We start from the raw sequence: 112,440 nt of genomic DNA, 5'->3' as shown, positions 1-112,440 counted from the left end.
CGGGCCGGCATCCACCTCAACCGGCTCAACAACGAGTTCGAGGACTTCCTCTTCGGCCGGATCGATCTGCTGTACGGGAAGGACGGGAAGAAGGGGCCCGACGGCGCCTACACCTCCGTCGAGCCCGCGGAGGACGCCGTACGCCCCGACAACACCGCCGAGATCGGCGAGACGCTTCACATCGGGCGGATCGGAGTTCTCGACTCCGACTACGCGCCGCTCGTCATCGACTGGCGGGCGCCCGCCGCCGCGCCCTTCTACCGGTCCACCCCCGTCGACCCCGGCCGGGTCGTGCGCCGCCGCGTCATCCGCTCCAAGGGCCGTCAGGTCCTGGGTGTGGAGGACGACCTCATGCGTCCCGAGCTCCGCGCGACCCTCGACGGGCGCGAGCTGGCCGTCATCGGCGACGGCGCCCTGATGGCCGCTCTGGGCCAGGCCCGCAGCCACACCATGCGGGACATCGTCTCCTCCATCCAGGCGGAGCAGGACCTCGTCATCCGGGCGCCCGCCGCCTCCGTGACGTACGTCGAGGGCGGGCCGGGTACGGGGAAGACGGCGGTCGCCCTGCACCGGGCGGCGTACCTGCTCTACCAGGACCGGCGGCGGTACGCGGGCGGCATCCTGATCGTCTCCCCGACCCCGCTCCTCGTCTCGTACACGGAGGGCGTCCTGCCCTCCCTCGGCGAGGAGGGGCAGGTGGCCATCCGCGCGGTCGGTTCGCTCGTCGACGGGGCTGAAGCCACCGCCTACGACGAACCCGCCGTCGCCCGCGTCAAGGGCTCCTCCCGCATGGTCCATGTGCTGCGGAAGGCCGCCCGGGGTGCCCTGGAGACGCCCGCCCCCAGGAACAGCCAGCCCGAGCTGGGGGAGGAGGAGACCCCCGCGCCCACCGGCACCCCGACCCGGCTCCGCGTCGTGGCCTTCGGGCGGCGCCTGGAACTGGAGGCCGACGAGCTGCGGCGCATCCGGCACAACGTCCTCGGCGGCACCGCCCCCGTCAACCTGCTGCGCCCCCGCGCCCGCCGGCTTCTCCTCGACGCGCTGTACGCCAAGTCCGGCGCGGTCGGCCGGCACAGCGACCCCGAGCTCGCCGCCGAGCTGCGTTCCTCCTTCGACGAGGACGTGTCCACGGAGGACGCGTTCCTCGGGTTCCTCGACGCCTGGTGGCCCGAGCTCACGCCCCGCCAGGTCCTCGACGCGATGGCCGACGAGCGGCGGCTCGGCCGCTGGGCCCGCCGGATCCTCAACCCGGGCGAGGTACGGCGGCTCGCGCGTTCGCTGCGCCGCCGGGAGCTGTCCGTCCACGACGTGGCCCTCCTGGACGAGCTGCACACCCTGCTCGGCGCCCCGGCCCGGCCCCGCAAGAGGCGCGAGTACGACCCGCTGGACCAGCTCACGGGCCTGGAGGAGCTGATGCCCGTACGGGAGGAGACCCAGCGGGAGCGGGCCGAGCGGCTCGCGGCGGAGCGCACCGAGTACGCGCACGTGATCGTCGACGAGGCCCAGGACCTGACGCCGATGCAGTGGCGGATGGTCGGGCGGCGCGGCCGGCACGCCACCTGGACGGTCGTCGGCGACCCGGCGCAGTCCTCCTGGTCGGACCCGGACGAGGCCGCCGAGGCCCGGGACGAGGCCCTCGGCTCCCGGCCGCGGCGCCGCTTCGAGCTCACGGTCAACTACCGGAACCCGGCGGAGATCGCCGAGCTCGCCGCGAAGGTCCTCGCCCTCGCCATGCCGGGCAAGGAGTCGCCGCGCGCGGTCCGCTCGACGGGTGTCGAGCCCCGCTTCGTACCGGTACCGGAGAAGGGCGATCTGGCCGAAACTGTTCGGTCCGAGGCGGAGCGGCTGCTCGGCGAGGTGGACGGCACGGTCGGCGTCGTCGTCGCCATGAACCGGCGCGCGGAGGCCGCCCGCTGGCTCGCCGGGCTCGGCGACCGGGTGGTGGCGCTGGGCTCCCTGGAGGCGAAGGGACTGGAGTACGACGCCACGGTGGTCGTCTCGCCCGCGGAGATCGCGGACGAGTCCCCGGCCGGCCTGCGGGTGCTGTACGTGGCGCTGACCCGGTCCACGCAGGCCCTGACGGTGCTCTCGGGCGACCGGGACATGCCGGACGAGGCGGGGGTCCCGGACCTGCTGCGGGACTGAAGCCGCGGGGCGCAAGATGGCGATTTCAGGTCAACCTGTGGCGCTGGAATCACCAACCAGGGTGGTTTGTTAGCCTTGTCGTGGCACCGGCTCGATCCAAGCCCCCGGGCCCAACCTTCGTCCCTTTGAGGGACCACTTGCCGCGAGGCGAGCATGGCGGGTCGGTGCCACTTAGATGTATGTACGAAGTTGAGGCCCCTGTCACCTCCGGTGACGGGGGCCTCTTCTGTTTCTCCGGCACTTCTCGTATGGTGGAAACTACTTTCCGAAAACAAAATGACCGCATTACCTGCTACCGGCAGGTAGGTGCGACCATCGGAGGGCGCCGCCAGGCAACCAGCCGGGGCGGCGTAGCAACGAAGCTCAGGGAAAGCAGAGGAACTCGGCCATGGCAACGGCGCCCAGCGTCTCGTACTCGATGACGGTCCGGCTGGAGGTTCCCGCGAGCGGAACCGCGGTCTCCCAGCTCACCACGGCGGTGGAGTCCCACGGCGGATCCGTCACCGGCCTCGACGTGACCGCCTCCGGCCACGAGAAGCTCCGCATCGACGTCACCATCGCCGCGACCTCCACCGCGCACGCCGACGAGATCGTCGAGCAGCTGCGCACCATCGAGGGCGTCGTCCTCGGCAAGGTCTCGGACCGTACGTTCCTGATGCACCTCGGCGGCAAGATCGAGATGGCGTCGAAGCACCCCATCCGCAACCGTGACGACCTCTCCATGATCTACACCCCGGGCGTCGCCCGCGTGTGCATGGCGATCGCCGAGAACCCCGAGGACGCGCGCCGCCTCACCATCAAGCGCAACTCCGTCGCGGTCGTCACCGACGGCTCCGCCGTCCTCGGCCTCGGCAACATCGGCCCGATGGCCTCGCTGCCCGTCATGGAGGGCAAGGCCGCCCTCTTCAAGCGCTTCGCCGGCATCGACGCCTGGCCGATCTGCCTCGACACCCAGGACACCGACGAGATCGTCGCGATCGTCAAGGCGATCGCCCCCGGCTTCGCGGGCATCAACCTGGAGGACATCTCCGCGCCCCGCTGCTTCGAGATCGAGGCCCGGCTGCGCGAGGCCCTCGACATCCCCGTCTTCCACGACGACCAGCACGGCACCGCCATCGTCGTCCTCGCCGCCCTCACCAACGCCCTGCGCGTGGTGGGCAAGGGCATCGGCGACGTACGGGTCGTCATGTCCGGTGCCGGCGCGGCCGGTACGGCCATCCTGAAGCTGCTGATCGCGGCGGGCGTCAAGCACGCCGTCGTCGCCGACATCCACGGCGTCGTGCACGCGGGCCGCGAGGACCTCGTGGATGCCGCGCCCGGCACTCCGCTGCGCTGGATCGCCGACAACACCAACCCCGAGGGCGTCACCGGCACCCTGAAGCAGGCCGTCGTCGGCGCGGACGTGTTCATCGGCGTCTCGGCCCCGAACCTGCTCGGCGCGGAGGACGTCGCCGCCATGGCCGAGGGTGCCATCGTCTTCGCGCTCGCGAACCCCGACCCGGAGGTCGACCCGGCCGCCGCCCGCCAGACGGCCGCTGTCGTCGCCACCGGCCGCTCGGACTTCCCGAACCAGATCAACAACGTGCTGGTCTTCCCGGGCGTCTTCCGCGGTCTGCTCGACGCCCAGTCCCGAACCGTCAACACGGAGATGATGCTGGCGGCGGCCACCGCCCTCGCCGACGTCGTCACCGAGGACGAGCTGAACCCGAACTACATCATCCCGTCGGTCTTCAACGACAAGGTCGCGGGCGCGGTCGCCGGAGCGGTCAGGACCGCGGCGAAGACCGCGGGCGCCGGCGCGGCGTCCAACGGGCGCTGACGGAGCGCCGGGCGAGCGCCGGTGGAGCGCCCAGCGGACGCCGGCGGAGCGCCGAGCGGGCGCTGACGGGGCCCGCCCGGCCCACGTCGACGGGGCCCGCCCGACCGGCGCTGACGGCGCGTCGCGATTCGCGGAGCCGTAAACCCGCCTTTAGGGTGGCTTTTCGGCTCCGCGTGGTTTTCGCGGGGTCGACAGAACGTCACCACCACGGGGCTCTGGCGCTTTTCGTGTGACCCGAGGGGGTGCCGGATTGGCGTTCCCGCCGCTGGTGGGGGCAGGATGCGTGTTTGGGCGCGAGGGTCTGTCATTTGACCCGGGTCCGGGGACTGTCCGAGGGCCCTGGCAGCATCGGCTTCGCTGTACCCAATCGCGCGGCTTCCGCCGCGTGGCACGCCTCACAGGCAAGAAGAACACGGGAGTAACAACATGAACCGCAGTGAGCTGGTGGCCGCCCTGGCCGACCGCGCCGAGGTGACCCGCAAGGACGCCGACGCCGTGCTGGCCGCTCTCGCCGAGACCGTCGGTGAGGTCGTCGCCAAGGGTGACGAGAAGGTCACCATCCCCGGCTTCCTGACCTTCGAGCGCACCCACCGTGCCGCTCGCACCGCTCGTAACCCGCAGACCGGCGACCCGATCGACATCCCGGCCGGCTACAGCGTGAAGGTCTCCGCGGGCTCGAAGCTCAAGGAAGCCGCCAAGGGCAAGTAAGGCCGCCGAGGCCGCGTAAGGCAGCCTGGAGGCACAGAAAGGGCGGCCACCCTGTCAGGGGGTGGCCGCCCTTTCGTTCGTCCGTCAGAGGCCGGACGCAGGCCCTACACGAGCGCGCTGCCCGGCAGCTCGACCTTCGCGCCGAGCTCGACGAGCTTCTCCATGAAGTTCTCGTAGCCGCGGTTGATCAGGTCGATGCCGTGGACCCGGGAGGTGCCCTGGGCCGCGAGCGCCGCGATCAGGTACGAGAAGCCGCCGCGCAGGTCGGGGATGACCAGGTCGGCGCCCTGGAGCTTCGTGGGTCCCGACACGACCGCCGAGTGCAGGAAGTTCCGCTGGCCGAAGCGGCAGTCGGAGCCGCCCAGGCACTCGCGGTACAGCTGGATGTGGGCGCCCATCTGGTTCAGCGCGGAGGTGAAGCCGAGCCGGGACTCGTACACCGTCTCGTGGACGATGGAGAGGCCGGAGGCCTGCGTCAGGGCCACGACCAGCGGCTGCTGCCAGTCCGTCTGGAAGCCGGGGTGCACGTCCGTCTCCAGGTGGATCGCGTTCAGCGAGCCGCCCGGGTGCCAGAAGCGGATGCCCTCGTCGTCGATCTCGAAGGCGCCGCCGACCTTCCGGTACGTGTTGAGGAAGGTCATCATCGAGCGCTGCTGGGCGCCGCGCACGTAGATGTTGCCCTCGGTGGCCAGGGCCGCCGACGCCCAGGAGGCCGCCTCCAGGCGGTCCGAGAGCGCCCGGTGGGTGTAGCCGTCGAGGCGGTCGACACCGGTGATCCGGATGGTCCGGTCGGTGTCCATGGAGATGATCGCGCCCATTTTCTGCAGGACGCAGATCAGGTCCTCGATCTCGGGCTCCACGGCCGCGTTCGACAGCTCGGTGACGCCCTCCGCGAGGACGGCCGTGAGCAGCACCTGCTCGGTCGAGCCGACCGAGGGGTACGGGAGGCGGATCTTGCAACCGCGAAGACGCTGCGGGGCCTCCAGGTACTGCCCGTCCGCCCGCTTCTCGATGGTCGCGCCGAACTGGCGGAGCACGTCGAAGTGGAAGTCGATGGGCCGGCCGCCGATGTCGCAGCCGCCCAGGCCCGGGATGAAGGCGTGGCCGAGGCGGTGCAGCAGCGGGCCGCAGAAGAGGATCGGGATGCGCGACGAACCGGCGTGGGCATCGATGTCAGCGACGTTCGCGGACTCGACGTGCGTCGGGTCGAGGACGAGCTCGCCGGGCTCGTCGCCCGGGCGGACCGTCACTCCGTGCAGCTGGAGAAGCCCGCGGACCACGCGGACGTCACGGATGTCGGGAACGTTGCGCAGGCGGCTGGGGCCGCTGCCGAGCAGGGCGGCGACCATCGCCTTGGGCACGAGGTTCTTCGCGCCGCGGACGCGGATCTCGCCCTCCAGCGGGGTTCCGCCGTGGACAAGCAGGACATCGTCTGTGCCGGTCATGAATCTCGCGTTCCGAAAGTGGGGTCCGACGGGTGGCCAGAGAAAAGGGTAAGGGTCCATGACACCCCGATCGGGTGCCTCCGGGGGCCTGTCAGATGTAATGAATTCGGCACAACACCCTCTGTTCCCGTGATCTTGCGGAGCGTCACCGTCCGGTTGTCCCCGCGGGGCGGTCCGGCGCCGCGGTCCCGTCCCTCCTGAACTGCGGTGGTCCCCGGCTTCCCCGGATCCCGCCCGACAACCCCCGCGAACGCCGAAGATGCGGGATCATGTGTCGCATGACCGAGGTGTCCTCGCTCACAGGACGGCTGCTCGTGGCCACCCCCGCGCTGGCGGACCCGAATTTCGACCGCGCGGTCGTCCTGCTGCTCGACCACGACGGCGAGGGGTCGCTCGGCGTCGTCCTCAACCGGCCCACGCCGGTGACCGTCGGCGACATCCTCGCGCCCTGGGCCGGCCTCGCCGGCGAACCCGGCGTCGTCTTCCAGGGCGGACCCGTCTCCCTCGACGCGGCCCTCGGCGTCGCCGTGATCCCCGGCGACGAGGGGCCCCTCGGCTGGCGGCGGGTGTACGGCGCGATCGGCCTGGTCGACCTGGAGACCCCGCCCGAGCTGCTCGGACCGGCGCTCGGCTCGCTGCGGATCTTCGCGGGGTACGCGGGCTGGGGCCCCGGCCAGCTGGAGTCGGAGCTCGGCGACGGGGCCTGGTACGTGGTCGAGTCGGAGCCCGGCGACGTGTCCTCCCCGCGCCCCGAGACGCTCTGGCGGCAGGTGCTGCGACGGCAGCGCGGCGAGCTCGCGATGATCGCGACGTACCCCGACGACCCGTCCCTCAACTGAGGCGGCGCACCCCGGCGACCCGCCCCTCGACCGAGGTCGCGTACCCCGGCGACCCGTCCTTCAACCGAGGGCCACGGCTTTCAGTACCCTTGGCGGTTATGAGCACTCTCGAGCCCGAGCGCGGGGCAGGTACGGGAACCCTCGTCGAGCCGACGCCGCAGGTGTCCCACGGTGACGGCGACCACGAGCGCTACGCCCACTACGTCCAGAAGGACAAGATCATGGCGAGCGCGCTCGACGGCACGCCCGTCGTGGCGCTGTGCGGAAAGGTCTGGGTGCCGGGGCGCGACCCCAAGAAGTACCCGGTCTGTCCGATGTGCAAGGAGATCTACGACTCCATGGGCGCCGGCGGCGGCGACAAGGACAAGGGCGGCAAGGACAAGTAAGCGGGTCCTGACGTCGGGGACGGCCCCCGTCACGCGTACTTCGGTACGCGGGGCGGGGGCCGTTCCGCGTTCCGGAGGGCTTCCGGTTGTCGTTCGGCGTTCCGGGGGCTTCGGGGGCCGTTCCGCGTTCCGGGGCCTCCGGTGGCCGTTGCGCAGGGTGCTTTCGCCGGTCACGGAGTGGTTGAGGTGGTCGAGACCTCTTGTCGGCCCGCCGGAGCCGCGCCTAACCTCACGCGTGTTGTGCAGCACGAAACGCCCATTGCGCATGCTGCAACGCGCACTTCCGGAGGGGATCCGTCATGAAGTTGCCCGCCTTCCCCCGAGCTCTCGGCTTCGCTCGAGCAGGGGGGACCCCCATCGCCACCCCGGCCGCCCTGCTCCTGCTCGCCGGACTCGCCGCCACCGCCTGCGCCCCCCAGACCTCCGGAGGCGCGGCCGCGGCGGACGAGAAGAGCGGGACCCTGCGCGTCTGGCTCTTCCAGGAGGTGAGCAACAAGCCCAAGGAACAGGTCGTCCAGCAGGCCGTCGCCGCCTTCGAGAAGAGCCACCGGGGCGCGGAGGTCGAGGTCGAGTACATCCCCGTCGAGACCCGCGCCCAGCGCGTCAAGGCCGCCTTCAACGACCCCGCGTCCGCGCCCGACCTCATCGAGTACGGCAACACCGACACCGCCGGATACGTCGAGGACGGCGGACTCGCCGACATCAGCGCCGAGTTCGGCGCCTGGGCCGAGGCGAAGGACACCGACCCCACCGCGAAGCAGTCCGTCACCGTCGGCGGCAAGGTCTACGGCGCCCCGCTCTTCGTCGGCGTCCGCGCCCTCTACTACCGCACCGACGTCTTCCGGGAGCTCGGCCTCACCGCCCCCAAGAGCCAGGCCGAACTCGTCTCGACGGCCAGGAAGATCCGCAAGGCGAAGCCCGAGCTGTACGGGATCGCCGTCGGCGGCGCCTACACCTACGGCGCCATGCCCTTCGTCTGGGCCGCCGGCGGCGAACTCGCCACCGCGAACGGCGACACGTACAAGGCCGCCGTCGACAGCGAGGCCGCCCGCAAGGGCATCGGCACGTACACCTCGCTCTTCGGTGACGACAACTGCCCCGCCGCCAAGTGCGCACAGATGGGCGGCAACGCCACCGTCACCGCCTTCGCCTCCGGCAAGGCCGGCATGGCCATCGGCGGCGACTTCAGCCACGCCGCCGTCGAGGCCGGTACCGTCAAGGGCAAGTACGCCGTCGTCCCGCTGCCCGGCACCACCCCCGGCTCCATCGCCCCCGCCTTCGCCGGCGGCAACAACATCGGCGTCCTCAGGAGCACCTCCCACCGCACCCTCGCCGTCGACCTCCTCAAGTCGCTGACCGGCAAGGAGACGCAGGGCAAGCTGTTCGACGCGATGGGCTTCCTGCCCACGTACACCGACGTCCGCGCCGCCGCGGCCCGGCGGCAGCCCTTCGTGAAGCCCTTCATCGACACCCTCGGCGCGGGCACCAGGTTCGTCCCGGTGTCGCCCGGCTGGGGCCAGATCGACGCCTCCCTCGTGCTGCCCACGATGTTCCAGGAGGTCGTCAGCGGCCGAAAGGACGTCAGGACGGCGTCCGGCGACGCCGCGAAGAAGATGGACGCGGCGTTCGCGGCCGCGGGCTGAGCCGCATGACGACCCAGCTCACCCGGCCCGCCGAGCCGGTGAAGACCGCCACGCGGACCACCCGTACCCCCCGGCGCACCAGCCCCTGGACGCCCTGGCTCTACCTGCTGCCCGCCCTCGCCGTCCTCGCCGGACTCCTCGTCTACCCCGTCTACCAGCTCGGCCTGATCTCCTTCCTGGAGTACACCCAGGCCCAGGTCAGCGGCGGCGAACCGACCTCCTTCCAGGGCTTCGGCAACTACACGGCCCTCTTCACCGACCCCCAGTTCCGGCAGGTCCTCCTCGCCACCGTCCTCTTCGCCGCCGCCTGCGTCGTCACCACCCTCGCCGTCGGCTGCTCGCTCGCCGTCCTCCTCACGCGCGTGCGTGCCCTGCCCCGGCTCGTCCTGATGCTGGCCGCGCTCGGCGCCTGGGCGACCCCCGCCGTCACCGGCTCCACCGTCTGGGTCTTCCTCTTCGACCCCGACTTCGGCCCCGTCGACAGGCTGCTCGGACTCGGCGACTACTCCTGGACGTACGGGCGCTACAGCGCCTTCGCCCTGGTCCTCCTCGAAGTCGTGTGGTGCTCGTTCCCGTTCGTGATGGTGACGGTGTACGCCGGGATCAGGGCCATCCCGTCCGAGGTCCTGGAGGCCGCCGCCCTCGACGGCGCCTCGCAGTGGCGGATCTGGCGCTCGGTCATGGCGCCGGTGCTCCGGCCGATCCTGGTCGTCGTCACGATCCAGTCGATCATCTGGGACTTCAAACTCTTCACCCAGATCTACGTGATGACGAACGGCGGCGGCATCGCCGGCCAGAACCTCGTCCTCAACGTGTACGCCTACCAGAAGGCCTTCGCCTCGTCCCAGTACAGCCTGGGCTCGGCGATCGGCGTCGTCATGCTGCTCATCCTGCTGGCCGTGACGCTGGTCTATCTGCGCCTGCTGCGACGCCAGGGAGAAGAACTGTGACCGCGTTCCGTGTCCGCCGCCCCGGGCGGCTCGCCGCCGAGGCCGTCACCCTGCTCGTCGCGGCCGCCGTCGCCTTCCCGCTGTACTGGATGGTCCTCTCCGCCTTCAAACCGGCGGGCGAGATCCAGTCCACGCACCCGCGGCCGTGGACGCTGTCCCCGTCCCTCGACTCCTTCCGGCGCGTCTTCGAGCAGCAGGAGTTCGGCCGGTACTTCGTCAACTCGCTGATCGTCGCGGGCACGGTCGTGCTCGCCTCGGCGCTCATCGCCTTCCTCGCGGCGACGGCCGTCACCCGGTTCCGCTTCCGGTTCCGGACGACGCTGCTCGTCATGTTCCTGGTGGCCCAGATGGTGCCGGTCGAGGCGCTGGCCATCCCGCTCTTCTTCCTCATGCGGGACGCCGGCCTGCTCAACACCCTCGGCTCGCTGGTCCTGCCGCACCTCGCCTTCTCCCTGCCGTTCGCGATCTGGATGCTGCGCGGCTTCGTGAAGGCGGTCCCGGAGGCACTGGAGGAACAGGCTCAGATCGACGGCGCGAGCCGCACCCGCTTCCTGTGGCAGATCCTCTTCCCGCTGGTCCTCCCCGGCCTCGTGGCGACGAGCGTCTTCTCGTTCATCTCGACCTGGAACGACTTCCTCTTCGCGAAGTCGTTCCTCATCAGCGACACCTCGCAGTCGACCCTCCCGATGGCGCTGCTCGTCTTCTTCAAGCCCGACGAGAACGACTGGGGAGGAATCATGGCCGGGTCGACCGTGATGACGATCCCGGTGCTCGTCTTCTTCGTACTCGTACAGCGCCGTCTGGTCTCCGGACTCGGCGGGGCGGTGAAGGACTGACGCGATGACCCACTCCATGGACCTGATCCCGGCCCCGCTGTCGGTCGAGCACCAGGGCTCCGGTCACCGCTCGCTGGACGCGCTGACCACCCTCGACGCCGGACCCGGCACCGAGTCCACCGCGCGCTGGCTGCGGACGGCGCTCGGCGCCGCCACCGGACTGCCGCTCGCCGACGGCTCCGGACCGCACGCGATCCGGCTGCGGATCAGCGAGGAGGTGGCGCGGGAGTACGGCCCCGAGGGCTATCGACTGGCCGTCGGTGACACGTCCGTCGTCATCGAGGGCGGTGGGCCCGCCGGAGCGTTCTGGGGTGCCCAGACCCTCCGTCAGCTCCTCGGCCCGGAGGCGTACCGCAAGGCGCCCGTGAGGGACGGGGACCGGGACCTCCCTCTCGTCACCGTCGAGGATCGACCCCGCTTCGGCTGGCGAGGTCTCCTGCTCGACGTCTCCCGGCACTTCATGCCCAAGGACGACGTCCTGCGGTACCTCGACCTGCTCGCCGCCCACAAGCTGAACGTCTTCCACTTCCACCTCACCGACGACCAGGGCTGGCGCATCGAGATCGAGCGGTATCCGAAGCTCACCGAGGTCGGCGCCTGGCGGGCCCGTACCAAGTGGGGACACCGCGCCTCGCCGCTCTGGACGGAGACCCCCCACGGCGGTTTCTACACCCAGGACGACATCCGCGAGATCGTCGCGTACGCCGCCGAGCGGCACATCACCGTCGTCCCCGAGATCGACCTCCCCGGCCACGCCCAGGCCGCCATCGCCGCCCACCCCGAACTCGGCAACACCGACGTCGTCGACACCGCCGCCCTCACCGTCTGGGACACCTGGGGCGTCAACCCCAACGTCCTCGCCCCGACCGAGGCCGTCCTCCGCTTCTACGAGGGCGTCCTCGAAGAGGTCCTCGGCCTCTTCCCCTCCACCTTCGTCCACATCGGCGGCGACGAGTGCCCCAAGGACCAGTGGAAGGCCTCCCCGGCCGCCCAGGCCCGGATCAAGGAACTCGGACTCGCCGACGAGGACGAGCTCCAGTCCTGGTTCATCCGCCACTTCGACCGCTGGCTCACCGCCCGCGGCCGCCGCCTCATCGGCTGGGACGAGATCCTGGAGGGCGGCCTCGCCGAAGGGGCGGCCGTGTCCTCCTGGCGGGGGTACGCGGGCGGGATCGCCGCCGCCGAGGCCGGCCACGACGTCGTCATGTGCCCCGAACAGCACGTGTACCTGGACCACCGTCAGGCGCCGGGCGAGGACGAGCCGATGCCCATCGGGTACGTCCGCACCCTGGAGGACGTCTACCGCTTCGAGCCCGTCCCGCCCGGGCTCGCACCGGAGGCCGCCGCCCACATCCTGGGCACCCAGGCCAACGTCTGGACCGAGGTCATGGAGAACCGCTCCCGCGTCGACTACCAGGTCTTCCCGCGTCTCGCCGCCTTCGCCGAGGTCGCCTGGTCCGCGCTGCCCGCGCCGGAGGCTCGCGACTTTCCCGGGTTCGCGCGCCGCATGAGCACCCACTACCGGTGCCTGGACGCCCTCGGCGTCGACTACCGCCCGCCCGCCGGACCCCACCCCTGGCAGCGGCGCCCGGGGGTCGCCGGCAGGCCCCTGGAGGGCACGCCCCCGAACGTGTGAGGGACCCGGCGTCCCCCGTCACCCAAGAGCGGCGAAACGGAAGTTACCGTCACACCCGGGGCGTCCCGGACGGAACCGTCCTTCGCGGACCCTCGCGCCGGACTCCTCGGAAGATGTGCCAGAGTTGCCACGTCCGGCCTGTGAGCACGTACGGTACGCCCACACGCAGGCGCGACGGCCGGGCACAGTCGGGGACCACCGGGACACCGGGAAGGGGCAGCGGGTTGACCACGCACGCACCACAGACGGCGCAGTCCGTGACGCTGCCCGCCTCGCTCGACGAGGCCGTGGCGGCGCTCACGGCCATGCCGGCCGCCGTGCCCGTCGCCGGTGGCACCGACCTCATGGCCGCCGTCAACAAGGGCCAGCTCCGCCCCGCCGGACTCGTCGGCCTGAGCCGCATCAACGAGATCCGCGGCTGGCAGTACCAGGACGGCCACGCCCTCCTCGGCGCGGGCCTCACCCACGCCCGGATGGGCCGCCCCGACTTCGCCGCCCTCATCCCGGCCCTCGCCGCCGCCTCCCGCGCGGCCGGACCGCCGCAGATCCGCAACGCGGGCACCCTCGGCGGCAACATCGTCACCGCCGCGCCCACCGGCGACTCGCTGCCCGTCCTCGCCGCCCTGGAGGCCGACCTCGTCGTCCTCGGCCCGCTCGGCAGCCGCGAGATCCCCGTCTCCCACCTCCTCGCGGGCCGCGACCTGCTCGCCCCCGGCGAGCTCGTCGGCTTCGTCCGCGTCCCGCTGCTCCACGCCCCCCAGGTCTTCCTCAAGGCCACCGGCCGCACCGGCCCGGCCCGCGCCACCGCCTCCGTCGCCGTCGTCCTCGACCCGGCCCGGCGCGGCGTGCGCTGCGCGGTCGGCGCCGTCGCCCCGATGCCGCTGCGCCCGCTGGAGGCGGAGCGCTGGATCGCCTCGCTGGTGGACTGGGACAACGACCGGGGGCTCGCCCCGGAGGCGCTCGCGGCCTTCGGCGAGTACGTCGCCGCCGCCTGCATCCCGGACCCGCCGGGCGACGAACAGTTGCCCCCGGCCGTACTGCACCTGCGGCGCACGGTCGCCGCACTCGCCCGACGGGCACTGGGGAGGGCACTGGCATGAGCGACGAGCACAAGGGCCGGACGGGCGGCTGGGAGCCGATCCCGCAGAGCGAGGGGTACGACGGCGACGCGACCGCCTTCGTCCAGCTGCCGCCCGACTTCATGCTGGACGGCGTCCCCCTGGAGGCGCCGGGCCACGGCTACGTACCGCCGATGATCACCCCGCTCCAGCCGCTCACCCCGGCCGCGGGGACGGACCCGGCGGCGACGGGCAGCTGGACGGTGCACGTCCCGACGGAGGCGCAGCAGACGCAGTACTTCGAGGGGGGCGAGTACGGGGAGCGGGAGGCTTCGTTCCCGGACGCGTCGTTCCCGGAGACCCCGTTCCCGGAGGCCTCGTTCCCGGAGACCTCGTTCCAGGACGCGTCGTTCCCCGGTACGTCGTTCCAGGGCGTGGAGCACTTCCAGCCGCCGGCGTACGTCGAGAACGCCGTGGAGCACGTCGAGGACCCGCAGGCGACGGCCGAGTGGCGTTTCGAGGAGGTCGTGGCGCCGGCCGCCGACCCGGGGTCCACGGGCCAGTGGCAGATCCCCGTCGTGCCGGACGTGACCGAGCTGGGGGAGCCGGAGACGCCGGAGGCCTCGGGGGCGCCGGAGGTGCCGGGGGCGCCGGGGGAGGCCCCGACGCACGCCGCCTCGTACGCCGAGGCCCCGGCGACGCTGCCGGGCGGTGCGCCCGCGCCCTGGGCGCTCGCGGCGGAGCCGTCTGCGGAGACTGCCGAGACCGCGGAGACGCTGGGGGAGCCGGAGGAGGTTCCGGAGGCCGTATCGGAGGTCGTACCGGAACCGGAGCCCGCTCCCGAGGCCGTACGGGAACCGGAACCGGAATCGGAACCGGCCGAGGAGGCTCCGGCGGCGCCCGTGTCGGCCGTCCCCGTGGACGTCCCCGCGGCCCACACGGACAGCACGGACAGCGACGAGCACCCCCACACCTCGTACACCCTGCGGGTCAACGGCACGGACCGGCCCGTCACGGGCTCCTGGATCGGGGAGTCGCTGCTCTACGTCCTGCGCGAGCGCCTCGGCCTCGCCGGGGCCAAGGACGGCTGCTCGCAGGGCGAGTGCGGCGCGTGCAACGTGCAGGTCGACGGCCGGCTCGTCGCCTCCTGCCTGGTGCCCGCGGCGACCGCCGCCGGGAGCGAGGTGCGGACGGTCGAGGGCCTCGCCGTCGACGGAGAGCCCTCCGACGTGCAGCGGGCGATGGCCAAGTGCGGCACCGTCCAGTGCGGCTTCTGCATCCCCGGCATGTGCATGACCGTGCACGACCTCCTGGAGGGCAACCACGCCCCCACGGAGCTGGAGACCCGCCAGGCCCTCGCCGGCAACCTCTGCCGCTGCTCCGGCTACCGGGGCGTCCTCGACGCCGTCCGGGACGTCGTCGCCGAGCGCGAGGCCGGTGCCGCGGCCACCGCACCCGAGGCCGCCGACGAGGCCCGTGTCCCGCACCAGATTCCCCACCCGCACGACGGAGGCATGGCGTGAGCAGCGACGCGACCACCGCCGCTCCCACGGCTCTCGACACCCCCGGGGGCCTCGGCCAGGAGCCGGCCGCACACGGCCTCGGCACCTCGCTCCCGCAGGCCGAGGCGCGGGCGAAGACCGAGGGCACCTTCCCGTACGCCTCCGACCTGTGGGCCGAGGGGCTGCTCTGGGCCGCGATCCTGCGCTCGCCGCACCCGCACGCCCGCATCGTGTCGATCGACACCTCGGCGGCGGTCGCCATGCCCGGCGTACGGGCCGTGGTGACGGCCGCCGACGTGCCGGGCGCGGCCACGTACGGCCGCAGGGTCGCCGACCGGCCCGTCTTCGCCTCCGACCTGGTCCGCCACCACGGCGAGGCCCTCGCGGCCGTCGCCGCCGACCACCCGGACACCGCGCGCCTCGCCGCGGCGGCGATCGGTGTCGAGTACGAGCTGCTCGACCCGGTGACGGACCCCGAGAAGGCGTTCGCGGCCGAGGCGCTGCACCCCGACGGGAACCTGATCCGGCACATCCCGCTCCGCTTCGGCGACCCGGAGGCGACGGGCGAGGTCGTCGTCGAGGGCCTGTACCGGATCGGCCGCCAGGACCCGGCGCCGATCGGCGCCGAGGCGGGCCTCGCGGTGCCGCGCCCCGACGGCGGGGTGGAGCTCTACACCGCCTCCACCGACCCGCACACCGACCGCGACCTGGCCGCCGCCTGCTTCGGACTGGCGCCCGAGCAGGTCAAGCTGGTCGTCACCGGAGTCCCCGGCGCCACCGGCGACCGCGAGGACCCCGGCTTCCAGATCCCGCTGGGCCTGCTCGCGCTGCGCACCGGCTGCCCGGTCAAGCTCACCGCCACGCGCGAGGAGTCCTTCCTCGGCCACGCCCACCGCCACCCCACCCTGCTGCGCTACCGCCACCACGCGGACGCGGAGGGACGCCTGGTGAAGGTGGAGGCGCAGATCCTGCTCGACGCGGGCGCGTACGCCGACTCCTCGTCCGAATCCCTGGCGGCGGCCGTGGCCTTCGCCTGCGGCCCCTACGTCGTCCCGCACGCCTTCGTGGAAGGCTGGGCGGTCCGTACGAACAACCCCCCCTCCGGCCATGTGCGGGGCGAGGGCGCGATGCAGGTGTGCGCGGCGTACGAGGCGCAGATGGACAAGCTGGCGGCGAAGCTGGGCGTGGACCCGGCCGAGCTGCGCATGCGGAACGTCATGGCGACCGGCGACATCCTGCCGACGGGCCAGACGGTGACGTGCCCGGCCCCGGTGGCCGAACTCCTCGCCGCGGTACGGGACTTCCCCCTGCCCCAGCTCCCCAAGGACACCCCGGAAGGCGACTGGCTGCTGCCCGGCGGCCCCGAGGGTGCGGGCGAACCCGGCGCGGTGCGGCGGGGCGTGGGCTACGCGCTCGGCATGGTGCACATGCTGGGCGCGGAGGGCACCGACGAGGTCTCGACGGCGACCGTCCGGGTCATGGACGGGGTGGCCACGGTCATCTGCTCGGCGGTGGACACGGGCTCCGGCTTCTCCACCCTGGCGCGGCAGATCGTCCAGGAGACCCTCGGCATCGACGAGGTCCACGTGGCCCCCGTCGACACCGACCAGCCCCCGGCCGGCCCGGCGGCCCACGGCCGCCACACCTGGGTGTCGGGCGGAGCGGTCGAACGTGCGGCGAAGATGGTCCGCACCCAGCTACTCCAGCCGCTGGCCCACAAGTTCGGCATGTCGACCGAGCTGCTCCAGATCACCGACGGCAAGATCACCTCGTACGACGGCGTCCTGTCGACGACGGTCACGGAGGCGATGGACGGCAAGGAACTCTGGGCCACCGCCCAGTGCCGCCCCCACCCCACCGAGCCCCTCGACGAATCCGGCCAGGGCGACGCGTTCGTCGGCCTCGCGTTCTGCGCGATCCGCGCGGTCGTGGACGTGGACATCGAACTCGGCGCGGTACGCGTGGTGGAGATGGCCGTCGCTCAGGACGTCGGCCGCATCCTGAACCCCGCCCAGCTGGCCGCCCGCATCGAGGCGGGCGTCACCCAGGGCGTCGGCGCGGCCCTCACGGAGAACCTCCGCACGGCCCGCGGTCTGGTCCGGCACCCCGACTTCACGGGGTACGCACTCCCGACATCCCTGGATGCCCCGGACATTCGCATCGTGAAACTCGTCGAGGAACGCGATGTGGTGGCCCCCTTCGGTGCGAAGGCGGCGAGCGCGATCCCCGTCGTCACCTCACCCGCCGCAGTGGCCTCAGCGGTACGAGCGGCGACGGGCCGCCCGGTCAACCGCCTCCCGATCCGCCCTCAGGCGGCCGTCGCCGTGCCCAATTCGTAACCATGTGATGTCCGTTGCTTGTGCAACCGGGAGGTGCGGACTGTCGTCGTTCCTGACTACAGTGGACTTCTAGACTTTTGCCGTGCGCGGCATGGTGGTTCACGGGGGAGGAGCGCGAGCATGCGAGCTGAGTTGGACGGGGCCAGCTACGGGATGCGCGGTATGAGCGCGGATGCCGTGCGTTACAACGCCGAATCGATGACGCAGTTCAAGACCAGGATCGACGGTCTGATCGACACGCTCACTGCCTCCGAGGCCGGCAAGGGCAAGGTCGAGTCGGATCCCGTGACGCGTAATCAGTTCGGTGGTGGCGGCGCGGCCTGGGGCGAGGCGCACGGTGTGTACGACTCGTACAACTCCGTCATCGAGCAGCTGAAGAGCCTCTCCGGCCTGCTGCAGGACTGCCTGGAGGGCCTCGGTATCGCGGTCGTCGCGTCCAAGGACGGCTTCGAGCAGATGGACGAGGACACCAAGCGCAAGATGATCAACATTCACCAGCGCACTGAGGACGCCAAGGTGAAGGCGGACAGGGAAGCGGGTCGCACCGCTCCGGAGACCGGGCCCGGCCAGACGGCCGGCGGCGACGACTCCCTCAAGTAGGCGGGTGCGGACGGAATGTCGGGGACACGGGGAAGAGGCGAAGGATGAGGCCTGCAGAGGGCGGCGGCCGAAGTGGCGGAACGAACTTCCACTCGAAGGCAATGACCCACCAGAAGATGCTGGACTGGCTGGACGAAGCCGAGACGTACCCGGTCAGGAACGCGGCCGATCGCCTGAAGGCGGCAGCCACTGAGCTGGAGTCGATCGCCGACCAGCTGAAGGACCGGACAGGCCGGGTGGACTGGAAGGGCGAGGCGGAGAAGGCGTTCACGGAGTGGGCCGCGGATGTGGTGAGCTCGACGCACGCACTCAGTACGTACAGCACCAGTGCCGCCACGGAGATGGACCTCGCCTCCCAGGCCATCGCCACCGCGAAGAGCGCCATTCCTCGCTACACCTCCCACGAGGCGGCCAAGGCGAGTCTGGAAGCGGCGATCAAGTACCACAACGATCCCGACTCGGCGACCATCGCGCGAGACGCCAAGAAGTCGATCACCGCCAGCCAGGACCTCAAGGCCATCGAGGCCCAGGAGGAGGCGAACAGGATGGCTGCGGCGGACGAGATGAAGAAGCTCTCCGACACGTACTACGTCTCGGGCCAGCGCATGACGGAGCTCGTTCCGCCGACGTTTCCGCCGCCGCCGGGTGACTTCGTGCCTGCGGGGAGCGGCACTGTCAAGGACGGAAACACGTACGTAGGCTCCTCGTCCGGCAGCGAGCGTACTTCTACGGGGACGGACACGAGCACGGGGACGCGCACCACGCACACTCCGCCCGACACCCGGACCACCCCCGACCAGACCACGGTCCCGCCCACGGGTGACCCGACCGGGCCGACGCACGTCATCAAGCCCGAGGTCCGGCCCGACGTTCCCGCGGATCTCGGCATCGACAGCGTGGACACCCTGCCGAAGCCGGACACCACCGGACCGACGACGCACACCCCGGGCGGCCCGCCGCCGATCACCAAGCCGGACGGCGGCACGCCTCCGTACGTGACGACCACCGGCATGCCTCCGCTGACCGTGAAGGGCGGCCCGGGCCCCCTCGGCCCCACCTCGCCCCTCACCGGCGGCACCGGCACCCCGCGTGGCCCGCAGACCGGCGGCCTCCGCACCGGCCCTGGCATGCCCCGCGAGGGCATCAGCGGCGGCCGTCAGGTCCCCAGCACCACGGGCCGGCCGCGGACCGGCATCCCGCGCAGCACCGTCGTCGGCAACGAGCCCACCGGTCAGAACCGGACCGGCATGGGCCGCGGCATGGGAGCCGCCCACGGCATGGGCGGCTCCATGGGTGGCGGCGCCGGTCAGAGCGGTATCAGCGGCGGGCGGCGTCTCGCCGGCGAGACCGGCGGCGTCGTCGGCGGCAAGGCGCAGCGCGCCGCTGGCGCCGGTGCCGGGAAGCCCTTCACGGCCGGCGGCTCGGGCCTCGTACGCGGAAACGCCGCGAAGCCCGGTGACCGGGAGGAGCAGAACGGAGAGCGTCCCGACTACCTGGTCGAGGACGAGGAGACTTGGCAGCAGGGCCGCCGCGTGGCGCCGCCCGTCATCGACTGATCAGCGCGAGGAAGTAGATGCGTACCAGCAGTATTCGTCGGAGCCGTGCCCGAGCCACCGCCTCGGCCGCCTTGGGGATGCTGCTGGTGGGCATCGCATCCGTTCCCGCCCACGCGGAGAGCATCCGCCAGCGGCAGTGGCAGCTGGATGCCTTCGGCGCGGAGGAGATCTGGCAGATCAGCAAGGGCGAAGGTGTCACTGTCGCTGTCATCGACAGCGGTGTGGACAAGGACAACCCGGACCTTCAAGGACAGGTCCTCAAGGGCAAGGACTTTGCCAGGGACAAGCCGGGTGACGAGTACACCGACTACGAAGGTCACGGCACCGGTATGGCGGGTCTCATCGCCGGCACTGGTCAGCGCGACGGCGGCAACGGGGCGTTCGGGCTGGCCCCCGCCGCGAAGATCCTTCCGGTTCGGGTGCCGGGAGGCAGCGGCCGCGGGATCAGCCAGGCGGCTGCCGACGCAGAGTTCAACAAGGTCGCTCCCCAGGCGATCCGCTACGCAGCCGACTCCGGGGCCAAGGTCATCAACATCTCGATGGCCGTGGGGGCGGGCTCCCCGCAGCTCACCGACGCGGTGAGTTACGCCCTGGACAAGGGCGCTCTGGTGTTCGCCGGCGTCGGAAACGACGCCGAGAAGGGCAACCACCTCATGTACCCGGCAGCGACCCCCGGCGTCGTCGGTGTCGGTGCCATCGACAAGAAGCTGACGCGCGTCCCTGTCTCCCAGTACGGTCCGCAGGTCGACCTTGCCGCCCCGGGGAAGGACACGGTCGCTGCCTGCGGCGGAGGTACTGGTATCTGCAAGTCCACCGGTACCAGCGACTCCACCGCCCTCGCCTCCGCCGCCGCCGCGCTCATCTGGTCGAAGCACCCCGACTGGACCAACAACCAGGTCCTGAAGGTCATGCTCAACACCATTGCCGCCCCGACCGAGGGGCCCACACGCAACGACTACATCGGATTCGGCGCCATCCGGCCGCTGCGGGCGCTGAAGACGCCCGGCGACCCCGGTCCGGCGGACGTCCGGCCCATCGACGACCTCGCCGAGACCGTGACGCCGTCCGCGTCCGCCTCGGCGGACCCGGCGCCGGCGCAGTCCTCCGCCGCTCCCGCCCCGGCCCCCGTCGCCTCGGAGGACGACGGCGGCAACACCGGCCTCTGGATCGGCCTGGGGATCGGTGCCGCCGTGCTGATCGGTGCCGCCGTCGCCGTACCCGTACTCCGGTCGCGGCGGGGCTGAGTCCTGCCCCTGCCGTCGGCCGTCCGTAACTCACTCATGGGGAAGTAGATGTCGTTCGACGAGGAGTGGAGCCAAGTCCGCAGCGAGACCGCGGCGATGAGGCTCAACAGCGTGCCCATGGACCCCGGCGGCGGTGGCGGCGGGGCCAGCGACTACAAGGTGACCTCCGCCGACCTCAAGGCCATCGGCAACGAGGCCCAGGAGCTCTTCCACTGGTTCGAGCGGGACGCCTTCCACGCCGGCGCCCAGACCGACACCGGGGCCAAGAGCCTCGACGGCGACGGGTTCCTGACCGGTGCCGCGATGTGGACGATGTGGGACACCTGGCGCGGCCAGGCCGAAGCGCTCCTCAGCGCCTGCGCGCACATCCACAACCACCTCGAGGACACCGTCGTCAGTCACGCCAACCACGAGGAGACGCTCATCGCGAACTTCTCCATGTCCGAGATCGACAAGCACTTCAACTGAGCTTAAGCCGGTCACAGCGGCTGACGAGGGAAACAGATGCTGAAGTTCGACCAGGTCCTCCACGCCCACCTCAGCGGCCTCAAAGAGGCCGCCACCGTCTGGTCGGAGACGGTGTCCAAGCTGGAGAAGACCAAGGAGAAGGCCGACGGCCTCCAGGGCAAGGCCGACAAGGCCGACTGGAAGGGCGAGAACGCCGGGGTGACCCAGGCCTTCGTCCGGAAGACCGCCAAGGAGTTCGGCGACGCCCTCACCGAGGCGAGCAGCATCCGCAACATCCTGCGGGACGCGGAGAGCGAGTTCCAGGCCGCCAAGACCGAGCTGGAGAAGCTCGTCGCGGAGGCCCCGGGCAAGGGCATCCGCATCGACCCGGACGGTGTCGTCAGCTATCTGATCCACCCCGACCGCCGCGCCAAGAACTACGACGGGCCCAAGCCCGAGCAGGCCGACTTCGAGGCGATGCGTTCGGCGATCAAGGCCGCGATAGACCGGGCGAACAACGCCGACGACGTCGCCTCCCGCGCCCTGCGCGGACTCGTCGGCAACGACAAGATGAACTTCTCCGGCACGAACTACGACTCCCTCAAGTCCGCCTCGAAGGCCCAGGACGCCGAGGACGCGCACGCCGCCTACGAGCTGTACAAGAAGGGCGACGACGCCACCCCGGAGGAGATCGACAAGCTCAACGCCCTCTTCAAGGCCAACCAGAAGGACCCGTACTTCGCCGAGAAGTTCGCCCTGGAGGTCGGGCCGAAGGGCAGCATGCAGTACTGGGCCGACATGGGCGACCCGAGCGACGGCTCGCGCCTGGGCGTCGACCACCGCGACAAGCTCAAGGAACTGCAGACGAACTGGAGTCTGACGCTCGCCACCGCGACCCATTCCACGAGCCCCGAGATGGAGCAGTGGAAGGCCGACGTCATCAAGGCCGGCGGCGAGCCGATCCAGACGCGCGGCACCAGCCCGTACGGCTTCCAGGTCATGAGCAACCTCATGCGGGTCGGCGACTACGACGACAAGTTCCTCAAGGACTACGGCAACGGCCTCGTCATCACCGAGCGGAAGATGACCCACGACGGCGCGCTGCCCGCCGACCGGGCCTGGCGCCAGATGAACGGCATGCCGTCCCACCTGAACTGGCAGGGCGGCGACCTGGGCAACGACCCCATGATCGGTTTCATGGAGGGCCTCGGGCACAACCCGAAGGCGTCGACGGACTTCTTCGGCGGCGACATCGACCTCACGCCCGAGAACACCAAGGACGACAAGAAGATCGACCCGTTCGACTACTTCACCAAGGACCGTGAGTGGCCCGAGGAGTTGAACGACAAGGGCGACCGGACCAAGGAGCCCGGCTACAACGCGCTCGGCCACGCCCTGGAGTCCGCGACCACCGGCCACCCGTACGACGCCGACGCCGAGGGCCTCAAGGACGTACGGACCAAGGACAACGCCGAGATCATGCAGAAGGTCGTCGAGCGGTACGGCAGCGACCCCAAGTACATGCACCAGCAGCCGGGCATCGACGACAGCCTGGGCAAGATGGGCGCCGCCTACATCGACGAGCTGAACCGCTCCATGGAGACGGACAGCGACACGACGATGGACGAGAAGAAGAACTCGCCCTTCGGCTACAACGACGCCCACGGCAAGTCCCGCTTCGGCGACGACTTCGACACCAAGCTGCTCTGGAACCGCGGCGACGCCGTCAACTTCATGGGCATCGTCGCGCAGAGCGAGACCGGACACTCCACGCTCTCGGCGGCCGAGTCGCTGTACACGACCAGCGTCCTCGACCAGGTGGGCCCCAAGCCCGGCTCCACCTTCGACGACCGGGACCTCACCGACGCGCGGACCACGCTGCGGGTCGGCTCGGAGACGCAGGGAATCCTGGACGAGTCCCGCATGGCGCAGATCGACAAGGACTACGAGAAGGACTCCGAGGAGCACAAGAAGGCCGTCGGCCGGACGACCGAATGGGTCAAGTTCGGCGTCGGCGCGGCGGCGGCGGGTGGCATCGCCGTCCTGACCGGCGGCGCCGGTGGCGTACTGGTACCGCTGGCCGCCGAGACGGTGGGCGGCGCGGTCACGACCGTCATCGGCATGGAAGCCGACGACATGGCGGAGAAGTACGAGAAGGACGAGCTGCTGAAGAAGAAGTCGGACGACCTGTCGGACGAGGCGCTGGCCATGGGCAAGGAGAACTCGCTCCGCCCCGGCATCGCCTACGCGAACGCGCCCGGCTGGAGCGAGAAGGACCGCAACTACCTCGACGAGGAGCTCGTCAAGTACGTCCGGGACTCGCGCATGCACTCCCGCGACAACTCGCTCCCCGACCCGTACGAGAAGAAGTGACGCACATGCGCTCTGCGCCGGCACGAATCGGAGCGGTCGTCGCCGTCGCCGCCGTCCTCACGGGATGCGGCGGCGGCGGGGAGGCCCCCGCAGCGCCCGAGGGCCTCACGGCGACCGAGGCCTGCGGCGGCTTCGCCAAGGACGCGGCGGCGACGGCGGCGCTCAAGGCCGTCCTGGGCGGCGAGCGCTACGAGGACGACCTGTCGAAGCCGGACAAGGCCCTCACCGGGCTGCGCGAGGCGGCCGCCGCGCCGTGGGCCGACTCGTACCGGCCGCAGCCGGTGAGGTACTGCGGCCTCCAGGCCCCCGGGGACGCGTCGAAGGACCTCAAGATCGAGGTGAACGCGGTACGGCAGGCCCCGGAGGCGGATGCGAGGCTCGCCGACAAGGCCACGTACTTCACCTCGGGGGTCAGGGCGTACTCCTCCTCGGGCCTCGGAAAGCTCTACTTCTCCTGCCGCCCCGAGGCACCGGCCCACGAGATCGTTGTGGAGACGAGCATCTGGGGCCCGGGGGGCGTCGAGGAGACGGACCTGGAGCAGCGCACCCGCCTGATCACCCTCGCGAACGCGGCGGCCCGGGACGTCTCGGCGAAGTTGGGGTGCGAGGGGGACGGGCTGGTGACCGGGGTGCCGGCGCCCGCCGCGAAGTCCTCCTGAGAAGGTTCTTCCCATGCGCATCACCACCCGCAGGATCCTGCTTCCGGCCGCCGCCCTCGCGATGGCGGCGGCCGGCTGCACGCCGGGAACCGACGACGCCGCTCCCTCCGGGCAGTCGGCCTCGGAGGTCTGCGGTGGATTCGCCGAGGAGCCGGGCGTGGCTTCGGCGCTCGAGGCCATCGCCGGCAAGGACGTCCGGTTGACGGCCGACCGGTCCGAGCCGGACAGGGTCCTCAGCGAGCTGCGGAAGGCGGCGCGGACGCCGCAGAGCGGCAAGCGGCGGATGGAGGGCATCCCGTTCTGCACGCTGGAGACGGCCGGGGACGAGAAGAACGTCCTGAGCATCACCCTCCGGGAGGCCCTCGCCGTCCCCGGGAGCGACGCCTCGAAGGACCTCGTGACGGCCTACACCACCGGTCGGCTTGCGACCTCGTCCGACCTCTACGCCGCGATCTACTTCACCTGCCGGATGCCGGCGCCGGCCCACGCGATCGTCCTCGACGCCGAGCTGGAGCGGGAGGTTGAGACCGAGGCCGACCATCCGGGCATCAGGGACGAGCAGATTGCCCTGGCCAATGCGGCGGCGCGGCACGTGGCCGACGAGCTGGGGTGCGGGGATACCAGGCTGATCGAGGGCGTACCGGCGAAGGTTCGGCCCTGAGGCGACCTACACCCCGAGCACCGGCATCGCCCCGATCCGGCCAGCCCGGGCGATGAAGACACGGTTGCCGGCGCTCGCCAGCTGGTAGGTGCCCTGGCGCTTCATCTCGATGTCGAAGAGCCACGCGTGGGTGGCTTTGTGGACGACCTTGACCTTGCTGTTGTCCGGGGCGTGGAGCCAGACCGTCGCGCCCTCGACGGCCGGCGGGTTGACGGTGCCGGGGCCTGTTCCGTCCATGACCTCGTACCAGTCGGAGACGGGGAAACGGACGTCCCGCATGGTGGAGTACCGGTAGGCGTTGTAGCTGTTCATCGCGAAGACGAGGTCACCGCTGGCGGCGGGCGTGCCCCAGTCGGCCACGTCGCTGCCGGCGTCGTCCTCCCACAGGAAGTCGCCGCGGTCGAGGCGGCGGGCCGTCAGTTTGCGGCCGCCGAAGTAGGCGGCGTTGTTGTCGCCGAGTGCCGGGGCCTGGCCGTCGGTGCCCTGGCCCTTGATCTCCCAGTCGGTCTCGCCCGTCTCCGTGTACAGGGCGGCGCAATGGCCGTCCCTGCCGTGGATCACCAGCCGCTTCCTTCCCACGGCCGCCTTCGCCGGGCCGTTCTGGGAGCGCGGGGAGGTCATAGGGCGCGTCCATGTGGTGGCCAGGGTCCAGGCGTCGACAGCGCGGAGTTCGTTGTCCTTCGTCACCAGGTAGACGTGAGTGTCGTCCGCGGCGAGGACGTCGTCGATGTCGGACTGTGTCTGCCAGACGGGGGCGCCCGTGGAAGCGACGAACGCGCTCAGGACGCCGTTCTTGTCGACGCCTACGACGAGTCGGTCGGCGACCGAGACGAAACCGGCGTCCGCGTCGATGTCCTTGGCCCGCCACCGCTCCTTGCCGTTCGTGACGGACAGGGCGAGCAGGCCGCCCGTCTTCGCCTGCACGACCACCACGTCCCGTACGGGCAGCGGCAGTTCGCCCTCGGCCGCCGTCACGTCGAGCGGTCCCCACAGGGCCTTCGGTCCCTCGCCCGGCTTCATGTCGATGGCCGAGACGAACGCGGCCTCGGGGGTCGCCACGGCGGGTGGCACATCGGCGGTCGGTGACTTCTCCTCCCCGCGGTTCAGCCACCACGCTCCCGCCCCGCCGCCCGCGCCCAGGACGGCCACGCCCACAGCGGCACTGGTGAGGAAGCGGCGCCGGGACGGCGCGGAGGAGGGCACGGCGGTGTCCTCGGGTGCCGCCAGGCGCTTGGTGGCCGTCTCGCGCCGCTTGATGTCCTCCGCCAGCGGGCCCTTGCGCCACGCGCGGTCCGCGCCCTTCGGCGGGGCGAAGGCCTCCGCGACCTGCGGGGGAGCGGGGCGGAACGCCGGGTCCTTCGACAGGCACGGGCCGATCAGTTCCTGGAGCTCCGGCGGCACCAGGCTCAGGTCCGGGGTGCCGTGCACGACCTCGTACTGGACCGCCGCCACGTGCGCGCCGTCGAAGGCGCGCCGCCCGCTCGCCGCGTACGCGAGGACCGCGCCGAGCGAGAAGACGTCCGAGGCCGGTCCGACCCGCTGTCCGAGGACCTGCTCGGGAGCCCCGTACCCCGGGGTGACCGGGATCTGGCCCGTCGTCGTGAGCGTGAGGCCGTGCTCGGGGCGCGCGATGCCGAAGTCGATGATCCGGGGGCCGGTCGAGGTGAGCACGATGTTCGCGGGCTTGAGGTCGCGGTGGACCAGACCGGCCACGTGGATGTCGTGCAGGGTGCGCGCCAGCTGGGCGGCGAGGGCGCGGACCGTCGGCACGTCCATCGGACCGTACGTACGGACGGCCTCGTCGAGCGTCGGGCCGGCCAGGTACTCGGCGGCGATCCACGGCCGTCCGCCCTCGGTCTGCGCGCCGAGGACCCGCGCCACGCCCTTGCTGGTGACGGCCCGCGCCATGTCGGCCTCGCGGACGAACCGCTGCGCGAGGTGCTGGTCGTGGGCGAGTTCGGGGCGCAGGACCTTGACGGCGGCGGGCGCTCCGGCGCCGTCCCGGCCGACGTACACCTTGCCCATGCCGCCCTCGCCGAGGACGCCGAGCAGCCGGTACGGGCCGAGCCGGAGCGGGTCGCCGGTGGCGAGGGGCTGTGTGGTCACGAGACTTCTTTCCGGTTCGGGAGGATCAAGGAGGACCAAGGGGGGAACGAGGGGAGAGGCGAGGGCGGCGAGGAGTGATCAGGCGAGAGGGATGGCCACCACGGACGTCTCGCCGGCGCCGATGATGCGCGTCCGTTCCTTGTCGATGACGAACCGGCTGGCGTCCGTCGGGAACACCCAGACCGAGCGGCCGGTGTCCGGGTCGATCGCGCTCAGCCCGCCGCGTACGGGCGCGTACGCATACCTTTCGCCGACCACGGGGGCGGTGAAGAACGCGGGCGTCAGCGAGCGGCCGGCGGGTCGCTCCTCCCAGCGCCTGATACCGAAGTCGGCCGTGACGGCCAGCAGCCCTGGCGTCGCCCTGTTCTCCTGTGCGTAGACGAGTCCGCCCGAGACGGCCGGCACGCCGTAGGAGGTGGTGGCGGTACCGGAGCCGTACTCCCAGGCGATCTTGCCGTCGGTGAGGCGGAGCGCACGGAGGCGGTCCCCGCCGAAGTACGCGTGCTGCTCGTCGATCGCGAGCTGGCCCGGGATGTAGTTCGAGGAGTCGCTCAGGGGAAGGCGACGCTGCCACAGCAGGCGGCCCGTCTGGATCCCACGTGCCTGGACGAGGAAGGACTTCAGGTCACCGCTGTTCTTGCCAAGGATGATTCGGCCGCCGATCACTTGGGAGAGCCAGGGGCGGACGCCATCCCACTCGTACGCCTGGCGCCAGACCTCCTTGCGTGTGCGCGGATTGACGGCGATCAGGTGCCAGCCCGTTTCGTTCACGTCCGGGTCGGTGCTGTGATTGCCCCGGCGCGAGGCGGCGAAGAGCAGCCCACCGCCGGCGGTGAGGAGTTGCGTGCCCGTGCTGGTCCCGTCGAAGCCCTTCACCTCGATGGTTCGGGCCGCCTCCTTGCCGGTGCGGGGGTCGAGCGTACGGATTTTCAGAGCGCCCGGCCCTTCGTAGTTGCCGTCCGACAGGTAGAAGGATGTGCCGTCGGTGGTGACCTGGTGCGGCTCCATGACGGTGTTGTCCGACCAGAGTTCGGTGCCGTTCTTCGGGTCCAGGACCCGGAAGGAGACCGTCTCGGCGAAGCCGACCACGTCTCCGGCGAGCAGCTGGGTGGTCTTCTCCTCGCGGTCCAGCGACTCCCCCTTCCACAGCGCCGCCGGCGCCCCGTCCGCGGCCGTCGTGGCGGGGATCGCGGTGGGGCCGGTGGGGGACGGGGTGACGCCGGCTCCGGTGGTCGTGTCTCGGGAGCCCAGCCAGGCCCACACCCCCGCGCCCGCTCCCGCGACGCCGAGCAGTGAGCCGCCGCCCAGGGTCAGGGCGCGGCGGCGGGTGAGCGGGGTGCTTGCGACCGTCGCCGGCGTCGTGGAGTCCGCCGGCGCCGGCAAGCGGTGCGGGGCGTGCAGCCAGACGTCCGTCGCCCGGCGTGCGATGTCCGTGAGGAGCAGCGGTGGCAGGTGGTCCGCGAACTCGCCGTGGCCGTCGTGGAGGTGGTTCGTCAGGGTGCCCGTGGTGGGGCGGGCCGCCGGGTCCTTGGACAGGCAGGCCGTCAGGAGGGGGAGAAGCGCCTCCGGTACGCCCGTGAGGTCGGGGTCGGCGTAGCGCACGCGGTAGAGGAGGTCGGCCGGGGAGCCCGTGCCGAAGGGGCCGTGGCCGGTGGCGGCGAAGACGAGGACGCCCGCCAGGGCGAACACGTCACCCGCCGGCGTGTGTTCCTCGCCGCTCGCCTGCTCCGGCGACATGAACGCGGGCGTTCCCGCCGCCGCCCCCGTGCGCGTCAGGTGGTCGTCGCCGGCCGCGCGGGCGATGCCGAAGTCGATGATCTTCGGGCCGTACGCGGTGACGAGGACGTTCGAGGGCTTCAGGTCGCGGTGCACCACGTCCGAGGAGTGCAGCTGCGCGAGCGCCCCGGCGAGCGCGGCGCCCAGGGCGCGGACGGTCGGTTCGGGCAGCGGGCCGCCGAGCGCGACGGCGTCGTCGAGCGGCGGTCCGAGGACGTACTCGGTGGCCAGCCACGGCGTCTCGGCCAGCGGGTCGGCGTCGACGACGGCCGCGCCGTGCCGCGCGCCGATGATCCGCGCCGCGTCCGTCTCCAGGCGGAAACGGCTGCGGAAGGCCGGGTCGGTCGCGAGCCGGGCGTGCACGGTCTTGAGCGCGACCGTACGGCCGCCGGGCGTGCGCGCCAGGTACACCGTGCCCATGCCGCCGGACCCGAGGCGGGCGAGGAGTCGGTACGTGGCGACGGCGGCGGGGTCGTCGTGGGTCAGGGGCGACAGCATGAGGTCAGGTCCGTGGGGAGTGGGAGGGGAGGGTGGGGACGGCGGCACCGAGGCGCCCGGCGGTGGGGTGTTCGGCGGCGGCCCGCCTGGCGCTGGGGCCGTTGGCCGTGGGGCCCTCGTTCGTAGCGCCCCCGGCGGTGGGGCCGTTGGCCGCAGGGCCCTCGGTGGAGCCCTTGGTCGTCGGGCCTCCGGTCGCGGGGGTCTTGGCCCCGGGGCCTCCCGCGGCCGGGTCCTCCGTCGCCTGGACTTCCGTCGGGCTCAGTTCCGCCGCCAGGAGTTCCGAGGACTGGCGGGCCAGTGCCGCCACCACCCGGCCCGGCAGCCAGCCGGGGGTGAGCAGGGTGCCGGCCGAGTTCAGGACCGTGCCGTGCGCGGTCGGCGGCGCGAGCGCGGCCATCAGGTCGGTGGCGGTCGGGCGGTCCGCCGGGTCGCGGGCCAGGCAGGCGGAGATCACCGGCCGCAGGGCCGGCGGGAGTTCGTCGCGTTCGGGCACGGTGTGGCCGGTGGCGGCGTACGCGAGGACCGCGCCGAGCGCGAAGACGTCACCCGGCGGGCGCGGCCGGCCGCCGGACGCCTGCTCGGGGGCGAGTGCGCCCGGGTCGAGGCCCGGCAGGCCGGTGCGGCGTTCGCCGTCGGGCGCTGCCGCCCGTACCGCGCCGAAGCAGCTCAGCCGGGGCCCGTCGGCCGTGAGCAGGACCGCGGCGGGGGAGACCCCGGCGTGCGTGAGGCCCTGCGCGTGCGCGGCGGCGAGCGCCTCGGCGAGGGCGGCGCCCACGGCGCGTACGGTCGCCTCGGGGAGCGGCCCGCCGTGGACGGCGAGGGCGACGGGGAGGGGGAGCAGGGGGAGGTAGGGGCTCGCGTGCCAGGGCGGTTCGCCCGGGGCGGCCAGGTCCGTCACCGGGGCGATCCAGGGGCCGAGGAGGCGGCGGGCCGCGTCGGCCTCCGTGGCGAAACGGGCCGGGTCGGTGCCGGGCAGCGGGGTGCTCAGCAGGACCGTACGCTCGCCGTCCTGCGTACGGGCCACGAAGCGGCGGAACGGGACGGCCGGGCCGGGCGGGTCGAGGCGGGTGATCAGCCGGTACGGGCCGATCCGGCGCGCGGACTCCTCCCGCGTGCGCGACTGTTCCACGTGTACGTCCCCCCGTCGTTCCGGCGCCCCGTGACGACGGGGGCGGGACGAGCCTATCGAGGGGGGAGGGGAGGGCTGTGGCCGGGAGTGCGGCGGCCGGTCCGTGACGGCCGGTCGTGGCCTGGAACGTCCGCGTTGTTCGAATTGCGATGGTGAAGTATCTGTGTGTACGCCGTGGCGATCTCCATAATGCGCCAATTCCCGATGGGCAGGGCTCGAACGGGTGCTCGGCGGCTAGGATCGCGATGCTTGCCCGGCTGTGATGCTTGCTGTGGCGAAGCAGTAATGATCATCTTCGGGGCGCGGCGGGGGAGAGCATGTCGTTCGAACAGGAGTGGGCGTCCGTACGGTCCACGTCGACGGCCAACGTGGGCATGAGGCTCAATCAGGTCGCCCCCGAGCCCGGCGGTGGCGGCGGAGGCTCCGCCGACCTGAGCGTCGACCAGGACAAGCTCGGCGCCATCGGCAGCGCCGCGTACGCGCTGCACGGCCGGCTGGTCAAGGACGGCAACCACGCCCGTACGAGCACGACGGAGGCGGGGACGAGCCTGGCCGGCCACGGCTTCCTCACCGGCTCCGCGCTGACGACCGTCCAGGAGACGTGGAGCTCGCAGCTGAACACGCTGCTCGACGCCTGCGCCAACATCTCCAACCACCTCGACTACAGCGCGGCCTCGCACGCCGAGGAAGAGGCGGACATCGCGGCCGCCCTCGCGACGTCCAAGATCGACGAGTACCTCAAGTAGGCGGGGGACCTGCTGTGCTGACCTTCGACAACGTGTACCAGGCGCCGCTCGACAGGATGAAGTCCGCGGCCGACGACTGGGCGGCCATGAAGGGCAAGCTCGACACGCTCGCCCAGGACGCACAGTCGACGATGGCCGCGAAGGCCAGGGACGACTACTGGCGCGGGGTGAACGCCGAGGTCACCAAGCCCTTCGTGGACAAGACCGCGAAGGAGTTCGGCGACGCCGCCAAGGCGGCCGACGGAATCCACAAGGTCCTGGAGGACGGATACAACGCCTTCAAGAAGGCGAAGGACGACCTCAAGAAGATCGTCGACACGGAGGCCCCGGCGAAGGGCTTCAGGGTGACCGGCGCCGGCAAGGTCGAGGCCGTCGAGCCGCTGTCCTCGACCAAGGACCAGGGCTTGCGGCACGACCCCGACTTCCAGGAACTCGTCCGCAAGGAACACTCCGACATCGCCGTGATGCAGCAGCGGATCGACGCGATCGTCGAGACCTGCGACGACGCCGACGTGGCCTGCTCCAACGCGCTCAAGGCCGACATCACCGCCGACCGGCACAACTTCAGCGCCCCGAAGTACACGAGCCTCGACGCCGAGGAGGCGCAGCGCGCCGTCGACCTCGCCAAGAAGGGCCGGGACATCTCGCACGAGGAGCTGACGCGCCTCAACGAGCTGCTCAAGGACAACAGCGGCTCGAAGGAGTTCTCCCGGACCTTCTACGACGGCATGGGCCCCCGGGGCGCGCTGGAGTTCTTCGGCCAGCTGTCCACGGACACGTACGACTACGCGAAGGTCGACAAGCAGCGCCTCGCCGACGTCCAGGACCTGCAGAAGAACCTGGGCCTCAACCTGGCGACGGCGACGCGGGGCGGCGACGCGTGGACCGAGAAGTGGTCCGCCGACATGCGCAAGCTCGGCACGGAACGCATCCCGCTCGCCAAGTACGACAACAACCCGGCGTACGGCTACCAGCTGCTCGGCGGCATCATGCGCTACGGCGACTACGACAAGAAGTTCCTGGTCCCGATCGCCGAGCACGTCACCCAGCTCCACGCGAAGGACCCGTACCTCTTCGCCAACAGCAAGCCGATGATGGCCGGCGGGCTGCAGAACCAGTACAACCCGTCGGGCGTCAACGGCTCCGGCTTCGACCCGATGATCTCGATGCTGGAGGCGCTCGGGCACAGCCCGGACGCGGCGAAGGACTTCTTCTCGAAGGAGCCGACGTCGTACAACCAGGACGGGAGCGTGGGCGGGACGGTCGACCTCGACCCGAAGAAGGACGACAAGCAGACCAGCTACCTGGACTTCTTCGCGAACAAGGACTACACCTTCTTCGCCGATAGCGAGGGGCACGACCCGGACGAGCTCACCAAGACCATGGGGTACATGCCGGACGCCCTCGGCCATGCCCTGGAGGCAGGGACGCTGGGCCACGCCTGGGACGACCCGACGCCGGAGCTGAAGCGGGACGAGGACACGGCCAAGATCATGCGGGACGTCGTCATGAAGTACGGCGATGCCGAACTGCTCAAGAAGTGGCAGCCCACGTTGGCAGACAGCCTCGGCAACATGGGCGCCGGCTACATCGACGACCTCAACTGGGCTCTGGACAAGAACACCTCGGACAGCCCCTTCCACCCGACGAAGGACCCGGCGGCCCACCTCGAATTCGGGCGCGGGGACACGGTCAAGTTCCTGAGCACCCTCGGCCAGCACCCGGACGCCTACGCCACGGTCTCCACTGCCGAGCGCCTCTACACCACCAGCGTTCTTGAGGCGCAGGTCGGCTCGGACGGCAGGATCGACGAGGGAGGCGCGCGGGGCGCCGCGTTCACCGGCGCCACTCTTCAGGGTCTGCTCGACCAGTCCCGCGGGGACCAGGTCGAGGCCGAGGGCATGAAGAAGCACGAGGATTACGAGAAGGCGCAGGCGGCCAAGGCCGGCTGGGTGGAGTTCGGTACCACGGCGGCCATCGCGGCCGGTGTCGCCTTCCTGCCCGCCACCGCCGCCGCTGCCGGCGCGGCCGCCATCCTCGTACCGCTCGCGGTCGACACGGGCTCGGGGGCCATGGAGCAGCTGGCCGGGCAGGTCATCGGCGACTGGTCGGACAAGTCGGTCGAGGACCACAAGGACAAGACCGAGGGCCAGATCCACGACGACAACGCCGCGATGTACGAGGCCGGTCGGTACAGCGCCGAGTCGCCGATGGAGCGATTCCTGACCGAGCACCGCAGCCAGGTGAGCAGCGACCTCCGTCAGGACATGATCGAGTCCGTGAGCAACGGCTACATGAACGGCAACACTCACGCCAGGCAGACCGGCAACGCCCCTGAGACCGGCTGATCCGCCGTCGCCCCGCCCGACGAGGAATCCCGAGGAACACGATGAGAAGAGCGTCCGCGTCCGTATCGACCGTGCTGGCCTTTGGGCTGCTCCTCACCGCTTGCGGAGGCGGTGAGGGCGAGTCACAGGTGGCGCAGAGGTGTGACGGGTCGCTTTCGCCCGCGGCGGTCGGGGCGATGGAGGCGGTGCTGGGCACGAAGGAGTTCCAGTGGGGTGGAACCGGGCTGGAGCGGACAGTGAAGGCTCTGATCGACGATCAGGCGGTGCTGGGCAGGGCGCCGGGCGTTCCTCCGATGTGCGAGGTCGGCGCCGCCGCTGACAGCAGGCTCGGCTTCAGTGTCGACTTCAGGCTCCATGACAGCGAAGACCTGTTCGACGACGGCACCAAGTGGACGGCCGAGGGCCGGCACCTCTACGGGATGGGTCGGGAGGCGAGCACGGACAACGAGAAGGCGTACCTCTTTGTCGGCTGCACCAACCCGCAGATGAAGGGGTCGGACAAGGAGCCGGCCCCCATCGAGAGCGTGCTCCAGTTCAAGAAGCCGATCAAGAGCGGCGCCTACCCCCCCAACACCCCCGCCACCCGCGAGGCCTACCTCACCGTCCTTCACTCCGTCACGCTCGCGGTCGTGAAGAAGCTCGGCTGCGAGGGGGACGCGGGGCTTCCCGAGAAGCCCGTCTTCACGGAGAAGAAGTGGCGCGGGGAGAAGTAGGCCCTTCCCCCGTCAGTCCTCGGCCGTCTCGGCGGCCGAGCCCAGCTGGGACAGGAGCAGCAGCGTCGCGCGGGTGATCAGGGCCGCGAGGAGGATCGTCGCGAGGCCCTCGACGTGCAGGTAGGCGATCTTCGGGCCCAGCCAGGAGAGCAGCCACCAGATCAGGGCGTCCTGGACGAAGCCGGCCAGGCCGAAGACCAGGAGGGCGGGCAGCGGGACGCGGCCCGACGGGCCTATGAAGATCACCTGGGTGAGGACCGTCATGGCGACGGCCGCCATCAGGACGGAGAGGACCTTGTCGACCGTCTCCGTGCCGCCCAGGGTGATGCCGGGCAGCAGTCCGCAGGCGAGACCCACGCCGACGAGCACGCCGAGTCTGCGTCTTCCTTGATCGTTCATGGGCGGACTGTGGCACACCGCGCGGCGGGTTGTGAAGATCCCGTGAGCGAGATCCCTTGGAGACCGTGGCGGGATTCGAACCCACGTAACTCGCTTTGCAGGCGAGCCCCTCAACCACTCGGGCACACGGTCGTGTTGTGCAGTGGTACGACCGTAGGGCGGGGGCCGGGAGGGGCTCAAGGGTTCCGGGCCGCGTGCCATACGACTGCCACACCGCCGCAACATTCCGTTCGTGGTCGTACGTCCAAGGGGGGAGGGAGACCGGGACTCCTGACAGGGGCCATCTGCTGGTTCACCTCTTACTCTGGGGGAATGAGCGCCCTCGAACCCCGCGACGCCGACACCCCCGGACCCCCTGCCGTACGCGGCGACGCCAAGGGGTCCCTCCTCGACCCGGACCACCGGGCGCTCAGCATCGGCATCGTCTCCGTCGTCCTGCTCATCGCCTTCGAGGCGACCGCCGTCGGCACCGCCATGCCCGTCGCCGCCCGCGAGCTCGACGGCATCCCCCTCTACGCCTTCGCCTTCTCCGCGTACTTCACCACCAGCCTCTTCGGCATGGTCCTCGCCGGCCAGTGGTCCGACCGGAGCGGCCCCCTCGCGCCCCTCGCCACCGGCATCAGCGCCTTCGCCGCCGGACTCCTGCTCTCCGGGACCGCCGGGGCCATGTGGCAGTTCATCCTCGGCCGCGCCGTGCAGGGCCTCGGTGGCGGCCTCGTCATCGTCGCCCTGTACGTGATCGTCGGCCGGGCCTACTCCGAACACCTCAGGCCCGCGATCATGGCCGCCTTCGCCGCCTCCTGGGTCGTCCCCTCCGTCGTCGGACCCCTCGCCTCCGGAACCGTCACCGAGCACCTCGGCTGGCGCTGGGTCTTCGTCGGCATCCCCGTCCTCGTCGTCTTCCCGCTGGCCCTCGCCCTCCCCGCGATACGCCGCACCGCCTCCGGCCCCGCCGACCCGGCCGCGCCCCTCGCCCCCTGGGACCGGCGCCGGATCGTGCTGGCCCTCGGCATCTCGGCCGGCGCGGCGCTCCTCCAGTACGCCGGACAGGAACTGCGCTGGCTCTCCCTCCTGCCCGCCGCGGCCGGTCTCGCGCTCCTCGTGCCCGCCGTCCGCGGTCTCCTGCCGCACGGCACCTACCGGGCCGCCCGCGGACTGCCCTCCGTCATCCTGCTGCGCGGCATCGCCGCAGGCTCCTTCATCGCCGCCGAGTCCTTCGTCCCCCTGATGCTGGTCTCCCAGCGCGGCCTCAGCCCCACCCTCGCGGGCCTCTCCCTCGCCGTCGGCGGCCTCACCTGGGCGCTCGGCTCCTGGATCCAGTCGCGGCCGTGGACGGAGCCGTACCGCGAGCGGCTCGTCGTCCTCGGCATGGTCCTCGTCGCGCTCGCGATCGCGACGGCGCCCAGCGTGCTGATCGCGACCGTGCCGGTGTGGGTGGTCGCGGTCGCCTGGGCCTTCGGCTGCCTCGGCATGGGCGCCGTGATCGCCTCGACGAGCGTGCTCCTGATGAAGCTCTCCGCCCCCGAGCAGGTCGGCGCCAACTCCGCCGCCCTCCAGATCTCCGACGGCCTCTCCAACGTCCTGCTGCTCGCCGCCGGCGGCGCGGCCTTCGCGGCGCTCGGCGGCGGCGCGGTGGGCCACGCGATGGACGCGGGCGGGACCACCGGCTCCCACCCGGCCGCCTTCGCGGCGGTCTTCCTGCCGATGGCGGGCGTGGCGGCGGTGGGGGCGTGGGTGGCGACACGGCTGCACGCACGCGGGGCCGTGACCGACCAGGCGCGCGAGGCCGTGACCGACCACGCGGGCGGGGCCGTGACCGACCGCGCGGGCGGGGCCGGGGCCGGGCCTGTGGAGGTGTAGGGCCGCGGTCGCGTAAATGCGTCGTCGGCGGTCCCTCCGTCCCCCTAGCCTTCCCCCATGTACGAGATCACCCTCCCGGTCGGTGACGGTTTCGCCGACCTCGCCGATGCCCGGGGTGTCACCCCCGAGGAGCTGGCCGCGGAGGCCTGCGCCCGTGTCGTGGCCGCCGAAGCCGATCGCGTACGGGACGAGGCACTGCGCCTCGCCCTGCGGCACGGCTCCCTCCTGAGGAGGCTCGGCGAATGACGCGGACGAACGGCACCGCCACCCGCTTCCTCACGGTCGCCGAAGCCGCCGAGGTCGCCCGGATCGCGTTCACCGGCGACGGTGTGCCCGAGCTGCGGGCGCCGGGGCTCCTGGAGTCCGCCGTGCACCGGCCGAGGGCCCGGATGCTGGGGCAGAGCGCGTACGGCGACGTGTACGAACAGGCCGCCGCGCTGCTGCACGCCGTCGCGACGAACCACCCCTACGTCGACGGGAACAAGCGGGCCGCCTGGCTCTCCGCGGCGGTTTTCCTCGCCGTCAACGGAGTCGATCTCGCCGACGCCGACCTCGAACGGGCATACGCCCTGGTCATCGCCGTCGCAGGCGGCGAACTGGCCGACATTCCGGACATCGCGCGCCGCATCCGGGAGCTGTGAGGACCGTCTCAAGCGCACCCGCCACGCCTCCGTACGGGGCGGGTCGCGACGCCCGCACCGGTAAGGTGGCCCGGTTGTCATATCTGGACGAGCGTCGAACCCGGAGATCGTGACTACCACCGCCACCTCCTCCCATCACCTTTCTCCCGCCTTCCCCGGACGGGCCCCGTGGGGTACCGCCGGCAAGCTGCGAGCCTGGCAGCAGGGCGCCATGGAGAAGTACATCCAGGAGCAGCCCCGTGACTTCCTCGCGGTCGCCACGCCAGGCGCCGGCAAGACCACCTTCGCGCTGACCCTCGCCTCATGGCTGCTGCACCACCACGTCGTGCAGCAGATCACCGTCGTCGCCCCCACCGAGCACCTGAAGAAGCAGTGGGCGGCGGCCGCGGCGCGGATAGGGATCAAGCTGGACCCGGACTACAGCGCCGGGCCGCTCAGCAAGGAGTACGACGGGGTCGCCATCACGTACGCCGGCGTCGGCGTGCGGCCCATGCTCCACCGCAACCGTTCCGAACAGCGCAAGACCCTCGTCATCCTCGACGAGATCCACCACGCCGGAGACTCCAAGTCCTGGGGCGAGGCCTGCCTGGAGGCCTTCGAGCCCGCCACCCGGCGCCTCGCGCTCACCGGCACCCCCTTCCGGTCCGACACCAACCCGATCCCCTTCGTCACGTACGAGGAGGGGAACGACGGCATCCGGCGGTCGTCGGCCGACTACACCTACGGCTACGGCAACGCGCTCGGCGACGGCGTCGTCCGGCCGGTCATCTTCCTCTCCTACAGCGGCAACATGCGCTGGCGCACCAAGGCCGGCGACGAGATCGCCGCCCGCCTCGGCGAGCCGATGACCAAGGACGCGGTCTCGCAGGCCTGGCGGACCGCGCTGGACGCGAAGGGCGACTGGATGCCCAACGTCCTGCGCGCCGCCGACCAGCGCCTCACCGAGGTCCGCAAGTCCATCCCGGACGCCGGCGGCCTCGTCATCGCCTCCGACCAGGACTCGGCCCGCTCGTACGCCAAGCTGATCCGCGAGATCACCGGCACCAAGGCCACCGTCGTCCTCTCCGACGACACCGGCGCCTCGAACCGCATCGACGAGTTCAGCGAGAACACCGACCGCTGGATGGTCGCGGTCCGCATGGTGTCCGAGGGCGTCGACGTCCCCCGCCTCTCCGTCGGCGTGTACGCGACGACCATCTCGACGCCGCTGTTCTTCGCCCAGGCCGTCGGCCGCTTCGTGCGATCACGCAGGCGCGGCGAGACCGCCTCCGTGTTCCTTCCGACGATCCCCAGCCTCCTCGGCTTCGCCAACGAGATGGAGGTCGAGCGCGACCACGTCCTCGACAAGCCGAAGAAGGCGGGCGAGGACGAGGACCCGTACGCCGAGTCCGAGAAGGAGATGGCCGAGGCCGAACGCCAGCAGGACGAGGACACCGGCGAGCAGGACATGCTGCCCTTCGAGGCCCTCGAGTCCGACGCCGTCTTCGACCGCGTGCTGTACAACAGCGCCGAGTTCGGCATGCAGGCCCACCCCGGCAGCGAGGAGGAGCAGGACTACCTCGGCATCCCCGGCCTCCTCGAACCCGACCAGGTCCAGCTGCTCCTCCAGAAGCGCCAGGCCCGGCAGATCGCGCACAGCCGCAAGAAGCCGGACACCGAGGCGGACCTCTTGGAGCTTCCGGCGGAACGGCGCCCCGTCGTTTCCCACAAGGAACTCCTCGAACTGAGGAAACAGCTCAACACGATGGTCGGCGCGTACGTCCACCAGACCGGCAAGCCCCACGGCGTCATCCACACCGAGCTGCGCCGGGTGTGCGGCGGACCGCCGAGCGCCGAGGCGACGGCCGGGCAGATCCGGGAACGGATCAAGAAGGTGCAGGAGTGGGCCACGCGCATGCGCTGAGCCCCTGACGAACGATCGAGGCCCGTACGCCGGTGTGCGTACGGGCCTCGGGCGTCCCGTGGGCACGGGAGCGGGCCCGGAGGCCGGCCCCCACGGTCGGCCTCCAGCCGCCTCCACGCCACGTGCACGACATAGCCGATCTTGTCCGCCGAAGTCCCTCGTCAGACCGACGAAGGCCCCGAACCGTCTCCTTCCGCCCGTCGGCGCCCGGATTCTGGACGAGGTCTTCCGCTGAGCGGAGCGCGCCGCTACTGTCCCGGCTCACAAGCAATCGCCCCGTGGCAGCGCCGCCGCGGAGCGCAGCCGGTGTACCCCTTCCTGCCGGCGGCCTCTGACGTGCGTCGCCGCGGGACCGGCGCCGTAACTCCGTGAGAGCCCGCCGCCACTCACTCCGAAGGAGAGGGCGTCGTGACCGCGGAGACCTCCCAGACGCTCGACCGGGGACTCAGAGTCCTCAAACTGCTCGCCGACACCGACCACGGCCTGACGGTCACCGAGTTGTCCAACAAACTCGGTGTCAACCGGACCGTGGTCTACCGGCTGCTCGCCACGCTCGAACAGCACGCGCTCGTCCGCCGCGACCTCGGCGGGCGCGCCCGAGTCGGCCTCGGAGTGCTGCGGCTCGGCCGGCAGGTGCATCCCCTGGTGCGGGAGGCCGCGCTGCCCGCGCTGCGCTCGCTCGCCGAGGACATCGGGGCGACGGCCCACCTGACCCTCGTCGACGGGGCGGAGGCGCTCGCGGTCGCGGTCGTCGAACCGACCTGGACCGACTACCACGTCGCCTACCGGGCCGGCTTCAGGCACCCGCTCGACCGGGGCGCTGCCGGCCGGGCCATCCTCGCCGCCCGCCAGGGCGGACTGACCGAACCCGGCTTCACCCTCACGCACGGCGAACTGGAGGCGGGCGCGAGCGGCGCGGCGGCCCCTCTGGTCGGCGTGACCGGGGTCGAGGGCAGCGTCGGCGTCGTCATGCTCGCGGACGCGGTACCGGAGCGGGTGGGACCGCGGGTGGTCGACGCGGCCCGGGAGGTCGCGGACGCGCTGCGCTAGAGCGCGCGGCAACGGGGAACCACCCCTCACGCCCGGGGCCCTGCCCCTGCCCACGCGCCCGCGGGACGGTGCCCCGACCCGCCCGCGACGCGGACCGCGCCACTCCAGGGCTCCCGCCCCCGCTCCGGTAGCTCCCGCCCCCGCACGCGCGGTCTCCCGCCTCCGCGCCCGCGAGGGGCTGGCGCGCCCCGCCGTGTGGGCGCCCGCTCCGGGGCTCGGGCCCCGCGGGGCGGTGCCCCCGGCCACCTGCCGTGCGGGCAATCGTCCCTCCCCCAGGCTTCGTCCGGGGGGACCCCCAGGGCTGGACGGGTGGGCACACGGGACGGCGCCCCCTGCCGGGCCTAGGCTTCCGCGCCTGAGCCTGCATCACACGTGCGGCGCCGTAGTGGGGTTGTGCCCACCCTCCCCCGAGCTCTCGGCTTCGCTCGAGCAGGGGGGACCCCCATCGCCCCTTGCGGAACGCCTGCCCACAACCCGGCCCGGCAGGGCGCGGCACGCAAGTCGGCCCGGTCAGGGCGCTGCCACAACCCGGTCCGGGAGGGCGCCTGCCCACGGTTCGGCCTCGCCCCCGGCGGCGGCTCTACGGGCCGGCCGTCAGGAGGGTGCCCAGGGGGGTCGTCGCGTGGTGGACCGATCTGCCCGTGCGGGTCGTCGTGAGCAGGCCCGCCGCGCGCAGCGCCTGCGCGTGGGCCGAGGCCGTCGCGTTGCTGACGCCCAGCCGGCGGGCCAGTTCCGTCGTCGTGCGGGGTGCGGAGAGGGCCCGGAGGAGTTCCGCCCGGGTACGGCCCAGGACGCCGGCGAGGGCCTCATCGCCGGTCACCCCGGACGGGACCGGCGGCAGGCCCCCGCCCGCCGGGTACGTCAGGACCACCGGGCGGTCCGGGAGGTCCTGGACGAGCGGGCCGCCCCGCCAGTGGAACGTCGGGAGGAGGACCAGGCCCCGTCCGGCGAGGTGCACGTCGCGAGGGGCCGCGCCGGGCCACTCCCAGACGCCGTCCCGGATCCGGAGCCCCGGCGCCAGGGCACTCAAGGCCGCGCCCAGGCCGCCCTCGGCGACCGTGAGCGCGTGCCGGGTGAACTCCGCCCGGTGCAGGTCCTGGACCAGCGGCCACACCGGCGCGAGGACCGTCTCGTACGCCGTCCGCTGTGCCCGCTCCACCACCCGCCACGCCCCCTCGTCCCCGCCGTGCAGGCCCCGGATCCACGCCGGTGCGGCGCGCTGTCCCGCGTACACCCGCTCCAGTTCGGACCGTACGCACTCCGGCCGGGCCGCCCGGATCAGCGCGAGGCCCTCCTCCCGCGTCTCGCCGAGGACGTCGAGGAAGTACGGGGCCACCCCGCCCGGCACCAGGTCCGCCAGCGGCTCGGCCGCGCCCGGCAGGGCACGCAGGAGCCTGCCCCGCCAGCGCCCGAAGAGCAGTTCCTCGTGCGGGGCGCCCAGCATCATCAGGGCGGCGTGCAGTTCGGGCACGGGGGACGGCCGGGGCGCGAACCGCACCCGGGTGAAGTCCTCCGCCGTGAAGTGGATGCGCAGCAAGCTTCCCCCAGTTCGCCAGCCTTTCGGGTCAGGCCTCAACCTTCGCGCCGTACCCCGCCCCGTCCAAGGATGCCGTGCATGACCAAGCACCCCGCACCCAGCCGCCGTACCGTCGCCAAGGGCGCCCTTCTCGGTGCCGCCGCCGTCCTCTTCGGCCCCTCCGTCGCCCGGGCGGCGGAAGGAGCGGCCGCGCTCCGGCTGCCCGCGCCGACCGGCCCGCACCCCGTCGGCCTCCGCACCTTCGCGCTGACGGACACCTCCCGCAACGACCCCTGGCAGCCCGGCGTCCGGGAGGTGATGATCAGCGTCCTCCACCCGGCCCGGACCGTCCGCGGCTTCCCGCGCGCCCCGCAGCTCACCCCGGCCGAGGCCCGGGAGTTCGCGGACCTGGCGCCCCTGGTGCACCCCGGCCTTCCGGCCGCCGGCGTCGACTGGGGCGCGGTCCTCACCCACGGGCACGTGAACGCGCCCCCGCTCCCCGGGCGCCGCCCCGTGCTGCTGTACTCCCCGGGCGGCGGCGACTCCCGCACCCTCGGTACGACCCTCGCCGAGGACCTCGCGAGCCACGGCCGGGTCGTGGTCCTCGTCGACCACCCGGGCGACGCCAGCCAGGTGGAGCTGCCGAGCGGAATGCGCGGGACCGTCCTCACCGGGCCCCCGGACCCCGCGACCTTCCGCACCATGATCGACACCCGGGTGGCGGACCTCCGCTTCGTCCTCGACCGGCTCGGGGACCTGCCGCTCGCCCCCGTCATGGACCTGGACCGGATCGGCGTGTACGGGCACTCGGCGGGCGGCACCGCCGCCGTGCACGCGCTGGCCTCCGACGGCCGGATCGCCGCCGGCGTCGACCTGGAGGGCTTTCTGGACCTCGATCCGGAGCTGGTGGCGGGCCTCGACCGGCCGCTGCTGCTCTTCCGTACCGACGGCTTCGACGAGGCCGCGCGCCTCGAACGCTCCTGGTCGGGACTCCCCGCCCGCCGCGTCCTGCTGCCCGACGCGAACCACTGGATCTTCAGCGACTACGCCCACCTCGTCCCGCAGCTCCAGGCAGCCGGGCTCGTCACCGCCGGGGCCAGGGCCGCGCTCGTCGGGGCCGGAGACCCGGCGGCGGCGACGGCGGTCGTACGGAACGGGGTGCGGTCCTTCTTCGCCCGCCACCTCGCGGCGCACGGCCCGGTAGCCCGGCCCCGGCGCTCGCCCCAGTAGCCTGGGGGCGTGTTCTCCAGCCTCTCCCGTCCCCGCGCCCTCGCGCTCTGCGCCCTGCCCGTCGTCGCGCTCTTCGCCGTCGTCGGGCTCGCGCCGCTGCCGTACGCGATCGCGCAGCCCGGCACGACCGCCGACGTGCTCGGCGAGGACAAGGGGCGGGAGGTCATCACCATCACCGGCGCCCCGGTCCGGCCCACCAAGGGCGAGCTGCGGATGACGACGATCATCGCGACCGGGCCGTCCACGGACGTGGACCTCGCGGACGTCACCGACGCCTGGTTCCGGACCGACCGGGCCGTCCTGCCGCACGACTCCGTCTACCCCTCGGGGAAGTCCGACGCCGAGATCGAGAAGCACAACCTCGGCCAGATGAAGGAGTCGCAGGACGCGGCCACCCTCGCCGCGCTCGGGTACCTGAAGAAGGACCCCGCGAAGGTGAAGGTGACCCTGCACCTCGCCGACGTCGGCGGGCCCAGCGCCGGACTGCTCTTCTCCCTCGGCATCGTCGACAAGCTCGACGGCGACGGGGACGGCGGCGAACTCACCGGCGGCCGGACCGTCGCCGGGACGGGCACGATCCAGCCGGACGGTACGGTCGGCGCGGTCGGCGGGGTCTCCCTCAAGACGCAGGCCGCCGCCCGCGACGGAGCCACCGTCTTCCTCGTGCCGAAGGACGAGTGCTCGGACGCCCTGGCCGAGCAGCCGAAGGGCCTGTGGCTGGTGCCCGTCACCGCACTCAGCGACGCGGTGGCGTCCCTGCGGGCCCTGGAACAGGGGCAGGAGTCGAAGGTCCCGTCCTGCTGAGCTCGCCCTTGGCGGCGCCCGGAATGTCGCCGGATATGTCGCGGGGCGCGTCCAGCGCCCGCCAGGAGGGGAAGACCAGCGGGCAGAGCGTGGCCAGGAAGTACAGCCCGCCGACCGTGAGCAGTGCCGTGGTGATGCCTACCCGCTCCACCAGCAAACCGGCGGCGAGCCCGCCGAGTGGGGTCGTGAGCAGCACGCTGGCCGTGCTGGCGCTGCCGACCCGGCTGCGCAGCTCCGCCGGGACGATCTCGTAGAAGGCCGCGCCGAGGATCGGGTTGAGCACCCCGGCTCCGAGGCCGCCGAGCGCCATCACCACGAGCAGGGGCGGGGTGGTGTCGGTGAGGGCCGCCGTCACGTACACGGGGGCGCCGCAGAGGAGGAAGCCGACCGCGAGGACTGGGCGGCGCGGGAAGCGATGGCCGACCGCCGCGTACAGCAGGGCGCCGGCCAGGGCGCAGCCGCCGAAGACGGCGACGAGCAGGCCGAGCGCCGCCGCCCCGCCGAGCTCCTCCCGGGCGTGCACCGGCAGCAGGACCGAACTCCAGCTCTGGGCCAGGCCGTTGGTGACCATCACCATGAGGTTGACGCCGAGGAGCAGCCGGGTGCGCAGCATGAACGAGTAGCCCTCGCGCAGGTCGGCGCGGTACACGCTCAGGGACAGCGGCGGTGCTCCGCGTGCCGGTTCGGCGGAGGGGACCCCGCGCAGGCCCACGAGGACGAGGAACGCGGAGACGGCGAAGGTCGCGGCGTCGATGTACAGGACGGTGTCTGCGCCGAGGAGCGCCACGAGCAGGCCGGCGAGCGCGGCGCCGGTCATCCGGGCGCCGCGCGAGACGGCGTCGTAGAAGCTGGTGGCGCGGGAGAGCGGGGTGCCGGCCCGCTCGGCCAGGTCGGGAGTGAGGACGTTGCGGGCGGTCTCGCCGGGGGCGTGGAAGAGGCCGGTGACGGCCATCAGCGCGCACAGCATCCAGAACCGGAGCACGCCGGTGTGGTTGAGCAGCGGGATGGCGGCGAGCGCCAGGGCGCAGACGAGGTCGGAGCCGATGGAGACCCGGCGGCGCCCGATCCGATCGATGACCGGGCCGCCGACGAGGGCGGAGAGGAGGACGGGCAGGGCGGCACAGAAGGCGACGAACCCCGCCTTGCCGGGGCTGCCGGTGGTCTCCAGGGCGAACCAGGGGACGGCGATGAGGGTGAGTGAATTGCCGCTGATGGAGATGGCGTTGGCGGCCAGGACGGTGGCCAGTGGTGTGCGGTCGCGCACGGTGTTTCCCCCCGAGGTGGTCGGCTCCGTCAGGCAGCGGTGGCGTAGTGGGAGCCGGTGGCGGAGCCGGGCGTGGCGAGCTTGAGGCCGAACTCGACGAGCCTCCAGCCGAGTCGGATCCGTACGGGGACGGCGGGGGCGACGGGGGAGTGCGGCCGGACGGCGGCGGCCTGGTGCCGGAGCTCCTCGGCGGTCAGCGCGTGCAGCTGGAGATGGATGTCGGCATGCATGATGCGGGTCCTTCCGTGGGTGCGGGCGGTGACGTGCGGGCGTGCGGGTGGAGCTAGGGGTGTCTCGGGCCGGGTCAGTCCTCGCGCTGCGGGAAGGCGTGCAGGTGCATCCGTACGCGGGCGGCGCCCGGGGCGTCGGCGTCGCCGGCGTCGCTGTACTCGTTGATCAGCGCGTGGATCTTCTGGTTGAGCTCGCGCAGCCGCTCGGGCGGGAGGCTCAGCTTGAAGTCGCTGAAGTCCGAGGCTCCGGCCCAGGCCTCGTCCCAGGTGTGGCGCGTGGCGACCCAGGTCGACAGCTCCTGGGTGTGGATGTTCGCTATCTCGTGCAGGAAGACGTCGAGGGCGCCCTGGACCTCGGGGTCCGGGTTCTTGTGGAGCGTCTCGTCGAAGGACGTCCCCTGGTGCGCCGCCTTCCACCAGCGCTCCCGGCCCTTGCCGCGCGTCGGGTCGTCCACGATGAAGTCGTGGGCGGCGAGCTGGCGCAGGTGGTAGCTGGTGGCGCCGCTGGACTCGCCGAGCCGCTCGGCCAGTTGGGAGGCGGTGGCGGGGCCGTACCGGCGCAGTGCGCGCAGCAGCTGGATGCGCAGCGGGTGGGCGATCGCGCGCAGGGAACGCGGGTCGAGCGTGCGGCTCAGGGACGCTTCGGTCCGCGTGTAGTCCTGCTCTTCGGGCTCGGGCATGGTTCCACCGTAGAGTTGCAAAGAAGTCTCTGCAAGTGTTTTTGCAGAGACTTCTTTGCAACTCTTCTCTTCTCTTCGCGCGGCGTCCTCCGCCGCTACTCCTGCGCCGCCTGCTCCACCAGCGGGATGATCCGCAGCGGCACCGGGTTCTCCATCACGATCGCCGTCGACGCCCGCACGATCCCCTCGAAGGCCACCACCTTGTCGATCACCCGCTGGAGGTCCGCGTTCGAGCGGGCGACGAGCCGGCAGAGCATGTCACCGTGGCCGGTCGTCGTGTGCAGCTCCAGCACCTCCGGCACCGTGGCCAGGTGCTCCCGCACGTCCGCGCCCTGGCCCTGCTTGATCTCCAGGGTCGCGAAGGCCGTCACCGGATAGCCGAGCGCCGCCGGATCCACCTGCGGCCCGAAGCCCCGGATCACCCCGCTCGCCTGGAGCCGGTCCAGCCGCGCCTGCACCGTGCCTCGCGCCACCCCCAGGCGCCGCGAGGCCTCCAGGACCCCGATGCGCGGCTCGCGCGCGAGGAGCGCGATCAGCCGGCCGTCCAAATGATCGATCGCCACAGCGGCCTCCCCATGGTCAGGATGTACAAGTCGCACGGCCATACTCGCCGAACGCTGTACAGTCTGACCAGTAGATCAGCGAACTCTTGCGCACCTTGCCGAACGGCGAGACATTGCTGCCATGACTGAGACCATCGATCACACCCCTTCCACCGCGCGTAAGGCCGATCCCTTCCCGGTCAAGGGAATGGACGCGGTCGTCTTCGCCGTCGGCAACGCCAAGCAGGCCGCGCACTACTACTCCACGGCCTTCGGCATGAAGCTGGTCGCCTACTCCGGACCGGAGAACGGCAGCCGCGAGACCGCCAGTTACGTCCTCACCAACGGTGCCGCCCGTTTCGTGTTCACCTCCGTCATCAAGGCCACGACCGACTGGGGCCGCTTCCTCGCCGAGCACGTCGCCGAGCACGGCGACGGCGTCGTCGACCTGGCGATCGAGGTGCCGGACGCCCGCGCCGCGTACGCCTACGCCGTCGAGCACGGCGCCACCGGCCTCACCGAGCCGTACGAGCTCAAGGACGAGAACGGCACCGTCGTCCTCGCCGCCATCGCCACGTACGGCAAGACCCGCCACACCCTCGTCGAGCGCTCCGGCTACGACGGCCCCTACCTGCCGGGCTTCGTCTCCGCCAAGCCGATCGTCGAGCCGCCGGCCAAGCGCACCTTCCAGGCCATCGACCACTGCGTCGGCAACGTCGAGCTCGGCAAGATGAACGACTGGGTCGGCTTCTACAACAAGGTCATGGGCTTCACGAACATGAAGGAGTTCGTGGGCGACGACATCGCGACCGAGTACTCGGCGCTGATGTCGAAGGTCGTCGCGGACGGCACCCTCAAGGTGAAGTTCCCGATCAACGAGCCGGCGATCGCGAAGAAGAAGTCGCAGATCGACGAGTACCTCGAGTTCTACGGCGGCGCCGGCGTCCAGCACATCGCCCTCGCCACCAACGACATCGTCGCCTCGGTGCGGGCGATGCGGGCGGCGGGCGTGCAGTTCCTCGACACCCCCGACTCGTACTACGACACCCTCGGTGAGTGGGCCGGCGAGACCCGCGTGCCCGTCGAGACCCTGCGCGAGCTGAAGATCCTCGTCGACCGCGACGAGGACGGCTACCTGCTGCAGATCTTCACCAAGCCGGTCCAGGACCGCCCGACCGTCTTCTTCGAGATGATCGAGCGCCACGGCTCGATGGGCTTCGGCAAGGGCAACTTCAAGGCGCTGTTCGAGGCGATCGAGCGCGAGCAGGAGAAGCGCGGCAACCTGTAGCCCTCGTTGTGGGCATACGTTCCGCAAGGGCGGAACGGGTGGGCACAACGGACGGCGCCCTTTGCCGGGCCTAGGCTTTCGCGCCTGAACCCGCACCGCACTGGCGGTGCGGGTTCAGGCACGTAAGGCGGAGGCGCCGCGGAGGGCGCCGTCCCGTGTGCCCACCCTCCCCCAAGCTCTCGGCTTCGCTCGAGCAGGGACCCCCATCGCCCCTGGGGGTCCCCCCGGACGATGTCTGGGGGAGGGACGATCGCCCACACGGCGGGGCGGGCCGGGCCCCCGTTCAGCTACGCCGTGGGGCCGTCGCCTTCGTGGGCTCCGGGCGCAGCTCCGCCGGAAGTTCTTCCGGGAGTTCACCCAGGGCCGTCAGGGACTCCTCCGCCCGCCGCGCGTGCAGCGGGGAGAACTCCGGGTTGATCCGCAGCGCCTCCGTCAGGTGGCGGCGGGCCGGGCCCGGCTGGTCCAGGGCGCGCTCGATCTCGCCCCGGTGGTACGTGAAGAGCGCACTCCGCAGCCCCTCCTCCGTGGCCCGTCTCGCGTAGCCCAGCGCCTCCCTCGACGCGCCCGATCGGTGCAGCGCCCAGCCCAGCGCGTCCGCCGCCCGCACCGAGCGGTGGCCCCGCGCCCACTCCGCCCGCATCCGGACGGCCGCCGCCGCCGGGTCGCCGTGGTCCGCGTCGAGCAGCCCCAGAGTCACCTCCGCGCCCTGCCACGTACCCGTCCGCAGCCGCTCGTACAGGGCCCGCGCCTCCCCGCCCCGGCCCAGCGACTCGTACAGCTCGCCCGCCTCCAGGAGGTACTCCGGCAGCGGCAGCCGGGCCAGGGCCGCCCGCCAGTCGCGTACCGCCTCGTCCGTGCGGCCGAGGGCCGCCAGCGCCCGCGCCCGGCCCGCGAGCGAAGGCCCGTGGTCCCGTACGAGCCGCAGCGACGCCCCGAACCGCGTCAGGGCCTCCTCCGGCTCGCCCCGTTCCCACGCCAGGTCCCCGAGCCGCGCGAGGGCCGCCGCCTTCTCCGCGTCCGTCTCCGCCAGGGCCGTCGCGTCGAGGGCCGCCGCGTCGGCGTCCTCCCGCCAGCCCCGGTCGCGGTAGGTCTGCGCGGCCCTGGCCCGTACCACCGCGCCCGCGTGCAGCTCCTCCAGGCTCTCCATGGCCTTCTGGGCCGCCTTGTACTCCCCGAGGCCGTTGTACGCGTCCATCAGGACCGGATACACCGGCCACCGCTTCGGGTCCGCCTTCCGCACCCGCTCCCCGAACTCCCTGGCCGTCTTCCAGTCGCCCCGCGCCCCCGCGAGCGCCCCGAGACCGAGCTGCGCCTCCAGATTGCCGCGCGCGGCGGGCCGTTCGGCGAGCGAGCGGCTCAGGGCTCGCTCGGCCCGCGGATAGTCCCGTACGTCTCCGAGCCGGCTGCCGCGCTCCGTGTACGCCACACCCAGCTCCGCCCAGGACGCCTCGTCGTCCGGGTGGGCCCGCAGCCACTCCTCCCGGTCGGCGATCAGCGCGGCCAGGTCCGGGAGTGCGGCCTGCGCGCCCGCGTGGGCCGCGATCACCGCCCGCTCCGCCGGGCCCGGCGGGGGCGGCGGGCCCTGGCCGGCGAACTCCGGGACGTACAGCAGCGCCGTCGCCGCGAGCACCGCGCCCACCCCGGCCGCCAGGACCGTCCTCGACACGTTCTCGGTCTTCATGGCGCTCACTGTGCGCCCGCATCCGCCTGTACGAAGAGCACACGAAGCGCTCGCTCCGGCGGGTTCACACCGATGGCCCCGGGTGCCACGCTGGACGCATGGACGATCTTCAGAAGGACGATCCGCAGAGGCTCCACGAACTCCTCCGGGCCGGGCTCCCCGCCGAGGCGCTGCTCACCGATCCGGACGTGACGGCCTCCTACGCGCGCGACATGGCGAGTTTCTGCGCGGCCGGCACCCCCGCGGCCGTCGTGCTCCCGCGCACGGTCGAACAGGTCCAGCACGTCATGCGCACCGCGACCGAACTCCGCGTCCCCGTCGTCCCGCAGGGCGCCCGCACGGGCCTGTCAGGCGGCGCCAACGCCTCCGACGGCTGCATCGTGCTCTCCCTCGTCAAGATGGACCGCATCCTGGAGATCAGCCCGGTCGACCGGATCGCCGTCGTCGAACCGGGCGTCGTCAACGCCGTGCTGTCCCGCGCCGTCGCCGAACAAGGCCTCTACTACCCGCCGGACCCCTCCAGCTGGGAGACCTGCACCATCGGCGGGAACATCGGCACCGCCTCCGGAGGCCTGTGCTGCGTCAAGTACGGGGTCACCGCCGAGTACGTCCTCGGCCTCGACGTCGTCCTCGCCGACGGCCGCCTCCTCCGCACCGGCCGGCGAACCGCCAAGGGCGTCGCCGGCTATGACCTGACCAAACTCTTCGTCGGCTCCGAGGGCAGCCTCGGCATCGTCGTCGGGGCCGTCCTCGCGCTCAAGCCGCAGCCGCCGGCGCAGCTGGCGCTCGCCGCCGAGTTCCCCTCCGCGGCCGCCGCCTGCGAGGCCGTCTGCGCGATCATGGAGCGCGGCCACACCCCTTCGCTGCTCGAACTCATGGACCGCACCACCGTCCAGGCGGTCAACAAGCTGGCGCGCATGGGTCTGCCGGACACCACCGAGGCGCTGCTCCTGTGTGCCTTCGACACCCCGGACCCGGCCGCCGATCTGGCCGCCGTCGGGGAGCTGTGCACGGCGGCGGGTGCCACCGAGGTCGTCCCGGCCGCGGACACCGCCGAGTCCGAACTGCTCCTCCAGGCACGCCGGCTCTCCCTCACCGCCCTGGAGACGATCAAGTCCGCGACCATGATCGACGACGTGTGCGTGCCGCGGACGAAGCTGGCCGAGATGCTCGACGGCACGTCGGCGATCGCGGAGAAGTACCACCTGACCATCGGCGTCTGCGCGCACGCGGGCGACGGCAACACCCATCCCGTCGTCTGCTTCGACCACGCGGACGAGGACGAGTCGCGACGGGCGCGGGAGTCCTTCGACGAGATCATGGCGCTCGGACTCGCTCTCGGCGGCACGATCACCGGCGAGCACGGCGTGGGCGTCCTCAAGAAGGAGTGGCTGGCACGGGAGCTGGGGCCGGTCGGTCTGGAGCTCCAGCGCGGGATCAAGGCCACGTTCGACCCGCTGGGGCTGCTCAACCCCGGAAAGCTCTTCTGAGTCCTCGGGCTCCACGCGTACGCGTACGGGGGTCACAGCTCGCCGTCCTGGGACTCGTCCGACGGCCACGGGTCGCGCAGCCACAGCTCGTCGGTGCCCACGGTGGTGGCCAGGATCTCCGCGAGCCCGTCGTCGATGCCGAGCCGCTCGGACTCGGTGCCCGGCGGCACCGCGAGCAGGGTCCGCTCCAGCCAGGCGGACACCTGCGCGGACGGGGCTTCGAGCAGCGCGTCGCCGTCGGGGGAGGAGAGCGCCATCAGGATGACGCTGCGGCCGTCGACCTTCGTGGGCCAGATGCGGACGTCGCCGTGGCCGCAGGCCCGGAAGACGCCCTCGACGAGCAGCTCGCGCGCGAAGGTCCAGTAGACCGGGTGGTCCGTGCCGACGTGGAAGGTGATGTGGACGGCGTACGGGTCGTCGGTGCGGTAGGCGAGCCGGGCGGGGACCGGGACGGAACGCTCGGGGGAGAGCACCAGCTTCAGCTCCAGCTCGCGCTCGACGGTGGTGTTGTCGGTGTTCTGCATGGCCGTGCTCCTTCTCGCGGACGGGCCCCGGACGGGCCTTCACCTGGAGAGAGCGGGGTGGTCGCGGTTCATTACGCGACTTCGGGAAGTTTTTTCGGGAAGTTTCCGAGGGGGCGTTCGGGGCAGGTTGGCGGAGGGGATCACGGGTGGGATGCCGGGCGGGACGGCGGGCGGCAGGTGTCGGCCCGAACATCACCGGGAGTGATCGATTCCGGTGCGCGTCCCCCTCGAAGGCGGGCTTTCTCGCGGGCTCCTTGTCCCCTCGGGGACGTTCTTCGTTACTGTCCTCCTTGGGCGCGGCACGCCCGGCGTGCGGCCGTGCGGATCAAAGGCGTTGTGACTGAACGGAGTCGGGGCAGTGGCTACTCCTCCTGGAGGCGGCGGAGAGGTACCGCAGGCGGGGTACTACCCGGACCCGTCCATTCCCGGATACATCCGGTACTGGAACGGGGGCGCGTGGGTGCCCGGTACGAGCCGGCCCGCCCCCGCGGAGGGCGAGGTTCCGCCCCACCCGCCCGCCTCGGCGATCCCGGCCGGCCCGATCCTGGCCTCCGGTCCGGCCCCGGCCCCGGTGGCGACCCCCGCGACCCCCGTCCACACGGACCAGCCCGTCCACGCGGACCAGCCCGGCCACACGGACCAGCCCGTCCACGCGGCCCAGTCCGTCCAGTCCGCGGAGCGGGCGCAGTCCGTGGCGCCCGTTCAGACCGCCGCGCACGTGCCCGCCCAGACGCAGGCCCCCGCACCGGCGCCCGTACCCGCGCCCGTCCCCGTTCCCACCGTGGAGGAGACGGGGCCCGTCTTCCTCGACGAGGAGCCGGTCGCGCCGGAGCCCGCGTCGGCCTGGCAGGCGGACACCTCCCGCCAGACCGGCTTCGGTGGCGACCGCGACCAGAAGGTCTCCTGGGGCGCGCCCCGGACGCCCGACCCGCGCACCCCGGCCGAGTGGCCGGTCGCGGGCGCGAGTGAGCCGGAGGAGGAGCGGGCCGGCGCGCCGGCTCCCGCCGCGGACCCCCGGGCCACCGGGGGAGCGGCACGCCTCGGAGGCATGCCCGTCACTCCGATCCAGACGCCTTCCCCGGCACCCCAGCCGCAGCCCCAGCCCCAGCCGCAGCCCCAGCCCCGGGTACAGCCCCAACCGGCCCCCGCCGCAGCAGCCCCGGCCCCCGCCCCGGCCCCCGTCCAGACCCCTGCTCCCGCCCCCGCCCCCGTACCGTCCACCCCCTCCTGGGCCCAACAGCAGCCCCAGCAGCCCCAGCATCAACACCAACCCCAGCCCCACACCCCGGTCCAGCCCCAGGAGCAGCAGCCCGTCGTCCCGTGGAAGCCGCCCGTCGAGGACGTGTTCCAGCAGGCGGCCCGCGCGCAGGCCTCCGCGCGTCCCGCGGGGCTCGGCAGGCGTCTGCTCGCCCGGCTGATCGACACCCTCGTCCTGGGCGCGCTGGTCGGCGCGGCCTCCGTGCCCTTCGTGACCGCCGCCCTCGATCACATCGAGGGCAAGATCGAGGCGGCCAAGCAGTCCGGCACCACCGTCCAGGTCTGGCTCCTGGACTCGACGACCTCCGTCCAGTTCGGCATCGCGCTCGCCTCCCTCTTCGTCATCGGCGTCCTGTACGAGGCGCTGCCCACCGCCAAGTGGGGCCGCACCCTGGGCAAGAAGCTGTGCGGGCTCGAGGTGCGGGACATCGAGGCGCACCAGCCGCCGACGTTCGGGAAGGCGCTCCGGCGCTGGCTCGTCTACAGCGTGCTCGGGCTCCTGGCCATCGGTGTCCTCAACGTCCTGTGGTGCCTCTTCGACCGGCCCTGGCGCCAGTGCTGGCACGACAAGGCGGCCCGGACGTTCGTGGCGCGCTGAGGGAGCGCCGTCCCCCGAACGGGCGGTGATTCCTTGCGGGGCCGTCCCGCCCGGGATGCACTGCCCCCATGAGCACCGACCAGCCGCCGCCCGGCCAGCCGCCCGACGACGACCCGTTCAGCAAGAGGCCCCCGGAGCCGCCGCCGGGAGGGCCGCCGCCGGAGCCGCCTCCGGGAGGGCCGCCGCCGGAGCCGCCTCCGGGAGGGCCGCCGCCGGGTCCGCCTCCGGGAGGGCCCCCGCCGGGGAACCCGTACGGCTCCGGCCCCGGCTCCCCGTACGACAACATGCCGCCGCCCCCGCCTCCGTACGGCAGTGGTTACGGCGGCGGTTACGGCGGGACCGATCCGCTCTCCGGGATGCCGCCGCTCGCGGAGACCGGCCGGCGCGTCCTCGCCCGGCTGATCGACTGGGTGATCATCGCGGTGCCGCTCGCGATCATCGGCATCCCGTTCCACATCTACGACCGGGCGACCAGGGACGGCAACGACTTCGGGGACACGGTCAACAGCCTCAACGGGGGCAGCCAGCTGGTCTTCCAGCTCATCACGATCGTCGCGTACGTCGCCTACGACACCGTGCTGACGGCCAAGGACGGCCAGACCGTCGGCAAGAAGCTGATGAAGCTGCGGGTCGCGATGCTCAACGACGGCTCGACGCCCCCGATGAGTCAGTCGCTGCTGCGCGCCGTCGTGCTCTGGCTGCCCGCGCTGATCTGCTGCGCCTGCCTGTGGCCGCTGCTGATCCTCATCCTGATCGTGGTCGACAAGCCGTACAAGCAGGGTCTGCACGACAAGGCGGCGAAGACGGTGGTCGTCACCGTCCCCCGATGACGCGGACGGAGCGGTGATACGGACGAAGCGTCACGAACCGATCCGGGTATCGGCCCCAGCGCCCACGCGCTCGGCCGGCACCCGGATCTCTTCGTTCACGGGGGTATTGACGGGCCGCTCGCGCACCGGCATCGTCACCGCCACGAGGGTGCCGAGCAGCAGGGCGGCGGCGCAGATCACCGCGATGCCCAGGATCGTCGTCGTACCGGAGAGCAACAGCAGGGCGACGGTCGCGAGGACGACGGTGGCCGAACCGTAGGTGAGCTGTGCGGCGTTCGGACGCTGCATGACGGGTACCGCCCCTCGAGACTTCGGTTCGACTCTACGACGGTGGATGCCCGGGCGGTGTGACAGGTAAGCGTGACCTTACCCACGACGCCGATGCACGGGGGGCGCACGGGGTCACGGAATCGTCAATCTTCCTTCACGATGCGCCCGCTGAGTGTTCGATTATCGGAAACCTGGTCCTGCATAGTGCAGTTGACCCGTTCAAGTCAAGATCTGTCTTTTCTCGCCCCACTCCGGTCGAATGTCGTCACTTGTGACGCGCGACCCCGCCGGACGGACACCCCACCTTCGGTCCGAGAGCGCGGGCGCCGGGGAGGACAACACCAAGTGACCAACAGACGACGGGCGATCAGAGCGTCCGCAGTCGTCGTGGCGCTCGCGGCTACCGCCGCCACCGCCTCGACCTTCACCACCGCCTGGGCCGACAATCACGGAAGCGTGACGCCGGCCGGCATCCAGACCGTCGACAAGACGACGGTCGACCACGACCTGCCGGGTCCGTACAGCGAGCAGCAGGAGCAGCAGCGCAAGGCTGCCCTGGAGCAGGTGCTGAGCGGCGAGTCCAAGGTCGAGACCCGGAACGGCTCCAAGGTCGTCAAGCTCGACAACAAGAAGTACGTCGAGCTTGGCCGCGAGAAGACCGACAAGATCTTCACGATCCTCGTCGAGTTCGGCGACCAGGTGGACAACACCACCATGATCGACCGCAAGGACGACGACACCCCCGAGCTCAAGCCGAAGTACGGCGGCGAGCCCGGCCCGCTGCACAACCGTATAGCCCAGCCGGACCGTGCGAACAACAACTCCACGGCCTGGCAGGCGGACTACAACCAGCAGCACTTCCAGGACCTGTACTTCGGCACCGGCAAGAACGCCGACGGCAGCCCGAAGCACTCCATGAAGACCTACTACGAGCGGACCTCGTCCGGTCGTTACTCGGTCGACGGCACGGTCTCCGACTGGGTCAAGGTCCCGTACAACGAGGCCCGTTACGGCTCGAACTACTGTGGCCAGACCAACTGCGCCAACGTCTGGGACACCGTCCGCGACGGTGTCACCGCCTGGGCCGCCGACCAGAAGGCCAAGGGCCAGACCGACGCCCAGATCAAGGCCCAGCTGGCCGCGTACGACCAGTGGGACCGTTACGACTTCGACGCCGACGGCAACTTCAACGAGCCCGACGGCTACATCGACCACTTCCAGCTCGTGCACGCGGGCGAGGACGAGTCGGCCGGCGGCGGCGTCGAGGGCAAGAACGCCCTGTGGGCCCACCGCTGGTACGCCTACGGCACCAACGCGGGCAAGACCGGCCCGGAGAACAACAAGGCCGGCGGCACCCAGATCGGTGACACCGGCATCTGGGTCGGCGACTACACGATGCAGCCGGAGAACGGCGGCCTCGGCGTCTTCGCGCACGAGTACGGCCACGACCTCGGTCTGCCGGACCACTACGACACCTCGGGCGGCGAGAACTCCACCGGGTTCTGGACCCTCATGTCGTCCGGTTCCTGGCTGGGCCAGGGCAAGGACGCCATCGGCGACCTGCCCGGCGACATGTCCGCCTGGGACAAGCTCCAGCTCGGCTGGCTGAACTACGCCAAGGTCAACGACTGGCAGCGCTCCACCAAGACGACCCACAAGCTGGGCGTCTCGGAGTACAACACGAAGAACCCGCAGGCGCTCCTCGTCGAGCTGCCGAAGAAGAAGGTCACCACCGACATCGTGGCTCCCGCCGAGGGCGCCTCGCAGTGGTGGAGCAACATGGGTGACGACCTCAAGAACACCCTGACCCGCTCCGTCGACCTCACGGGCAAGACGTCCGCCTCCCTGGAGCTCCAGGGCTGGTACGACATCGAGGCCGAGTACGACTACCTCTACGCCGAGGTGTCGACCGACGGCGGCGCCAACTGGACGGCGCTGGACGGCACCGCCGACGGCGTGGCCCTCCCGCGCGACGCGGCCGGTGCCCCGGGCCTGACCGGTGCCTCCGACGTGCACAAGAAGCTCGTCTACAACCTGGGCGCCTACGCGGGCAAGAAGTTCGACCTCCGCTTCCGCTACCAGACGGACGGCGGCGCGGGCGGCAAGGGCTTCACGGCCGACGCCATCAACGTCACCGCCGACGGTGCCTCCGTCTTCGCGGACGGCGCCGAGAACGGCGACAACGGCTGGGTCGCCAAGGGCTTCTCGCGGGTCGGCAAGGGCTTCACGAAGGAGTACGAGCAGTACTACATCGCGGAGAACCGCCAGTACGTCTCGTACGACAAGACCCTCAAGGTCGGCCCGTACAACTTCGGTTTCACGGGTGACAAGGCCGGCTGGGTCGAGCACTACCCGTACCAGAACGGTCTGCTCATCTGGAAGTGGGACCTGTCCCAGAAGGACAACAACACCTCCCAGCACCCGGGCGCCGGTCTGGTCCTCCCGATCGACTCGCACCCGAGCCCGCTGAAGTGGTCCAACGGTGAGCTGATGCGCAACCGTGTCCAGGCGTACGACTCGCCGTTCAGCATCTCCCGCACGGACGGCTTCCAGCTGCACTACAAGGACGTCGCCACCTGGGTCCCGTCGCAGGCCGGTAACCCGACCTTCGACGACCGCAAGGGCGTCTACTGGTTCGCCGAGACCCCGCGCGCCGGTGTCCAGGTAACTGACACCAACACCAAGATCCAGGTCGTCAAGGAGCCGAAGGATGGCCAGACGATCACGGTTCAGGTCGGGCCCTCGACCAAGTAATCGGTAAAACCGCAGGTCAAACCATGATCGGCCGTCGCCCTCTAGCGGGCGGCGGCCGATCGTGTTTAGGTGCGTCTGACGCATTTCTTATTGACATCTGATCCACGGGGGAGTGGTTCCGCATGCCCAACGGAGGGTTCTGCAAGCTGCCGGGAGGCAGCGTGGTCGTCGCCATAGGGCTTCCCAGCCCGGCCGGCGACGGCGCCACCGTCCGCTTCCTGGTCCACGCCGCCAACCGCGCCCGCGCCCTGACCCGGCTGCGGAACCTCGGGCTGCGGGCCGTCTACCTCCGGGGCAACGCCGAGCCGCCCACCCCCGACGAGATCACCGCCGTCCTGCACCACCCGGACGGCCTGCTGTGGAGATCCACCCCGGGCGCCGCCCAGGAGCTCTGGCACCCCGTACGGTCCCTCCCGAAGGAGCCCGCGGCGTAGGGGGTGCCCTGTCGACCAGGCCGGGCTCGCGACGCCTGGCACCGCTGCCGGGGCCGGGGGAGCTACGCCACGACCGGCTTGCCCGTCAGTTTCACGCCCGCCGTCCGGAGCTCCTCCAGGGCCCGGTCCGTGGTCTCCTTGGCCACGCCCGCCGTCAGGTCGAGCAGCACGTGGGTCCGGAAGCCCTCCCGGGCCGCGTCCAGGGCCGTGGCCCGGACGCAGTGGTCGGTGGCGATGCCGACCACGTCGACCTCGGTGACGTCCCGCGAGCGCAGCCACTCCGCGAGCGTCCCGCCGTTCTCGTCGCGCCCCTCGAAGCCGCTGTACGCCGCGGCGTACGCGCCCTTGTCGAACACGGCGTCGATCGCCCCGCTGGCGACGGCGGGCGCGAAGTTCGGGTGGAAGCCGACGCCCTCGGTGCCGGCCACGCAGTGCACCGGCCAGGAGGACACGTAGTCCGGCTCCTCGCCGGCCGGGGCGAAGTGCGCGCCCGGGTCGACGTGGTGGTCGCGGGTGGCGACGACGTGCCGGTAGGAGGTGCCCGCCGTCTGGCCGACCAGGTCGGTGATGGCGGCGGCGACGTCCGCGCCGCCCGTCACCGCGAGGCTGCCGCCCTCGCAGAAGTCGTTCTGAACGTCCACAACGATCAATGCGCGGTGCATGGCGGGTGTCCTTAGCGCGTCGGAAGGGAGACTTCGAGCCTAGAGACTTCCCCCTCCCGGCGGGAGGGGGCGTCCCAGAGGACTCCTACACGTACTCGGTCGGCACGACCACCCGCACGACTACACGTACTCGGTCGGCAGGACCACCGGCACGACTACACGTACTCGGTCGGCAGGACCACCGGCACGACTACACGTACTCGGTCGGCAGGACCACCGGCACGACTACACGTACTCGGTCGGCAGGACCACCGGCACGACTACACGTACTCGGTCGGCAGGACCGGCTCGCCCCGTGACAGCTGGATCGCCGACATCGGCAGCCCCGCGCGGGCCGCGATGTGCCTCGACCTGGCGGCTTCGAGCGGCTCCCGGGCCACCACGCCGCCGCCCTTGACCAGCTCGACGAGCAGCTGGTGGTCGGCGAGCTCCGGCGGGACCGGTCCCGTGCCCACGACCTCCGCCTCGGCGACGCCGGCCGCGTCGGGCCTGCGGGCCGCCCACTTGCGGCCGCCGACCGAGGCCTTGCCGCCCAGCGACTTCTTGGCCACCGGCACCAGCGGCGCCTTCGGATCGGCCGAGGCGGCGCGGGCGACGAGCTTGTAGACCATGGAGCAGGTCGGGTGGCCGCTGCCGGTGACCAGCTGCGTCCCCACCCCGTACGCGTCGACCGGCGCCGCCGCGAGCGAGGCGATGGCGTACTCGTCGAGGTCCGAGGTGACCACGATCTTCGTGTCCCGGGCGCCCAGCTCGTCGAGCTGCGCCCGCACCCGGTGCGCGACGAGCAGCAGGTCGCCCGAGTCGATCCGTACGGCCCCGAGCTCGGGCCCGGCGACCTCGACGGCGGTCCGGACGGCCTCGGCCACGTCGTACGTGTCGACGAGCAGGGTCGTCCCGCGCCCCAGGGTCTCCACCTGGGCCCGGAAGGCGTCCTTCTCGCTGTCGTGGAGCAGGGTGAAGGCGTGGGCGGAGGTGCCGACGGTCGGGATGCCGTAGCGGAAGCCGGCCGCGAGGTCGGAGGTCGCCTCGAAGCCGCCGACGTACGCGGCGCGGGAGGCGGCGACGGCCGCAAGCTCGTGGGTGCGCCGGGCGCCCATCTCGATCAGGCGCCGCCCGCCGGCCGAGGCCGACATGCGGGAGGCGGCCGCCGCGATGGCCGAGTCGTGGTTGAGGATCGAGAGGATCACGGTCTCCAGGAGCACGCACTCCGCGAAGGAGCCCTCGACGCGCAGCACGGGGGAGCCGGGGAAGTACACCTCGCCCTCGGGGTAGCCCCAGATGTCGCCGGAGAAGCGGTAGCGGGCCAGCCACTCCAGGGTCGGCTCGTCGACGATGCCGCGCTCCCGGAGGAAGCCCAGGACGGCGGGGTCGAACCGGAAGTTCTCGACGGCGTCCAGGACCCGGCCGACGCCCGCGAGGACGCCGTAGCGCCGCCCCTCGGGCAGCCGCCGGGTGAAGACCTCGAAGACGGAGCGCCGGTCGGCGGTGCCGGCCCGCAGGGCCGCCTGGAGCATGGTCAGCTCGTACTGATCGGTGAAGAGCGCGGTCGACGGCACGTCCACCGGCAGCCCAAGGTCCGCAGCGTTCATGTCAGCGATGCTAGCGCAGAAATCGTCAGAGTGACGATTTCTATCGTCACGGGTGTGCCACACCCGGGGAGCGCCGTGTGCGCGCCCCGTTTGCGCGACCGCCCCCCAGGGGTGACAACATGGTGTGAGTGAGCGTCGCGCCTATTGAGATCGAACGTACGGAATCGGCCGAGGAGGTCTCCGCGGTCGTCGAACCCGACGTGCCCTGGGTGACCCTCGTGCACAACGATCCGGTCAACCTGATGAGCTACGTGGAGTACGTCTTCCAGTCGTACTTCGGATACTCCAAGGACAAGGCGCACAAGCTGATGCTCGACGTGCACAACAAGGGTCGCGCGGTGGTCTCCGCCGGCACCCGCGAGGAGATGGAACGGGACGTGCAGGCGATGCACGGCTACGGCCTGTGGGCGACCCTCTCCCAGGACCGCTTCTGATGGCCGGCCGCTTCGAGGTCCTCCCCGGCGGCGGCGCGGCCGTCGCGCTCGACGACGTCGAGATCTCCATCCTCCGCTCCCTCGCCGTCCAGCTCATGGAGCTGATCGGGCCGGGCGACGAGCCCGCCGCCGACGCGGACCCGCTGGCCGCGCTCTTCGCCGAGGGGCCGAGTGAGCCGCCGTCCGACCCCGCCCTCCGGCGCCTCTTCCCCGACGCCTACGGGGACGACAGCGAGGAGCTGCGGTCGGCCGCCTCCGACTTCCGCCGCTACACCGAGAACGACCTGCGGGCCCGCAAGCGCGAGGACGCCCTCGTGGTCGTGCGCGCCCTGGACTCCCTCTCCGCCGAGGCGGCGGGTGAGGGCGGCGCGGTCCTGAAGCTCACCCCGGACGAGTCCCGGGCCTGGCTCGGCGCGCTCAACGACCTCCGGCTGACCATAGGGACCCGTCTGGAGGTCACGGACGACGAGGAGAGCGAGCAGCTGTACCGGCTGCCGGACTCCGATCCCCGCAAGCCGATGGTGATGGCGTACCTCTGGCTGGGTGCGCTCCAGGAGTCCCTCGTCGCGACCCTGATGGCCTGACCGTCGGGACGCACGGCGGGGTGTTCGCTCAGCGGACGCTCAAATCCGGATAACGAATGCGTTATCAGAGCGTCCGCGTCGCCATCTTGTGCACCTTTTGTCCGTGTTTATTTGTGGCGTGCGCCACGCCCAACTCCCTCGATCACCCTCCACCCCGTGATAAATCTTCACGACCGCTCGGGCACGCCACCCCTGTTCCCGAGGGCGCTTGGACCGGCTGACCGCCGGTAGCACTCCATCCACATCCGGGGGGATCAGGATCTGATCCGCAGCAGACGCACTCGCAGTCGCGCGGATCAGCATGGAGAAAGGCGCACCACCATGACCTCAGTGCAGGTCGACAAGCAGCATGACGGCAATGAGGCCGCGGACTCCGCCACGGGCGAGGGTTACCACCGCGCACTCGGCGCCCGCCAGATCCAGATGATCGCGATCGGCGGCGCCATCGGCACCGGGCTCTTCCTCGGTGCGGGCAAGGGCATCTCCATCGCGGGACCGAGCCTGATCCTCGCGTACGCCATCGCGGGCCTCGTCATCTTCTTCATCATGCGGGCGCTCGGCGAGCTCCTCATGTACCGCCCGGTGTCGGGCTCCTTCTCGGAGTACGCGCGCGAGTTCATCGGCCCGTTCGCGGGCTTCGCGACCGGATGGACGTACTGGCTCTTCTGGGTCGTCACCGGCATCACCGAGGTCACCGCCGCGGCGACCTACATGACGTACTGGTGGGACATCCCGCAGTGGCTCTCCGCCCTCGTCTTCACCGTGATCCTCTACGGCGCCAACCTGATCTCCGTGAAGCTCTTCGGTGAGCTGGAGTTCTGGTTCTCCATGGTCAAGGTCACCGCCATCGTCGGCATGATCCTGATCTGCGCCGGCATCCTCACCCTCGGCTTCTCCGACGCCGGCGACACCGCCTCCGTCACCCACCTCTGGGACCTCGGCGGCTTCTTCGCCGGCGAGAACGGCATCGGCTCGACGCTGATGACCCTCCAGATGGTCATGTTCGCCTTCCTCGCGGTCGAGCTGGTCGGCGTCACGGCGGGCGAGTCCAAGGACCCGAAGACGGTCCTGCCGAAGGCGATCAACACCGTGCCGTGGCGCATCGCCGTCTTCTACGTCGGCGCGCTGATCATGATCCTTTCGGTCGTCCCGTGGACCGCGTTCAAGCCGGGCGTCAGCCCCTTCGTCGAGGCCTTCGAGAAGATGGGCCTCGGCATCGGCGCCGCGATCGTCAACTTCGTCGTCCTCACGGCCGCCCTGTCGTCCTGCAACTCGGGCATGTACTCCACCGGCCGCATGCTGCGCGACCTCGCGCTCAACGGCCAGGGCCCGAAGGTCTTCACCAAGCTGACCAGGTCCGGCACCCCGCTCGTCGGCACCACGGTCTCCGCCGCGCTGATGATGGTCGGCGTCTGGATCAACTACCAGTGGCCCGGCGAGGCGTTCAACTACGTCGTCTCCTTCGCCACCATCTCCGGCATGTGGGCCTGGATCGTCATCCTCATCTGCCAGATCCGCTACCGGCTCAAGGCCGACCGGGGCGAGCTGCCCCAGTCCTCCTTCAAGGCGCCCGGCGGCATCTGGTTCAGCGTCTTCTCGCTCGCCTTCATCGGCATGGTGATCGTGACCATGGGCATGGACAAGGACAACCGGGTCGCGCTGTACGGCGCGCCGGTGTGGGGCCTGGTCCTCGCCGTCTCCTACCTGGTCCTCAAGGCCCGCAACCCCCAGGGCGCCTCCTTCGTCAAGCGCGCCTGACGCTCTGACCTGCTCGGTCTCACCATTCGGGCCGTTCCGTACCATCCATCGGTACGGAACGGCCCGTCTGCTTATCCTGTCGGCATGCTGACCATCACCCGGGCCCTGTACGACCAGATCGTGGCGCACTCCCGCGCGGACCACCCCGACGAGGCCTGCGGCGTCGTCGCGGGCCCGGTCGGCGAGGGCCGCCCGGAGCGCTTCATCCCGATGCTGAACGCGGCGCGCTCGCCCACCTTCTACGAGTTCGACTCCGGCGATCTGCTGAAGCTCTACCGCGAGATGGACGACCGGGACGAGGAGCCCGTGATCATCTACCACTCGCACACCGCGACCGAGGCCTACCCGTCCCGTACGGACATCTCGTACGCGAACGAGCCGCAGGCCCACTACGTCCTCGTCTCCACCGCCGACACCGACGGCGCCGGCCCCTTCCAGTTCCGCTCCTACACGATCGTCGAAGGCGTCGTCACGGAGGAAGAGGTCAAGGTCGTCGAGGCCTACGAGTAGGACGTCGTCCGGAAGCGCGCCAGGTAGGCGGAGGGCGTCACCCCGAAATGCCGGGCGAACGCCCTCCGCAGGCTCTCGTCGCTGCCGAGCCCGCTCCGCGCCGCCTCCACCCGTACCCGCTCCAGACTGCTGTCGGGCGCCAGTTCGATAGGTCATGTGTTCTGGTGGCGGTGAGCAGACTTCGCCCGTCCTCGGGCGAGGGTCCGTAGCGTCGGTGCCATGAAGTTGGTGGTGCGGGTGAAGCTGCTGCCGACGCCTGAGCAGGCGGTGGCCCTCGAAGCGACCCTGCGTGCCTGCAACGAGGCGGCTAGCTGGCTCTCGGTCCGGGCGTTCGAGGGCGGCCGTACTTCGCGGGCCGCGCTTCAGGCGCTGGAGTATGCGGAGCTGAAGGCGCGGGGGCTGTCGGCGCAGCCCGCGCTGCATGTGCTGCGGAAGGTCGCGGACGCGTACACCACCCCGAGGGCGAACCTGAAGGCCGGGAACCTCGGCAGGCGCGGTTCGAAGCGCTACGGCAACGCGACCGGGAAGCCGGTCGCGTTCCGGCCGGATGCGGCGCATCCCTTCGACGACCGATGTCTGTCCTGGCAGTTGGACGAGCGCACGGTTTCGATCTGGACGACGTCCGGGCGGATGAAGGGCCTCGCCTTCACGGGTCAGGCCGAACAGTTGGCGGCTCTCGCCTTGTATCGGCAGGGCGAGTCCGATCTGCTCTGCCAGGGCGGGCAGTGGTACCTGCTGGCGACTTGCGAGGTTCCGGAGGCTGCTCTCAACACCGCTCCCGACGGATTCGCGGGGGTGGATCTGGGCATCGTGAACATCGCCACGACCTCCACAGGGTCCCGATACAGCGGCCGCCACCTGAACCGCCGGCGCGACGCTGATCGCCGGCTGCGCGCGAAGCTGCAGAGGAAGGGCACGAGGTCCGCCAAGCGGCGGGCGAAGCGGCTCGCGGGCAAGGAAGCCCGCCGGGCCCGGGACATCAACCACAAGATCAGCAAGTCCATCGTGGCGGAGGCTCAACGCACCGGTCGAGGGATCGCCCTGGAAGACCTCACGGGCATCCGCGAACGGGTACGGCTATGCAAGCCCCAACGCGTCACGCTGCATTCCTGGTCCTTCCATGAGCTCGGTCCCTTCATCGCCTACAAGGCGAAGCGGGCTGGAGTCCCGGTGGTGTACGTCGACGCCGCGTACACCAGCCAGGAATGCTCCCGCTGTCGCCACGTCGACCGGCGCAACGGCCTTCGCAGGCCGTGTTCGCATGCCAGGCCTGCGGCTTCGTTGAGCACGCGGACGTGAACTCGTCCCACAACATCGCCGCCCGCGGCTGGTGGACGTGGGTCCGCGGGGCCGAGTCAACGGCCCCTGTCCTCTCGCTCACCGCGTAGAGGCTTGGACGCAGCCGGGTGTCGTCGAAGCCATCGACGATCCCGAGCCGCAAGCCTGGGTGCACAGCCCAGGTGGTTGACGCGCCGCATCCTGGCCGCCTTCGCGGAGGGCGTCTCGCCGAAGCCGGACACCACCTTCGGCAACGTCAAGGCCGACGTCCTGCGGCATTTCGTGCCCGGTTTCGTCCCCGGGGACCTCGTGACGACGATCCAGGACTCCTCCTGGCCCGAGTGGCGCACTCGCTCCGCTTGCTCTCTACCTGCAAGGTCCGCCAGTCGGTCAGAAATCATCCACGATGTGAGATCACATTCCGAAACCCGGACCGGGAATCGATACGATGAGCCCATGGTTTCCCACGACGTGAGCGAAGAGACTCCGAGCACCACCGTGCTCGTCGCACGCCTGCACGTCGACCTGTGCCGCCTCGCCAGCGCGATCTGTACCTCACGCCGTACCGCACGCGCTGCGCTCTGAGCGACCGGCCGAGCGCCCTCACCGTACGACCCCTTCGCGCGGGGCCACAGAAGCGCGCCCATCACGCCACTTCCGACAGGAGCCCACGCCATGGCCATCGAGGTCCGCATCCCGACCATCCTCCGCACCTACACCGACGGCCAGAAGGCCGTCGAGGGCAGCGGCGGCACCCTCGCCGAGCTCTTCGCCGACCTGGAGTCCCGCCACACCGGGATCGAGGCCCGCATCGTCGACGAGGGCAAGCTCCGCCGCTTCGTCAACGTCTACCTCAACGACGAGGACGTCCGCTTCCTCGACGGCATCGACACCAAGCTCACCGACGGCGACAACGTCACGATCCTGCCGGCCGTCGCCGGCGGCATGGTCTGATCCACATGCGCTACGACTCCTCGCTGGCCGCGGTCGGCAACACGCCGCTGGTCCGCCTCCCCCGGCTTTCGCCCTCGGACGACGTCCGCATCTGGGCGAAGCTGGAGGACCGCAACCCCACCGGCTCGGTCAAGGACCGCCCCGCGCTCCACATGATCGAGCAGGCGGAGAAGGACGGCCGGCTCACCCCCGGCTGCACCATCCTGGAGCCGACCAGCGGCAACACCGGCATCTCCCTCGCCATGGCCGCCAAGCTCAAGGGCTACCGCATCGTCTGCGTCATGCCCGAGAACACCAGCGAGGAGCGGCGTCAGCTGCTCGCCATGTGGGGCGCCGAGATCATCTCGTCCCCCGCGGCAGGCGGCTCGAACACGGCCGTACGCGTCGCCAAGGAGATCGCCGCCGAGAACCCGACCTGGGTGATGCTCTACCAGTACGGGAACCCCGACAACGCCGGTGCGCACTACGCCACCACCGGCCCCGAGATCCTCGCCGACCTCCCCTCGATCACCCACTTCGTCGCCGGCCTCGGCACGACGGGCACGCTCATGGGCGTCGGCCGCTACCTCCGGGAGCACAAGCCCGACGTCAAGATCGTCGCCGCCGAACCGCGCTACGACGACCTCGTCTACGGCCTGCGCAACCTCGACGAGGGCTTCGTGCCCGAGCTGTACGACGCCTCCGTCCTCACCACCCGCTTCTCGGTCGGCTCCGTCGACGCCGTCACCCGCACCCGCGAACTCCTCCAGCAGGAGGGCATCTTCGCGGGCGTCTCCACCGGCGCAGCCCTCCACGCGGCCATCGGCGTCGGCAACAAGGCGGTCAAGGCCGGCGAGAGCGCCGACATCGCCTTCGTCGTCGCCGACGGCGGCTGGAAGTACCTGTCGACCGGCCTCTACACGGCCAAGACGACGGAAGAAGCGATCGAAACGGTCCAGGGCCAGCTCTGGGCGTAGCCCCGTAGCCCCCCCGTAGCTCCGTCGCGCCTCAGGCGCTCAGGCGCTCAGTGCGCGAGATGGCGGACCTGGTCCCACACGACCGGGTCCGCCTCTCCCACTCTCCGGCGGAAGTCACCCATCGGCACCTCCCGCAGCTCGTCCGTCTCCAGGAAGCTCGGCCGCCCCTGCGCGTCGCCCACCGCCCCCGGCGGCAGCGCGATCACCCCCGGCCGCTCGTCGTGGTACTTGCTGGTGATCTTGGCGACGAGCGCGCTGTCCCCCCGTACCACGAGCACCAGACAGGGCCGGTCCTTCGACCCCGGCCCGTCCTCGAAGGGCACGTCCGCCCACCAGATCTCCGCCGCCCTCGGCGGCCGGCCCGGAGCCCGCCGGGGCCCCTCGGGCCGCCGCTGCGGACGCGCCGTCGGACGGGCCGGCGGCCGGGTCCGGCCGGCGGGCCTCCGCTTCGAACGCTTCCACCCTCCCCCAGACTTCGTCCGGGGGGACCCCCAGGCGAGCGCCACCACCAGTGCGATCACCACGACCGCGACCAGCGCGGGCCACCACGACGTGTCCATACCTCAAGACCGTACCGGCGCGCGGTTCACTTCGCCGTAGCGCCCCGCCATCCATCCGAACCGGTGACAGAGCCCGTGAGTTCGCCCACAACGGGCCACCACGAAGGAGCGACAGGCCCGGGTGCGCCTTACGCTCGACAGACCGCACAGCCTCCCCTCCCTCAGCGCGCTTTCCCGCACCCGTCCACGGAGGTTCACGCTCCATGAAGCTCACCGTCGTCGGCTGCTCGGGGTCGTTCCCGTCCGCGGACTCGGCCTGTTCGAGCTACCTCGTCGAGGCCGACGGCTTCCGGCTGCTCCTCGACATGGGCAACGGCGCCCTGGGCGAGCTGCAGCGACACATCGGTCTGTACGACCTGGACGCGATCTTCCTCAGCCACCTGCACGCGGACCACTGCATCGACATGTGCGGGTACTTCGTCGCCCGCTACTACCGGCACGAGGGCGGGCGCTGCGACGCGCTCCCCGTCTACGCGCCGGAGGGCGCCGAGCAGCGGCTGACCACGGCGTACGCCGACACGCCCTCCGCCACGTCGATGAGCGAGGTCTTCGACTTCCACACGCTGACCTCGGGCAGCTTCGAGATCGGCCCGTTCTCCGTCCGTACGGAGAAGGTGTGCCACCCGGTCGAGGCGTTCGGCATCCGGGTCGAGCACGGCGGCCGTTCGCTCACGTACTCCGGGGACACCGGGGTCTGCGAGGCGCTGCACGACCTCGCCGACGGCACCGACCTCTTCCTCTGCGAGGCCTCCTTCACCCACGGCAAGGAGGAGGTCCCGGACCTCCACCTCAACGGCCGGGAGGCCGGCGCGCACGCGACCCGCGCGGGGGTGGGCCGCCTGGTGCTCACCCACATCCCGCCGTGGACGGACGGCGAGCGGAACCTGACGGACGCGCGCGAGGTGTACGCGGGGCCGTCGGAGCTGGCGCGGCCGGGAGCGGTGTACGAGATCTGAGTCCTCGTACGGACAACGGGGAAGGCCCCGGAACGTACGGACAACGGGGAAGGCCCCGGAACCTGGACGGTTCCGGGGCCTTCCCTCGTGTACGGGCGGGGCTCACGCCTTGGTGAGGTCCTCGATCTCCTCGTCGGGCTCGCGGCCCGGGGTGGGGAGGTTGAACTTGGTGATCGCGAAGCGGAAGACCACGTAGTAGATCGCCGCGAAGACAAGACCGATCGGGATGATCAGCCAGGGCTTGGTCGAGAGGTTCCAGTTCAGGCCGTAGTCGATCAGGCCGGCGGAGAAGGTGAAGCCCGCGTGGACACCGAAGGCCCAGGTGACGGCCATGGACACGGCGGTCAGGACCGCGTGGATCGCGTACAGGACCGGCGCGATGAACATGAAGGTGAACTCGATCGGCTCCGTGATGCCGGTGACGAAGGAGGTCAGCGCGAGGGACACCATCATGCCCATGACGGCCTTGCGGCGCTCGGGGCGAGCGGAGTGGGCGATGGCGATCGCGGCGGCCGGGAGGCCGAACATCATGATCGGGAAGAAGCCCGACATGAAGATTCCGGCGCTCGGGTCACCGGCGAAGAAGCGGTTCAGGTCACCGTGGACGACCTCGCCGGCGGCGTTGGTGAAGTCGCCGATCTGGAACCAGGAGACGGTGTTCACGAACTGGTGCATGCCGACGGGGATCAGCGCGCGGTTGATGAGGCCGAAGAGGCCGGCGCCACCGGCGCCGAGGCCGGTCATCCACTCGCCGAAGCTGGAGATGCCCTCACCGATCGGCTCCCAGACCAGACCGAAGACGACGCCGACGGCGGTGCCGACGAAGGCCATGATGATCGGGACGAGACGGCGGCCGTTGAAGAAGCCGAGCCAGTCCACCAGCTTGGTGCGGTGGAACTTCTGCCACAGGACGGCGGAGATGAGGCCCATCAGGATGCCGCCGAGGACACCGGGGTTGTTGTACGTCGCGGCGACGTCGACACCCTTGTTGGCGGTCGTGTTGACGACGGCCTCGGTGATGGGGAAGGCCTTCAGCACGTTGCTGTAGACCAGGAAGCCGACGAGCGCGGCCAGGGCGGTGGAGCCGTCCGCCTTCTTGGCGAAGCCGATGGCGACGCCGATGCAGAAGAGCAGGGGCAGGTTGTCGAAGACCGCGCCGCCGGCGGTGGCGAAGACGGAAGCGACCTTGTCCCATCCGAAGCCGTCGGCGCCGAAGACGTCGGGCTGGCCGAGACGGAGCAAGATACCCGCGGCCGGCAGAACGGCGATCGGCAGCTGCAGGCTGCGACCGACCTTCTGCAGGCCCTGGAACAGGCCGGATCCGCGCTTCTTCGCGGGAGCGGCGGCCTGGGCGGTGGCCGTACTCATCAACTTCCTCCAGTAAGGCAAGGCGCCGCCAGAGGACAGTGAAAAGGGGGGACGGCGACGTCTCGTGGAACGCGGTGGTCTGGACCGCGTGGTCTACACCAATGAGTGGTGTAGACCAGTTGTAGCACGTGAGACTTAGATAAGGAACCTGCGAATTCTGTGCACTCGGCCATAGCTGGAAATGCACGACATAAGGCCTCCGGACCGTCAGGTCCAGGGGCCTTTCGTGCGCCTTACGAGGGGGCGAAAGCCTCGAAGCGGTCAGGCTGCGCCGCGTGGTCGCGGGGTCACTTGACGTTCTCCCGCTCGATCTCCTCCTCGATCTCCTCCGGCTCGCGGCCGGGCGTCGCGAGGTCGAACTTGACGATCGCGAACCTGAAGATCACGTAGTACACGACCGCGAACCCCAGGCCGATCGGAATGATCAGCCACGGCTTCGTCGCGAGGTTCCAGTTGATCACGTAGTCGATCAGGCCGGCCGAGAAGCTGAAACCGTCCTTCACGCCGAGCGCCCAGGTCAGCGCCATCGACACACCGGTCAGCACGGCGTGGATCGCGTACAGCAGCGGCGCGATGAAGAGGAACGAGTACTCGATCGGCTCGGTGATGCCGGTGACGAACGAGGTCAGGGCCACCGACAGCATCATGCCGCCGACCGCCTTGCGACGGTGCGGCTTCGCGGTGTGGGTGATCGCGAGCGCCGCGGCGGGCAGCGCGAACATCATGATCGGGAAGAAGCCCGTCAGGAACTGGCCGGCGTTCGGGTCGCCCGCGAGGAACATCGGGATGTCGCCGTGGACCACCCCGCCGCCCGGCTTCTCGTACGTGCCGAACTGGAACCAGATGGGCACGTTCAGGAACTGGTGCAGGCCGATGACGAGCAGGGCGCGGTTGGCGAGGCCGAAGATGCCCGAGCCCCAGGAGCCGAGTCCGACGAGCCAGTCGCTGAAGTTCTCCAGGGCGTCACCGATGGGCGGCCAGACCCACAGGCAGATCGCGGCGAACGCGATCGCCACGAACGTCATGATGATCGGGACGAGCCGGCGGCCGTTGAAGAACCCCAGCCAGTCGACGAGCTTCGTCCGGTGGTACCGCTGCCAGAACCAGGCGGCCATCAGGCCCATGACGATGCCGCCGAAGACGCCCGGGTTCTGGTACGTGTACCCACTGAAGGCCTGCTCGGGCGAGAGGCAGCCGCCGTTGATGTCCACCGTGCCCTTCGGACAGGTCTCGGGGAACTGGCGCAGCACGTTGTAGTAGACGAGGAAGCCGACCACGGCCGCCAGCGCGGTCGAGCCGTCCGACTTCTTGGCCATGCCGATCGCGACACCGATGCAGAACAGCAGGGGAAGGCCGAGATTGCCGTCGAGCAGCGCGCCACCGGCGCCCGCCATCACCTTCGCGACGTTGTCCCAGCCCAGACCTTCGGCGCCGAACACGTCGGGCTGTCCGAGGCGGTTGATGATGCCGGCGGCCGGGAGGACGGCGATGGGGAGCTGGAGGCTGCGGCCCATCTTCTGGAGACCCTGGAAGAGCCCGCCCCAGGACACGGACTTCTTGGGTTTCGGTGCGGCCGCAGCGCTGTCCGTACTCATCGGCGTCCTCCCTGCCCGGAACAAGCCGGGTCCGCATCTCGTTGCACACTGGTGTAGACCAGTTGCGATAGGCTCCGGGAGCCCGCTGAGGACAGGCCGCCGGTGATCGTCATCATTCGGCAGAACGGCTGCACTCGCTCGCGAAGTTGGGCCAACCGTGGGTTACCGTGACAAAGCGGACCACAGGTGCGCCGAGATTCGCGCTCGCGCGAACGGAACGGACAGGGAGAAACACATGGCCACCAAGGCTGAGAAGATCGTCGCCGGGCTCGGCGGCATCGACAACATCGAAGAGGTCGAAGGCTGCATCACCCGCCTGCGCACCGAGGTCGTGGACGCCGCCCTCGTCGACGAGGCCGCCCTGAAGGCCGCCGGCGCCCACGGCGTCGTGAAGATGGGCACCGCCATCCAGGTCGTCATCGGCACCGACGCCGACCCGATCGCCGCGGAGATCGAAGACCTGATGTGAGCCACTGACTCACATCGACGAGGGCCCGTTCCGGCAGGGGAACGGGCCCTCCGTCATGTCCGGCTAGGCTCGTCCCATGTCTCGCATCGACGGCCGTACCCCCGAACAGCTCCGCCCCGTCACCATCGAACGCGGCTGGAGCAAGCACGCCGAGGGCTCCGTCCTCATCTCCTTCGGCGACACCAAGGTCTTCTGCACCGCCTCCGTCACCGAAGGCGTCCCGCGCTGGCGCAAGGGCAGCGGCGAAGGCTGGGTCACCGGTGAGTACTCCATGCTCCCCCGCGCCACCAACACCCGCGGCGACCGCGAATCCGTCCGCGGCAAGATCGGCGGCCGCACCCACGAGATCTCCCGCCTCATCGGCCGCTCGCTCCGCGCCGTCATCGACTACAAGGCCCTCGGCGAGAACACCATCGTCCTCGACTGCGACGTCCTCCAGGCCGACGGCGGCACCCGCACCGCCGCCATCACCGGCGCCTACGTCGCCCTCGCCGACGCCATCGCCTGGGCCCAGGGCAAGAAGCTGATCAAGGCCGGCCGCAAGCCCCTCACCGGCACCGTCGCCGCCGTCTCCGTCGGCATCGTCGACGGAGTCCCCCTCCTCGACCTCTGCTACGAGGAAGACGTCCGCGCCGACACCGACATGAACGTCGTCTGCACCGGCGACGGCCGCTTCGTCGAGGTCCAGGGCACCGCCGAGGCCGAGCCCTTCGACCGCAAGGAGCTCAACGCCCTCCTCGACCTCGCCTCCGGCGGCTGCGCCGAACTCGCCGAGATCCAGCGCAAGGCCCTCGAAGGAACCCTCTGACACCTCGCTGCGTCCTGACGGGCGGGCAGCCGGATACGATCCGAGCGCCCGCCCGTCCGCATGTCATGTACGTATCTGGGGGAGGACCCGCCTTGAAGCGCCGTCTCGCACTCGCCGTGGCCACGGCCGCCGCACTCGCCACCGTCCTGAGCGGCTGCGGAGCCCTCGACACCGCCATGGACTGCGTCAAGACCGCCGACGCGATAGCCACCTCCGTGAACAACCTCCAGCAGGCCGTCTCCAACGCCTCCAACGACGTGACCCAGATCGAGGAGTCCCTCGACTCCATCTCCACGGAACTGGGCAACCTCAAGAACACGACGGACAACGCCGACCTCTCGAAGGCCGTCGACGACCTGACCAAGGGCGTCGACTCCGTCCGCACGGCGGTCAAGAACGGCGACACGACCCCGGACATCACGCCGATCACCGACGCGGCGGGCGAGGTCGCCAAGGTCTGCACCCCGGGCTGAGCCCGCCCGCCCGGCCGCCCCGGTCAGCCGAGCCCGCTCGTCCGGCCCGGATAATCGGGGCATGACCCGACAGCGCCTGATCCTCGCCACCCGCAACGCGGGCAAGATCACCGAACTCCACGCGATCCTCGCCGACGCGGGCCTCGACCTCGAACTCGTCGGCGCGGACGCGTACCCCGACGTGCCCGACGTCAAGGAAACGGGCGTCACCTTCGCGGAGAACGCCCTCCTCAAGGCCCACGCCCTCGCCCAGGCCACCGGCCTCCCGGCCGTCGCCGACGACTCCGGCCTCTGCGTCGACGTCCTCAACGGCGCCCCCGGCATCTTCTCCGCCCGCTGGGCAGGCGCCCACGGCGACGACCGCGCGAACCTCGACCTGCTCCTGGCCCAACTCTCGGACATCGCGGACGAGCACCGAGGCGCCCACTTCGCCTGCGCGGCGGCCCTGGCGCTCCCGGACGGCACGGAGCGAGTGGTCGAGGGCCGCATGGAGGGCGTGTTGCGCCACACCCCCGTCGGCACGAACGGCTTCGGCTACGACCCGATCCTCCAGCCGAAGGGCCACGAGGTGACCTGCGCGGAACTGACCCCGCAGGAGAAGAACGCGATCAGCCACCGGGGCAAGGCGTTCCGCGCGCTGGTGCCGGTGGCGCGGGAGTTGTTGGGCTGAGGGGGGCGAGAAGAAGAAGAGCCGCCCCTGAGGGCGGCTCTTCGGGTGGTGCGGCCGATGGGACTCGAACCCACATGGGCGAAACGCCCAGAGGCACCTAAAACCTCCGCTTATACCATTCAGCAACGGCCGCGTGCACGGCCATCGTAGCGGTCGGCCGGTCCTTGTATGGGGTGTGCGCCGACGTCCCCCTCTGCGCCACGTGTCGGTGACCGCGTGGCAGTTGGGGCACGGTGACCGCAGGTTCTCCCCTCCCCGGTACGGATCTCGGGCCGGGCTCGTCAGGCGGACGTCAGGATCTCGATGTCGTGGGTCCTGAGCTGGTCGAGCAGGGGGGCGTCCGGGGCGGCGTCCGTGATCAGGCCCGTGATCTCCTCCCAGGGCAGGACGCGGAAGCGCGAGGCCGTGCCGAGCTTCTCGGAGGAGGCGAGGACGTACGTGTCCGCCGCCCGGGCCGCCAGGGCGCGCTTCATCGCGGCCTCCTCCGCGTCGCCCGTCGTCAGGCCCGCCTCGGGGTGCACCCCCGTGACGCCGAGCAGGCACAGGTCGGCGGAGACGTTCTGCGCGGCCTCGACCGCGGCGGCCCCGCACGCGACCGCCGAGTGCTTGAAGATGCGTCCGCCGAGCAGGAAGACCTCCGCCCGCGGATGGTCGAGCAGGGCCGCCGCGATCGTCGGACTGTGCGTGATCACGGTGCAGTCCAGGTCCTTCGGGAGCACCCGGGCGACGGCCAGTGCGGTGGTGCCGCCGTCGAGGATCACGGCGCCCCCGGGTCGTACCAGCCCGGCGGCCACCGCCGCGACCTTCCGTTTGCCGTCCGGGGCCACGGTCTGGCGGGCCCGGTAGTCGACCACGGCCGGCGACACGGGCAGCGCTCCGCCGTAGACCCGCTGGCACAGTCCCTCCGCCGCGAGGTCCCGCAGGTCGCGTCGCACGCTGTCCTCGGAGATCCCCAGCGCCGCCGCGACGTCCTTCGCGACGATCTTGCCCTCGCGGGCGAGCAGATCCAGCAGGTGGTCTCGCCGTTCGGCAGCCAGCATTCGCACTCTCTCCTGTTCTTGCACGTTTCTGCATGTATCGTAGCGCGCCATGACCGATGACAAGCCCATGCTCATCCTCATCGCCGGGCCCTACCGCTCCGGCACCGACGGCGACCCGCAGGCCATGGCCGCCAACCTCGCCCGCCTCGAAGGGGCCGCGTGGCCGGTCTTCGCGGCGGGGCACCTTCCCGTGATCGGGGAGTGGATCGCCCTGCCGGTCCTGCACTCGGCCGGCGCCGGACCCACCGACCCCCTCGCCGACCAGGTGCTGTACCCGGCCGCCGCGCGCCTCCTCGCCCACTGCGACGCCGTCCTGCGCCTGCCCGGCGAGTCCGCCGGCGCCGACCAGGACGTCGCCATCGCCCGCCGTCGCGGACTGCCCGTCTACGACGACGTCGCCCAGATCCCGCCCCGTACGCCGAGGGAGGCCGCGTGAGCCCCGGCCGCGACAAGGGCACTCCCGGCCTCGACGCCCCCGACCACCGCGGCCGCACCGGCCTCGACCGGGCCGGGCGCGGTCTGGACCGCAATCCCGATGTCGTCGTCCGTGACGTCGAGCTCACCTCCCGGGGCTGGCACGTCCTGCGCCGCACGACCTTCGACTACCGCCGCCGTGACGGGCGCCGGGTCACCCAGCAGCGCGAGACGTACGACCGGGGCAACGGCGCGGTCGTCCTGCCGTACGACACCGCGCGCGGCCGCGTCCTGCTGACCCGCCAGTTCCGCTATCCGGCCTACGTCAACGACCACCCCGACGGCATGCTCGTCGAGGCCGCCGCGGGGCTGCTCGACGCGGACGACCCGCCGTCCGCCGTCCGCCGCGAGAGCGCCGAGGAGCTCGGCGTCACCCTCGGGCCGCTCACCCACGTCCTCGACGCGTACATGAGCCCCGGGTCCGTCACCGAGCGCCTCCACTTCTTCGCCGCCCCCTACACCCCGGCCGACCGGACCGGGCCCGGCGGTGGACTGGAGGAGGACGGCGAGGACATCGAGGTCCTCGAACTGCCCTTCGCCGAGGCGCTCGCCATGACCCGGGACGGGCGCATCGTGGACGGGAAGACCATCCTGCTCCTGCAGTGGGCGGCCCTGGACGGCCCCTTCGCCCCCACCGTCGGCTGACCCGCGTCCGGGTGACTCGCCTCCGGCACGCCTGAGGCCCACCCCGGCCGGGGTGGGCCTCAGGGACGGCGAGGGGGCTCAGACGCCCAGGTCGCGGATGATCTTGGCGACGTGGCCGGTGGCCTTCACGTTGTAGAAGGCGTGCTCCACCTTGCCGTCCTCGTCGACGACGACGGTCGAGCGGATCACGCCCGTCACCACCTTGCCGTACAGCTTCTTCTCGCCGAAGGCGCCGTACGCCTCCAGGATCTCCTTCGACGGGTCCCCGACCAGCGTGACCTTCAGGTTCTCCTTCTCGCGGAACTTCGCGAGCTTCTCCGGCTTGTCGGGGGAGACGCCGATGACGTCGTAGCCGGCGGCCGCCAGCACGTCCAGGTTGTCGGTGAAGTCGCACGCCTGCTTGGTGCAGCCGGGCGTGAGCGCGGCCGGGTAGAAGTAGACGATGACCTTGCGGCCCTTGTGGTCCGCGAGGGAGACCTCGTTGCCGTCCGCGTCGGGAAGGGTGAAGGCGGGGGCGGTGTCGCCGGGCTGCAGTCGCTCGCTCATGGCTCTCCTCGGGAGTGTTCACGTACGCCTTCAGAGCCTAATGGGGGTCTGAGGCGCCCCTTCGGCGGCGGAGCTGACAGACTGTCCACAAGGACCGATCAACGACCGGATCACGACCACCCGGATCACGACTACGGAGGCAGCGCGGTGTCGGAGGCCAGGACCCCTGCGCAGATCGAGGCGGACATCGTCCGCCGGCGCGAGCAGCTCGCCGTCACTCTCGACGAGATCGGCATTCGGATGCATCCGAAGACGATCATCGGGGACGCCAAGGCCAAGGTCGCCTCGACGGTCGACCACACGGCCGGACGCGCCTTCGTCGCCGTCAACCGGGTCGTCTCGGACGTGAAGGCCCGCTTCACCCACGAGGACGGCGCGCCCCGCCTGGAGCGGGTCGTCCCGGCGGCCGTCGTGGCGCTCGTCGTCGTCGGGCTGATCGTCTCCTCCTCCCGGAGGAACAAGGCGTGACCCCTCCCGGCGACGGGCGACACGCCCGGGCAGGTAGGTTCAGTCCGTGAGCGAGAACACGCACGACAAGCTGCCCATCCGGATGCTCCACGACCGGGTCCTGGTCCGTACGGACTCCCCGGAGGGTGAGCGGCGTTCCGGCGGCGGCATCCTGATCCCGGCGACGGCCGCTGTGGGCCGCCGCCTCGCCTGGGCCGAGGTGGTCGCGGTAGGCCAGAACGTCCGTACCGTCGAGATCGGCGACCGGGTGCTGTACGACCCCGAGGACCGTGCCGAGGTCGAGGTGCGGGGTGTCGCGTACGTCCTGATGCGGGAGCGCGACCTGCACGCGGTGGCGGCGGACCGGTTCATGGGGACGTCGGACTCGACCGGGCTCTATCTCTGAGAAGCGCCTCGAAGGCCCCGGTGACCGGAGTCACCGGGGCCTTTGCGTGTTCTTTGCTAGCCTGGAGACACCCCGACGAGACGCGCCGTACCGGGTTCACGACAAGACGACGCACCCCTTGTTGATCCGTCTCGCGGAGGTGTCTCGTCATGGCCTGGGTTCTGCTGGTCGTCGCAGGTCTGCTGGAAGTCGGCTGGTCCATCGGTATGAAGTACACGGACGGCTTCACCCGTCTGTGGCCGAGCGTGTTCACCGGCGCCGGGATCGTCGCCTCCATGCTGCTGCTGTCCCAGGCGGCGAAGACGCTGCCGATCGGTACGGCGTACGGCGTGTGGGTCGGCATCGGCGCGGCCGGCGCGGCGGTGCTCGGCATGGTGGTGCTCGGTGAGCCGGCGACCGCCGCCCGTATCTTCTTCGTCTGTCTGCTGCTGGTCGCCGTGGTGGGGCTCAAGGCGACGAGCGGTCACTGACGCGGGCCGTGCGGGGGGCCCGGGCTGCGCTGGGCCGCTCCCGGCCCCGGCCCCGCGTCGCCCGACTGCGAGCTGCGTGAAGCCCCCGGTCCCGCCTCGCCCGACAGCGGGCCGCGGGAAGCCCCCGGCCCCGCTCCCGGTCCCGCCTCGCCCGTCTCGTACCAGTCCTCCGGGCCGTCCGGTGCGGGCGGTGCCGGCGGCATGGCCTCCGCCCCCGGCATCAGCCGGAGCTCGAAGTCCCGTGCGGGCGTCCCGGCCAGTGCCTCCCGGGTGAACCGGCCCCAGATCTCGGCCGGTACCCCGCCGCCGTTCATGCGCGGCTGGCCCAGGGCTCCGTACAGCGATTCCTGCGATCCCGACTCGGGGTCCTGGCCCATGAGCGCGACGACGGTCGCGAGTTCCGGGGTGTAGCCGGCGAACCAGGCGGCCTTGTCGTCCTCCGCCGTGCCCGTCTTGCCCGCGGCCGGGCGCCCGGCGGCCTGCGCGGCCGTGCCCGTGCCGGTCTCGACGACGCTCCGCAGGATCGACGTGGTGGTGTCGGCGGCCTCGCGGCTGACCGCCTGGCGGCGGGCGGCGGCCGGGAGTTCCAGTTCCTCGCCGTTGCGGCTGATGTCCTCGACGAGGGAGTACGTGCCGTTCCGGCCGTGCGCGGCGAGCGTCGCGTACGCCGAGGCCATGTCGAGGACGCTGGCGGTGGCGGGGCCGAGGGCGATGGACGGGGAGGCGTTGAGGTCGGGGGTGGAGCCGGGCAGGCCGAGGGCGATCGCGGTGCGCCGTACGTCCGCGGGGCCGACGTCGACGGCCATCTGGGCGTACACGGAGTTCACCGACAGGTCGGTGGCGGCGCCGACGGCGAGCTCGCCGTAGCTGGCGTCGTCCTCGTTGGCGGGGTCGTACGGACTGCCGTTCCATCCCTCCACCGGGCGCCGGTTGGTGCCGTCGTACAGGGTGTTCGGGGTGATGGGCTGGCCCTGCTGGGTCTGGGCGCCGCTCTGGACGGCGGCGGTGAAGACGAAGGGCTTGAAGGTGGAGCCGACCTGGTAGTCGCGGCGGGTGGCGCTGTTGACGTACTGCTGGGTGTAGTCGACGCCGCCGTACATGGCGAGGACCTTGCCGGTGGCCGGGTCGACGGCCGCGGCCCCGACCCGTACGTACCGGTCGGTGGGGGCGTTCGCCGGGTCGAGCCGGGAGACGACCCGTTCCTCGACGGCGTCGACGAGGGCCTCCTGTTTGGCGGGTTCCAGGGTGGTGGTGATGCGGAAGCCGCCGCCGGCGAGGGTCTTCTCGTCGACGATGCCGTGGTCGGTGAGGTACTCCTCGACGGCCTGGACGAGATAGCCGCGCTGGCCGGAGAGGGCGGTCGCGGCGCGGGCGGTCTGGGGGGCGGGGAAGCGGGCGGCGGCGCGGGCGGAGGGGCTGAGCCAGCCCTCGGTGACCATGCCGTCGAGGACGTAGTGCCAGCGGGCGACGGCCTTGCCCCGGTTCTCGGGGTGGGTGGTGACGTCGTAGGCGCTGGGGGCCTTGAGGAGGGAGGCCAGGTAGGCGCCCTCGGAGGTGTCGAGGAGTTCGACGTCCTTGCCGTAGTAGGCGCGGGCGGCGGCCTGGACGCCGTACGCGTTCCGGCCGAAGTAGCTGGTGTTCAGGTAGCCCTGGAGGATCTCCTCCTTGCTCTTCTCGCGGCCGAGTTTGATCGCGATGAAGAACTCCTTGGCCTTGCGGCTGAGGGTCTGTTCCTGGCCCAGGTAGTAGTTCTTGACGTACTGCTGGGTGATGGTGGAGCCGGACTGGCGGCCCTTGCCGGTGACGGTGTTCCAGGCGGCGCGGACCATGGCCTTGGGGTCGACGGCGCGCGAGGTGTGGAAGTCGCGTTCCTCGGCGGCCAGGACGGCCCGCCGGACGGCGAGGGGGACCTGGTCGAGGCGGACGTTCTCGCGGTTGACCTCGCCGTCGCGGGCGAGCGGGGTGCCGTCCCGGTAGAGGTAGACGTTGGACTGGGCGACGGCGGCGGCGTTGGCGGGCGGGATCTCCACCAGGAGGTAGCCGGCGGCGAAGGCGCCGGCGAGCAGCAGCGTGCCGAGCAGGAGGAGCCCGAGGAGGGTCCGCAGGACGCGGAGGGGACGGCGGGGGCGTCTTGGCGGTCCGTCGTCCGGTCGTTCGTCCGGCCGTTCGTCCGGTCGTTCGTCCGGTCGTTCGGGTTGTGGTGCGGGGAGGGTGGGGTCCCTCGGCTCCCAGTTCGCATCCGAGCTCGTACCACTCGTACCAGAGGAAGGGGACATGGCATCACATACTGCATGGAACAGGCTGAAACTCCCCGGAACTCCCTCAAGCGATCCGAAGGTGGCGCGAAAACCGCTCGCGGCGCGCCGGGCGGGGCCACTAGGGTCGTGCGCTTCGCCGTCCACCGCGCCGGAAAGGGATCCCCATGCTGCGGCTGTACGCGACGGTGGCCGCGGGCGGTTTCCGGCGCTTCGCCACCTACCGCGTGGCCACGGCCGCGGGCGTCTTCACCAACAGCGTCTTCGGCTTCGTCCTCTCCGCCACCTACATCGCCCTCTGGGACGAACGGCCGCACCTCGGCGGCTACTCGATGGACGACGCCCTCGCCTACGTGTGGATCGGGCAGGCGCTGATCACCGTCTGCGGACTGATGGGCGGCGGCTTCGAGGACGAGCTGATCGAGCGGATCAGGACCGGCGACATCGCCGTCGACCTCTACCGCCCCGCCGACCTCCAGGCCTGGTGGTTCTCGGCCAACGCCGGCCGCTCCGCCTTCCAGCTGCTCGGCCGCGGGATCGTCCCGATGACGGTCGGCGCGCTGGTCTTCCACTTCACCCTGCCGTCGGGGCCGGGCGCGTGGGCCGCGTTCCTGCTGGCGGTGGCGCTGGGCTCGGTGGTCGGCTTCGCGATCTGGTACCTGGTGGCGATGAGCGCGTTCTGGCTGCTCGACGGCCAGGGCGTGGTGCAGGTGGCCTGGCTGGGCGGCCTGTTCTTCTCGGGGATGCTGCTCCCGCTGAACGTCTTCCCGGGCGCGCTGGGCGAGGTGGCGCGGCTGCTGCCGTGGGCGTCGCTGCTCCAGGTGCCGGCCGATGTGTACCTGGGGAGGTACGAGGGCCGGGAGCTGGCGGGGGCGTACGCCTTCCAGGGCTGCTGGGCGCTGGTCCTCCTGGGGGCGGGCCGGGCGGTGCAGGCGGCGGCGACGCGGAAGGTGGTGGTGCAGGGTGGGTGAGGTGCCCCGGGGCCTGCTGGGTGATTCCTGGCGTACGTACCGGATGGTGGCGGGCATGTGGATCCGGTCCACGATGGCGTACCGCTCGTCCTTCGCCCTGACCCTCGTCACCAGCTTCTGCGTCACCTTCTTCGACTTCGTCGTCATCCTCCTGATGTTCGGTCAGGTGCGGGGTCTCGGCGGGTTCGGATTCGCGGAGGTCGCCCTGCTGTACGGGACGGCCGGTACGTCGTTCGGGATCGCGGACCTGACGATGGGCTCGCTCCAGCGGATGGGGAAGCGGGTCAGGGACGGTTCGCTCGACACGTTCCTGATGCGTCCGGCGCCGCTGCTCGCGCAGGTCGCGGCGGACAAGTTCGCGCTGCGGCGGTTCGGCCGGGTCGCGCAGGGCCTGATGGTGCTGGTCTGGGGTCTGTTCCTGCTGGACGTGGAGTGGACGCCGCTGAAGGTGCTGATGCTGCCGGTGACGGTGGTCTGCGGGGCGGTGATCTTCTCCGCGCTGATGGTGGTGGGCGCGTCGACGCTCTTCTGGCTCCAGGACGCGGCGGAGGTCACGAACTCCTTCACGTACGGCGGGAACACGCTCCTCCAGTACCCGCCGACGATCTTCGCGCAGGAGCTGGTGCGGGGAGTCGTGTACGTCGTACCGCTGGCGTTCGTGAACTGGCTGCCCGCGCTGTACGTGCTCGGCCGGCCGGCTCCGGCGGGGGTGCCGGACTGGGCCGCGTTCGTCTCGCCGCTGGTGGCGGCGGTCAGCTGCGGGGTGGCGGGTCTCGCGTGGCGCGCCGGAATCCGCTCGTACCGATCGACAGGAAGCTGAAACGAGCATGCCCTTCATCGAGCTGGACGGTCTGGAGAAGACCTTCACGGTCCGCCGCAAGGCGGGCTTCCTGCGGCGGGAGAAGAAGGAGGTCCGGGCGGTCGACGGCATCTCCTTCGGCGTGGAGCGCGGGGAGATGGTCGGCTACATCGGGCCGAACGGCGCCGGGAAGTCGACCACGATCAAGATGCTCACCGGCATCCTGACCCCCAGCGGCGGCCGGCTGCGGGTCGCCGGCATCGACCCGGCGCGGGAGCGCACGCGCCTGGCACAGCGGATAGGGGTGGTCTTCGGCCAGCGGACGACGCTCTGGTGGGACCTGCCGCTGAAGGACTCGTACCGGCTGATGCACCGCATGTACCGCATCCCCGACGCCCGCTACGAGGAGAACCTCGCCCGCTGCGTGGACCTGCTGGACCTGGGGGAGCTGCTCGACGTCCCCGTACGGCAGCTCTCCCTCGGCCAGCGGATGCGCGGGGACATCGCGGCGGCCCTGCTGCACGATCCGGAGGTGCTGTACCTGGACGAGCCGACGATCGGCCTGGACGTGGTGTCGAAGGCGAGGGTGAGGGAGTTCCTGCGCGAACTGAACGCCACGCGCGGCACCACCGTCCTCCTGACCACCCACGACCTCACGGACATCGAGCAGCTGTGCTCGCGGGTGATGGTCATCGACCACGGGCGGCTGATGTACGACGGTGAGCTGACGGGTCTGCACGCGGTGGGCGAGAGCGAGCGGCTGCTGATGGTGGACCTGGAGCGCGAGCTGCCGCCGATCACGGACGTACCGGGGGCCCGCTTCGTACGGTCGGAGGGCCCGCGCCAGTGGCTGGCGTTCCCTTCCGCTTCCTCGGCGGCGCCCCTGGTGGCGGCGGTGGCGGCGAGGCATCCGCTCGTCGACCTCTCGGTGCGGGAGCCGGACATCGAGGCGGTGATCGCGAAGATGTACGGGGGAACTCGGGACGAGCGCCGGGAGTCCCTGATGTAGGAGGTCGAGTCCATGGTGAGTTTCTCGTACACGGCGGCGGACGAGGAGAAGAGCAGAGGCGTCCGGCGCATGAAGACGCTGGCGACGTCGCTGCTGCTCGGGGTGGCCGTGATCTACGGCCTGGCGACGTGGGCGCGGAACGCGGGCTGGGGGGCCTGGGCGGGCTATGTCGCGGCGGCGGCGGAGGCCGGCATGGTGGGTGCGCTCGCGGACTGGTTCGCGGTGACGGCGCTCTTCCGGCGCCCGCTGGGCCTGCCGATCCCGCACACGGCGATCATCCCGACGAAGAAGGACCAGCTGGGCGCGTCGCTGGGCACGTTCGTGGGCGAGAACTTCCTGTCGGCGGACGTCGTACGGGGCAGGCTGAGGGCGTTCGGCATCGGCCGCCGCCTGGGGGAGTGGCTGGCGGACCCGGCCCACGCCGACCGGGTCACGGCGGAGGCGTCGACAGCCCTACGAGGCGCCTTGACCGTCCTCCGCGACGCGGACGTGCAGGCGGTGGTGGGGGAGGCGATCACGCGCCGCGCGGAAGCCGCGGAGATCGCCCCGGGCCTGGGCAAGACCCTGGAGAGGATCGTCGCCGACGGAGCGCACCACCGGGCGGTCGACCTGATCTGCACCCGGGCGCACGACTGGCTGGTCACGCACGGGGAGTCGGTGATGGACGCGGTGCAGGGCGGAGCACCGGGCTGGACCCCACGCTTCGTGGACCGGAAGATCGGCGAACGCGTCTACAAAGAACTGCTCCGCTTCATCACGGAGATGCGGGACATGCCGGGCCACCCGGCGCGCGGCGCGATCGACCGGTTCCTGACGGACTTCGCGGCGGACCTGCAGGGCGCCACGGACACTCGCACGCGCGTGGAACGCCTGAAGTCGGACCTGCTGGCGCGCCCGGAGGTCCAGGACATCATCGCCTCGGCCTGGTCCTCGGTCCGCTCCCTGATCATCGCGGCGGCCGAGGACGACCGCAGCCAGCTCCGCCTCCGCGCCCGCGCCTCGCTGATCTCCCTGGGCACCCGCCTGTCGACGGACGCCCGCCTCCAGTCGAAGGTCGAGGGCTGGGCGGAGGACGCGGCGGCGTACGTGGTCACGACGTACCGCCACGAGATCACGTCCCTGATCACCGACACGGTCGCCGGCTGGGACGCCACCCAGACCTCCCGCAAGATCGAGGCCAACATCGGCCGCGACCTCCAGTTCATCCGCATCAACGGCACGGTGGTGGGCGCGCTGGCGGGCCTGCTGATCTATACGGTGAGCCGGGTGGCGGGGGGCTGAGCTTCCCTTTGGGGCGGGGTCAGCCCTTCCCGCGGGTGACGGCCCAGGAGGCGGCAGCCATCGCCCCGGCGACGGAGAACACGGCGGGCCAGGCCCCGATCTTCTTGGCGAGCGGGTGGGACCCGGCGAAGGCGCCGACGTAGGCGGCGCCGAGCCCGGCAGCCGTCTTCCCGCCACCCACCTGCTGCCACTCCCGAGCGGCCACACCCCCGGCCACAGCGAGCACGACCCCACCGAGGGGCCGCTTCTTGGTCCACCGAGCGACGGCGTAACCACCCACGAGCCCGGCGGCGGCTATGGCGGGGGAGGGGATGCGGGGCATGACGGGGGCCTTCCTGGTCGATGGGTCGTCCTTCGAGCGTACGGGAGTCAGTGACGAGCGTTCAGGGCGCACTCGGCGCAGTGCGTCTCGTCGCCGACAGGCCGGAAGAGCATGGGCTGGGTGTGGTCACCGGCGCACTCCCGAGCACCTTCGAGCCGCGGCGAAAGCCGGTTTACGGGTACGGGCTGGGGTGGCAGGGAGCGGGCCGGTACGTCGCGCAGGAGGTAGCGGACGAGTCCCCCGGGCCGGTGTACGGGTGTGCCGGTGCCGGGCAGGCAGCGTTGGATGTGTTCGTGGATGTCGGTGGAGGTGTGGCCGGCGTCGAGCCAGCGGGCGGCGAGTCGGGCGAGTTCTTCGCGCATGCCGGGTGGGATGTGGCGGAGGGCGGGGGAGAGGAGCGGCAGGGCGCCGACGAGGGCGCGGGCCTCTTCCAGCCGGGGCGACTCCTCGGCCTCGGCGGGAAGGTTGGAGGTGTCTTCGGCGGGATGTTCCTTTGGATGACCGTCGGTCGGCGGGGGCACCGGCTGGTCGACGACCGGGGCACCGGCGGCCGGTTTCCGGGGACCCGGTGCGACCTGTACGGATGCCACCGGGGTCCCGGCGAGAAGCTTGGCGGCCTGCTCGGCGCTCAACGGCGTGCTGGAGAGGAGCTGTTGGGTGACCCAGCGTCCGCCACCGACCTGCACGCGCCGTTCGTGCACGAAGCCTTCCTCCTTGAGCTGCCGCTTGGCACGGGTGAAGGCGCATGCCCCGATCCGGGCACGTTCGGCGGTGCGGGAGAGGGACTCGCGGGCGCCTTGGGGGAGGGAGAGCTGCCAGGTCAGAAGCCGAACGGCGTCGGAGCTGAGCCGGGGGTGCCGGATGATCTCGTGCGAGAACTGGGTGAAGGCGCGAGAGGGCGCGTTAAAGTGCCGGTAGATCACGATGGAGTCCGATTCCATTAGTGGTTCAGGCCCTCGCCGATGGCGCCAACCATCGACGGGGGCCGTTTTGCGCGAACGTAACGCACGCAACGCGCCCGGTTGGGCACGGTAAGTGAAGACCGCCCGTGTGGGTGACGTGGAGGCTCCACTGACTCCAAGCGGGGCTTATGCATGGGGGCCTGCCATGCTCAACTCCTTATCGATGTAAGGGGCGTGGCGATGAAGACCATCGGGCTGATCGGTGGGATGAGCTGGGAGTCGACGGCGGAGTACTACCGGTTGCTGAACGAGTTCACGCGTGACCGCCTCGGTGGACTCCACTCGGCACGGTGCGTGCTCTACTCGGTGGACTTCGCGGAGATCGAGCAGTTGCAGGTCCAGGGCCGCTGGACGGAGGCAGGCGAGATCCTGGCGGCGGCTGCTCAGGCCCTCGAGGCAGCCGGCGCAGACATGGTGCTGATCTGCACCAACACCATGCACAAGGTCGCCGATCAGGTCGAGGCGGCGGTTTCCATTCCCCTGCTGCACCTGGCCGACGCCACCGCAGAGGCCGTACGGGCGTCGGGCCTGGACCGAGTCGGCCTGCTGGGCACCGCGTTCACGATGGAGCAGGATTTCTACCGGGGCCGTCTCGAAGCCGGGGGACTGGATGTGCGCATCCCGGACGCTGACGGACGCGCGACCGTTCACCGCGTGATCTATGAGGAACTCTGCCTGGGCATGGTCCGGGAAGAGTCACGCACTGCCTACCAGAAGGTGATCGCAGACCTGGTCGCTGACGGCGCGGAAGGCATCATCCTGGGCTGCACCGAGATCGAGCTTCTCATCGGCCCCGAGGACAGCCCCGTCCCGACCTTCCCCACCGCACGCCTCCACGCAGCGGCAGCCGTGGAAGCGGCACTGTCCGACGAGGCGCTACCGCCGCAGGCGTAACGGGGCCACTCGGTGTGACCCGGCTTCGTGAGCTTCTGGTGTGGCCGCCCTCTTCCCGAGTGTGGCGGCCTCCACCACCGCGTCAAGGGCGAGTCGGCTCCGCCGATGGGCTGCGCCCACCCTTGACCCGGCGGCGGAGTCCGCCTTTTCACACACGGAGGGCGGCCGGGGGCGGGGCCGCGCGGGGGGACCGGGGGTGGTGCGTGCGCGTGCGCGGCGGTCGGCTCGGTGGGCGGGATGAGACCCGGGCATCGGCCGGGCGTGAGTCTCGTCTGCGGCAGGGTGGATGGGAGCTCGGTCAGTGGCAAGAGTGGGTCGGACCGGTTCCCTGCGTCGGGGTGCGCAGCCGTTGAATGGGGCGGCCCGGCGGCGCTGAGCGGGTTGTGGTCGTGTTGTTGTCGGGCTTCAGGCCCCGCTGGTCACTCCCGGTGGGTGGAAGGGGGGCCTGCGGCCACCCGTCATGAGATGGACCCCGCTCCGAGCAGGAGCTAGGCGGACGCGGCCGCCGGTCTGTTCCCCAGAGTGGAGGCCTGCCACCCCACCGGGAGTGAGCAGCGGGGCCTGAACCTCAACCAGCGGGTGGCGGCTCGCCGCTAAGCCCTGCCCCACCGCTCCATTCAACGGCTGCGTACCCCGAGCCAAGGGAACAGGTCAGACCCACCCCGGCCACAAACCGAGCCCCCACCCACCGGCCCGTCAGACGCTCTCCAGCCCCGGACATTGCCCGGGCCTGTGCGTGGACCCCGGCCCCGGACCGCCCTCCGAGAGGTCTTTCGCGCCTGGAGCCGCCGGGTCTAGGGTGGGCGCAGCCCATCGGCGAAGCCGACTTGCCCTTGACGCGGTGGTGGAAGGCGCGACTCTCGGAAAGAGGGCGGTCCCACCCGAGGCCCACGAAGCAGGCCCACCCCGAGAACCGACCCGTACCAGGCTCCTCCAATGATCCGCGGCCACCGTCGAGGTCGGCTCGTGCTTCTCGGCGTCGGAGAGGAAGAGCGTGGGCTTGGCGAGGATGCCGCGGCCGGCCTAGCTCTCGTAGATCTCTTCGCCGCTTCCGAAGCGAGCCTTGGTGTAGTCGAGGTCGAGCAGTGCGGAGACCTGGCGGACGGATGCTTAGTCGGGGCCTTCGACCACGAGGGTGGTAGGTCGGGCCAGGTGTCGAACCTGAAGGCGACTTCGTAAACGTGCTTGCGAGTGAGGGTGGAGCGGGTGGCCTCGTCCCGTCTCGACCGCAATCTGGAACGATCACCGAAGGGAGGAGACTACTTCTCGCTGTACCGCGCAGACCAGTTGATCCAGCTGCGAAGCAGAAAGCGCGTCTGTGTTGACAAAAGCAGTAAGTCGCAGGAGCCGCATGAGGCACTGCCGCAGCACGTCGCGCGACCTCACGCCTTCCAGATCTTCTGGAGTAGCTTCGGAATGGACGCGAACCACGGCTCGGACAAGTCCGGGGGTGGCTGCGATGGCATGGCGTCTCGCCATGACCTGGTCGAGATCGGACTCGCCCATCGCCGAGAACAAAGCGTAAGGATCGTCGGATCCTGGAACATGGAGGATGTGTGCCCGGGTCCAGAGTCGTGCCAGGGCATGACGCGTTAGGTCAGTGGCCTTGAACCTATCTGCGACGAACTTACCCTCAGCGTTTGCCGGCCATCTCCAGACGCATATATCAGGTAGAAGGACCAGTGAGAGAAAAGCCCAAACCTGGCGTTGGGCGGCCTCGCCTGGGACCATCATGCTCTGCTCGTGCAGGATCCGCCCTGTCTGGCGATCGAAGGCGTTCCGTTGCCCACTCGCGGGGAGTTCCGGAAAGCCTTGACTCTTTGCAACCATAAGAATTGATTGACGCAGGTCGTTCAGTTCTTCCTTTGTGACGCGGCGTCCTCCGGTAGCGGCGTACACGGATCGAGACGAATGGTTCGCCACCATGGCCTCGTGCGTTCCGACGGGGTGTTTGTGTAGTTCAACGAAGAGTCTGTCGGCCTCGCCGGGAAGCAGGCGGGGGTACAGGATGCTCATCGGGATACCTCCCTAGGGAAGCCGATGCCCTTCTGGACCTGGGCCCTGAAGCGTGATGGATCTCCTCTGCGTTCGTCCCGCAATCGTCGCATCGCATTGGTAGGTGATTCAGTCGGAAGAGCGAGATAGGTTCGGACGAGGCTCTTGACAAGGCCTGCCATCGTCAGGTCCCCCTCCTGATCGGCATCGCCCGCATCGTCATCAAACGATTCATCATCCAAAGCGCGCCCCACGAGGTCGGTGACGATATCGATCCCCAATGTGTCCCAGAGGAGGGGAGCTGTCTCCTCATTTTCGGAGGCCAGTGCCCTTCGGACAGCTGCATTATCGGTATTCAGGAGGATCAGGAGGCTCCCCATCGCGGCCTGCAGCCAGTCGCTGCCGTCCATGCTGACGTACCAGGCGGCGCCCTGGGGCAGTCCCGCTTCTGTGAACGAAACGGGCGCGGTTGGCAGTAGGCCGGCAGCTCCTTCGAGATGAACCCTGACCTGGTCGCTCCAGAGGATCGAACCTGCTCTTTGAGCTACGAAAGGTTCGTCGGACTGTATTTCATCCGCCAGGTCGAGGATGGTTTCGATGGTTAGAAACCCACCCAGGTCCTCCCCTTCTGCGACCAAATCGATTACCGCCACATTCTGCTTCCCGTGCAGAGAAACTGCACCGGTGAACCCGACATGGCGAATCTGAGAGGTGGAAGGCCAGTAACGGACACTCAGGCGGAGCGCTGCGTCTTCCGGAAGTCCGCAGTCTTCACGGATTCCATCCAGATCCAAGTGTACGACGCGAGCGAGAGTGAGGTCGGTGGCGTAGTCCCATGAAAGAAGAGCAGAAGGCAGGGGGGTGCCGGTCGTTTCGTTCGTCCGCCAGGGTTCAGCGACAACGCGATTGAGTGGCCGACGATAGGGCCATGCATGTACACCCATGACTAAACCCTTACATTGATCTCAAGCACCGCATCGGGCACGGCATTGACGATGAGCTCAACCTCTGCGGGGCCGCCGGAGTGGTACAGAACCTCACCGAGCACGAGGTGCCCGTCTTGGCCTCGCCACCCATGGATTGTGGGCGAGGCGATGCCGACCGGCGAACTGCTTTCCGTGCCACCCTCGCCCGTCAGGACTTCGGTGCACCCTTCGTAGCGGCCTGAGCCGTGCAACCTCACCGACTGGACCAGAACGGGCAGTCCTTGCAGCATCTCGAAACGTGGCGACGAGACGAGCGACGGGCGACGAGTGGCAGTGCTTGGGGGAGTCTCACCAGCAAGCGAAGAAACATCGACGAATGAGCTGCCAATGGTGTCTCCTTCACCCGAATGTTTCGACTCCCCCAGTGACGCGTCGCTATGACCGGATTGCTCTGGCCGCTCCCCATTGACTGCTGGCCGCGAGATCCCGGGACGGGTGCCTATATCGATGACTGCCGTTCCGGTCCCTCCGGGACCTGCGAGGAGGTGGCCGAGCCTTCGAGCAACCGACCCAACCGCGTAGTCGCCAACTTTGTAAGCTCTCGCCGTCGTCGCTCCGCTGATGCTGTCACAGCGTTCTTTGAGGCGTCTCGTCAGTGTGCGGACGAAGGTGGCTTCACGCCCATTGAGCTGCTGGTAGGACCAGTTGTCATGGGTTGGCGGCTCAGACCGAGCAAACACCGGATCCAGGTCGTCCGCGACCTTGAGGACGCCGGCGTACCCCACGTGTGGATTTGGGCGCTCAGGGCCTGCGTAGTAACGAGTTACCAGCTCAGGTCCTCGGATGAGACACACATGGTGAGGAGCGCCCTCGATGCCGAGGTCGCGTGCCGCAGGTGATGTCACAGTGGCCGCAAAGGTGTACTCGTGGGCGAACGTCCCAAGTTCCTTCTTGGGTCTGAGGCAGCTCAGCGGTTCACCTCGCTTCGCCACCACATTTCGATATGCGTCGGCGAAGAACGCAAGGGCGGGATCATCAGCCGGAGTCGGGACGTTGATCGGAACCCCATTCGCAGTCACCGACACGGACAGACGTGTCTCGCGTTCGTCGAGCATGATCGGCCAGAGGTTCCAGGCCGCAGCTTCGGCCAGGTAGACCCCTGCGTCATTGATATTCAGTTCCTCACGAGTCTCCGTGTCGGGAAGAGTGGGGTCGGCAAGGTCGGGATCGACAATCACTACTGTCGTGCCGGTGTCTTCCTCGCTGAAGGTAGGTAGGCCGAGGCGGCGGATCGCGTCATCTGCCTCTTGACCGTAGAGCGGCTCGCAGTGTTCCGATTCCGGCCTTCCCCACCAGTGCCGGCCCGTATATCGAGCACCGTCGTGCCAATAGGCCTTGCGAATAGCTGCGCCGATGAATCGTGATTGCAGCGATCCAGAGTCGTCACGGAACCGGGTGTAGACAAAGATGCACCCCGCCTTGGAGGCAAGGAAAAAGGCCCCTTTGCCATAACCGAAGGTTCCGCCAGAGGACAGTGTTTGATGATCGCTGTCTCTGTCGCCGCTATTCAGGACGAAACGCAACCATTCTCGCCTCGGGGTCTTACCCGCATCCGAACGAGTGGGCCCACCCAAGCCTTTCGTGCCGCGATCCGAGATTGCGAGATACCTGATCATCGGTGCCTGGCTCAACTTCTTGAACCCGCCGTCCGGGTCACCCTCCGACGGCACGCATTTGGAGAACAGCCTTCTCCATTCGGCTATGTGCCCTGCCCCGACAGTGCCCAGATCCAGGTTGAAGCTCACGATCGGGCGCCCCAGAAGCCTGGCATCCCAGGAGTTCTGCGCTGCCTCGCGTACCAAGATGGTTAGGCGCGACAGTTCCGGACGCCCGAGTTGGCCGAGCAATCCATCTGCAGTGATCCCGCCGTCCGCACGGAATGGCTGAGAATACCAGGAATAGTTGTTCACAGGCGGCTCGCCATATCGTCAAGGACTGCAGACCCGTCCGCCTCAGCCCGAACGGTGTCGAGGTCTATGAGGTACTCAAGAGCGGACACGCCTGCTGGCACCGTGCCATTTGCAAAACTGGTCGGCACAATCTTAGGGAAGGCGTCGTCGACCCTGTACCAACGCTCATCGGTTATCGTGAACTGAATGTCCGAGATTATCGGTGGCTTTTCCGGTCCGATCCCGAGCCTGCGGAGTCGTTCGTCCAAGACTGCTGGAGTATCCGTCCGAGACCTGCACGACTCCATGACATCCGCAATTGACTGCGCAGACCGAAGCGACGACTCGGCTACGCGGAACCAAGACAGGCACAGGGATCCTCTTTCGGGGGCCTCCAGTTGATCAACCCCGTGGACGTGTATGACCCGTCCCTCGGACGCAAGAGACGCCTTTACTTCGAGACAGGTGTCTTGCGCGCGGAAGTCCTGCGCACAACCGGTCGGCCCGAGCCATGTGGCTACGGCTGCCGGGCTCAATCTCAGGAGCCTCTCCAACACGGTCAGTTCGGCGAAGAGGCCCGCTAGGCGTTGCGGCGTCCAACGGACTGGTTGGCCACTGAGCAGGAGCCGCCAGGAGCTGAGGGTCTGAGCTAGGCGCGACGGAAGACTGTCAGGTTCTGCGGCAACTCTGGTGCAGACGTCAGCAACAAGCCCAGTGAATATCTCGGTGAGGTCAGGGCGCCGGCACGACAGGTCGGCGAACCGAACCGGGGCGTCTTCCACGAGCAGGACTCGGTCGGTGAGGTGGACGCCTGCACTACGACGGTCGGTCTCCAGCCTCTGGTGCGGCGCAATCGGAACCAGTAGATGACGGCGGCCGTCGGAGTCCAGACCGAGGCGAAGCAGGCCATGTGGCGTGTCGATCTTGAGCTCGGCCGAGAGCATCAGCGTGTTCGGCGAGGACCGCGACTCGTTGCTGAGTTGCCTCCAAAGCTGCTCCAGCAGCCTGCGGAGTTGTGCGGATGCCGCTGATTCGTTGGGGTCCGTGTTCACGCCATCCCCTCAATATCGCTGTCGAGGTCCTGGTCGAGCACGGAGACATCGTCGATGTCGTCCTCGCCCGCAGAAGGGAAGACTTCGCGGAGATCCGCAGCAACGTAGTCGTATTCGACGAGCGCGTCGCCCTTGGTGGGCCGCGGGAAGACGAAGGCCGCACCCCAGACGACATCACCGGGTGCATCGAGTGGGGCCCGTCCTTGGATGGCCTGTTCCTCACCGTTGCGCCTTCGAGTCGGAACATCGGAACGGGCATTGATCGGGTAGAGGAGCAAGAGCCCACGTTCGGGCTGCTGCTGTACTCGATAGTCCTGAAGTTTGCTCCGGTTCACCGGGCCTTCGGCCTTGTCGAGCTTCAGGTCCAGTGCCTCGTCGCGGGGACCTGTGAGGGTCTTGATGTCCGCGACCGCGCTGCCCGCGCTCGTGGAGATCCGAGTGCGCGTGACCGGTAGAACGGACAGGTTTTGAGGAAGGGTGATCGGGGTGGAGCCAGCTGTGGGAGCGTTTCCGATCACGCCGACATTCCACGACACAAGGGCTCCGCTGTCGCCGCGTCGCCGAATATATTCGGCCATTAGAGCCGATGAGGCGTCCACCGACTTGGGATCGATCTGGTAGGAGGCGATGAAATCCAATACATGCGAGTGTGAAACCTCACGCCATAGAGCACGTCCGGACGGTACGTCAGAGTCAAGGCGCCCATGCTCGGCCGCAGCTGCCAGAAGGCGGGACACGGCGTCCGCGTTCTGGGTGTGCCACTTGAGCGCCTCGTCGAAGGGACTGCATTTGAAGTAGTGGGTCTCGACGAGCTGTCCCCCGTACGAAGCCGCTGCACGAACGGCTGCCCCTGACTTCGATGGCGCCGTCACTCGCATCTTGGGGTGACATCGGATACGTACGGCGAGATCGAGCGGGGACTTGTGTTCGATCAAGTAGCGGTCGATCTCCTTGCGCATTTCTTCCTCGACCGTAGCCAGGTGCATGAACCAGTCACGGGTCTCGTCAGGCATAAAGATCCTGGGGAGGTCCTCGTAGCCGGGCCGATAGCCGAACCAGCGCCCCATTTGGAGCAGGGTGTCGTACACGTTGGAGGAACGGACGAAGAAACTGACGACCAGTCCCTCGAGTGTCAGTCCTCGGGAAAGGGTATTGCCTCCGACCGCGATGACGTTTACAGGGCCTGAGTCGTAGTCCAGACGGTCGTTGCTCCTGTAGTGATCCATGACAATCTTGGTGGACTCAACGACTTCACCGACGTTGGCCAAAATATCGTCGAACGAAAGCGCGGTGTTTCCGAAAGCGGAGGGATCGACTCGCCTCGACTCGTTCTGCCAGAGCAGTCGTAGCTCATCGAGCAGCGAGGCATCGGCGGATCCAATGCCGGCGGTCACCTCCTCACGAAGCGTGGTGAGTGGCGCCTTGTAGGAGTCATGGACCCTGGTGTCGGAATGGGCGTGGACCAGCATCGAGGAGTGCTGATCCCTGTGCCCGCGTGCCTGCCGTGCCGCAGTTGCCATCCAGAACCAGAGCACGGCCCGCCGAAGGGAGTCTGTGACTGCGGGTTGGAAGCCGGCAGCTGCTGCCTGTTTCCGGGGGCGAAGGTCGTCGAGCTCGTCGAGTGGGATCGTCCTGATCATGTCGAGACCCCCCGGCACCTCGGCGGGGTCTTCGCCATCGACAGGATGCCGACCGAAGAGCGCCTCGGGCCCCTGGTATTTCTCGCCCCGAGGCAGACTCAGAATGAAGTCACGAGGATAGAAGTCCTCGTGATCCATCGGATCTGTCAGGAGATTGGCGAAGGGCGTCGCCGTGTATCCCACATAGCAGACCTTCGGAAGACGGGTCATGACGTCTCTGATGAGCGGATTGATGCGCCGGGTCGCCAGTGTTGCCTGGTCTGCCTCGTCATCGATGATCAGCGTCGGGCAGTTGCCAAGCTGTTCTTGGGCCTGCTCAAGCCAGTCGCGCAGCTTCCGAAGGACCACTGCGTTCTTTTTGACGACGAGCAACAGTGTCTGGCCCTTTGAAGCCATGAACGACTGAGCGTTGGGTGGGGGGATGAAGTCCCTCTCTGGACTAGTGATTTGATGCCAGAGGGGAGGGTTGAGGTTGACCACATCGCGGATGAGGCGAGCCTGAGTTTGGCGCCGAAGGGAGTTGTGGATGCCGGAGAGCACGATGAACATCCGGTAGCCGCGGTCTGCGGCCTTGCACACGACGCCCGTGAAGTTACTGGTCTTGCCGGACTGGACATGGCCCACTACGAGGCCGCGAGATCGGAAGGCAGGAGTTGCGGGGTGATCAAGCATGGCGACGACTCGCGTGGAGGCGTCGTCGATCTTCTGGGTCGACTCGGCGCCGAGCGTGCCTCGCAGGAGGCCTTCGAAGGCCGGCCAGTTCTTGTCGTCGGCCCGAGGCCCCGTGTACCAGGGCAGGGCGTTCTCGCGGCCGAGTGCGAGCGGTTCCCGCAGGCTGGCAATCCGGGTGGTCGCCACCTCGTGACGTCGCAGCAACTCTTCGATGACCCTGTCAGGTACGAAGAGGTCCCGCAGTTGCTGCGTCACCTCGTGCGGGCGGCCCGTGTCCAGCAGTGCTTGGAACTGCTCCCAGGCCTTCTCGATGCGTGGATCTTCCATGGTTGCTCCTGCCCCCCAAAGTTGCTCCACGCCCCGCGTCGTGTGCTAACCGAATGAAAACTGTCCTTGATCACACGATAGTGAGCCCTGCCCGTAGGTGCGTCTCGATCGCCTTATGAGGTAGGTTTTTTGGCTCATCGAGAGCTTCTCCATGTGTCGTTTCGATCACCGTGCCCGTCAGGTGAGGACGCAACCTCAGCCACTTGTCACGTAGAGCTATCGATCTCATGCGGTGCGTCACGGATGCTGGGGGTCCTCTATTCCGGCTCTGCCCTACCGCTCCGGAGCGCCTGAAGTGCTTTAGCCAGTCCGATCGACGGATGACGCCTTCAATGCACGCCAGATGCACGTATATGCCCTGATCGTCCTGCCGGAGAGGGCCTCACGGCCGCTGCAGGGGCTCCAGGTCCAGCGTCGCGGCAGGGACACGGGCGGGGCAGGACCGAAGGGATGAAACTGCCAATCTGCCGCGGGATCTTCTTGCCTCGCCACTCGTAGGTCTGCAGCGTGCCCGCCTCTGGATACGTGACCGATTCTCGGTGCCGTGCAGCCCGACCGCACGGTTGCGGTCGATCTTCCTGTGACGTTGGCGGACTTCGCTGGGCTGAGCGGGAGGGTCACCTGCCGGTGAGCCGGTGCCCCTTCAGGCCGCGATGCCTAAGGGGCTCCACCGTTCGTTCAGGCTTCCAGGCCGCCAACTTCTCGACGCCCTGCTCCAACCTGGCGTCGACCTCGTCCTTGTCCAGCTCGGGCTCCAGCACGTGCAGCAGCACGTGCATGGCGAGCCTGGGGGGCACGGCGTTACCGATCTGCTGCGAGACGTCGTTGCCGTCCCAGGGGTATGCGGCCGGAAACGTCTGCAGCACTCCTGCCTCGGCGCCGTTGAAGCGGGCGAGACCGTTGTCGAGGTCCGTGTCGGTGCCCTTATGGACCACGCGGTTTCGCGACACCTTTCCCGTGACCGTGGCGGAAGGGGCGTCGTGGTCCCGCCGGCCACGAGCTTCCGGCACGCCGCCGGTCCCGTAGTTGGAGACGACGGTGAACGGGGGGCGGCTGCGCACCTTGCGGTCCGAGAACGGCTGGGCGTTCTTCAGCGCAGTCTCCATGGAGACCCACTCCTTGAGCTTCCTTCGGGGGTGGCCGTTCTTGCTCTCGGCGTGTTCCAAAGGAAGTGTGTCGGCGTGGTTCGCCTTCCTTCGTCCGGAGGGGGAAGCCCCCCGCTGGTACAGCTCGTGGGTCTCCTCCACGTGTGGAAGAGCATCACGGCTGGACCCGTCGAGCCGGGCCATCAGCACTGCGCGCCGTCGGGTTTGAGGAACGCCGAAGGCCTCGGTGTGGAGGTACTGCGTCGCGGTCCGGTATCCGAGGGCGTCAAGCACCGCGGCATACTCCTCCCACACCCGCATCACCGCTGGCACCTGTTCCAGGACGACGGCCTCGTAAGCCGTCGAGCCGGGCCGCCTATCCCGCTCGATGATCCACCACAGGGGCTGCAGAACAAGTCCCGTCCGCTCGTCGCCCAGCTCCTCCAGCCTGAGCTTCAGCTTTTCGAGCACGCCGTTCAGATCGCCGAACTCCTTGAGCAGACCATTGAGCGCGGCATCCGGGAATGCGAGGGTCCGCATTGACTTGAGCTCCTTCAGGAGCTTCTTCGCCTCCTCGGCTGTGTTTCCCAGCTCCTCGAGCCGCTTTCGCATGGCCTTGCGCTTCTCGGTCCTGGACTGCTCCACCGCGCGCTTCTCGACCTTGAGCGCCCGGGCCTCGACCTCCTTGCGCCTGAGCTCCTCGTGGATCTGTCGCCAGGTGCGGAAGACCTGTGTCCAGGCCGACAGTGGGTCGGGGTGATCAGCGGTGTTGCGCACCGCCGTGTGCAGGCGATCGATGTATCCGAGCACGTCGTCCAGAGCCCTGCGGCCCGCGCCGTGCCCGGCGACGGTGAAAGTCTGGCAGGGCGGCCCACCGGTCAGTACCTGGGCGTGCGGGAAAAAGGCGGCCCGGTACTGACGGACGTCCCCTTGGAAGGTGTCCATCCCTGCTTTGGCGCGGGTCGCACATGCTCCGGCGTCCCACTCGATGCCAGTCACCTCGTGTCCAAGGACATGCGCTGCCACATCGAGCCCACCCGGGCCTGCGAAGAGGTCAAGAATGCGGATCTTCGCTGGTGAGGAGCGTTCCATCTCGATGTGGCTCATGGGCCTGAAGTCTAGCCGGCGGACCGAGCGCAGTTCGCCTCGGCTACGGCCTGTGGACAGAGTGCAGAGCGGTCGCGACGGCCGCTCCGAGTTCCCTGCCACCAGAAAGTGAGTGGCGTGACCGATCTGCCGGTACCGGGCCGTCTTACGCCCTGTGGCTCGCCACTCCGGGGAGGGACTGCAGAAGGGCCGCCGGGACCACCGTGATCTTCACCATCTGCGTGGGGGCGTCCGAGCGCGGCCTCGCGTACTCCGAGACCTCGTCTGCCGACGCGCCCGCATTCCTTTCATGTGCGCCCGGGCCCGCTCCGTACCGATGGGCCGAGGTCCGCACCGCTGCGGTTCTCCGAGCCTCCGACAGCCTGTCGGAGTCACGGCCGACGCCTGAACCGCCCAGGCCTCGGCATCACGCCAACCGCTGGGCCCCATGGATGGGAGCAGGACCGGACCGACCCGGTCCGTCTGATCAAGCGAGGCGAAGGTGTCGAACCACTGCTCCTGGAGCGCGCCACGAGAATGTCCTGAAGGAATGCCACCAGGTCCTCACGGACCACGTTCCACTGCGGCCTGTTGGCCAGCAGGGTCTCGCACGCCTGAGGCTTGTCGTCGAGGAGAAGCACCGGTGAGAAGCCCGCGCTCTCCAGCCCCGACGCCAACCCACCGGCGCCGGAACACACGTCGACGAAGCGAAGCCGATCACTCATCCGTCGCCTGCCCGTTCCCTCGGAGGCCTTGCTTCGTGGCGGTGCGCTTCAGACGCTCCCGGCCCACTGTCGCACGTACGCTTGCGGCGACCTCGTCCGCCGGCATGTGCTCCCAGAAGCGCAGGACCACCCATCCCTGGGCCTCCAGGTGCGCGGTCGTCTCCTTGTCGCGCGCCATGTTGCGGTCGAGCTTCTGCCGCCACCACTCCGCGTTCGTTTTCGGCTGCGTGGCGTGCTCGGGGCAGCCGTGCCAGAAGCAGCCGTCGATCAGCACGGCCACCTTGACCGAGGTGAAGGCGATGTCGATCCGTCGTCGGGCCATGCCGGGCACCGGATACTCGACGCGGTAGCGCAGACCGGCCGCGTGGAGCAGGCGGCGGACCGAGAGCTCGGCGGCGGTGTCTTTGCTGGCCTGCCTGCTCATGCGGGCCGAGACGGCGGGTGATGACGGAACGGCTTCGGACACACCTGCATTCTGCCGGACCGGCCGGGCGTCACTCCGCCCCGTGGCACTCCCCGTACACCCGTCCCGAGCCGCACCAGCACTCCGCCCCCCGGGCCGGTGGCCACGCCGTGGCGCGTGCGCGGGCCGCCAACGTCGTTGCGTACTGGGGGAGCAGGTCCGCGTTCGACGGGGGGGTGGATTCTGAGGCTGCGAAGGCTTCGTACGAGGGGACCGTCGCTCGGACGATGCCCAGGTTCGGGGTGCCCGCCTGGGAGAGTTCGCGGAGGGACGCTTCGATGTCCGTCAGGTGGGCCGTGTACGTGGGGTACTCCGCCTCCAGTTCCGGGTACGCCGCCAGGAGCTCGTCCAGTTCCCGTTCCGGCCAGTGCAGGACCGCCACCGGGAACGGGCGGGACAGGGCCGTGCGGTACGTGCCCAGTTCCGAGCGGAGGCGGGTGATCTCCGCCTGGAGCTCCGCCGGGTCCGAGGAGCCGAGCGACCACAGGCGCTTCGGGTCGTGCAGTTCGTCCAGCGGGACCGCCCCGGTGTGCAGCCGGTCCGCCCGGTCGTCCCAGGCGTCGTGCTCCAGTGCCAGCATCCGGCGGATTCGGTGGCGGGTCGTGATCAGGGACTGGGTGGAGTGGGGGAGTTCCGTAGTCGTGGCCAGGAGCGCCGCCGCCTCCGTCAGGGTCGACTCCGCCGCCTCCAGCTCGTCGTGCGCCTCCAGCGTCTCCGCCGTGATCTCCCACGCCGCCGCGTCCGACGGCCTCGCCCGCCGTACGCCGTCGATGATCGCCCGTGCCTCGGCCTCGTGGCCGTACTCCCACAGGTTCGCCGCCTTCAGCGCCCTGATCAGGTGCGGGTTCGCCGGCTCCCCGGCGAGGAGCGTGTCGTAGAGGGTCGTCGCGCCCGGGCGGTCGCCCGCGAGTTCCCGGTGGGCCGCGGCCTGGAGGTACAGGGGTTCCCGGTCTCCCGGGTACTGCGCGGCCGTGCGCAGCAGACGCTCGGCTTCGGTGGTGTGGGCGGCAGGCGTGTCGGGGCGCATGCCCTCCACCGTACTGCTGTACGGGCCTGGAGAGTTGGCGCCTCAGCGCTTATCGTGCCCCGCGTGCGGGCCAGGGTGGGACAGCGGGTGCCGGTCGTCGTCCAGACACGAGGACGACGTCGTACGAGCGCACGCGCGCTGTGGCTGAGCGCCGAGACCGCCGTCACCTGCGGGGTTCTCGTCCTGCTCCTCGTCGTCCACCAGCTCTGGTGGACCAATCGGGAGGCCCGCGCCGAGGCCCTCGACCAGGTGCGCGTCCTGGAGCGGGAGTGGGACATCTCTCCCGCCCCTGGGTCTGTTCCCGAGCCCGATCCTGAGCCTGTTGCCGAGGCGGGTGCGGATGCCGATGCGGTGGGCGGCTCCTCGTCCTCTGCCGCGCCCCGTCCGCGTGCCTCCGCGCCTTCCGCTCCCTCCGCCGCCTTCGCCGTCCTCCGTGTCCCCCGGCTCGGGCTCACCGTCCCCGTCGCCGAAGGCGTCTCCAAGCGGTCCGTCCTCGACAAGGGGTACGTCGGGCACTATCCCGGCACCGGCGGGCCGGGGAGCGTGGGGAACTTCGCGCTCGCCGGGCACCGGAACACCCACGGCGAGCCCTTCCGGTACATCAACCGGCTTGAGGGAGGGGATCAGGTTCTCGTGCGTACGCGTGCGCGTACCTACGTCTATCGCGTCGATCTCGTCCTGCGGGCGACCTCTCCCCGTGACGTCGGGGTCATCCGGGCCGTGCCCCGGTCTCTCGTCAAGCCCTCCTACGGTTATGCCGAGCCGGGGGCCTATCTCACGCTCACCACCTGCACCCCCGAGTTCAGCAGCACCTTCCGGCTCGTCGTCTGGGCCAAGCTCGTCTCGACGCGGTGACGCCGCTATCGCCTTCGGCCGAGTGCGAGGGTGAGCGCCGCGCCCGTGAGCGCCAGTCCCGCCGAGACCAGGAGCGCCGTGTCCGGGCCCTCCGTCACCAGGGCCAGTGTCAGGGCCACCCCGGCCGAGGAGCCGATGTAGCGGGCGGTGTTGTTGGCGCCCGAGCCCATCGCCGCCCGCTCCGGCGGCACGGAGTCGACCGCGAGCCGGGGCAGCGCCGCGTTCAGGAGGCCGCTGCCCACGCCCGCCACCAGGAGGCCCGGGAGGAGGCGCGGCCAGGGGCCTTCGAGGCCGCCGAGCAGGGCGAGGACCCCCGCCGCCGACAGGGCGAAGCCCACGGCCAGTTGGTACGCGGCGGAGAGCCGGCCCGCGAGGCGGCGGGCCTGGAGCGCCGCCACGAACGCCGTGCCCGACCAGAGGAGGAAGAGCCAGGCCGTCGTCAGCGGTGACATCCCGGCCCTGCCCTGGAGCAGCGCGGGCACCACGCTGAACAGGCCGATCACCGCCAGGCCCGTGAACAGCGCCCCCAGCGTCGACGCCAGGAACGCGGGCCTCCGCAGCAGCGCCAGGTCGACCATGGGCGTACGGCTCCGGTGCTCGACCAGCACGAAGAGCGCCGTCAGCGCGGCGGATGCGAGCAGCAGGAGGCCCACCGGGGCCCGCAGCCAGCCGTCCCGGCCGAGGGTGAGCGCGGTGAGCAGCGACGCCAGGGCGAGGCCGAGAGTGACGGCTCCGGCGATGTCGGGGCGAGCCGCGCCCGTTCCGTGAGGAGTGTCGTGCGCCGGCGTTCCCCGCGGGCTGTCGTGTGCCAGCGTCCGCGCCCCCGCTGCCGCCGTCGCCAGCGCCGCCGCCCCCAGCGTCCCGTACGCCAGGCGCCAGTCGGCCAGGCTGAGCGCGCCCGCGAGGAGGGGGCCGAGGGCGATGCCGCCGCTGACGGACGCGCCCCAGATCCCGGTGGCCCTGATCCGGTCCCGGCCCGCCGGGTACGCGTGGGCGAGGAGGCCCAGGCTGCCCGCCAGGACGGCCGCGCTCGCCGCGCCCTGGGCGATCCGGGCCGCGGTGAAGGTGAGCGTCGAGCCGGCGAACGCCCCGAGTGCTGTGGTGAGGCCGAGAGTGAGAGTGCCCAGGAGGAAGATCCGGCGCCGCCCGTGCGCATCCGCGAGGCTGCCGGCCACCAGGAGGAGGACGGCCAGGCCGAGCGGGGTGCCGTTGAGCAGCCAGGCCTGTGCCGAGGCCGGGGTCCCGAAGGCGGCGGCCATGTCGGGGAGGGTGAGCATCGGGGCCGTGTAGTTCATCAGCGCGACGGCGGTGGCGGCGGCCGTGACGGCGAGGGTCGCCCGGGGGCGGCCGGCGCGGGTGGGGGACCCGGGTCGGGCCGTTGTGGCGAGCTGGGGCATGGCAGGGACCTCCACCCGTCAGTTCGGTGAATGAACTCACGGTACCAGGTCAGTTCGTTGAATGAACCTGTAATCGGTACGATGGGTTCCATGGCTCTCGGCAAGGACTACGCCCAGCAGCAGTGCTCCATCGCCCGCGCCCTGGAGGTCGTCGGCGAGCGCTGGACCCTGCTCGTCGTCCGCGACGCCTTCTACGGCGTCCGCCGCTACAACGACTTCCTCCTTCACCTCGGCGTCCCCCGCGCCGTGCTCGCCGCCCGCCTCCAGGCCCTCGTCGAGGCCGGCGTCCTCGACCGGCGGCGCTACCAGGAGTCGCCCCCGCGCGACGAGTACGTGCTCACCGAACGCGGTCTCGCCCTCTGGCCCGTCCTGCGCTCGCTCGGCGCCTGGGGCCGGGCCGAGGTCCCCGGCGCCGTCCCGCTGCGCCACTTCCACCACGCCGACTGCGGCACCGAACTCGGCCCGTACGGCGAGTGCCCCTCCTGTCGCCTGCCCGTGCCGCTCGCCGACGTCGAGATGCGGCCCGGCGCCGGGCTCGACCCGGACCCGGCCGATCCCGTCAGCCGCGCCCTCCTCCGGCCCCGCCGCCTCCTGACCCCCCTGGAGCACGCCGGCTCCTGAGCGACGTGGAGAAGTTCCGGAGCGCGTACGGGAACTCCCGGGCCTCCCCGTGCGTCCTCACCGTGAGACAGCCGGAAGGCTGAAGAGGCCGAGAGGAGGTGGCGGGATGACGATCAGGGCCCTGGTCCTGCGCATGGTCGCGCCGATGTTCTTCCTGCTCGCCCTCGCCGACCTGCTCCTCTCCGACGGTGCGAGCCTCTCCGCCGCCGTCGCCCTCGCCGCGACCGGCGTCGTCTGCGCCCTCTTCGGAGCCCGTACGGCCCCCGCCGTGCCGCCCACCGCCGTCCGCACCGCCATCCGCGACCGCGAGCGGCGCACCGCCTTCCTGCCCCAGCGGGACCCCGACGCCGCCGGGCGCCGCAGACCCCGTGCTCCCGGCCGTCCCCTCCCGACGGCCGCGTAGGGAGCCCGTACACCCAGCACGTGCAAGCACCTCTCGCGGATCCGTCATGCCGAATCTCCATGCTCCCGGCACGACGAGACCCCACGGAGGGCTCCCTTGAACGTCTTCGCATCCCTGGTCGAGCGGCTCGCCGACCTGCTCCAGCCGCTCTTCGCCACCACCGCCACGGCCGCCGCGATCGTCCTCTTCACCCTGCTCGTGCGCCTCGCGGTCCACCCGCTCTCCCGGGCCGCCGCCCGAGGCCAGAAGGACCGCACCCGGCTCGCCCCGCAGCTCGCCGAGCTCCGCAAGAAGCACGCCAAGAACCCCGAGCGCCTGCAGAAGGCGATCACGGAGCTGCACGCCCAGGAGAAGGTCTCGCCGTTCGCCGGCTGCCTGCCGAGCCTGCTCCAGGCGCCCGCGTTCTTCCTGATGTACCACCTCTTCTCCAGCGGGCGGATGGCCGGGCACAGCCTCTTCGGCGCCCCGCTCGGCGACCACTACGCCGACGCCCTCGCCGACGGTGGCGTCCTCGGCCCGGCCGGCCTGGTCTACCTCGCGCTCTTCGCGATCGTGGCCGCCGTCGCCACGTACAACTACCTGCGGGCCAAGCGCCAGCAGGCCGCCGCCCCGGCCGCCGACCCCGGCCAGCCGGGCGCCGCGCTCGCCGCGGGCATGGCCCGCTACCTCCCGCTGCTCTCCTTCGCGACCCTGATCTCCGTCGCGGTGGTGCCGCTGGCCGCCGCGCTCTACATCGTCACCAGCACCACGTGGACCGCCGTCGAGCGGGCCTTCCTCTACCGGGACATGCCGGCGGCGGCCCTGGTTACTCCCGCGTAAGGGTCCAGTGTGTGAACGGGGTCTTGCAGAGTGACCCTTTCTCTTGGAGGATCGACCAATCCTCCGATGGCCGCACTCCATCGGCCGGGGCACCTCAGGGCCCTCGCGGGCCCACCCGACCACAGGGAGAAGACCATGAAGCTGCTGCGTGTCGGCCCGCCGGGAGCCGAGCGTCCCGCCCTGCTCGACCAGGACGGAACGCTCCGCGACCTGTCCGCCCTCGTCGACGACATCGACGGCAGCGTGCTCGCCGACGCCTCCGCCCTCGACCGCATCCGGGCCGCGGCCGGTGCCGGCGTGCTGCCCGCGCTCGACGCCACCGGCCTGCGCGTCGGCCCGCCGGTCGCCCGCATCGGCAAGGTCGTGTGCATCGGGCTGAACTACCACGGGCACGCCGCCGAGACCGGCCAGGCCACCCCCGCCGAGCCCGTCGTCTTCCTCAAGGCCGCCGACACCGTCGTCGGCCCGGACGACACCGTGCTCGTACCGCGCGGTTCGGTGAAGACCGACTGGGAGGTGGAGCTCGCGATCGTCATCGGCCGCACCGCCCGCTACCTGGAGACCGACGAGGAGGCCCTCGCGCACGTCGCCGGGTACGCGGTCGCGCACGACGTCTCGGAGCGCGAGTTCCAGATCGAGCGCGGCGGCACCTGGGACAAGGGCAAGAACTGCGAGACCTTCAACCCGCTCGGCCCCTGGCTCGTCACCGCCGACGAGGTGCCCGACCCGCAGGCCCTCGGCCTGAAACTGTGGGTCAACGGCGAGCTCAAGCAGGACGGCCACACCTCGGACCAGATCTTCCCGGTCGCGGAGGTCGTCCGGTACGTCAGCCGCTTCATGACCCTGTACCCGGGCGACATCATCAACACCGGCACGCCCGCGGGCGTCGCCATGGGGCAGCCGGAGCCCAAGCCGTACCTGCGCCCCGGTGACGTCGTCGAGCTGGAGGTCGAGGGCCTCGGCCGGCAGCGGCAGGAGCTCAAGGGCGCCTGACCTCGCGGTTGCTGCCTGACCTCACGGGCACGGCCTGACCTCACGGGTACGGCCCGACCTCACGGGCACGGCCTGGCCTCACAGCCGTCGCCTGGCCTCTCACGTGCGTTGCCTGGCCTCATGGGCACTGCCTGACCGCACGGGTACGAAAGCGGCGGCGCTCCGCGTGGAGCGTCGCCATTTTCATGTCGTTTTTGCATATTGCCCGATATGGAACACATTTCGTGCGGGCGTCGACGCGACCGGCGCCGCCTCGCCCTCATCGCCGCGTCCACGGTCGGGGCCACCGCCCTCGTCGGCGCGCTCGCCGTCACCGGCCACGCCGATCCGCTGCCCGGTGGCCTCGGCCCCTGCAAGCCGGGCAAGTGCCCCACGGCGTACCCCGTGGACAACGGCAGCGGTCCCGTCGTCCACCGCGACAACAACATCAACGTCTTCGTCGGCGGCGACTTCCTCGTCCGCGAGGCCGCGGCCGAGGCCGAGGGCAAGGTCGTCGTCCTCGGCGGCTTCGACCAGAACAAGAAGGCGGGCGTCTCCGCCGTCTACAACGTCGGGGTGGCCGGCGTCGGCTCGCGCGTCCCGCCCGACGACGGCACCGACTTCCTCACCGTCGGCAAGAGCCTGAAGGTCGCCGCCCAGCAGCGCCTGCTCGCCGAGGAGGGCGCGATCCACGGCGTCGTGCGGTACGGGACCACCCTCTCCGGCACGGTGAGCCCTGCCCCGGTCCACGACGCCACGGGCGCCCACCCGTACAGGCCGCTCCGGGACCAGCTCACCGACGCGAGCCACTGCTACGCCTACGTGAACGGCGCCTCCCGCACCCCCACCGGCACCGCCGTCAACAACAACACCGAGACCCTCTTCACGGGTGACGGCACATCGGCGCTCCAGGTCTTCACCGTCGACTTCGACCTGGAGTCGACGAGCGGCGGCCGCCAGGGCATCCGCTTCGAGAAGATCCCGGCCGGCGCGACGGTCCTCGTGAACGTCCTCGGCGCCGACCGCACCGTCGACTCGTACATCAACCAGCTCCCGGACGGCCTGCGCGAGCGGGTCCTGTGGAACTTCCCCGACGCCACGAAGGTCGCGTTCGAGGGCACGGCCCAGTTCGCGGGCAGCGTGCTCATCGGCAACCAGGCCAGTACGACGACGGTGACGATGCCGGGCATGAACGGCCGCTTCTTCACCACCGGCAACCTGACCCACACCTCGGAGGCCAACGGGGGCGGCGGCCAGGAGATCCACGCCTACCCGTTCAACGGCGACCTGCCGTCCTGCACGGACCCGACACCGACGCCGACCCCGACGCCTACGGAGCCCACGCCGACGCCGACGGATCCGACCCCGACGCCTACGGATCCGACCCCGACGCCGACGGACCCGACTCCTACGCCCACGGACCCGACACCGACCCCGACCGATCCGACGCCCACGCCGACGGATCCGACCCCCACCCCGACCGACCCCACACCGACCCCGACGGATCCGACTCCCACGCCGACCGATCCGACGCCGACCCCGACCGACCCCACCCCCACACCGACCGACCCGACCCCGACGCCCACCGACCCCACGACCGGCGGTTCGACGGACGGCGGCTGGACGACCGGTGGTTCGGCCAACGGCGGCTGGACCAGCGGCGGATCGACCACCGGCGGCGGTGGCCCCGGCGGCTACGGCGATTCCGGCGGCAACCACGGTCCCCACGGCGAGCTCCCCGAGACCGGTGCCGGCACCGGGAAGATCGTCATGGGTGCCAGCGCGGTCGCCCTCGCCCTCGGTGGCGGCGCCCTCGTGGTCGTCGGCAGGCGCCGGCGGCGTACGAGCTGAGCAGCTGTCAGGGAGCGTCAGAGCGTGACCACGCGGCCCTCGCGGGCCGACCGCCGGGCCGCCTCCAGGACGTCGAGGGCGGCGGCCGCCTCGTGCGCGGTGACCGGGTTCTCGCCGGTGCCGCGCACCGCGGCGGCGACGGCCGCGTAGTACGCCGGGTAGTCGCCGGGGAGTGACTCCACCGGGGTCCCGCCGCCGGTCAGCGGCGACTCCCCGGCGCCGATCCGGCCCCACAGCTCCTCGGGCTCGGCGCCCCAGACGGCGCCGGGCCCGGGCCGCAGCCCCTCGCGCAGGGCCGCCTCCTGGGGGTCGAGGCCGTACTTCACGAATCCGCAGCTCTGGCCGAGCACCCGGAACCGGGGGCCGAGCTGGGCGGTCGTGGCGCTCACGTACAGGTGGGAGCGGACCCCGTTCGCGTGGGTGAGCGCGAGGAAGGTGTCGTCGTCGGCCTCGGCGCCCGGCCGGCGCACGTCCGACTCGGCGTACACCGAGACCACCGGGCCGAAGAGCACGAGGGCCTGGTCGACGACGTGGCTGCCCAGGTCGTACAGGAGCCCGCCGATCTCCTCGGGCGCGCCGGACTCGCGCCAGCCGCCCTTCAGCAGCGGGCGCCACCGCTCGAAGCGGGACTCGAAGCGCTGGACCTCGCCGAGCGTGCCCTCGTCGAGGAGCCGCCGGAGAGTGAGGAAGTCGTTGTCCCAGCGGCGGTTCTGGAAGACCGAGAGCAGCAGTCCGCGCTCCTCGGCGAGGGAGGCGAGCGCACGGGCTTCGGCGGCGGTCCCGGCGAGCGGCTTGTCGACGACGACGGGGAGGCCGGCCTCCAGGGCGGCCGTGGCGACGCCGACGTGCGTCTTGTTGGGGGAGGCGACGACGATCAGGTCGAGCTCGTCCGCGCCCCGCTCCCACAGCTCCTCGGGGCGGGCGGCGACCCGGACGCCCGGGTGCGCGGCGCGGGCCTCGGCGGCCCGCTCGGGGTTGCCGGTGGTGACGGCGGCGAGGACGAGGTCCTCGGAGGCGGCGATCAGCGGGGCGTGGAAGACGGAGCCCGCGAGGCCGTAGCCGACGAGTCCGACGCGGAGCGGGGTGCGGGGGTCGGTGCCAGTCATGCCGCCCACTTAAGCAACGCGGTTGCCAAAGTGCAAGCGGCGGCGACAATGGGGGAGTGGGGGACAGACCTGAAGCGAGGAAAGACCTGGTGGGAGTGGACGTGCCGGTACTGCGCGGCGCCAACGCGGCGCTCGTGCTCGACCTGCTGCGCACGGCGGGGGAGACCGGGATCAGCCGCCTGGAGCTGGCCGAGCGGACCGGGCTCACCCCGCAGGCCGTCAGCAAGATCACCGCGCGGCTCCGGGCCGACGGCCTCGCCACCGAGGCCGGCCACCGCGCCTCGACCGGCGGCAAGCCCCGTACGGTCCTGCGCCTGGTGCCCTCCGCCGCGTACGCCGTCGGCGTCCACCTCGACCGCGACGAGCTGACGGTCCTCCTGACCGACCTCGCGGGCACGGTCCTCGCAGCGCGCCGCCGCCCCGTGGACCTGGGCGCGGGGGCGGGGACGGTCCTGGACGCGGTGACGGAGGAGGTACGGGCGCTGCTCGGCGCGGTCCCGTCCGGCGGGACCGTGCTCGGGGCCGGGGTCGCCATGCCCGGGCCGCTCGACCACCGGGCCGGGGTGCCGGGCCGGGTGACGGGCTTCCCCGAGTGGGCCGGGCACCCCGTACGGGACGAGCTGGCGGCGCGCCTCGGGCTGCCCGTCGTCCTCGACAAGGACACCAACGCCGCCGCCCTCGGGCTCGCCCTCCGTCCCGCCGCGCCCGGCTCCTTCGCCTACGTCCACCTGGGTACGGGGCTCGGCGCCGGCCTCGTCCTCGGCGGGGCGCCGCTGCGCGGGGACAGGACCGGGGCGGGCGAGCTGGGCCACCAGACCGTCCAGCTCGACGGGCCGCAGTGCGGCTGCGGCGGGCGCGGCTGTCTGGAGGTCCTGTGCCTGGCGGCGGTCGCCCGCGGCGAACTCGCCGAGGCCGCGCGGATCCTGGGCGCGGGAGCGGCCAACCTCGTCCGGCTCCTCGACATCGACCAGGTCCTCCTGGGCGGCCGGGTGGTCCTCGCCGCGCCGGAGGTGTTCGCGGAGGGGGCGCGGAAGGTCCTGACCGGCCTCGGTCTGACGGCCCCGGTGGGCCTCGCGACCGGACGGGACGCGGTGGCCGAGGGCGCGGCGTGGCTGACCCTGGCGCCGGTCTTCGGGAAGTGACCCGGCCCGGGTCCGAACCCCCCCGGCCCGGGTCCGAACCCCCGGCCCGGGTCCGACCCCCCCGGCCCGGGTCCGAACCCCCCCGGCCCGGGTCCGACCCCCGCCGGCCCGGGTCCGACCCCCCCGGCCCGGGTCCGAACCCCCCGGCCCCCCGGCCCGGCTCCGGCCCCCGGCCCCGGCCCGGCCCGACCCCGTCAGGTCCGATCATCGGAAAGTAGGCCGATCGGGCGGATGCGCCGGCCCTAACGGGGGCACCCCCGGTGTCGCTGCCTCACCCACCCCCTCCCGCGTGGCAGCGTCACCGCCGTCCCCACGCCCGCCAGCGAGCAGCAAAGGCCCGCCCCATGGCACCCGCCCCCCTGCGTCTGTGCGGCGTCCGCGCCGTGACCGTGGCCGCCGCGGCGGCGGCGCCCCTCGTGATCGCCGCCCCGGCCTCCGCCGTCCCCGCCCCCGACCCGCCCGCCCCCACCTGCGGAACCCCCGCCGGCGGAGGCTTCCCGCTGGACACCCGGATCCACGGCGGGCCGGCCGACTATCCGGCGGGCGGCCCGTTCCAGGGCTGGAAGCTCGACCTCACCAACACCACCGACGCCCCCTGTTCGGGCGTCCACCCGGTGCTCGTCCTCACCGACCGCGACCGGGTCCTGCTCCCGGAGCACATCCGGTTCGAGTTCTACGACGCCGGGTCGGCGCGCTGGCGCCCGGTGGCCTTCGAGTCGACCGACGCGGCCGAGAACGTGGGCGCGTTCACCGGCTTCGGCGGCTTCGCGGTGCCCGCGGGCCGGACCCTCACCGTCCCCGTACGCCTGGCCTTCGAGGCGGAGACGACGCCCGACGAGGTCGTCATCAACGCGGCGGTCGTGCAGCGCAGGGGCGAGGACGGCGACTGGGTCGGCGAGTCCGGCGACTACCGCCTGACCGTCGTCCCCGCCGAGCCCGGCACGCCCACCGCACCGGACCCGACCGGAACGCCCGATCCGTCGCGGCCGCCCGGCAAGGAGGCCCGCCCGCCGGCCCCCACCCCGCCGCCCACCCTGAAACCCGAGGACGCCGACGACTCCGTGACGGACCACGAACTGGCCAGTACGGGACGGGAGTCGGAGGCGTACGCGCGGATCATCGCCCCGCTCGCGGTGGGCCTGGCCCTGCTCGGCGCGGTCCTCGTCAGGGCGGCCCGACGCGCCCGCCACCGCTGACCGCACCGCCGCCCGGAGCCCGAGCGCCGGCGCGCCCGACACCCCCGCACCGTCGAGTCATGCTCCGTACACCTTCCCGTTCATCCCCGTCTGCGACCATCCCCGGATGAACTACCAGACCAGCCCCGGCGCCCCCGTCCGCTCCGGCATCCCCGAGCACGGCCGCGTCCCCAAGTACTACGCCGTCAAGGCCAAGATCGCCCTGATGGTCGACGAGTTGGGGGAGGGCGGGCTGCTGCCCACCGAGCGCGACCTCGCCGTCCGGTACGAGGTGTCCCGCGAGACCGTCCGGCAGGCGCTGCGCGAACTCCTCCTGGAGGGGCGGCTGCGCCGCCAGGGCCGGGGCACGGTCGTCGCCGGGCCCAAGCTGGAGCAGCCCCTCTCGCTCGCCAGCTACACGGAGGGCGTGCGCCGGCAGGGCCGTCGCCCCGGCCGCAGCCTGATCTCGCTCGACCGCTTCCCCTGCCCGGAGGCGCTCGCCCCCGAGGTCGGCGCCGAGCGCGGCGAGACCGTCTGGCACATGGAGCGCGTGCTGCTCGCCGACGACGAGCGGGTCGGCCTGGAGAGCACGTACGTCTCCGAGGCCCGCGCCCCGCGTCTGGACGCCGAGTTCGACCCGGACTCCTCCTTCTACGCCTACCTCCACGACCGGCTCGGCATCTCGTTCGGCGACGCCGACGAGCGCATCGAGACCGTCCTCGCGACCCCGCGCGAGGCCCTGCTCATCGGCACGCCTCCGGCGCTGCCGATGCTGCTGCTGCACCGCGTCTCCCGGGACACCTCGGGACGGCCCCTGGAGCGGGTCCGCACGCTCTACCGGGGGGACCGCTTCAGCTTCACCGCCCATCTGGGTCAGCAGGGCTGACGCCTCCGTAGATCACGAGACGGTAACGGGTCTGGTCCAAGCTTGTCGGTCCGTTCACCGTCCCGTCGTCCACCCGCCCCGTCCGGGTCACCCGCCGCCGCGACCGTCGACGGCATGAAGGTGATCGTCGTAGGAGCCGGCGTGGTGGGAACCATGCACGCCTGGCACGCAGTGGAACGCGGCCACGAGGTCGTACACATCGAGCGCGAGGCCGAGGCGCGCGGGGCGTCCCTCCGCAACTTCGGCCAGATCTGGGTGAGCGGACGCGCGGGCGGGGAGGAGCTCGACACCGCCCTGCGCGCCCGCGAGCTGTGGGAGGGCATCGGCGCCCGCGTCCCCGGCCTCGGCTTCCGGGCCATCGGCTCCCTCACCCCCGTGCGCAACGCGCTCGAACTGGCCGTCGCCGAGGCCGCCGTGACCCGCCCCGACGCCGCCGCCCGCGGCTACAAGCTGCTCACCGCCGCCGAGGCCCGCGCGGTCAATCCGGCCCTGCGCGGAGAGTTCGAGGCCGCGCTGTGGTGCGAGCGCGACGCGGCCGTCGAACCGCGCCTCGCCCAGCTCGCCCTCCGCGAGGCCCTCCTCGCCACCGGGAAGTACACCTTCCTGCCGAACCGCGAGGTCCGGGACGTCGTCGGGGAGAACGCCGTCCGCGACGACCGCGGCGAGACCCACACCGGCGACGCCGTCGTCCTGTGCACCGGCGCCTGGCTCTCCGGCCTCGTCCGCGAGGTCGCCGGCGAGATCCCGGTCCGCCGGGTTCGGCTCCAGATGATGCAGACCGAACCCCTCGGCGAGCCGCTCACCACCTCCGTCGCCGACGCCGACTCCTTCCGCTACTACCCGGCGTACGCGTCCCCCGCCCTCGACGCCCTGAACGAGGGTCAGGCGCAGGACCCGACCGCCGCCGCCCACAAGATGCAGCTGCTCATGGTGCAGCGGCTCGACGGCGGACTGACCATCGGCGACACCCACGAGTACGAGCACCCCTTCGCCTTCGACACCCTCGAAGACCCCTACGAGCACCTCACCCGCGTCGTCGAGTCCTTCCTCGGCCGCCCGCTGCCGAAGATCCGGCGCCGCTGGGCCGGGGTGTACGCGCAGTGCGTCGACACCAGCCGGGTCGTGCACCGCCAGCGGGTCCGCGACGGCGTGTGGCTGGTGACCGGACCCGGCGGCCGCGGCATGACCTGCTCGCCCGCCATCGCCGAGACGACCGCGAACGAACTGGGCTGGTGAACACCGTGACCACGCATCCGAAGCAGAACCTCGTCGTCCTGGACATGGCCGGGACCACCGTCGCCGACGGCGGCCTCGTCGAGCAGGCCTTCACGGCCGCCGCCGAACGCCTCGGCGAAGACCCCGCCACGATGATCGACTACGTCCGCGCCACCATGGGCGAGTCCAAGATCTCCGTCTTCCGCCACCTCTTCGGCGGCGACGAGGCCCGCGCCCAGGAGGCCAACCTCGCCTTCGAGGCGGCGTACGGAGAGCTGGTCGCCGGCGGCCTCATCGCCCCCGTCCCCGGCGCGGCCGAGGCGATCGCCCAGCTGAAGGACCAGGGCCGGACGGTCGTCCTCACCACCGGCTTCGCCCGGATCACCCAGGACGCCATCCTCGACGCCCTCGGCTGGCGCGACCTCGTCGAGCTGACCCTCTGCCCGGCGGACGCGGGCGGCCGCGGACGCCCGTACCCGGACATGGTCCTCGCCGCCCTCCTCCGTACCGGCGCCGTGGACGACGTCCGCCGGACGGTGGTCGCCGGCGACACCTCGTACGACATGCTCAGCGGCGTCCGCTCCGGCGCCGGGATCGTCGCGGGCGTCCTGACCGGCGCGCACGACGAGCCCGCCCTCAAGGAGCACGGCGCCACGCACGTCCTCGCCTCGGTCGCGGAACTCCCGTCCCTGATAGGGGCGTACGAGGCATGACCAGCGGCATCCGCTTCGACGGCGTCACCGTCACGTACGGGAACAACACCGTCCTCGACTCCCTCGACCTGACCGTCGAGCCCGGCGAGGTCATGGCCCTCCTCGGGCCGTCCGGCTCCGGCAAGACGACCGCCCTGCGGGCCGTCGCCGGATTCGTCCGGCCGGCCTCCGGGCGGGTGCTCATCGGCGACCGCGACGTCACCGCGCTCCCGCCGTACAAGCGGGGCATCGGCATGGTCGTCCAGCAGTACGCCCTCTTCCCCCACCTGAAGGTGGAGGCCAACGTCGCCTTCGGCCTGAAGGCCCAGAAGGTGCCGAAGGGCGAGATCCCGGGGCGGGTCGCCGAAGCCCTGGAGATGACCGGCATGGCGGCCTACGCCCAGCGCTACCCGCGGGAGCTCTCCGGCGGCCAGCAGCAGCGCGTCGCCATCGCCCGCGCCCTCGCCATCCGCCCGCAGGTCCTCCTCCTCGACGAACCCCTCTCGGCGCTCGACGCCCAGCTGCGCTCCGGGATGCTGGCCGAACTGGCCCGGCTCCACCGCGAACTCCCGGACGTGTCGATCCTGTACGTCACCCACGACCAGGTGGAGGCGCTCACCCTCGCCGACCGGATCGCCGTCATGGACAAGGCCCGCCTCCAGGACTGCGGCACCCCGCAGGACCTGTACCGCCGCCCCCGTACGGAGTTCACGGCCTCGTTCGTCGGCAACGCGAACCTGCTGCCGGTGCGGGTCGGTGCCGACGGGGTCGACTTCGCGGGCACCGACCTGAAGGTCCCCGTCGCGG

104 protein-coding genes, 2 tRNA genes, 1 pseudogene and 1 riboswitch (2 of these 108 running past the window's edge) are annotated in these 112,440 nt (G+C 70.9%); of the genes and pseudogenes, 71 read left to right on the top strand and 36 right to left on the bottom strand.

From position 1 onward, the window contains the following. From ACN9M0_RS13330 to ACN9M0_RS13320, 3 genes are all read left to right on the top strand, one after another. A protein-coding gene (locus ACN9M0_RS13330) for a HelD family protein (protein WP_366036621.1) crosses the window boundary here: on the top strand, window positions 1-2,145 show its 3' portion. It extends 189 nt beyond the left edge of the window; the window shows 2,145 of its 2,334 coding nt (coding positions 190-2,334); its start codon lies beyond the left edge, outside the window; it ends in the stop codon at window positions 2,143-2,145. A 388-nt stretch (window positions 2,146-2,533) separates the two neighbouring features. Beyond that, window positions 2,534-3,964: an NAD-dependent malic enzyme gene (locus ACN9M0_RS13325; protein ID WP_366036622.1), complete on the top strand. Its 1,431-nt coding sequence runs from the start codon at window positions 2,534-2,536 to the stop codon at window positions 3,962-3,964. A gap of 426 nt (window positions 3,965-4,390) precedes the next feature. Next, on the top strand, window positions 4,391-4,672 hold the full coding sequence (locus ACN9M0_RS13320) for an HU family DNA-binding protein (RefSeq protein ID WP_015033921.1): 282 nt from the start codon (window positions 4,391-4,393) through the stop codon (window positions 4,670-4,672). Window positions 4,673-4,776: 104 nt separating this feature from the next. Here the strand turns inward: ACN9M0_RS13320 and murA are convergent, their stop codons facing one another. Next, window positions 4,777-6,117, bottom strand: coding sequence for a UDP-N-acetylglucosamine 1-carboxyvinyltransferase (gene murA, locus ACN9M0_RS13315; protein ID WP_366036623.1), 1,341 nt, complete (start codon window positions 6,115-6,117; stop codon window positions 4,777-4,779). Window positions 6,118-6,395: 278 nt separating this feature from the next. Here murA and ACN9M0_RS13310 point away from each other — a divergent pair, with 278 nt between their 5' ends. The 16 genes from ACN9M0_RS13310 (at window position 6,396) to ACN9M0_RS13235 (ending at window position 24,846) form a co-directional block, all read left to right on the top strand. Further along, window positions 6,396-6,956 (top strand): YqgE/AlgH family protein, encoded by a 561-nt coding sequence (locus ACN9M0_RS13310; RefSeq protein ID WP_366036624.1) that lies wholly within the window; start codon window positions 6,396-6,398, stop codon window positions 6,954-6,956. A 98-nt stretch (window positions 6,957-7,054) separates the two neighbouring features. After that, window positions 7,055-7,342, top strand: coding sequence for a DUF3039 domain-containing protein (locus ACN9M0_RS13305; RefSeq protein ID WP_015033918.1), 288 nt, complete (start codon window positions 7,055-7,057; stop codon window positions 7,340-7,342). A 299-nt stretch (window positions 7,343-7,641) separates the two neighbouring features. After that, window positions 7,642-8,985, top strand: coding sequence for an extracellular solute-binding protein (locus ACN9M0_RS13300; protein WP_426403646.1), 1,344 nt, complete (start codon window positions 7,642-7,644; stop codon window positions 8,983-8,985). 5 nt (window positions 8,986-8,990) lie between these two features. Next, window positions 8,991-9,935, top strand: a complete 945-nt coding sequence (locus ACN9M0_RS13295) for a carbohydrate ABC transporter permease (protein ID WP_399699242.1) — start codon at window positions 8,991-8,993, stop codon at window positions 9,933-9,935. Next, complete coding sequence (locus ACN9M0_RS13290) at window positions 9,932-10,771, top strand: carbohydrate ABC transporter permease (protein ID WP_399699240.1); 840 nt, start codon at window positions 9,932-9,934, stop codon at window positions 10,769-10,771. Before ACN9M0_RS13295 ends, ACN9M0_RS13290 begins: the two co-directional genes overlap by 4 nt. 4 nt (window positions 10,772-10,775) lie before the next feature. Then, the gene (locus tag ACN9M0_RS13285; RefSeq protein ID WP_426403645.1) at window positions 10,776-12,407 is read left to right on the top strand and encodes a beta-N-acetylhexosaminidase; all 1,632 of its coding nucleotides are present in this window, start codon (window positions 10,776-10,778) and stop codon (window positions 12,405-12,407) included. A 224-nt stretch (window positions 12,408-12,631) separates the two neighbouring features. After that, window positions 12,632-13,507 carry an FAD binding domain-containing protein gene (locus ACN9M0_RS13280; protein ID WP_366036629.1) on the top strand — a complete coding sequence of 292 codons (876 nt, stop codon included), beginning with the start codon at window positions 12,632-12,634 and terminating at the stop codon, window positions 13,505-13,507. Beyond that, window positions 13,504-14,988: a 2Fe-2S iron-sulfur cluster-binding protein gene (locus ACN9M0_RS13275; RefSeq protein ID WP_426403644.1), complete on the top strand. Its 1,485-nt coding sequence runs from the start codon at window positions 13,504-13,506 to the stop codon at window positions 14,986-14,988. The genes ACN9M0_RS13280 and ACN9M0_RS13275 overlap by 4 nt, the downstream gene beginning before the upstream one ends. Then, entirely contained in the window at window positions 14,985-17,306 is a 2,322-nt protein-coding gene (locus tag ACN9M0_RS13270; protein WP_366036631.1) for a xanthine dehydrogenase family protein molybdopterin-binding subunit, read from the top strand. Before ACN9M0_RS13275 ends, ACN9M0_RS13270 begins: the two co-directional genes overlap by 4 nt. Window positions 17,307-17,426: 120 nt before the next feature. Further along, window positions 17,427-17,906 carry a hypothetical protein gene (locus ACN9M0_RS13265; protein ID WP_366036632.1) on the top strand — a complete coding sequence of 160 codons (480 nt, stop codon included), beginning with the start codon at window positions 17,427-17,429 and terminating at the stop codon, window positions 17,904-17,906. A gap of 101 nt (window positions 17,907-18,007) precedes the next feature. After that, the gene (locus ACN9M0_RS13260) at window positions 18,008-19,462 is read left to right on the top strand and encodes a WXG100 family type VII secretion target (protein ID WP_366036633.1); all 1,455 of its coding nucleotides are present in this window, start codon (window positions 18,008-18,010) and stop codon (window positions 19,460-19,462) included. 77 nt (window positions 19,463-19,539) lie between these two features. Beyond that, a complete protein-coding gene (mycP, locus tag ACN9M0_RS13255) occupies window positions 19,540-20,706 on the top strand; it encodes a type VII secretion-associated serine protease mycosin (protein ID WP_366036786.1) in 1,167 nt (388 codons plus the stop codon). 48 nt (window positions 20,707-20,754) lie between these two features. Beyond that, window positions 20,755-21,174 carry a hypothetical protein gene (locus ACN9M0_RS13250; RefSeq protein WP_366036634.1) on the top strand — a complete coding sequence of 140 codons (420 nt, stop codon included), beginning with the start codon at window positions 20,755-20,757 and terminating at the stop codon, window positions 21,172-21,174. Between the two features lie 36 nt (window positions 21,175-21,210). Then, window positions 21,211-23,526: a DUF6571 family protein gene (locus tag ACN9M0_RS13245; protein ID WP_399699231.1), complete on the top strand. Its 2,316-nt coding sequence runs from the start codon at window positions 21,211-21,213 to the stop codon at window positions 23,524-23,526. A 5-nt stretch (window positions 23,527-23,531) separates the two neighbouring features. Then, window positions 23,532-24,185, top strand: a complete 654-nt coding sequence (locus tag ACN9M0_RS13240; protein ID WP_426403643.1) for a hypothetical protein — start codon at window positions 23,532-23,534, stop codon at window positions 24,183-24,185. Between the two features lie 13 nt (window positions 24,186-24,198). Next, window positions 24,199-24,846 carry a hypothetical protein gene (locus ACN9M0_RS13235; protein ID WP_426403642.1) on the top strand — a complete coding sequence of 216 codons (648 nt, stop codon included), beginning with the start codon at window positions 24,199-24,201 and terminating at the stop codon, window positions 24,844-24,846. Between the two features lie 6 nt (window positions 24,847-24,852). On the opposite strand, the gene ACN9M0_RS13230 is transcribed toward ACN9M0_RS13235, so the two are convergent. From ACN9M0_RS13230 to ACN9M0_RS13220, 3 genes are all read right to left on the bottom strand, one after another. After that, on the bottom strand, window positions 24,853-26,952 hold the full coding sequence (locus ACN9M0_RS13230; protein ID WP_366036638.1) for a serine/threonine-protein kinase: 2,100 nt from the start codon (window positions 26,950-26,952) through the stop codon (window positions 24,853-24,855). Between the two features lie 78 nt (window positions 26,953-27,030). Next, entirely contained in the window at window positions 27,031-29,226 is a 2,196-nt protein-coding gene (locus ACN9M0_RS13225) for a protein kinase domain-containing protein (protein WP_426403641.1), read from the bottom strand. Window positions 29,227-29,230: 4 nt separating this feature from the next. Next, window positions 29,231-30,355: a serine/threonine protein kinase gene (locus ACN9M0_RS13220; RefSeq protein ID WP_426403640.1), complete on the bottom strand. Its 1,125-nt coding sequence runs from the start codon at window positions 30,353-30,355 to the stop codon at window positions 29,231-29,233. A 317-nt stretch (window positions 30,356-30,672) separates the two neighbouring features. Between ACN9M0_RS13220 and ACN9M0_RS13215 the strand changes: the two genes are divergently transcribed. The 3 genes from ACN9M0_RS13215 to ACN9M0_RS13205 are packed head-to-tail and all read left to right on the top strand — an operon-like array spanning window position 30,673 to window position 34,162. Continuing rightward, the gene (locus ACN9M0_RS13215; RefSeq protein WP_399699224.1) at window positions 30,673-31,101 is read left to right on the top strand and encodes a hypothetical protein; all 429 of its coding nucleotides are present in this window, start codon (window positions 30,673-30,675) and stop codon (window positions 31,099-31,101) included. Between the two features lie 14 nt (window positions 31,102-31,115). Continuing rightward, window positions 31,116-33,449 (top strand): hypothetical protein, encoded by a 2,334-nt coding sequence (locus tag ACN9M0_RS13210; protein ID WP_366036641.1) that lies wholly within the window; start codon window positions 31,116-31,118, stop codon window positions 33,447-33,449. A 41-nt stretch (window positions 33,450-33,490) separates the two neighbouring features. Beyond that, on the top strand, window positions 33,491-34,162 hold the full coding sequence (locus ACN9M0_RS13205) for a hypothetical protein (protein WP_366036642.1): 672 nt from the start codon (window positions 33,491-33,493) through the stop codon (window positions 34,160-34,162). 12 nt (window positions 34,163-34,174) lie between these two features. Here ACN9M0_RS13205 and ACN9M0_RS13200 read toward each other — a convergent pair whose 3' ends face one another. Then, window positions 34,175-34,561 carry a hypothetical protein gene (locus ACN9M0_RS13200; RefSeq protein WP_366036643.1) on the bottom strand — a complete coding sequence of 129 codons (387 nt, stop codon included), beginning with the start codon at window positions 34,559-34,561 and terminating at the stop codon, window positions 34,175-34,177. Window positions 34,562-34,618: 57 nt separating this feature from the next. Continuing rightward, window positions 34,619-34,693, bottom strand: a tRNA-Cys gene (locus tag ACN9M0_RS13195). Window positions 34,694-34,873: 180 nt separating this feature from the next. On the opposite strand from ACN9M0_RS13195, the gene ACN9M0_RS13190 reads away from it, so the two are divergent. The 5 genes from ACN9M0_RS13190 (at window position 34,874) to ACN9M0_RS13170 (ending at window position 40,015) form a co-directional block, all read left to right on the top strand. After that, the gene (locus ACN9M0_RS13190) at window positions 34,874-36,421 is read left to right on the top strand and encodes an MFS transporter (protein WP_426403639.1); all 1,548 of its coding nucleotides are present in this window, start codon (window positions 34,874-34,876) and stop codon (window positions 36,419-36,421) included. Window positions 36,422-36,478: 57 nt separating this feature from the next. After that, complete coding sequence (locus ACN9M0_RS13185; RefSeq protein WP_366036645.1) at window positions 36,479-36,667, top strand: hypothetical protein; 189 nt, start codon at window positions 36,479-36,481, stop codon at window positions 36,665-36,667. Further along, entirely contained in the window at window positions 36,664-37,062 is a 399-nt protein-coding gene (locus ACN9M0_RS13180) for a type II toxin-antitoxin system death-on-curing family toxin (protein WP_426403638.1), read from the top strand. The genes ACN9M0_RS13185 and ACN9M0_RS13180 overlap by 4 nt, the downstream gene beginning before the upstream one ends. Window positions 37,063-37,168: 106 nt before the next feature. Further along, a complete protein-coding gene (locus tag ACN9M0_RS13175) occupies window positions 37,169-38,965 on the top strand; it encodes a DEAD/DEAH box helicase (protein ID WP_366036787.1) in 1,797 nt (598 codons plus the stop codon). A 408-nt stretch (window positions 38,966-39,373) separates the two neighbouring features. Next, window positions 39,374-40,015, top strand: a complete 642-nt coding sequence (locus tag ACN9M0_RS13170; RefSeq protein WP_041129456.1) for an IclR family transcriptional regulator — start codon at window positions 39,374-39,376, stop codon at window positions 40,013-40,015. A gap of 580 nt (window positions 40,016-40,595) precedes the next feature. Here ACN9M0_RS13170 and ACN9M0_RS13165 read toward each other — a convergent pair. After that, window positions 40,596-41,552: an ArsR/SmtB family transcription factor gene (locus tag ACN9M0_RS13165; protein WP_366036647.1), complete on the bottom strand. Its 957-nt coding sequence runs from the start codon at window positions 41,550-41,552 to the stop codon at window positions 40,596-40,598. A 78-nt stretch (window positions 41,553-41,630) separates the two neighbouring features. On the opposite strand from ACN9M0_RS13165, the gene ACN9M0_RS13160 reads away from it, so the two are divergent. Further along, entirely contained in the window at window positions 41,631-42,761 is a 1,131-nt protein-coding gene (locus tag ACN9M0_RS13160) for an alpha/beta hydrolase family protein (RefSeq protein ID WP_366036648.1), read from the top strand. A gap of 9 nt (window positions 42,762-42,770) precedes the next feature. Beyond that, entirely contained in the window at window positions 42,771-43,565 is a 795-nt protein-coding gene (locus ACN9M0_RS13155; protein ID WP_366036649.1) for a S16 family serine protease, read from the top strand. Here the strand turns inward: ACN9M0_RS13155 and ACN9M0_RS13150 are convergent. The 4 genes from ACN9M0_RS13150 to ACN9M0_RS13135 all read right to left on the bottom strand — a co-directional run bounded on the left by ACN9M0_RS13150 (window position 43,498) and on the right by ACN9M0_RS13135 (window position 46,302). Next, window positions 43,498-44,829, bottom strand: coding sequence for an MFS transporter (locus ACN9M0_RS13150; RefSeq protein WP_366036650.1), 1,332 nt, complete (start codon window positions 44,827-44,829; stop codon window positions 43,498-43,500). The genes ACN9M0_RS13155 and ACN9M0_RS13150 overlap by 68 nt on opposite strands. Before the next feature lie 29 nt (window positions 44,830-44,858). Beyond that, entirely contained in the window at window positions 44,859-45,059 is a 201-nt protein-coding gene (locus ACN9M0_RS13145; RefSeq protein ID WP_426403637.1) for a hypothetical protein, read from the bottom strand. 74 nt (window positions 45,060-45,133) lie between these two features. Beyond that, window positions 45,134-45,739: an ArsR/SmtB family transcription factor gene (locus tag ACN9M0_RS13140; RefSeq protein ID WP_426403636.1), complete on the bottom strand. Its 606-nt coding sequence runs from the start codon at window positions 45,737-45,739 to the stop codon at window positions 45,134-45,136. A gap of 95 nt (window positions 45,740-45,834) precedes the next feature. Further along, entirely contained in the window at window positions 45,835-46,302 is a 468-nt protein-coding gene (locus tag ACN9M0_RS13135) for an Lrp/AsnC family transcriptional regulator (protein WP_366036653.1), read from the bottom strand. A 121-nt stretch (window positions 46,303-46,423) separates the two neighbouring features. On the opposite strand from ACN9M0_RS13135, the gene hppD reads away from it, so the two are divergent. Next, window positions 46,424-47,569, top strand: a complete 1,146-nt coding sequence (gene hppD / locus ACN9M0_RS13130) for a 4-hydroxyphenylpyruvate dioxygenase (RefSeq protein ID WP_366036654.1) — start codon at window positions 46,424-46,426, stop codon at window positions 47,567-47,569. Between the two features lie 283 nt (window positions 47,570-47,852). Here hppD and ACN9M0_RS13125 read toward each other — a convergent pair whose 3' ends face one another. Next, on the bottom strand, window positions 47,853-49,250 hold the full coding sequence (locus ACN9M0_RS13125) for a tetratricopeptide repeat protein (protein WP_426403635.1): 1,398 nt from the start codon (window positions 49,248-49,250) through the stop codon (window positions 47,853-47,855). Window positions 49,251-49,348: 98 nt separating this feature from the next. On the opposite strand from ACN9M0_RS13125, the gene ACN9M0_RS13120 reads away from it, so the two are divergent. Continuing rightward, entirely contained in the window at window positions 49,349-50,740 is a 1,392-nt protein-coding gene (locus ACN9M0_RS13120) for an FAD-binding oxidoreductase (RefSeq protein ID WP_366036656.1), read from the top strand. 32 nt (window positions 50,741-50,772) lie between these two features. Here the strand turns inward: ACN9M0_RS13120 and ACN9M0_RS13115 are convergent, their stop codons facing one another. Then, window positions 50,773-51,264, bottom strand: coding sequence for an SsgA family sporulation/cell division regulator (locus ACN9M0_RS13115; RefSeq protein ID WP_366036657.1), 492 nt, complete (start codon window positions 51,262-51,264; stop codon window positions 50,773-50,775). A 358-nt stretch (window positions 51,265-51,622) separates the two neighbouring features. On the opposite strand from ACN9M0_RS13115, the gene ACN9M0_RS13110 reads away from it, so the two are divergent. After that, window positions 51,623-53,119 (top strand): RDD family protein, encoded by a 1,497-nt coding sequence (locus tag ACN9M0_RS13110; protein ID WP_426403634.1) that lies wholly within the window; start codon window positions 51,623-51,625, stop codon window positions 53,117-53,119. Window positions 53,120-53,187: 68 nt separating this feature from the next. Further along, window positions 53,188-53,949, top strand: coding sequence for an RDD family protein (locus tag ACN9M0_RS13105; RefSeq protein ID WP_426403633.1), 762 nt, complete (start codon window positions 53,188-53,190; stop codon window positions 53,947-53,949). Window positions 53,950-53,979: 30 nt separating this feature from the next. Here the strand turns inward: ACN9M0_RS13105 and ACN9M0_RS13100 are convergent, their stop codons facing one another. Then, entirely contained in the window at window positions 53,980-54,237 is a 258-nt protein-coding gene (locus tag ACN9M0_RS13100) for a hypothetical protein (RefSeq protein WP_366036660.1), read from the bottom strand. A gap of 327 nt (window positions 54,238-54,564) precedes the next feature. Here ACN9M0_RS13100 and ACN9M0_RS13095 point away from each other — a divergent pair, with 327 nt between their 5' ends. Both ACN9M0_RS13095 and ACN9M0_RS13090 read left to right on the top strand, forming a co-directional pair. Further along, a complete protein-coding gene (locus ACN9M0_RS13095) occupies window positions 54,565-56,973 on the top strand; it encodes an immune inhibitor A domain-containing protein (protein ID WP_399699202.1) in 2,409 nt (802 codons plus the stop codon). A 122-nt stretch (window positions 56,974-57,095) separates the two neighbouring features. After that, window positions 57,096-57,407 carry a hypothetical protein gene (locus ACN9M0_RS13090; RefSeq protein ID WP_366036662.1) on the top strand — a complete coding sequence of 104 codons (312 nt, stop codon included), beginning with the start codon at window positions 57,096-57,098 and terminating at the stop codon, window positions 57,405-57,407. Between the two features lie 62 nt (window positions 57,408-57,469). On the opposite strand, the gene ACN9M0_RS13085 is transcribed toward ACN9M0_RS13090, so the two are convergent. Together ACN9M0_RS13085 and ACN9M0_RS13080 are read right to left on the bottom strand one after the other, a co-directional pair. Beyond that, complete coding sequence (locus ACN9M0_RS13085; RefSeq protein ID WP_426403632.1) at window positions 57,470-58,069, bottom strand: nicotinamidase; 600 nt, start codon at window positions 58,067-58,069, stop codon at window positions 57,470-57,472. 260 nt (window positions 58,070-58,329) lie between these two features. Then, the gene (locus ACN9M0_RS13080; protein WP_366036664.1) at window positions 58,330-59,658 is read right to left on the bottom strand and encodes a nicotinate phosphoribosyltransferase; all 1,329 of its coding nucleotides are present in this window, start codon (window positions 59,656-59,658) and stop codon (window positions 58,330-58,332) included. A gap of 128 nt (window positions 59,659-59,786) precedes the next feature. On the opposite strand from ACN9M0_RS13080, the gene clpS reads away from it, so the two are divergent. From clpS to ACN9M0_RS13035, 9 genes and pseudogenes are all read left to right on the top strand, one after another. Continuing rightward, window positions 59,787-60,092 carry an ATP-dependent Clp protease adapter ClpS gene (gene clpS / locus ACN9M0_RS13075; protein ID WP_366036665.1) on the top strand — a complete coding sequence of 102 codons (306 nt, stop codon included), beginning with the start codon at window positions 59,787-59,789 and terminating at the stop codon, window positions 60,090-60,092. Then, on the top strand, window positions 60,092-60,676 hold the full coding sequence (locus tag ACN9M0_RS13070; protein WP_366036666.1) for a DUF2017 domain-containing protein: 585 nt from the start codon (window positions 60,092-60,094) through the stop codon (window positions 60,674-60,676). The genes clpS and ACN9M0_RS13070 overlap by 1 nt, the downstream gene beginning before the upstream one ends. A gap of 321 nt (window positions 60,677-60,997) precedes the next feature. Beyond that, window positions 60,998-62,434: an amino acid permease gene (locus ACN9M0_RS13065; protein ID WP_366036667.1), complete on the top strand. Its 1,437-nt coding sequence runs from the start codon at window positions 60,998-61,000 to the stop codon at window positions 62,432-62,434. A gap of 84 nt (window positions 62,435-62,518) precedes the next feature. Beyond that, window positions 62,519-62,944, top strand: a complete 426-nt coding sequence (locus ACN9M0_RS13060; RefSeq protein ID WP_366036668.1) for a M67 family metallopeptidase — start codon at window positions 62,519-62,521, stop codon at window positions 62,942-62,944. Between the two features lie 219 nt (window positions 62,945-63,163). Then, on the top strand, window positions 63,164-64,243 hold the full coding sequence (locus ACN9M0_RS13055) for an RNA-guided endonuclease InsQ/TnpB family protein (protein ID WP_426403631.1): 1,080 nt from the start codon (window positions 63,164-63,166) through the stop codon (window positions 64,241-64,243). 162 nt (window positions 64,244-64,405) lie between these two features. Then, window positions 64,406-64,564, top strand: a pseudogene (locus tag ACN9M0_RS13050) (diguanylate cyclase); the annotation flags it as partial. Between the two features lie 114 nt (window positions 64,565-64,678). After that, window positions 64,679-64,807 (top strand): putative leader peptide, encoded by a 129-nt coding sequence (locus tag ACN9M0_RS13045; protein WP_366036670.1) that lies wholly within the window; start codon window positions 64,679-64,681, stop codon window positions 64,805-64,807. 90 nt (window positions 64,808-64,897) lie between these two features. Further along, window positions 64,898-65,176: a MoaD/ThiS family protein gene (locus ACN9M0_RS13040; protein WP_318210021.1), complete on the top strand. Its 279-nt coding sequence runs from the start codon at window positions 64,898-64,900 to the stop codon at window positions 65,174-65,176. A 5-nt stretch (window positions 65,177-65,181) separates the two neighbouring features. Continuing rightward, window positions 65,182-66,132 carry a PLP-dependent cysteine synthase family protein gene (locus ACN9M0_RS13035; RefSeq protein ID WP_426403630.1) on the top strand — a complete coding sequence of 317 codons (951 nt, stop codon included), beginning with the start codon at window positions 65,182-65,184 and terminating at the stop codon, window positions 66,130-66,132. Window positions 66,133-66,179: 47 nt separating this feature from the next. Here ACN9M0_RS13035 and ACN9M0_RS13030 read toward each other — a convergent pair whose 3' ends face one another. After that, window positions 66,180-66,692 carry a type II toxin-antitoxin system PemK/MazF family toxin gene (locus tag ACN9M0_RS13030; protein ID WP_366036672.1) on the bottom strand — a complete coding sequence of 171 codons (513 nt, stop codon included), beginning with the start codon at window positions 66,690-66,692 and terminating at the stop codon, window positions 66,180-66,182. 203 nt (window positions 66,693-66,895) lie between these two features. On the opposite strand from ACN9M0_RS13030, the gene ACN9M0_RS13025 reads away from it, so the two are divergent. Further along, a complete protein-coding gene (locus ACN9M0_RS13025; protein ID WP_366036674.1) occupies window positions 66,896-67,648 on the top strand; it encodes an MBL fold metallo-hydrolase in 753 nt (250 codons plus the stop codon). Between the two features lie 102 nt (window positions 67,649-67,750). Here the strand turns inward: ACN9M0_RS13025 and ACN9M0_RS13020 are convergent, their stop codons facing one another. Both ACN9M0_RS13020 and ACN9M0_RS13015 read right to left on the bottom strand, forming a co-directional pair. Continuing rightward, window positions 67,751-69,016, bottom strand: coding sequence for a PTS transporter subunit EIIC (locus ACN9M0_RS13020; protein ID WP_366036675.1), 1,266 nt, complete (start codon window positions 69,014-69,016; stop codon window positions 67,751-67,753). A 287-nt stretch (window positions 69,017-69,303) separates the two neighbouring features. Further along, entirely contained in the window at window positions 69,304-70,611 is a 1,308-nt protein-coding gene (locus ACN9M0_RS13015) for a PTS transporter subunit EIIC (protein ID WP_366036676.1), read from the bottom strand. Between the two features lie 196 nt (window positions 70,612-70,807). Here ACN9M0_RS13015 and ACN9M0_RS13010 point away from each other — a divergent pair, with 196 nt between their 5' ends. From ACN9M0_RS13010 to rdgB, 4 genes are all read left to right on the top strand, one after another. Further along, window positions 70,808-71,080, top strand: coding sequence for a PTS glucose/sucrose transporter subunit IIB (locus tag ACN9M0_RS13010; protein WP_366036788.1), 273 nt, complete (start codon window positions 70,808-70,810; stop codon window positions 71,078-71,080). Window positions 71,081-71,156: 76 nt separating this feature from the next. Next, window positions 71,157-71,888, top strand: coding sequence for a ribonuclease PH (gene rph, locus ACN9M0_RS13005; protein WP_366036678.1), 732 nt, complete (start codon window positions 71,157-71,159; stop codon window positions 71,886-71,888). A gap of 65 nt (window positions 71,889-71,953) precedes the next feature. After that, window positions 71,954-72,361, top strand: coding sequence for a hypothetical protein (locus ACN9M0_RS13000; protein ID WP_366036679.1), 408 nt, complete (start codon window positions 71,954-71,956; stop codon window positions 72,359-72,361). Window positions 72,362-72,422: 61 nt separating this feature from the next. Then, window positions 72,423-73,031 carry an RdgB/HAM1 family non-canonical purine NTP pyrophosphatase gene (gene rdgB / locus ACN9M0_RS12995; protein ID WP_366036680.1) on the top strand — a complete coding sequence of 203 codons (609 nt, stop codon included), beginning with the start codon at window positions 72,423-72,425 and terminating at the stop codon, window positions 73,029-73,031. Window positions 73,032-73,077: 46 nt separating this feature from the next. Here the strand turns inward: rdgB and ACN9M0_RS12990 are convergent. Both ACN9M0_RS12990 and ACN9M0_RS12985 read right to left on the bottom strand, forming a co-directional pair. Continuing rightward, window positions 73,078-73,164, bottom strand: a tRNA-Leu gene (locus ACN9M0_RS12990). A gap of 148 nt (window positions 73,165-73,312) precedes the next feature. Continuing rightward, window positions 73,313-74,071 (bottom strand): DeoR/GlpR family DNA-binding transcription regulator, encoded by a 759-nt coding sequence (locus tag ACN9M0_RS12985; protein WP_366036681.1) that lies wholly within the window; start codon window positions 74,069-74,071, stop codon window positions 73,313-73,315. 49 nt (window positions 74,072-74,120) lie between these two features. Between ACN9M0_RS12985 and ACN9M0_RS12980 the strand changes: the two genes are divergently transcribed. Together ACN9M0_RS12980 and ACN9M0_RS12975 are read left to right on the top strand one after the other, a co-directional pair. Beyond that, window positions 74,121-74,507, top strand: coding sequence for a DUF4406 domain-containing protein (locus ACN9M0_RS12980; protein WP_426403629.1), 387 nt, complete (start codon window positions 74,121-74,123; stop codon window positions 74,505-74,507). Beyond that, window positions 74,504-75,190: an NUDIX domain-containing protein gene (locus ACN9M0_RS12975; RefSeq protein WP_366036683.1), complete on the top strand. Its 687-nt coding sequence runs from the start codon at window positions 74,504-74,506 to the stop codon at window positions 75,188-75,190. The genes ACN9M0_RS12980 and ACN9M0_RS12975 overlap by 4 nt, the downstream gene beginning before the upstream one ends. Window positions 75,191-75,268: 78 nt before the next feature. Here the strand turns inward: ACN9M0_RS12975 and bcp are convergent, their stop codons facing one another. Then, entirely contained in the window at window positions 75,269-75,736 is a 468-nt protein-coding gene (bcp, locus tag ACN9M0_RS12970; RefSeq protein WP_366036684.1) for a thioredoxin-dependent thiol peroxidase, read from the bottom strand. A gap of 147 nt (window positions 75,737-75,883) precedes the next feature. Between bcp and ACN9M0_RS12965 the strand changes: the two genes are divergently transcribed. From ACN9M0_RS12965 to ACN9M0_RS12955, 3 genes are all read left to right on the top strand, one after another. Next, window positions 75,884-76,204: a DUF3618 domain-containing protein gene (locus ACN9M0_RS12965; protein ID WP_366036685.1), complete on the top strand. Its 321-nt coding sequence runs from the start codon at window positions 75,884-75,886 to the stop codon at window positions 76,202-76,204. 46 nt (window positions 76,205-76,250) lie between these two features. Beyond that, the gene (locus ACN9M0_RS12960; protein WP_123452705.1) at window positions 76,251-76,589 is read left to right on the top strand and encodes a GroES family chaperonin; all 339 of its coding nucleotides are present in this window, start codon (window positions 76,251-76,253) and stop codon (window positions 76,587-76,589) included. Between the two features lie 54 nt (window positions 76,590-76,643). Continuing rightward, window positions 76,644-76,705: riboswitch (guanidine-III (ykkC-III) riboswitch) on the top strand. A gap of 33 nt (window positions 76,706-76,738) precedes the next feature. Continuing rightward, window positions 76,739-77,059 carry a DMT family transporter gene (locus ACN9M0_RS12955; protein WP_015033851.1) on the top strand — a complete coding sequence of 107 codons (321 nt, stop codon included), beginning with the start codon at window positions 76,739-76,741 and terminating at the stop codon, window positions 77,057-77,059. Here ACN9M0_RS12955 and ACN9M0_RS12950 read toward each other — a convergent pair. Then, window positions 77,053-79,335, bottom strand: a complete 2,283-nt coding sequence (locus ACN9M0_RS12950; protein ID WP_426403628.1) for a transglycosylase domain-containing protein — start codon at window positions 79,333-79,335, stop codon at window positions 77,053-77,055. The genes ACN9M0_RS12955 and ACN9M0_RS12950 overlap by 7 nt on opposite strands. Before the next feature lie 149 nt (window positions 79,336-79,484). Here ACN9M0_RS12950 and ACN9M0_RS12945 point away from each other — a divergent pair, with 149 nt between their 5' ends. Genes ACN9M0_RS12945 through ACN9M0_RS12930 form a run of 4 tightly spaced genes read left to right on the top strand, consistent with a single transcriptional unit; the run spans window position 79,485 to window position 83,374 of the window. Next, entirely contained in the window at window positions 79,485-80,285 is an 801-nt protein-coding gene (locus ACN9M0_RS12945) for an ABC transporter permease (protein ID WP_426405300.1), read from the top strand. Further along, window positions 80,278-81,105, top strand: coding sequence for an ABC transporter permease (locus tag ACN9M0_RS12940; protein ID WP_399699187.1), 828 nt, complete (start codon window positions 80,278-80,280; stop codon window positions 81,103-81,105). Before ACN9M0_RS12945 ends, ACN9M0_RS12940 begins: the two co-directional genes overlap by 8 nt. Window positions 81,106-81,112: 7 nt before the next feature. After that, window positions 81,113-82,093: an ABC transporter ATP-binding protein gene (locus ACN9M0_RS12935; RefSeq protein WP_366036687.1), complete on the top strand. Its 981-nt coding sequence runs from the start codon at window positions 81,113-81,115 to the stop codon at window positions 82,091-82,093. Between the two features lie 12 nt (window positions 82,094-82,105). Next, on the top strand, window positions 82,106-83,374 hold the full coding sequence (locus tag ACN9M0_RS12930) for a DUF445 domain-containing protein (protein WP_426403627.1): 1,269 nt from the start codon (window positions 82,106-82,108) through the stop codon (window positions 83,372-83,374). 19 nt (window positions 83,375-83,393) lie between these two features. Here ACN9M0_RS12930 and ACN9M0_RS12925 read toward each other — a convergent pair whose 3' ends face one another. Together ACN9M0_RS12925 and ACN9M0_RS12920 are read right to left on the bottom strand one after the other, a co-directional pair. Continuing rightward, on the bottom strand, window positions 83,394-83,696 hold the full coding sequence (locus ACN9M0_RS12925) for a hypothetical protein (RefSeq protein ID WP_366036689.1): 303 nt from the start codon (window positions 83,694-83,696) through the stop codon (window positions 83,394-83,396). Window positions 83,697-83,743: 47 nt separating this feature from the next. After that, complete coding sequence (locus ACN9M0_RS12920) at window positions 83,744-84,637, bottom strand: hypothetical protein (RefSeq protein ID WP_426403626.1); 894 nt, start codon at window positions 84,635-84,637, stop codon at window positions 83,744-83,746. A 201-nt stretch (window positions 84,638-84,838) separates the two neighbouring features. On the opposite strand from ACN9M0_RS12920, the gene ACN9M0_RS12915 reads away from it, so the two are divergent. Beyond that, on the top strand, window positions 84,839-85,552 hold the full coding sequence (locus ACN9M0_RS12915; protein WP_426403625.1) for an aspartate/glutamate racemase family protein: 714 nt from the start codon (window positions 84,839-84,841) through the stop codon (window positions 85,550-85,552). 1,242 nt (window positions 85,553-86,794) lie between these two features. Here the strand turns inward: ACN9M0_RS12915 and ACN9M0_RS12910 are convergent. The 9 genes from ACN9M0_RS12910 to ACN9M0_RS12870 all read right to left on the bottom strand — a co-directional run bounded on the left by ACN9M0_RS12910 (window position 86,795) and on the right by ACN9M0_RS12870 (window position 98,499). Continuing rightward, a complete protein-coding gene (locus ACN9M0_RS12910; protein WP_366036692.1) occupies window positions 86,795-87,568 on the bottom strand; it encodes a DUF6339 family protein in 774 nt (257 codons plus the stop codon). Continuing rightward, on the bottom strand, window positions 87,565-88,491 hold the full coding sequence (locus ACN9M0_RS12905; RefSeq protein WP_366036693.1) for a hypothetical protein: 927 nt from the start codon (window positions 88,489-88,491) through the stop codon (window positions 87,565-87,567). The genes ACN9M0_RS12910 and ACN9M0_RS12905 overlap by 4 nt, the downstream gene beginning before the upstream one ends. Before the next feature lie 2 nt (window positions 88,492-88,493). Continuing rightward, window positions 88,494-90,443: a hypothetical protein gene (locus ACN9M0_RS12900; RefSeq protein ID WP_366036694.1), complete on the bottom strand. Its 1,950-nt coding sequence runs from the start codon at window positions 90,441-90,443 to the stop codon at window positions 88,494-88,496. Next, window positions 90,440-91,474, bottom strand: a complete 1,035-nt coding sequence (locus tag ACN9M0_RS12895; protein ID WP_426403624.1) for a PD-(D/E)XK motif protein — start codon at window positions 91,472-91,474, stop codon at window positions 90,440-90,442. The genes ACN9M0_RS12900 and ACN9M0_RS12895 overlap by 4 nt, the downstream gene beginning before the upstream one ends. Then, entirely contained in the window at window positions 91,471-94,113 is a 2,643-nt protein-coding gene (locus ACN9M0_RS12890) for a Z1 domain-containing protein (protein WP_366036696.1), read from the bottom strand. Before ACN9M0_RS12890 ends, ACN9M0_RS12895 begins: the two co-directional genes overlap by 4 nt. Before the next feature lie 617 nt (window positions 94,114-94,730). Further along, entirely contained in the window at window positions 94,731-96,305 is a 1,575-nt protein-coding gene (locus ACN9M0_RS12885) for a DNA cytosine methyltransferase (RefSeq protein ID WP_366036697.1), read from the bottom strand. Between the two features lie 371 nt (window positions 96,306-96,676). Beyond that, a complete protein-coding gene (locus tag ACN9M0_RS12880) occupies window positions 96,677-97,009 on the bottom strand; it encodes a DNA cytosine methyltransferase (protein ID WP_366036698.1) in 333 nt (110 codons plus the stop codon). Then, entirely contained in the window at window positions 97,002-97,433 is a 432-nt protein-coding gene (locus ACN9M0_RS12875; protein ID WP_366036791.1) for a very short patch repair endonuclease, read from the bottom strand. Before ACN9M0_RS12875 ends, ACN9M0_RS12880 begins: the two co-directional genes overlap by 8 nt. Window positions 97,434-97,503: 70 nt before the next feature. Beyond that, the gene (locus ACN9M0_RS12870; RefSeq protein ID WP_426403623.1) at window positions 97,504-98,499 is read right to left on the bottom strand and encodes an SEC-C metal-binding domain-containing protein; all 996 of its coding nucleotides are present in this window, start codon (window positions 98,497-98,499) and stop codon (window positions 97,504-97,506) included. A gap of 63 nt (window positions 98,500-98,562) precedes the next feature. Between ACN9M0_RS12870 and ACN9M0_RS12865 the strand changes: the two genes are divergently transcribed. Then, window positions 98,563-99,354 carry a class E sortase gene (locus tag ACN9M0_RS12865; protein ID WP_426403622.1) on the top strand — a complete coding sequence of 264 codons (792 nt, stop codon included), beginning with the start codon at window positions 98,563-98,565 and terminating at the stop codon, window positions 99,352-99,354. Window positions 99,355-99,359: 5 nt separating this feature from the next. Here the strand turns inward: ACN9M0_RS12865 and ACN9M0_RS12860 are convergent, their stop codons facing one another. Next, window positions 99,360-100,751 carry an MFS transporter gene (locus ACN9M0_RS12860; protein WP_426403621.1) on the bottom strand — a complete coding sequence of 464 codons (1,392 nt, stop codon included), beginning with the start codon at window positions 100,749-100,751 and terminating at the stop codon, window positions 99,360-99,362. 90 nt (window positions 100,752-100,841) lie between these two features. Between ACN9M0_RS12860 and ACN9M0_RS12855 the strand changes: the two genes are divergently transcribed. The 5 genes from ACN9M0_RS12855 (at window position 100,842) to ACN9M0_RS12835 (ending at window position 105,417) form a co-directional block, all read left to right on the top strand. Beyond that, window positions 100,842-101,372, top strand: coding sequence for a winged helix-turn-helix transcriptional regulator (locus tag ACN9M0_RS12855; RefSeq protein WP_366036702.1), 531 nt, complete (start codon window positions 100,842-100,844; stop codon window positions 101,370-101,372). 106 nt (window positions 101,373-101,478) lie between these two features. After that, window positions 101,479-101,775 carry a DUF6412 domain-containing protein gene (locus ACN9M0_RS12850; protein WP_426403620.1) on the top strand — a complete coding sequence of 99 codons (297 nt, stop codon included), beginning with the start codon at window positions 101,479-101,481 and terminating at the stop codon, window positions 101,773-101,775. 96 nt (window positions 101,776-101,871) lie between these two features. Continuing rightward, entirely contained in the window at window positions 101,872-102,594 is a 723-nt protein-coding gene (locus tag ACN9M0_RS12845; protein WP_366036704.1) for a YidC/Oxa1 family membrane protein insertase, read from the top strand. Window positions 102,595-102,729: 135 nt separating this feature from the next. Beyond that, entirely contained in the window at window positions 102,730-103,587 is an 858-nt protein-coding gene (locus tag ACN9M0_RS12840) for a fumarylacetoacetate hydrolase family protein (RefSeq protein WP_426403619.1), read from the top strand. A gap of 210 nt (window positions 103,588-103,797) precedes the next feature. Then, window positions 103,798-105,417 (top strand): choice-of-anchor A family protein, encoded by a 1,620-nt coding sequence (locus tag ACN9M0_RS12835; RefSeq protein WP_426403618.1) that lies wholly within the window; start codon window positions 103,798-103,800, stop codon window positions 105,415-105,417. 17 nt (window positions 105,418-105,434) lie between these two features. On the opposite strand, the gene ACN9M0_RS12830 is transcribed toward ACN9M0_RS12835, so the two are convergent. After that, complete coding sequence (locus ACN9M0_RS12830; RefSeq protein ID WP_426403617.1) at window positions 105,435-106,523, bottom strand: Gfo/Idh/MocA family oxidoreductase; 1,089 nt, start codon at window positions 106,521-106,523, stop codon at window positions 105,435-105,437. Window positions 106,524-106,618: 95 nt separating this feature from the next. On the opposite strand from ACN9M0_RS12830, the gene ACN9M0_RS12825 reads away from it, so the two are divergent. The 6 genes from ACN9M0_RS12825 to ACN9M0_RS12800 all read left to right on the top strand — a co-directional run. Continuing rightward, window positions 106,619-107,665, top strand: coding sequence for an ROK family transcriptional regulator (locus ACN9M0_RS12825; RefSeq protein WP_426405299.1), 1,047 nt, complete (start codon window positions 106,619-106,621; stop codon window positions 107,663-107,665). Window positions 107,666-108,009: 344 nt separating this feature from the next. Then, window positions 108,010-108,861: a hypothetical protein gene (locus ACN9M0_RS12820; protein ID WP_426403616.1), complete on the top strand. Its 852-nt coding sequence runs from the start codon at window positions 108,010-108,012 to the stop codon at window positions 108,859-108,861. A 106-nt stretch (window positions 108,862-108,967) separates the two neighbouring features. After that, on the top strand, window positions 108,968-109,726 hold the full coding sequence (locus ACN9M0_RS12815; protein ID WP_399699164.1) for a GntR family transcriptional regulator: 759 nt from the start codon (window positions 108,968-108,970) through the stop codon (window positions 109,724-109,726). Window positions 109,727-109,840: 114 nt separating this feature from the next. After that, entirely contained in the window at window positions 109,841-110,962 is a 1,122-nt protein-coding gene (locus ACN9M0_RS12810) for a TIGR03364 family FAD-dependent oxidoreductase (protein ID WP_366036711.1), read from the top strand. Next, window positions 110,959-111,654 carry a phosphonatase-like hydrolase gene (locus tag ACN9M0_RS12805; RefSeq protein ID WP_366036712.1) on the top strand — a complete coding sequence of 232 codons (696 nt, stop codon included), beginning with the start codon at window positions 110,959-110,961 and terminating at the stop codon, window positions 111,652-111,654. The genes ACN9M0_RS12810 and ACN9M0_RS12805 overlap by 4 nt, the downstream gene beginning before the upstream one ends. Continuing rightward, window positions 111,651-112,440: the 5' portion of an ABC transporter ATP-binding protein gene (locus ACN9M0_RS12800; protein ID WP_426403615.1), read on the top strand. Its footprint extends 263 nt past the window's final position; 790 of the gene's 1,053 nt are visible here — the first part of the coding sequence; the start codon lies at window positions 111,651-111,653; the stop codon falls past the right edge of the window. Before ACN9M0_RS12805 ends, ACN9M0_RS12800 begins: the two co-directional genes overlap by 4 nt.

It is taken from the genome of Streptomyces sp. R-07, from assembly GCF_049913175.1.
GTDB lineage: Bacteria > Actinomycetota > Actinomycetes > Streptomycetales > Streptomycetaceae > Streptomyces.
Note: the sequence above shows the minus strand (reverse complement) of the source record. Positions and strands in the feature narration are given on the sequence as shown.

What these genes read in the sequence shown, in the direction of transcription:
- ACN9M0_RS13325 (WP_366036622.1), top strand. Translation starts at nt 2,534, where the DNA reads ATGGCAACGGCGCCCAGCGTCTCGTACTCGATGACGGTCCGGCTGGAG.
- ACN9M0_RS13320 (WP_015033921.1), top strand. Translation starts at nt 4,391, where the DNA reads ATGAACCGCAGTGAGCTGGTGGCCGCCCTGGCCGACCGCGCCGAGGTG.
- murA (WP_366036623.1), bottom strand. Translation starts at nt 6,117, where the DNA reads ATGACCGGCACAGACGATGTCCTGCTTGTCCACGGCGGAACCCCGCTG.
- ACN9M0_RS13310 (WP_366036624.1), top strand. Translation starts at nt 6,396, where the DNA reads ATGACCGAGGTGTCCTCGCTCACAGGACGGCTGCTCGTGGCCACCCCC.
- ACN9M0_RS13305 (WP_015033918.1), top strand. Translation starts at nt 7,055, where the DNA reads ATGAGCACTCTCGAGCCCGAGCGCGGGGCAGGTACGGGAACCCTCGTC.
- ACN9M0_RS13300 (WP_426403646.1), top strand. Translation starts at nt 7,642, where the DNA reads ATGAAGTTGCCCGCCTTCCCCCGAGCTCTCGGCTTCGCTCGAGCAGGG.
- ACN9M0_RS13295 (WP_399699242.1), top strand. Translation starts at nt 8,991, where the DNA reads ATGACGACCCAGCTCACCCGGCCCGCCGAGCCGGTGAAGACCGCCACG.
- ACN9M0_RS13285 (WP_426403645.1), top strand. Translation starts at nt 10,776, where the DNA reads ATGACCCACTCCATGGACCTGATCCCGGCCCCGCTGTCGGTCGAGCAC.
- ACN9M0_RS13275 (WP_426403644.1), top strand. Translation starts at nt 13,504, where the DNA reads ATGAGCGACGAGCACAAGGGCCGGACGGGCGGCTGGGAGCCGATCCCG.
- ACN9M0_RS13265 (WP_366036632.1), top strand. Translation starts at nt 17,427, where the DNA reads ATGCGAGCTGAGTTGGACGGGGCCAGCTACGGGATGCGCGGTATGAGC.
- ACN9M0_RS13260 (WP_366036633.1), top strand. Translation starts at nt 18,008, where the DNA reads ATGACCCACCAGAAGATGCTGGACTGGCTGGACGAAGCCGAGACGTAC.
- mycP (WP_366036786.1), top strand. Translation starts at nt 19,540, where the DNA reads ATGCTGCTGGTGGGCATCGCATCCGTTCCCGCCCACGCGGAGAGCATC.
- ACN9M0_RS13250 (WP_366036634.1), top strand. Translation starts at nt 20,755, where the DNA reads ATGTCGTTCGACGAGGAGTGGAGCCAAGTCCGCAGCGAGACCGCGGCG.
- ACN9M0_RS13245 (WP_399699231.1), top strand. Translation starts at nt 21,211, where the DNA reads ATGCTGAAGTTCGACCAGGTCCTCCACGCCCACCTCAGCGGCCTCAAA.
- ACN9M0_RS13240 (WP_426403643.1), top strand. Translation starts at nt 23,532, where the DNA reads ATGCGCTCTGCGCCGGCACGAATCGGAGCGGTCGTCGCCGTCGCCGCC.
- ACN9M0_RS13235 (WP_426403642.1), top strand. Translation starts at nt 24,199, where the DNA reads ATGCGCATCACCACCCGCAGGATCCTGCTTCCGGCCGCCGCCCTCGCG.
- ACN9M0_RS13225 (WP_426403641.1), bottom strand. Translation starts at nt 29,226, where the DNA reads ATGCTGTCGCCCCTGACCCACGACGACCCCGCCGCCGTCGCCACGTAC.
- ACN9M0_RS13215 (WP_399699224.1), top strand. Translation starts at nt 30,673, where the DNA reads ATGTCGTTCGAACAGGAGTGGGCGTCCGTACGGTCCACGTCGACGGCC.
- ACN9M0_RS13205 (WP_366036642.1), top strand. Translation starts at nt 33,491, where the DNA reads ATGAGAAGAGCGTCCGCGTCCGTATCGACCGTGCTGGCCTTTGGGCTG.
- ACN9M0_RS13200 (WP_366036643.1), bottom strand. Translation starts at nt 34,561, where the DNA reads ATGAACGATCAAGGAAGACGCAGACTCGGCGTGCTCGTCGGCGTGGGT.
- ACN9M0_RS13190 (WP_426403639.1), top strand. Translation starts at nt 34,874, where the DNA reads ATGAGCGCCCTCGAACCCCGCGACGCCGACACCCCCGGACCCCCTGCC.
- ACN9M0_RS13185 (WP_366036645.1), top strand. Translation starts at nt 36,479, where the DNA reads ATGTACGAGATCACCCTCCCGGTCGGTGACGGTTTCGCCGACCTCGCC.
- ACN9M0_RS13180 (WP_426403638.1), top strand. Translation starts at nt 36,664, where the DNA reads ATGACGCGGACGAACGGCACCGCCACCCGCTTCCTCACGGTCGCCGAA.
- ACN9M0_RS13160 (WP_366036648.1), top strand. Translation starts at nt 41,631, where the DNA reads ATGACCAAGCACCCCGCACCCAGCCGCCGTACCGTCGCCAAGGGCGCC.
- ACN9M0_RS13145 (WP_426403637.1), bottom strand. Translation starts at nt 45,059, where the DNA reads ATGCATGCCGACATCCATCTCCAGCTGCACGCGCTGACCGCCGAGGAG.
- ACN9M0_RS13140 (WP_426403636.1), bottom strand. Translation starts at nt 45,739, where the DNA reads ATGCCCGAGCCCGAAGAGCAGGACTACACGCGGACCGAAGCGTCCCTG.
- hppD (WP_366036654.1), top strand. Translation starts at nt 46,424, where the DNA reads ATGACTGAGACCATCGATCACACCCCTTCCACCGCGCGTAAGGCCGAT.
- ACN9M0_RS13125 (WP_426403635.1), bottom strand. Translation starts at nt 49,250, where the DNA reads ATGAAGACCGAGAACGTGTCGAGGACGGTCCTGGCGGCCGGGGTGGGC.
- ACN9M0_RS13120 (WP_366036656.1), top strand. Translation starts at nt 49,349, where the DNA reads ATGGACGATCTTCAGAAGGACGATCCGCAGAGGCTCCACGAACTCCTC.
- ACN9M0_RS13115 (WP_366036657.1), bottom strand. Translation starts at nt 51,264, where the DNA reads ATGCAGAACACCGACAACACCACCGTCGAGCGCGAGCTGGAGCTGAAG.
- ACN9M0_RS13105 (WP_426403633.1), top strand. Translation starts at nt 53,188, where the DNA reads ATGAGCACCGACCAGCCGCCGCCCGGCCAGCCGCCCGACGACGACCCG.
- ACN9M0_RS13100 (WP_366036660.1), bottom strand. Translation starts at nt 54,237, where the DNA reads ATGCAGCGTCCGAACGCCGCACAGCTCACCTACGGTTCGGCCACCGTC.
- ACN9M0_RS13090 (WP_366036662.1), top strand. Translation starts at nt 57,096, where the DNA reads ATGCCCAACGGAGGGTTCTGCAAGCTGCCGGGAGGCAGCGTGGTCGTC.
- ACN9M0_RS13085 (WP_426403632.1), bottom strand. Translation starts at nt 58,069, where the DNA reads ATGCACCGCGCATTGATCGTTGTGGACGTTCAGAACGACTTCTGCGAG.
- ACN9M0_RS13080 (WP_366036664.1), bottom strand. Translation starts at nt 59,658, where the DNA reads ATGAACGCTGCGGACCTTGGGCTGCCGGTGGACGTGCCGTCGACCGCG.
- ACN9M0_RS13070 (WP_366036666.1), top strand. Translation starts at nt 60,092, where the DNA reads ATGGCCGGCCGCTTCGAGGTCCTCCCCGGCGGCGGCGCGGCCGTCGCG.
- ACN9M0_RS13065 (WP_366036667.1), top strand. Translation starts at nt 60,998, where the DNA reads ATGACCTCAGTGCAGGTCGACAAGCAGCATGACGGCAATGAGGCCGCG.
- ACN9M0_RS13060 (WP_366036668.1), top strand. Translation starts at nt 62,519, where the DNA reads ATGCTGACCATCACCCGGGCCCTGTACGACCAGATCGTGGCGCACTCC.
- ACN9M0_RS13055 (WP_426403631.1), top strand. Translation starts at nt 63,164, where the DNA reads ATGAAGTTGGTGGTGCGGGTGAAGCTGCTGCCGACGCCTGAGCAGGCG.
- ACN9M0_RS13045 (WP_366036670.1), top strand. Translation starts at nt 64,679, where the DNA reads ATGGTTTCCCACGACGTGAGCGAAGAGACTCCGAGCACCACCGTGCTC.
- ACN9M0_RS13040 (WP_318210021.1), top strand. Translation starts at nt 64,898, where the DNA reads ATGGCCATCGAGGTCCGCATCCCGACCATCCTCCGCACCTACACCGAC.
- ACN9M0_RS13035 (WP_426403630.1), top strand. Translation starts at nt 65,182, where the DNA reads ATGCGCTACGACTCCTCGCTGGCCGCGGTCGGCAACACGCCGCTGGTC.
- ACN9M0_RS13030 (WP_366036672.1), bottom strand. Translation starts at nt 66,692, where the DNA reads ATGGACACGTCGTGGTGGCCCGCGCTGGTCGCGGTCGTGGTGATCGCA.
- ACN9M0_RS13025 (WP_366036674.1), top strand. Translation starts at nt 66,896, where the DNA reads ATGAAGCTCACCGTCGTCGGCTGCTCGGGGTCGTTCCCGTCCGCGGAC.
- ACN9M0_RS13020 (WP_366036675.1), bottom strand. Translation starts at nt 69,016, where the DNA reads ATGAGTACGGCCACCGCCCAGGCCGCCGCTCCCGCGAAGAAGCGCGGA.
- ACN9M0_RS13015 (WP_366036676.1), bottom strand. Translation starts at nt 70,611, where the DNA reads ATGAGTACGGACAGCGCTGCGGCCGCACCGAAACCCAAGAAGTCCGTG.
- rph (WP_366036678.1), top strand. Translation starts at nt 71,157, where the DNA reads ATGTCTCGCATCGACGGCCGTACCCCCGAACAGCTCCGCCCCGTCACC.
- ACN9M0_RS13000 (WP_366036679.1), top strand. Translation starts at nt 71,954, where the DNA reads ATGTACGTATCTGGGGGAGGACCCGCCTTGAAGCGCCGTCTCGCACTC.
- rdgB (WP_366036680.1), top strand. Translation starts at nt 72,423, where the DNA reads ATGACCCGACAGCGCCTGATCCTCGCCACCCGCAACGCGGGCAAGATC.
- ACN9M0_RS12985 (WP_366036681.1), bottom strand. Translation starts at nt 74,071, where the DNA reads ATGCTGGCTGCCGAACGGCGAGACCACCTGCTGGATCTGCTCGCCCGC.
- ACN9M0_RS12980 (WP_426403629.1), top strand. Translation starts at nt 74,121, where the DNA reads ATGACCGATGACAAGCCCATGCTCATCCTCATCGCCGGGCCCTACCGC.
- bcp (WP_366036684.1), bottom strand. Translation starts at nt 75,736, where the DNA reads ATGAGCGAGCGACTGCAGCCCGGCGACACCGCCCCCGCCTTCACCCTT.
- ACN9M0_RS12955 (WP_015033851.1), top strand. Translation starts at nt 76,739, where the DNA reads ATGGCCTGGGTTCTGCTGGTCGTCGCAGGTCTGCTGGAAGTCGGCTGG.
- ACN9M0_RS12950 (WP_426403628.1), bottom strand. Translation starts at nt 79,335, where the DNA reads ATGTCCCCTTCCTCTGGTACGAGTGGTACGAGCTCGGATGCGAACTGG.
- ACN9M0_RS12935 (WP_366036687.1), top strand. Translation starts at nt 81,113, where the DNA reads ATGCCCTTCATCGAGCTGGACGGTCTGGAGAAGACCTTCACGGTCCGC.
- ACN9M0_RS12930 (WP_426403627.1), top strand. Translation starts at nt 82,106, where the DNA reads ATGGTGAGTTTCTCGTACACGGCGGCGGACGAGGAGAAGAGCAGAGGC.
- ACN9M0_RS12925 (WP_366036689.1), bottom strand. Translation starts at nt 83,696, where the DNA reads ATGCCCCGCATCCCCTCCCCCGCCATAGCCGCCGCCGGGCTCGTGGGT.
- ACN9M0_RS12920 (WP_426403626.1), bottom strand. Translation starts at nt 84,637, where the DNA reads ATGGAATCGGACTCCATCGTGATCTACCGGCACTTTAACGCGCCCTCT.
- ACN9M0_RS12915 (WP_426403625.1), top strand. Translation starts at nt 84,839, where the DNA reads ATGAAGACCATCGGGCTGATCGGTGGGATGAGCTGGGAGTCGACGGCG.
- ACN9M0_RS12910 (WP_366036692.1), bottom strand. Translation starts at nt 87,568, where the DNA reads ATGAGCATCCTGTACCCCCGCCTGCTTCCCGGCGAGGCCGACAGACTC.
- ACN9M0_RS12905 (WP_366036693.1), bottom strand. Translation starts at nt 88,491, where the DNA reads ATGGGTGTACATGCATGGCCCTATCGTCGGCCACTCAATCGCGTTGTC.
- ACN9M0_RS12890 (WP_366036696.1), bottom strand. Translation starts at nt 94,113, where the DNA reads ATGGAAGATCCACGCATCGAGAAGGCCTGGGAGCAGTTCCAAGCACTG.
- ACN9M0_RS12885 (WP_366036697.1), bottom strand. Translation starts at nt 96,305, where the DNA reads ATGAGCCACATCGAGATGGAACGCTCCTCACCAGCGAAGATCCGCATT.
- ACN9M0_RS12880 (WP_366036698.1), bottom strand. Translation starts at nt 97,009, where the DNA reads ATGAGTGATCGGCTTCGCTTCGTCGACGTGTGTTCCGGCGCCGGTGGG.
- ACN9M0_RS12875 (WP_366036791.1), bottom strand. Translation starts at nt 97,433, where the DNA reads ATGAGCAGGCAGGCCAGCAAAGACACCGCCGCCGAGCTCTCGGTCCGC.
- ACN9M0_RS12870 (WP_426403623.1), bottom strand. Translation starts at nt 98,499, where the DNA reads ATGCGCCCCGACACGCCTGCCGCCCACACCACCGAAGCCGAGCGTCTG.
- ACN9M0_RS12860 (WP_426403621.1), bottom strand. Translation starts at nt 100,751, where the DNA reads ATGCCCCAGCTCGCCACAACGGCCCGACCCGGGTCCCCCACCCGCGCC.
- ACN9M0_RS12855 (WP_366036702.1), top strand. Translation starts at nt 100,842, where the DNA reads ATGGCTCTCGGCAAGGACTACGCCCAGCAGCAGTGCTCCATCGCCCGC.
- ACN9M0_RS12850 (WP_426403620.1), top strand. Translation starts at nt 101,479, where the DNA reads ATGACGATCAGGGCCCTGGTCCTGCGCATGGTCGCGCCGATGTTCTTC.
- ACN9M0_RS12840 (WP_426403619.1), top strand. Translation starts at nt 102,730, where the DNA reads ATGAAGCTGCTGCGTGTCGGCCCGCCGGGAGCCGAGCGTCCCGCCCTG.
- ACN9M0_RS12835 (WP_426403618.1), top strand. Translation starts at nt 103,798, where the DNA reads ATGGAACACATTTCGTGCGGGCGTCGACGCGACCGGCGCCGCCTCGCC.
- ACN9M0_RS12830 (WP_426403617.1), bottom strand. Translation starts at nt 106,523, where the DNA reads ATGACTGGCACCGACCCCCGCACCCCGCTCCGCGTCGGACTCGTCGGC.
- ACN9M0_RS12820 (WP_426403616.1), top strand. Translation starts at nt 108,010, where the DNA reads ATGGCACCCGCCCCCCTGCGTCTGTGCGGCGTCCGCGCCGTGACCGTG.
- ACN9M0_RS12815 (WP_399699164.1), top strand. Translation starts at nt 108,968, where the DNA reads ATGAACTACCAGACCAGCCCCGGCGCCCCCGTCCGCTCCGGCATCCCC.
- ACN9M0_RS12810 (WP_366036711.1), top strand. Translation starts at nt 109,841, where the DNA reads ATGAAGGTGATCGTCGTAGGAGCCGGCGTGGTGGGAACCATGCACGCC.